Source organism: Neisseria brasiliensis (genome assembly GCF_009671065.1).
Classification (GTDB): Bacteria; Pseudomonadota; Gammaproteobacteria; order Burkholderiales; family Neisseriaceae; genus Neisseria; species Neisseria brasiliensis.
In genome coordinates this window covers 114,947-226,135 of sequence record NZ_CP046027.1, presented here as the reverse complement: position 1 = coordinate 226,135, position 111,189 = coordinate 114,947, and the positions used below count along the sequence as shown (strand labels likewise).

Here is a 111,189-nt window from a genome sequence, read left to right as displayed (position 1 = left end):
ATCCGATTGTTACGCGCTGTAACAAGGAAGACACTATTATTATGGATTTGCTTCCGATCGTCAAGCTGTTTGTGCCATTTTTTTTAACTTTTTTGCGCCATTTCTTTCCAAGCCATTTTCAGGTAATAGAACATCGACCAAAGTGTAAGCACGGATGCGATAAACATCAACATGTTACCAATCATGATTAAGTCGAGGCCGTGAAAATTAGGCAAGCCGATGAGCAGCAATAAGATGGCGGCCATTTGCGCGGTGGTTTTTAATTTCCCGATGGTGGCAACGGCCACGCTGTTGCGCCGTCCCATTTGTGCCATCCATTCGCGCAGTGCGGAAATGGTGATTTCGCGACCAATGATGATCATGGCGAAGATGACGTAAGTGCGGTCAAGACTAACCAGCAGCAGCAGGGCAACGGCGACCATCAGTTTGTCGGCAACCGGGTCGAGAAACGCGCCGAAGTCGGAGGTTTGCTTCCATAGACGCGCTAAAAAGCCATCAAACCAGTCGGTAATAGCGGCCACGGCAAAAATGATGGCGGCTGTCCAGTTGACGGTTTGCGGGTCTATCCAGTTTTCCGGCAGATAAAAGAGTACGGTAAACACGGGAATGAGCAAAACGCGCATCCAAGTGAGAAGAATGGGAATATTCCAAGGCATTTGGCGACCTTTTCGGTAGGCTGGTGGTTCGCTTGATATCAAGTTGGCTATTATAGCGAATTTCATTGACTACCGATAATTTCTGAGGGTAAAAATTCCGCCACTAGGCGCTGGATTATTCAAATAGGTTTAGATAATCATGAAACGTCGATAACGCGGCAGTAACTGGCGCTGTGAAGGATTATCTAAAAAATCATGTAGGGCCGTCTGAAAAGCAGGCAGGTGGTGGCTATGCGGATTATGTGGTAAATAACGCGCGGCATAATAGTGGGCAAGAAGGTCGGCTTGCTGCTCCATATTTAAGTCGCTGAAGTGTTGGATGCTGTGTGGCGAGGGATACACATAGGCTTTGCGGCGAACATAGCCACCGACGGCCATCAGCAATATACCGGCATACCATGTTTTGAAACCCAGCTGATGCTGCCAAACATGAGTGAGCTCGTGAATCAGCCACATTTGATGGCTGTGGCCGGCCAGAGCAAAATCGGCAGGGCAGTTTTGTCGCGGAAAATAAATGTGGCCGTTGGGCGCAATGGCTACATTGATGTTGGGCAGATAGGGAATGCCGCGATAGATTTTGACGCGCGCATAATCGATGCCGTCTGAAAAAACGCGGCGCGCTATTTCGATTTCGTTTGCTGTCAAACGCCGCCAATGCTTACTCACGCGCTTCCTTTCGTTTGCGCCAATGGTATTGGGTGCGCAGTCGCCAGCCGATCAATACGGCGACATAACCAATCACAGCCAAAATCGAACCCAAAACAGGCACCCCGACCAGCAATGGTTTGCCCGCACCCAGCAGCCAAGTACCGAGTTCGCTGAAAAAATACGTATCCGACCAGCTTGGAAATTCTAGAGAATCGGCAGCTTCCACGCCCAAAATCAACGAACCGATTTTGTAGGCGGCATAATAAAGCGGCATATAGGTGATGGGGTTGGTGTAGAGCGTGCTGAATACAGCTACCGGTAGGTTTGTGCGTAAAAAATAGGCGACAATAAGCGCGCTCAGCATTTGCGTGGGGCCGGGCATTAAACCGCAAAACATACCCACGGCAACCGATACCGCAGCTTGGCGGCGATTGAGTGTCCAGAAATAGGGTTTGTCGAACAAAGGCGCAAAAGGCTTGCTCCAGCGTGATGCGAAAATCTGCTGGCGGTTGGGTAGTTTTTGGCGTAAACCTTTGGGCTTGGGTTGGCTCATGGATGGGCGGTAAAGTGAAACATAAAAGATAATATGGTGGATGGTGGGCGAGTTTTAAAGAGAAGGTCGTCTGAAAACTGTGCTTTCAGACGGCCTTGATTTTTATTGGGCGTTATCCGTGCCGAATAATTTATCCATCGGGGTCAGATTAATGGCATTGCCTTGGCTGGTAATCCATTTGTCTTCCACACGCCAGATACCGGCTTCATCGGCCACACGCACATACCAGTGATTGGTCGCAGGTAAAGGCTTGAACACGGCATCGTATTCCATGCGCTCGGCTGAACTGTTGCTGTCTACTGCTTTAAGCGTAATGGTTTGATCTTCCGCTTTTTTGGCAGGGTGCAACAATTGTAGTTGAACCGTCTGCTTGGTGTCGAAATCGCCGCTGACAAACACTTTGGCTTTATCCATATCTGGGCTGATTAATACCTGCGCCTGAATGTGGCGTTTGACTGCTTCTTCATCGCGCTGTAATTCGATTTCGATGTGTTTGCCGTCTTTGTAGTAATCGTCAGATACCAAGTCTGTCATGTTTTGCTTGGCCACAAAAAACATGGATACGCTGGCGATGACCACAAAAATCGGACCGACCATCAAAAACCACGGCCAGAAGTTTTTATACCAAGGTTGTACATTTTTTTTCTGCGACACATTATTCTCCGATAAAGGTTGCTTCTTCTTCAATCACCACTTTATCCGAATCGGCTTTACCTGATTCTTGGTAAACGAAGATAAATTCAATAGGGTGGCTGCCTTTGTCGGCATATTCCGGAATGGTGGATACTTGTACCGGAATGGTAATGGTTTCGCGGGCAGGCAGTTTCAAGCCTTCTTCCGGTAGGCCGGTTAATGCGATTTCTTCAAAGCCTTTTACGCTGGCGGTTAAGACTTGGTCGTATTCGCTGTTGTTGATGATGCGCAGATTATACGCATTTTCCAGCCAGCCTTGGTTGTTTTCACGAACCATTACGCCGCGGTCTTTTAAGATATCCACTTCGACCATTTTACGGGTGGAAAGACCAGTAATAAAGGCAATAATCACAACAGCCAATATGGCACCATAACCGGCCACGCGTGGGCGTTTCAAGCGTTTCTTGATGTCGGATTCAGGATATTCATGCTCTAGTGCGCCCTCGGTGGTGTAGCGGATCAGGCCGCGCGGATAGCTCATTTTATCCATGATTTCATCACAGGCATCAATACAGGCGGCGCAGCCGATACATTGGTATTGCAGGCCGTCGCGGATGTCGATGCCGACCGGACACACTTGCACGCACATATTACAGTTAATACAGTCACCCAATGGGGTTTCTTCGCGGGAAACGCTTTTCTTACGCGCGCCACGCGGTTCGCCACGTTCGTAATCATAAGAAATAATCAGCGTGTCTTTGTCAAACATGGCACTTTGGAAACGTGCGTAAGGACACATGTGTAAACACACTTTTTCGCGCATGATGTGCGCCATGAAGAAGGTCATGAAGCCGTAGAAGGCCGCGGCAAACATGGCACCGCCACCAGCTGAACCATTAAACAATGCCGGTACAAATTCGCGAATCGGGTTAAACCAACCGGCAAAGGTAATACCCGTCCATGCGCAGAATAGGAAAATCAGCAGGTATTTAGTGGCTTTGATGCGGATTTTGGTGAAATTCCACGGCAATTTCTCGAGCTTTAAACGTTTGTTGCGGTCACCCTCGACTAAATGGTCTATCCACAGCATGATTTCGGTGTAAACCGTTTGCGGGCAAGAATAACCGCACCACAAGCGGCCGGCGATGGTTGTCCACCAGAACAGACCGAAGGCGCAAATCATCAGCAATAATGCCAGGTAAATCAAGTCACCCATACCCAACGATAAACCAAAGATATAGAAATGGCGGTCGGGAATGTTGAACAATACCGCTTGGCGGTCTGACCAATTAAACCAAGGCACAATATAGAACACAAATTGCGTCGCCAATACCGCGGCAATACGCAACTTGGCAAAGCGGCCTTCGGCTTTTTTCGGGTGAATGCGTTCGCCCACCGGATGAATTTGAATCGCAGCCGATTTCAGTTTGGCAGGTTTTGGCGGTGTTAATTTTTCCGCTTTAGCTTGCGCTTGACCGTCTTTTTCCGGCTCGGCTTGCGGCTCGCTGGCATGATGTTCGGGTTCGGCGGCCGGTGTTGGTTTTTCTTCGGCAGACATAGCTTGTTCCTTAATATCAATATATTTTTAATCGTGGTAGTGGGTGTGGCAATTCCATTTCAGACGGCCTAGGCCATCTGAAAATGTTTTGCAGCGGGAACTTTATAATCATAACATTTTCTGCCGTTCCTGCCGACCAAACCACTTGCTAATTTGTAGAAATTCATCTAATATTTTTTGAACTAATGCAAAAAAAGCTTTGTATGACTCAATTAAAACCTAAAGGCAATACCGCTGTCAATATTGCCCAATCTATCGAGCAGCTTATCCGCCGTAAAGTGTGGCCTGAAGGCTACCGTTTGCCGACGGTGCGCAGTTTGGCTGATGAATTGGGTGTCAATCCCAATACGGTATCCGCCGCTTACAAACAATTGCGCGATGCCGGTATTATCGATACCGACGGCCGCCGTGGCAGCTTTGTGCCGCATAAAACCGAAATTCTGCACAGCGAAACTGCCATTCCGCAAGGCTTGGTCGATTTGGCTTCGGGCAATGTCGATCGCCGTTTGTTGCCACCTTTGGCATCGGATTTGTTGGAACATTACAGTTTGAATGCGGATGTGGGCAATTATGGCGACCACCCTGAATTGATGAAATTTCTCAAAAATTGGTTGGCCGAACATATTGGCATTGAGAGTGAAGTGATGCTGCTTTCGAGCAGCTTGGATATTATGGAGCGCATTCTGATGCAGCGCTGCATCAGCGGCAGTAAAGTCTTGATTGAAGATCCATGCTGGCCGCCGCTGCCGGCTTTGTTGGCAACTTTGCGCTTAGAGGCCGTGCCTTTGCAGATGGATGATGAGGGTGCGGTGATACCCGAGCAATTGAACGATGATTTTTCCGTGGTGACTCTCACGCCGCGCGCGCACAGCCCGACCGGTATTAATTACAGCCGCGCGCGTTGGCAGCAATGGCAGGCATTTTTAAATCAGCGTGATGCCTTGCTGATTGTCGATGACCACTGGGCGGCTTTGAGCCAGCAGCCTTTTTACGGTATGCAAGGTTTTGAAGGCGAGTGGATGTACACCACGTCTACCAGTAAATTTCTTGGTACTGATGCGCGCATAGCGATTGCAGCGGGTAACAGCAATATCCTGCATGCCATGAAAAAACGTTTTGCTTTGGGCCCGCGCTGGATCAGCAAAATTCTGCAGCATTTGACTTGGCAATTGTGGCAGCAGCTGGAAGGCGAGGCCATGCATGAGATTTCGGAAAACTACCGTATCCGCCGCCAAACCTTGTTTGCATGCTTAAATCAACACGGCATTTTCCCCTTAGGCAAAAATGGCGAAGGTTTCCATATTTGGCTGCCGGTCGCCAATGAAGCGCAGGTGATTCAGTTTTTAGCGGCGAAAGGTTGGGCGGTGCAAAGCTGCGCGGCATTTCACTTTGCCAAACGTGGCTCGGTGCGCATTACCTTTAGTAATCTGGATTTGGCTGATTGCGCACGTTTGGCTGACGATATTGCTGAAACACTGAATGCAGGCCGTAAAACCATTTACTAAGCTTAATAGGCCGTCTGAAAATTTTCTGCATAGTTTTCAGATGGCCTTTTGCTTTGTCGCAATACTGTGCTTGAAAGCCTTGCAAAATCAAGCGATAATTCAAACCGTTTCCCCATATTCACATCTTTAAAAGAAAGAAGGTACTGATGTCACAACTGGCAAACGCAATCCGCTTCCTTTCCGCAGACGCGGTACAAAAAGCCAACTCCGGCCACCCGGGTGCGCCGATGGGCATGGCTGAAATGGCCGAAGTTTTGTGGACGCAATATCTCAACCACAATCCTGCCAATCCAAAATTCTACAACCGTGACCGCTTTGTGTTGTCGAACGGCCACGCGTCGATGATTTTATACAGCCTGTTGCATCTGACCGGTTACGACGTTTCTATTGAAGATTTGAAAAATTTCCGCCAATTGCACAGCAAAACACCGGGTCACCCGGAATACGGCTACACCGACGGCGTGGAAACCACCACCGGCCCGTTGGGTCAAGGTATTGCCAACGCAGTCGGCATGGCTCTGGCGGAAAAAATCTTGGCCGCTGAGTTCAACAAAGACGGCTTGGACATCGTCGATCACTACACCTATGTGTTCTTGGGTGACGGCTGCTTGATGGAAGGCGTGTCACACGAAGCCTGCTCGCTGGCCGGTACTTTGGGCTTGGGCAAGTTGATTGTTTTGTATGATGACAACAACATTTCCATCGACGGTAAAGTTGACGGCTGGTTTACCGAAGACATTCCACAACGCTTTGAAAGCTACGGCTGGCATGTGGTGCCGAATGTTAACGGCCACGATACCGCTGCGATTCAGACGGCCATTGATGCCGCTCGCGCCGAAACCGGCAAACCTTCTATCATCTGCTGCAAAACCTTAATCGGTAAAGGCGCAGCCACTAAAGAAGGCAGCCACAAAACCCACGGCGCACCATTGGGCGCAGACGAAATCGAAGCCACGCGCAAACACTTGGGCTGGACGCACGCCGCGTTTGAAGTGCCGCAAGAAGTGTATGAAGGTTGGGATGCCAAAGAAAAAGGTGCGCAACTGGAAAACGAATGGAACAAATTGTTTGCCGAATACCAAAGCCGCTTCCCTGAAGAAGCCGCTGAATTCGTGCGCCGCATGGACAAAGAATTGCCGAAAGACTTCGACGCTTATGTTCAGACGGCCTTGAAAGAAGTGTGCGACAAAGCCGAAACCATCGCCACCCGCAAAGCCAGCCAAAACAGCATCGAAACCTTGGCCAAAGTATTGCCGGAATTTGTCGGCGGCTCAGCAGACTTAACGCCTTCTAACTTGACCGACTGGTCAAACAGCAAAGCCGTGACCGCTCAAAACGGCGGCAACTATGTGCATTACGGCGTGCGCGAATTCGGCATGGGCGCCATCATGAACGGCTTGGCGCTGCACGGCGGTGTGAAACCGTTTGGCGCGACTTTCCTGATGTTCAGCGAATACCAACGCAACGCCTTGCGCATGGCAGCCCTGATGAAAATCAACCCGATTTTCGTGTTTACCCACGATTCTATCGGCTTGGGTGAAGACGGCCCGACCCACCAACCGGTTGAGCAAACCGCTACCTTGCGTCTGATTCCGAACATGGACGTATGGCGCCCTTGCGACACCGCCGAATCGCTCGTGGCATGGGCAGAAGCAGTGAAAGCAGCCGACCACCCAAGTAGCCTGATTTTCAGCCGTCAAAACCTGAAATTTCTGCAACGCAGCGATGAGCAGTTGGAGAATATCCAACGCGGCGGCTATGTGATCAGCGAAGCCCAAGGCGAAGCCAAAGCCGTGATCATTGCCACCGGTTCGGAAGTCGAATTGGCTTTGAACGCGCAAGCGGCTTTGGCTGAAGAAGGCATCGCTGTGCGCGTGGTGTCTATGCCGTCAACCAACGCATTCGACCGCCAAGATGCCGCTTACCAAGCCAGCGTATTACCGGCTAATCTGCCGCGCGTTGCCGTAGAAGCAGGCGTGACCGATGGTTGGTACAAGTATGTCGGCTTAAATGGCAAAGTAGTCGGCCTCGACCGCTTCGGCGAATCGGCTCCGGCAGAATTGCTGTTTAAAGAATTCGGCTTTACTACTGAGAATGTGGTTGCAACCGTGAAATCTGTTTTGTAAGTCAATAGCTTGAATAAAGGCCGTCTGAACTTCAGACGGCCTTTTTATTGCATTAAACCAGCAATATTAAAACAGGCTCTTTTGTGCTTGATTGAGATAGTTTAATAAAGGTTTGGGGAGTCCGTAATCAGCCAAATCTTCTTGTGCGACCCAGAGGCCGTCTGAAACGTTTTCAGACGGCCTTTCGTCTGTGGTAAACGGGGTAATCATCAAGAGGCGATGAGTCAGGTGGTGGGTGAATGTGGCTTCTTCATTAAGGCCGTCTGAATCCAGATTAAGGACTTGGGCGTATTGTTGTAAATCGGCCAAATTTTCAAAACACGGCACGCAATATAGGCCGCCCCAGATGCCTTTGGCCGGGCGTTTGTGTAGCAGAATTTGCTTGGCTTGGTTGCGCACAATCAGCCAATACAGCGGCAGGGTATGCACTTCAACCGCTGTTTTTTTGCGCGGCAGTTCGGCAATACGGTTTTGCTTTTTGGCTTCGCAAATGTCGTTCATCGGGCATTCGTGGCACAGCGGTTTGGTGCGTTTGCACACAGTTGCGCCCAAATCCATCAAGCCTTGGATATAAGCAGGTATATCTCCGCTTTCAGACGGCAACAGGCTTTCGGCAAGCTGCCAGAGCTGCTTTTCGAATTTTTTGTCTTGTGGATTGCCGTCAAGCGCATACACGCGGCACAGCACACGTTTGACGTTGCCGTCTAAGATGGTTTCGCGTTGGTTGAAGGCGAAAGCGGAAATGGCGGCGGCAGTGCTGCGGCCGACCCCGCATAGGGTTTCCAATTCAAGGCGTGTTTGCGGAAATTCACCGCTGAATTGTGCCACTACCTGCTTGGCCGCTTTGCGTAAATTACGCGCGCGGCTGTAATAGCCCAAACCTGCCCAAAGCGATAAAACCTCATCTTCGGCAGCATTGGCTAAGCTTTCGACATCGGGAAAGCGGTTTAAAAAGCGCGGATAATAATCTAATACGGTAGCAACTTGCGTTTGCTGGAGCATGATTTCCGACAGCCAAACAGCATAAGGATCTTTGACTTGCCAAGGCAGATGATGGCGGCCATGTTGGCGTTGCCATTGAATAAGGCGATTGGAAAAAGTAGCGGATTGGGACATGGCTTCAGACTGAATCAGGAGAGTTTGCGTTGTATCAAAAATAGTTTAAAAACAATGTGTTATATTATAACATGTAACAAAACTGAAATTGACTTTCATTAGTAGTAGGGCTATAAATAGGGTATGCCGTCATTCGAAGTTTCATCTTTTTTTCGTTTCATCAAACAATAAAAGGAGTTGTACTATGAAAGCTATGGTGTATCACGGAGCGAACGATATCCGTTTTGAAGAAAAACCGCGCCCTGAGATTATCGACCCGACCGATGCAGTGGTAAAAATCGTGAAAACCACGATTTGCGGTACCGACTTGGGGATTTGGAAAGGTAAAAACCCAGAAGTAGCCGATGGTCGTATTCTCGGTCATGAAGGTGTAGGCATTGTAGAGGAAGTGGGCTCGGCTGTAAAAAATATCAAAGCGGGCGACAAGGTCATCATCTCTTGCGTGAGCAAATGCTGTACTTGCGACAACTGTAAAAAACAACTTTATTCACACTGCCGCAACGGTGGTTGGATTTTGGGCTACATGATTGACGGCACACAAGCCGAATATGTGCGTACGCCTTATGCAGACAACAGCTTGATTCCATTGCCTGATTCGGTAAATGATGAAGTGGCTTTGTTGTTGAGCGATGCGCTGCCGACCGCGCATGAAATCGGTGTGCAATATGGTGATGTAAAACCGGGCGATACCGTGTTTATCGCGGGTGCCGGCCCTGTGGGTATGTCTGCTTTGCTGACCGCACAGCTGTATAGCCCTGCTGCATTGATTGTGTGCGATATGGACGAAAACCGCCTGAAAATGGCGAAAGAGCTGGGCGCAACCCATGTGATCAACCCAAGCTCAGGCAATGTGGAAAAACAAGTATTCGATATTGTCGGCGAAGACGGTGTAGCTTGCGCGATTGAAGCAGTGGGTATTCCGGCTACTTGGGAAATGTGCCAAGAAATCGTGAAACCGGGTGGACACATTGCGGTAGTGGGTGTGCACGGTCAGTCAGTTGATTTCAAACTGGAAAAACTGTGGATCAAAAACCTTGCCATTACCACCGGCTTGGTGAACAGCAATACCACTGAAATGCTGTTGAAAGCGATCTCGACCAGCTCGGTAGATTATACCAAGATGATTACCCACCGCTTCAAATTCAGCGAATTGGAAGAGGCGTATGATGTATTCAAACATGCTTCTGAAAATCAAGCGATGAAAGTGGTGTTGACTGCAGATTAATCATTAAGATGTAACTTGCATTTTTATGATGTAAAAAAGCCGTCTGAAACATATGGTTTCAGACGGCTTTAAATTTTATGCGTTAAGCCATCATGACTGATTGATTAATCACAATCAAACTAAAAGGCCGTCTGAAAGCAAATACTTTCAGACGGCCTTTGATGGTTTAGCCTACGCTAATTATACATTCACTTTTTCGGCAACTTCGTTGTAGCTGGCGATTTCGTTGAAGTTCATGTAGCGGTAGATTTGATCACCGTTTTCATCGATGATACCGATGTTGGCTTGGTATTCTTCGATGGTTGGGATTTTGCCCAGTTTCGAACAAATTGCGGCCAATTCTGCCGAACCCAAGAACACGTTGGTGTTTTTACCCAAGCGGTTCGGGAAGTTACGGGTGGAAGTAGACATCACAGTCGCGCCTTCGCGTACTTGTGCTTGGTTACCCATACACAATGAGCAGCCCGGCATTTCCATACGCGCACCTGCGCGGCCTAATACGCCGTAGTGACCTTCGTCGGACAATTGTTTCGCGTCCATCTTAGTCGGCGGTGCAATCCACAAACGAACCGGAGTATCGGTTTTGCCTTCCAGCAATTTAGAAGCGGCACGGAAGTGACCGATGTTGGTCATACAAGAACCGATAAACACTTCGTCAATCACGGTGCCTGATTTTTCAGACATGAAGCATACATCGTCTGGGTCATTAGGGCAGGCAATGATTGGCTCTTTGATGTCGTCCATGTTGATTTCGATAACCGCTGCGTATTCGGCATCGGCATCGCCTTCCAACAATTGTGGATCAGCCAACCAAGCTTCCATGGCTTTAATGCGGCGTTCCAAAGTGCGGGCATCTTCATAACCATCGGCGATCATGTTTTTCATCAACACGATGTTAGACGTCATGTATTCGATGATTGGCTCTTTGTTCAGTTTCACGGTACAGCCGGCTGCTGAACGCTCAGCAGAAGCATCAGACAATTCAAACGCTTGCTCAACTTTCAGATCAGGTAAACCTTCAATTTCCAAGATGCGGCCAGAGAAGATGTTTTTCTTACCGGCTTTGGCAACAGTCAGCAAACCGTCTTTGATGGCATACAATGGAATCGCGTTCACCAAGTCACGCAAGGTTACGCCCGGTTGCAGTTTACCGCTGAAGCGTACCAATACAGACTCAGGCATATCCAAAGGCATCACGCCAGTTGCCGCAGCAAAGGCTACCAAGCCAGAACCGGCAGGGAATGAAATACCGATTGGGAAGCGGGTGTGTGAGTCGCCGCCGGTGCCGACTGTATCAGGCAACAGCAAACGGTTCAGCCATGAGTGGATCACGCCGTCACCCGGACGCAGAGAGACACCGCCGCGAGTAGAGATGAACTCAGGCAATTCTTTGTGGGTGCGTACGTCAACCGGTTTCGGATAAGCTGCGGTATGACAGAACGACTGCATCACCATATCGGCAGAGAAGCCCAAGCAAGCCAAGTCTTTCAGCTCGTCGCGGGTCATCGGGCCGGTAGTGTCTTGAGAGCCGACAGTGGTCATGCGTGGTTCGCAGTAAGTACCCGGGCGAACGCCTTGTCCTTCAGGCAAGCCACATGCGCGCCCCACCATTTTTTGTGCCAATGAGAAACCGGCTTTGCTGTCAGCAGGAGCTTGTGGCAAGCGGAATTTATCAGAAGCAGGCAAGCCCAAAGCTTCGCGTGCTTTGGCAGTCAAACCACGGCCGATAATCAGGTTAATACGGCCACCGGCTTGCACTTCGTCCAGCAATACTTGAGATTTCAGCGCAAATTCGGCAACGGTTTCGCCGTTTTTCACGATTTTGCCTTCGTATGGCAAGATGTCGACAACATCACCCATTTGCAGGGCAGAAACATCTACTTCGATTGGCAATGCACCAGAGTCTTCTTGAGTGTTAAAGAAGATCGGCGCAATTTTACCGCCCAAGCATACGCCGCCGAAGCGTTTGTTTGGTACGAAAGGAATGTCTTCACCAGTGTGCCAAATCACAGAGTTGGTTGCTGATTTACGTGAAGAACCGGTACCCACTACATCGCCAACGTAGGCAACAGGATTACCTTTGGCTTTCAATTCTTCCAATAATTTGATTGGACCCACTTCGCCCGGTTTGTCAGGATTGATACCGTCGCGTGGGTTTTTCAGCATAGCCAAGGCATGCAGAGGGATGTCAGGACGGCTCCATGCATCAGGTGCTGGAGACAAGTCGTCGGTGTTGGTTTCGCCGTCAACCTTGAATACGGTAACGGTGATTTTTTCTGGAACAGCTTCGCGAGAAGTAAACCATTCGGCCTCAGCCCATGATTGCAACACTTCTTTAGCGTGCGCATTGCCTTTTTCGGCTTTTTCTTGAACGTCGTGGAATGAATCGAACATCAACAAGGTGTGTTTCAAACCTTTGGCTGCGATAGGCGCCAATTGGTCATTGTCGAGCAATTCGATTAACGGATGAATATTGTAACCGCCGAGCATGGTACCGAGCAATTCGGTCGCGTATTCGGCAGAAATCAGCGAGCTGGAAGCACTTCCTTCGGCAACGGCAGCCAAGAAAGAGGCTTTCACTTTGGCGGCATCATCCACGCCCGGTGGAACGCGGTTAACCAACAGGTCAACCAAGAATTCACCTTCGCCTTCTGGCGGGTTTTTCAACAGCTCGATCAAATCGGCAGTTTGCTGCGCATCAAGCGGGAGGGCAGGAATACCAAGGGCAGCGCGCTCAGCAGCGGCTTTGCGATAGGCTTCTAACATCTCTTTGTTCCTTTATGGTGTTTTTCTTCTGAGGGATTGCAAAAATTTGCGTTAAAGATTGTGAACAATCCTTCTTCATTATCATAGACTAATTTTAAGGAATTGAAAATACTCTTGTTGTAAGATGTAATAAAGATTTTTTATCATATTAAAGAATTAGGCCGTCTGAAAAATATCTGTGTGTAAAGTAAGACTTTAAACAACAGATTTTTTCAGACGGCCTGATTGATGCAATAATCTGATATTACTGATTATTTGCTGCTTTTACGCGTTTTCTTTGCTGCTTTAGGCTCTTGGTATTCGCTGCCGTCAGCCAGCAGTAATTTTGGTGCTTCGCCTTTGTCGATGACGCTTTGATTAATAACGACTTTTTTCACGTCTTTCAAATCCGGCAGCTGATACATGGTGTCGAGCAGGCAGCGTTCAACAATCGAACGTAAGCCGCGCGCGCCGGTTTTGCGTTCCATGGCTTGCTTGGCAATGCTGCGCAGGGCATCTTCTTCTATTTCCAATTCAACATCTTCCATGCCGAACAAGATTTGGTATTGTTTAACCAAAGCATTTTTCGGTTCGGTCAGAATATTGATCAGGGCATCTTCATCTAATTCGGCCAAAGTGGCGATCACTGGCAAGCGGCCGATTAACTCAGGAATCAGGCCAAATTTGATTAAGTCTTCCGGCTCGACGGTTTCGAATAATTCGGAAATATTGACGTTTTCATCTTTGCTGTGTACTGCTGCACCAAAGCCGATGCCGCCTTTTTCCGTGCGTTGGCGGATGACTTTTTCCAAGCCGGCAAACGCGCCACCGCAGATAAACAGGATATTGGTGGTATCAACATTGATGAATTCTTGATTCGGATGCTTACGGCCACCTTGCGGCGGAACACTGGCAACGGTGCCTTCAATCAGTTTTAGCAAAGCTTGTTGCACGCCTTCACCTGATACGTCGCGGGTGATAGACGGGTTGTCGCTCTTGCGGGAAATTTTGTCGATTTCGTCAATATACACAATACCGCGCTGGGCTTTTTCGACGTCAAAATCGCATTTCCCCAGCAGCTTGGTGATGATTTGTTCCACGTCTTCACCGACATAACCGGCTTCGGTTAAGGTAGTGGCATCGGCCATTACGAAAGGCACGTCCAATTTACGTGCCAAGGATTGGGCTAGTAAGGTCTTGCCCGAACCGGTCGGACCGATCAGCAGGATATTGGATTTGGATAATTCAACATTGCCGTTGGCTTTAGGGTGGCGCAAGCGTTTGTAATGGTTGTAAACGGCAACAGCCAAGGCTTTTTTTGCGTGTTCTTGCCCGATAACGTGATCGTTGAGATTGGCTACGATTTCGGCGGGTGTCGGCAGAGGGGCGTTCTCAGCAGCTTTGGGGCCATCCGGTTCGGCAGGGCTATCGCTCTCGGAATCTTGCAGCATGACACCGCAGGTTTCCACGCATTCGTTACAGATAAAAGCGTGCTCGCCTTCAATCAAATTTTTGACTTCATGTTCTGACTTGCCGCAGAACGAGCATGAGCGTTTTTCTTCAGACATAGTTTTTATTCTTTAAAATATTAATATGACAGCAGGGAAATCTTCCTAGAATGATTTCTTGATAAAGTTGCTTAGTATAATAAGTATCGTCGGGTTTATCAAATTTGCTGTCGGATTGTTGCGAAAATTTCGACATTGGGTGAAAGGTTGGCGGGATAACTTGCAAACAAACGCAAAGATTCAATGACTTGCTTTACATTTTTTTAAAAATTGTCGAAAATGACGGAATATTTTAATTGAAATGTTGTAACAAATCCGTGAAAGATACCGCTATGTCAGTAAAAAAATGGTGTAACAAATTAAGTGCGGCCTGCTTGGGTGTGACACTTGCAGCAACGGCTTTTCCTGCTGCTGCCAATGATATGGATGTATTGGGTCAGTTTCTAGAACAGAATTTCCCAACCCAGCAAGACCCGTTGGGCGCATTTGCCGAAACACAAGCCGAGAAGGTAGAAGCCCAAGCCATGATGGCAGGGCCGTTGTTGTCGTCGCAATCTGCGCTGATTCTGAATAACCGCACGGGTGAAGTGTTGTATCAGAAAAACGCCAACCGCGTGATGCCGATTGCGTCGATTTCAAAATTGATGAGTGCGATTGTGATTTTGGATGCCAAATTGGACATGAATCAAATGGTTGAGATTACACCGGCTGAGATTGACCGCTTGAAAGGTACCGGCAGCCGGCTCAGTATCGGTACTACATTACCGCGTAGTGAATTACTGCATTTAAGTCTGATGAGCAGTGAAAACCGCGCCACGCATGCGTTGGGTCGCACTTATCCGGGCGGCATGAGTGCATTTGTGGCGGCGATGAATGCCAAGGCGCAAAGCTTGGGTATGTACAACAGCCGTTTTTATGAGCCAACCGGTTTGGATTTTCGTAATGTGTCAACGGCACATGACTTGAGCCGTCTGGTTGCGGCAGCCAGCAAATATCCGCTGATCCGTACAAATTCAACTTCTAACTATGGTTCTGTCCAGACTGTGCGCGGTCGCCAGAATTACAAAAATTCCAATGCCTTAGTGCGTGAAGGCGCATGGAATATTGAGTTGCAAAAAACGGGTTATATCCGTGAATCAGGCCGCTCGATGGTAGTGAAGGCGAATGTACAAAACCAGCCAGTGACCATCGTTTTGTTGAATTCACCAAGCTCGGTACTACGTGTTAAAGATGCACGCAGTATCCAATCGTGGATGTTGCAAACCCGTTCTTAATGATGTGATTAAGAAAGGCCGTCTGAAGATTATCGGTGAGATAGAAGGTTTCAGACGGCCTTTTTGTGTATGAAAAGCATCTGAATAAACCACATTCACACGTTATATTGTGTGCATTAACTGGGAGCGATTGATGACGATTCAGGATAAACACTATGCTTGGTTAACCGCTGCGGTGTTGGCGGTGAGCGGTTGTACTTCAGTAGCGGACATGGTCGGCTATGATTCAGCTACCTTGAACGAGGCTGCAGCAAAAAATTACACACAGGTCATGCAAAAGGCACAAAGCCAACGCATTTTGGATACGACTTCACAAACTGCGCGCCGCGTGTATGCCGTATTCAACCGTATGAAACCATACGCCAATCAGGCCAACCGCACGGGTGTGCCGTTTAACTGGCAGATGAGCGTGATTCGCAGCAACGAAATGAACGCATGGGCGATGCCGGGCGGAAAAATGGCAATGTATACCGGCATGGTCGAGTGCTTGAAGCTTACTGATGATGAAATTGCAGCTGTGGTCGGCCATGAAATGACCCATGCCTTATTGGAACACAGCAAAAAAGCCATCGGCGGCCAAGTGTTGACCGGCTTGGGCGGTTCGATTTTGGCAAGCGCCACTGGTGTTGATGGCAGTTTGATTGGTTTGGGTACGGATTTAGCGGCGACCAAACCGTTTTCACGCCGTCAGGAAAATGAAGCCGATGCAGGCGGTGTGCGCTTGATGGCGCAGGCCGGTTACAATCCGCAAGCGGCCATCAGCGTTTGGCAGAAAATGAATCAAGCGCAAAGCGGTACGTCGATTTCAGTATTGTCGACCCATCCGGCCAACGATGCGCGTATTAGCGCCATCCGTAAAATGTTGCCGGAAGTGATGCCGATTTACGAGCGCAGCAAACGTTGATTTGAGGATTAAATAGCAATAATGATGCCGTCTGAAACGAATAATCTGTTTCAGACGGCCTTTTATCATGAATCCGGCTGATGCCGTCTGAAGCCTTACATCTGAATCGAACCATCAACCGTAATGCTGATTTCTTCCGAACCTGGTGATGTGGTTTCTACTGTATCCGCCATCATGGCAGACGCTGGTGCGGCGGTACGGTACATTCTGCCTGCTGCCATGTTTTCTGATTGTACGCTGTTGCTGCCAATGTGGCCTAAGTTGATTTTGACGATTTTGTAATCGCGGTGGCCTAAGGTTTCAGCCAAGGTTTGGGCGCGTTGTTTGAAGCGGGTGATGGCGGACTTGCTCACTTCGTCAATCACCGATTCGCGTTTTTCTTTGGATACGCTGAAATGGGTGTATTGGACATGGGCATCGTTTTGGGTTTCGGCAATTAGGCGGTTGAGTGCGGCGAAATCTTTGCTTTCCACTTTGAAATCAGCGCGTTCTTCCCAACCGGTTTGGGTGCGTTTGCCGTTAGTGTATTGGTAACGCGGCGAAACATTGCGGCTGAGCAATTCGGTTTTGAAGGCGCTGTTTTTGGCTTGGCGGTTGAAACTGTTGAATTTTTTGATAAAAGCAGCATTCACTGCTTGTCGCTCTTTGCCTTCGGCGCGTACTTGAAAGCGGGCGGTCATGGTGTCGCGTGGTACTTCCATTACGGCGCTTTCGGAAAACTCAACGATGTTGTAGTGTAAAGGCTCGGCGGCTACAGGTAGGGCGGCGGCGAGTAATAAGGCAGTTAAGGCTGGGCGGAACATGGCTTTTCCTTTGGGTGATGTTATAAGGTAATAATATAGCATATTGTTATGCAAAATGGTGTAAGGCCGTCTGAAAGAATGTGTTTCAGACGGCCTTTATCATATTTTACGCGCTGGTTGGTTAGCCAAAGAAGCCCATTTTTACTTGAATCAGCTTTTCCAATTCGCGCAACACACGGCGGCGGGAAACGAAGAAAATCACATGGTCGCCTTCTTGCAGGATTTCATCGGTGTGGTGTCCCATAATCACTTCTTCACCGCGCACCAAGGCCGCAAAATGGCAGCCGGTCGGCCAGTCAACATCGCTGATTTTGCGGCCGACAATGGCGGAAGTATTTTCATCACCGTGCACAATCACTTCAATCGCTTCAGCCGTACCGCGGCGCAGCGGATGCACGGCCACTACGTCGCCGCGGCGGATGTGTGCCAGAATCGATCCGATGGTGGTTAAGTGTGGTGAAACCACAATATCGATTTTGTTGCCTTCCAATAAATCTACGTAGCTGGAGCGGTTGACAATGGCAATCACACGTTTGGCGCCGAGATTTTTGGCCAACAGGCTCGACATGATGTTGTTTTCATCATCATTGGTCAGCGCGCAATAAATATCGATTTCATCGATGTATTCTTCGTTAAGCAGCGATTCATCATTGGCCGAGCCGTGCAGCACCAAGGTATTGTCGAGATTTTCTGCCAACCATTCGGCACGGGTGGCGTTGTATTCGATGATTTTGATGTCGTATTTGTTTTCCAGCTTTTTGGCCAAGCGGTAACCGATGTTGCCGCCGCCGGCAATCATGATGCGGCGGCTGCGTTGCTCTTTCGGTCGCAATTCGCGGATGATGGCATCAATATTGTCGATGTTGGCGACAAAAAACACTTCATCGCCTTCGATAATCACGGTTTTTGATGACGGCACAATCAGGCGGTTGTTGCGGTAGATGGCGCAGATTTGGCAGTCGATGCCTTCGGGTAGGTGGGCGTTGATGTCAGCGATTTCCTTGCCGACCAGCAAACCGCCTTGTCGCGCCTGCACAATGACCATCTGCACTTTATTGTCGGCAAAGTTCAAGACCTGTAATGCGCTATTGTAGCTGAGCAGGCCGACCAATTGCTCGGTGACCAATTGCTCGGGGCTGATGGTTTCGGTGATGTCGAAGATGTTCAGGCTGTTGCTGTCCTCGCCTTCTTTATTGGGAAAACTGTATTCCAAATATTCACTCGAACGCACGCGCGCGATGCGGTTGGGCACATTGAAAATATCGGCAGCGATTTTACAGGCAACAATATTGGTTTCGTCGCTACGGGTCAGCGCGAGCAGCAAATCGGAATCGGCAGCGGCGGCGCGTTCCAATACGGAAGGCGATGCCCCGTTGCCGATGATGGTTTGCACATCAAGCTTGCTGCTGAGCAGATGCAGGGCTTTTTCATCGACATCGACAATGGTCACATCGTTGCTGGGCAGGGAAGCAAGGTTTTGGGCAACGGTCGAGCCGACTTGGCCGCTGCCGAGAATCAGGATTTTCACGGTGATTGAATTTGAGAGAAACAGAATGTGTTTATTGTATAACAAAGGCCGTCTGAAAACGAAGTTTTCAGACGGCCTGAGACCTTTACAAAACCCTAGATTTGAGTACAGTTCAAAGTTGTAGCAGCGCAGAAAGCGCAGACATATCATCAAGATAGGCAAGCTTTCGAGCAGCGCACAACGAAGAAATGTGCCAAAGATAGGGATTTTGCAAAGGTCTCGGGCCTTTGTTGATTTTAGGTCAGTTTACCGGAGTGATTACCAGGTGCCGAAAATCAGCAATTCCAACACGCTCATGATAAAGCCTGCTTTCCACCATTCTTGCATGGTAACGAAATTGGAGCCGTAAATCACCGGTGATGAGCCTGAAGCGTAGTGGGTAAGCGACATCATGATGCCGGTCGATGCGGCCATCACCAAGGCAAACAGCATAGGTGGCGCGCCCAAGGCCAAACCTGCGCCGTAGAATGCGCCGAACATGGCGGTAACGTGAGCGGTGCCGCTGGCGAACATATAATGTGAATACACATAAGCCGCCACAAATAAGGCACAACCGCCGACCCAATCCAAGCCCATGCTAGAAATACCGGCTTGCAGGTAGTCAGACAACCAGCCGATTAAGCCCAGTTTGTTTAAGAAGTTGGCCATCATCACCAAGGCGGCAAACCAAACGATGGTATCCCATGCGCCTTTTTCTTTCAGCGCGTCTTCCCAAGTCAATACGCCGGTGAGCAGACATAATGAAAAGCCTAAGAAAGTGGTGGCCGTAGCGTCGATTTTTACGCCAAACAGCATTTCCGGCACACCTGCCCACAACACCAGCAGCAACAGGAAAATACCCAGCATGATTTTTTCGTTGCGCTGCATAGGGTCCATTTTGTGTAATTCTTCTTTGGCCAATGCGGTGGCGTTCGGCGTTTGCTTGATTTCAGGCGGATACAGGAAATACAGCACAATCGGCATAATCAGCAAGGCAACCAAGCCCGGCACGACCATGGCCATAAACCAAGTGCCTCAAGTCAGGTGGATGTCGGAATTGGTGGCTTTGGCAACCAGTTCGACCACCAAAGGGTTAGGCGCGGTGGCAGTGATGAAGATACAGCAGGTGATGATGTTGGCGTGGTAGTTGACCAAGGCCAGATACTTACCGATTTTGCCTTCTGTACCGTTTTCCGGATTGGAATCAAAGCTCAAGGCAATGGATTTCATAATCGGGTGCACAATCGCGCCACCGTGGGCGGTGTTACTCGGGGTAACCGGTGCGATAAACAAATCGGCAATCGCCAAGCTGTAGCCCACGCCCAAGGTGCGTTTGCCGAATCATGAAATCAACAGATAACCGATGCGTGCGCCTAAGCCGGTCTTCAACAGGCCGCGTGAAATCATGATGGCGACACCAATCATCCAAATCAGCGAGTTGTTCAAGCTGCTCAAGGCATCTTTCATGGCTTGGCCGGCCGGATTTTTCACCGGCTCGCCGTCCACCAATTCAGGTACGGTTACGCCGGTGAGCGCCACCAAAGTAATCGCCAACATCGCCATCGCACCAATCGGCATGGCTTTGCCGATGATGCCCGCGATGATGCCGACAAACAATGCCAACAAATGCCACGCTTGCGGTGACACACCTTCCGGCACCGGAATGCCGAACCAAATCAGCAGCGTCAGCGCCAGCGCGACCGCCGCAGGGATAGGTTTAAAACCCATGTTTCATCTCCAATCAGAAGTATCGTCAAAACTGTTTTCAGACGGCCTTTTTCATCAGGCCGTCTGAAAGATTAAAAGAATGTGCAGTTTGATGTTTTTCTTATGTTTTTCAGACGGCCTTGAAAGAAACTAGGCAGCCTGTTTTGGTGTGGTTTTTATGTTTGGTAGCGATTCAGGCGGCATCATAGAGCAAAACTTTGAGGCCGTCTGAAATCTTAGCCAACACTAAAAGGATTGATGACATACATCAATTTTCAGACGGTCTTTTAAGCAATAAAGGTTTCAAGGCCGTCTGAAAGCTAGGTTTATTCGTGTTCGCTCGGCGCCAAACCGTATTCTTCCGGAAAGGTACGCAATGAGCTTTGCAACACGGTGACTGCGCCGTCAATCAAGCCGCAGCGGCCGCTTCTTGGCAGCAGTTGACACAGGCTTTGCAAAGCGCGCAAGTCGTCGGCGGTGCCGATGCCGGTGTCCACACGGTTGAGCAGGCGAGACAATTGGAAGGTGCCGCCTTTGCACGGCGGGCATTGGCCGCAAGAGTTGGCCGCGAAAAATTCCACGTATTCCGACACCTTACGCACCACGCTGGTGCCTTCCGAAATCACAATCATCGCACCGGTGCCGAGGCTGGATTTGCGTTCGCGCACGGACACGAAATCCAGCGGCACATCCAAATCTTTGGCCGTCAGCAAGGTGTTTGACGGGCCGCCGGTAAACACGGCTTTGAAAGTGCGGCCTTCGAGCATACCGCCGCCGTATTCAAAAATCAGCGTGTAAAGCGTGGTGCCCATCGGTAATTCGTATAAGCCCGGGTTCAACACGTCGCCCGATAAGGAATACAACTTGGTGCCGACAGCATCGCCCAAGCCCAAGCTGCGGTACCATTCTGCACCTTTTGCCAAAATCTGCGGGATATTGGCGAAAGTTTCGGTGTTGTTAATCAGCGTTGGTTCGCCGTTGACACCGCTTTCGGCAGGAAATGGCGGCTTGCGGCGCGGGAATGGGAAACCGCCTTCCAGCCATGAAATCACCGCGGTTTCTTCACCGCCGATGTAACGGCCGGATGTTTCCACCAGCTGCAAATCCAAAGGTTTGCCCAGATAGTTTTCAATGCGGATAAACAGATCGCTTTGTTTCCATTGCTCAATCGCCGGAATCAAGGAAGCAATCGATTCGGTTTGGTGTGGGTTCACATACAGCACCGCTTTGTTGGCGCGACAGGCGACCGCCGCAATCAACACGCCTTCGATTACTTGGTGTGGGGTTTGCGCCAGTAAGACGCGGTCTTTAAATGTGCCCGGTTCGTCTTCATTGGCATTGCATACGATGTATTTGTCGCCGTTTTTGCTTTGTGCAGTCACCGCTGCTTCCCATTTGCGCCAAGTCGGAAAACCCGCGCCGCTCATGCCGCACAAGTTGGCTTCTTGCAGTTTGGACACAATGTTTTGCGGGTCGGCCAATGCCGCCAGCAAGCCTTCGCCACCGCCGACATTGCGCCAAGCGGCTAAATCCGCGCCCACTCGGTGGGCAGGGTGTAATAAGTTTTGGTTGGCCTGATTCATGATTGCACCTCCTGCAAGCCTGCGTGTTCGCGTAAATCGAATGTGCCGTAATCCGGATACAATACCGGCGCTTTGACATCGCTGGTCAAACCGGCGCGGGTCATTTCACGTTGCAAATCATGCACATGATCGACACCGCCGCGCACTTTTTTCAATGGTAAGCCGCAGTTGGCTGCTGCCACACCGGCACGTCGGCCGAAGCTGATGATGTCAAGCAGGGCATTGCCCATCAGGCGGTTGCGGCCGTGAATGCCGCCGGTCACTTCTCCTGCCGCGTATAAACCCGGTATGGTGGTTGAGCCGTCGCTGTTGATTTCCATGCCGCCGTTTTGGTAGTGCAGCGTCGGGTGAATCATCATCGGTTCGACTTTCGGATTCACGCCGCATTTGTGGGCAACGTGGCCTAAAGTCACCAAGCGGTTCAACACTTCGGGATCGTTTTCAATCAGGCGCGGGGTATCCAAGAACACGCCGACTTGACCGTCGCGCACCACGCCGCGACCTTCGGCCACTTCGCGCAAAATCGCGGCAGCCACTACGTCACGCGGTTGCAGTTCATCCACAAAACGCTCGCCCAAACCATTCACCAATTTGGTGCCGGCCGAACGCACGGCTTCCGAAATCAACGCGCCGGCCAAATGCGGCGGATGCGCCACGCCGGTCGGGTGGTATTGGAAAGAATCGATATCGCGCAATTTCACGCCGATGCGGTAGGCCATCACCAAACCATCGGCGGTGGCGCCGTAGTGATTCGATGTGGCAAAACCCTGCAAATGCAGACGGCCTGAACCGCTGGTAGCCAACACCACAGATTTGGCGTGTACCAGCAGCAGGCTGCGTTTTTCCAAATCGTATAAAATCGCACCGACACAGCGGCCGTGTTCGTCAGACAATAATTCAATCGCCGGATGGCGGTTGAGCTGGGTGATGTTTTCGTCGAGCTCCACCGCTTCACGCAACACGCGCATCATTTCCAAGCCGGTAAAGTCGCGGTAGTGCAGAATGCGTGGCACGGTGGTGCCGCCGGCACGTTTGCGGCTCAAATGGCCGTTGCTGTCGGCACCTTGCGCCAAATCGAAGGTCATGCCCAAGCCAATCAGCCAACGGATGGCCGATGGCGCATCGGTAACCATTTGCGCGACCAAGGCTTGTTTAGCTGCGTTGTGGCCGCCTTTGATGGTGTCGTCGAAGTGTTGCTGCAGGCTGTCTTCCGCGCCGACGGCTGCTTGAATGCCGCCTTCGGCCATCACGGTGTTGCTGTCGCCGATACGCAGGTTGTTCGCCATTATCACACGGGAGCCTGTTTCGCTGGCTGACAACGCCGCCCCCGCACCGCCGCCACCAATCACCAATACATCAGTGTGAACGTGTTCGGCACGCGATAAATCGTAATCGTCAATCAAGGGCTGGCTGATTAAGAGTTTGGCCAAATCAGGGTGACAATAGTCGCCGGCATTCGGGCCAATCGGCAGCTTCACGCGCGCGCTCGGTTGGTAATCGGGGTGGTAGCGGCTTAATAATTCGTCTTTCGGCGGCAAATCGGTGCGCATTTCCAATGATGATGCACGCAGATTGGCCAGTGCGGTTTCGTAATCAATACCGGTTACTTGCTTTTCCATTTCAGACGGCCTCCTCTTCAAATTCCACGCGCATTTTGCCGCTGTCGATTTCGCGCAGACGGCGCATTAAATCTACCGGACGTAATGTACGCGCGGCTTTCATAAGGCGAGCAAACAAGCCCAAGTGGTTGGGGCGGATATGCTCAGGGCAGGCCAGCGTGCATAAATTACACATCACGCATTGGTCGAAGGTATCAGCTGCCGCACCAAAATCGCCCAAGACTACTTGCGCCACACCGTTTTCAACTTGCAAGCCTTTCGGGCAGGCGCGGTTGCAGCCGCCACAGTGACGGCAGTTTTGCGCTTCGGGGAAAGATTTGGCGGTGTCGTCGAGTCAGTTCCAGCCGTCGCCGATTTCTTTGATGTCGTAATACTGAATATGCTCGGGGATAAAGTAATCAATAAAGCTCACCTGCATACCGGCTTCGACTTTGGTTTCGCAGGCAAGGGCGGTGGTGATATCGCGTTCGCCTTCTTTGCGCACCATGCAGCGGCATGAGCCGCACACGCCTTGACCCATACAACCGACGTTGGCGGTAATCGCGCTGCCGGCACGGGCATAGGCCTGAATAATGGACGAGTCGGGCGAAGCGTGTACTTCGTGGCCGTCGATGGTGAGGGTAATCAAATCACTCATGGGTTGTGTCCTGTTGAAAAGAAAAAAGTAATGGTGGTGTGTTGCTTTGTATTTTTATTACTTGGCTTTGATTTTTAAAACCTGAGTAAACTTGTCAGGAAATTTTCGTTATAAATCAAAGCTAATTCAATGAGATAAGTGTAGCAGAAATCGAAGTTGATGGGATGGCAGGGGGAGGTAATGAGGCCGTCTGAAGGACTGTGAACAAAAAAAGCGTGATTTTAGGCCGTCTGAATACTAAAAAACTGATTATCAAAGAAAAATAATTTCATAATAAATGGAAATTGAAGTAAATTAGGATTATGTTTAAGAATAAATATCATTATTTATAAATCAGATATTTTTATAATTTATTGAATATAATATAAAAAATGGAATTTAAAATTGATGAATGGTTATGTTATTTAATTTCATTGATTGAATGTAACTTGATGTTGGTCAAACGCTGCCGTTAAAAAGATGACAAAAATTTTCTGATTGTGTAGTTTACATTATCGCAAAAGGCCGTCTGAAAACAGTGTGATAGCGAATTGTACTTGCAAAACAGTGTGCTATCATATTTATTGGATGGTATAGGCAAAGTTTAACGCTTGCCTTGATGAAATGTAAGATTATTCCAAATTGGAGTCCAGATAAAAGATTGATGTTCTCAAATTCTGAGTAAATTTATCAATTATTAAATTGAAGTAAAATCAAAAAATTAGCAAATGCAGGCTGTTTTTCTGACTTAAAAACAAGCACTATACAGCCTACCAATAGGCCGTCTGAAAACAGACTCTGCCCACAACAACACAAACCAAACTTTTTTATCTAAAAAGGAACTGCCATGACCATCATCAAACAAGAGGATTTCATCCGCAGCATTTGCGATGCCTTCCAATTTATCAGCTATTACCATCCGAAAGATTACATCGACGCACTGTATCAGGCGTGGCAGAAAGAGGAAAATCCGGCGGCCAAAGATGCGATGACGCAAATCTTGGTCAACAGCCGCATGTGTGCCGAAGGCCACCGCCCGATTTGCCAAGATACCGGCATTGCCACCGTGTTTTTGAAAGTCGGCATGAATGTGCAATGGGATGCCGAAATGAGCGTGGAAGACATGGTGAACGAAGGCGTGCGCCGTGCCTACACTTGGGAAGGCAACACCTTGCGTGCTTCAGTATTGGCCGACCCTGCGGGTAAACGCCAAAACACCAAAGACAACACCCCGGCCGTGATTCACATGAGCATTGTGCCGGGCGACAAAGTAGAAGTGACCTGCGCGGCCAAAGGCGGCGGCTCGGAAAACAAATCCAAATTGGCGATGCTGAACCCGTCTGACAACATCGTCGATTGGGTGCTGAAAACCATCCCAACCATGGGCGCGGGCTGGTGTCCGCCGGGCATTTTGGGCATCGGTATCGGCGGCACCCCTGAAAAAGCCGTGTTGATGGCCAAAGAATCGCTGATGGATCACATCGACATTCAAGATTTGCAAGCCAAAGCTGCATCAGGTGCCGAATTGTCGACCACCGAAGCACTGCGTTTGGAATTGTTTGAAAAAGTCAACGCATTGGGCATTGGTGCACAAGGCTTGGGCGGCTTGACCACCGTGTTGGACGTAAAAATCTTGGATTACCCAACCCATGCCGCCTCTAAACCGATTGCCATGATTCCAAACTGCGCGGCCACCCGCCACGTTGAATTTGAATTGGACGGTTCAGGCCCAGTAGAACTCACTCCGCCAAGCGTAGAAGACTGGCCGGACATCACCTACAATCCCGACAACGGCAAACGCGTTGACGTGAACAACCTGACCAAAGAAGAAGTAGCCACTTGGAAAACCGGCGATGTATTGCTGCTCAACGGTAAAATCCTGACCGGCCGCGATGCCGCGCACAAACGCATGGTCGATATGCTCAACAAAGGCGAGCAATTGCCGGTTGATTTCACCAACCGCCTGATTTACTACGTAGGCCCGGTTGATCCGGTGGGCGATGAAGTGGTGGGCCCGGCCGGTCCGACTACCGCGACCCGTATGGATAAATTCACCCGCCAAATGCTGGAACAAACCGGTCTGCTCGGTATGATCGGTAAATCCGAGCGCGGTGCCGCCACTTGCGAAGCCATTGCCGACAACAAAGCCGTGTATCTGATGGCGGTGGGCGGCGCGGCCTATCTGGTGGCCAAAGCGATTAAAGGCGCGCAAGTGCTGGCGTTCCCAGAATTGGGTATGGAAGCCATTTACGAATTTGATGTTAAAGATATGCCGGTAACGGTAGCAGTCGATAGCGACGGCCAATCCATCCACGCCATCGCGCCGAAACAATGGCAAGCCAAAATCGGTATTATTCCGGTGGAAAGCTAATCAGGTTTAAATCATCAAAGGCCGTCTGAAAACAGAGTTTTCAGACGGCCTTTTTTCATATTTGTCACAATCAATTCATCTATAAACCTATTAAAATCAAGGCATCTATATTGCTTTCATGCCGCTGTAACACAGCTTTGCCAAACTGAAGCCGATTTCACCACAACCATAAAAGGAACACACAATGTCTCCAAAGCTCACCGGTGGCGGCCGCAAGCTGTTTATTCTCGATACCAATGTGATGTTGCACGACCCGTCTTGCCTGTTCCGTTTTCAGGAACACGACATTTTCATTCCAATGGTGACCTTGGAAGAAATGGACAACCACAAAAAAGGCTCGTCCGACGTGGCGCGTAATGCCCGTCAGACCAGCCGTTATCTGGATGAATTGCTTAATGCCGAGCCACATGGGCTGCATCAGGGCATTGCGCTGAATGTATTGGGGCATGCCGATGCCAAAGGTAAATTGTTGCTGCAAACCGAAATGCTGCAAGCCGATTTGCCCGAAGTATTGAGCGGGCAAACCGGCGATAATCAGATTTTGGCGGTGGTGATGAGTTTGTCGCACCGCATTTGCGGCGATTACGATTATGTCGCGCTGGTGTCGAAAGACATCAATATCCGCATTAAAGCGCGCACGCTGGGGTTGAATGCCGAAGACTACATCAACGATAACGTATTGGAAGACAGCGATATTTTATACAGCGGTTTGCGCAGGCTCACGCCGGAATTTTGGGCAAACAACGGCACGCATTTGAATTCATGGCAGGAAAATGGCCGCGCCTATTACCACATCGAAGGCAATGATACGCCGCATTTACTGCTCAACGAATTATTGGTGGATGAACACGGCGAACCGCCTTTGAGCGCACGTGTTATCGAGCAGAACCACGGCAAAGTGTTGCTCGAAACCTTAAAAGATTACAGCGGCCGCAACAATGTATTCGGCATTTCCGCCCGCAACCGTGAACAAAATTTCGCCTTGAATTTATTGATGGATCCCGAAATCGATTTGGTGACGATTTTAGGGCAGGCCGGTACCGGCAAAACGCTGCTGACGCTTGCTGCCGCGTTGACACAAACCTTTGACGACAAGCGCTACAACGAAATTATCATGACCCGCATCACCGTGCCGGTGGGCGAAGACATCGGCTTTTTACCGGGCACGGAAGAAGAGAAAATGAATCCGTGGATGGGCGCGCTGGAAGACAATTTGGAAGTATTGACCCAACAAAACGACGGCGACGAATTCAGCGCGTGGGCGAAAAAAGCCACGTCCGACTTAATCCGCGCCCGCATTAAAGTGCGCTCGCTCAATTTTATGCGCGGACGCACGTTCCAAAACAAATTCGTTATCATCGATGAAGCGCAAAACCTGACCGCCAAGCAAATGAAAACCCTGATTACCCGCGCAGGTAAAGGTACGAAAGTGGTGTGTTTGGGCAATTTGGCGCAAATCGACACGCCGTATCTTACCGAAGGCAGTAGCGGCTTGAGTTATGTGGTGGAGCGGTTTAAAGGTTGGCAGCATTACGGTCATATTACACTGCAACAAGGCGAGCGCTCACGTTTGTCGGATTTTGCGGTGGAAGTGTTGTAGGCTAAAGAATAATCATGCCGAGACCTTTGCAAACTCCCCATCTTTGGCACATTTCTTCGTTATGCGCTGCTCGAAAGCTTGCCTATCTTCGTGATATGTCTGCGCTTTCTGCGCTGCTATAACTTCGAACTGCACTCAAATCTGGGGTTTTGCAAAGGTCTCATGCCGTCTGAAACGTTTCAGACGGCATTTTATTTTCCTAAAAAAGAGAGGCACATTTCATCACTTTTGCGTCAGCGCAAAACTTTGCGCCAGCAATTCCCACACCAAATCCGCATCTACTTCCGCTAAAACCAAGCTCACCCAATGCGTTTTGTTCATGTGGTAAGCCGGCAAAACACCTGGCATCTGCCGCAAGCTGCCGACCATTTCCGGCGGGCATTTCACGTTTAGCAAAGCCACATAGCCATCGCCTTTACGGCCGATTTTTTCGACAGCCACCGGCAGATAAGCGCCGAACGATTTCTGTTTGCCAGCAGCATGGCGGAACACGGCGTATTCGGGAAATTTCGCCCACAAATACTGCGGCTCGGCGCCGAAGCGCTTTGCAATGCCGCTGAATAAAGTTGCCTGATTCATATTCAGACGGCCTGTTTCGGCGATAGAAATGCATCCAAGCGCGGATTATTGTCGCGTGGAATAGGGCGCGGGCGGCCTTCGTGGTCGATGGCAACGAAGGTGAACACCGCTTCTGTGACCAGCTCAAGCGGAATATTCGGCTCATCGGCGACAAACGGCTTCACCCACACTTCCACTTCGATTTTCAGCGAGGTATTGCCCACGCCCAAACAACGTGCATACACGCCGACCACATGGCCGACTTTGACCGGCCGCAGAAAGCTCATTTCTTGCACCGAAACCGTGACAATCCGCCCCTGCGCGATTTCCGCCGCCAAAATGCCACCGCCCAAATCCATTTGCGACATAATCCAGCCGCCGAACACATCTAAATTAGTGTTGGTGTCTTTCGGCCGCGCGACCGTGCGCAGCATCAATTCGCCTTCGGGCTTGGCGTGTGTGGTTTGATTTTCGCTCATGTTTCTTCCTTTGTTGTCATACCAATCAAACTTTATTTTACGATGAAAACAGGCTGTCTGAAACCTTTATCCCGACTTTCAGACGGCCTGTTTTCAATGCTAAAATTTTGTTCCACTTTAAATCAGGATTTTCCCATGCACCCGATTCGCGAACCGCACCGCAGCGGCTTACTGCCCGTATCCGCACGCCATCAAATTTATTGGGAAGAATCCGGCAATCCCGATGGCTTGCCGGTGATTTTTCTGCACGGCGGCCCTGGCGCAGGCGCTTCGCCGGCGTGTCGCGGATTTTTCCATCCCGATGTGTACCGGATTGTGATCATTGACCAACGCGGTTGCGGCCGCTCGCTGCCTTATGCCTGCATCGAAGACAACACCACTTGGGATTTGGTGGCCGACATCGAAGCCGTGCGCCGCATGCTCGGCATTGAGAAATGGCTGGTGTTCGGTGGCTCATGGGGCAGTACGTTAGCCTTGGCCTATGCCGAAACCCATCCCGATCGCGTGGCCGGATTGGTGTTGCGCGGCATTTTCCTATGTAGGCCGTCTGAAACCGCTTGGCTGAACGAGCAGGGTGGTGTCAGCCAAATTTATCCGCAGCAATGGCAGCAGTTTCTTGCCCCAATTCCCGAACATAAACGCAGCAATCTGATTGCTGCGTATCACGAATTATTACACGGCGAAGACGAACAAGGCCGTCTGAAAGCAGCCAAAGCATGGGCAGATTGGGAAAGCTATTTGGTGCAATTTGAACCGAAAGACGTGGATAAAGACGCGCAAGAATCGCTCGCCATCGCCCGCATAGAAACGCATTATTTTGTGCATCAAGGCTGGTTGCAAGGCGATAAAGCGATTTTGAACAACATTAATCCAATCCGCCATATCCCGACCATCATCTGCCAAGGCCGCTACGATTTATGTACCCCAATGCAAAGCGCATGGGAACTGGCGCAAGCCTTTCCCGAAGCCGAATTGCGCATAGTGCAGGGCGGACATTCTTCGTTTGATGAGGTCTTAAGTACGGCATTAACGCAAGCAGTCGAGGATATATCGGCCAAACTGGGAGGGTAAAGCGAAAGGCCGTCTGAAATTTTCAGATGGCCTTTGTTTATGGTTTTAATGAGACATCATCCTCTAATCTGTTATAAGGAATTATTTTTTCCCAATCAAATACTTTAATTTCATTTGTAGGCTCTTCAGAAAAAAAGCGATAAGGGAGCTTGAGTTTGGGCTCATCAATTCCCAGCCACTCGGCAAAACCATGAATAAAGTAGAAACCACTGCGTGCAGCTTGTTGTCGAGACTGATGTGTGTCATCACTGGAAATCCTGATAAATGGCACATGATAAGCCTGTTTTTGTTTAGGAGAGTTGGTTAAAGTTACATTGGCAGAGTTTTTATTAATATGTGCTAAACCATGGTCTGATAAATAAATCAGAGAATAACTGCCAGTCGCTTGCAATGCTTTAGTAATTTCTTCTATCAATTTATCTGTTTGCTTGAGCGTTTCTAGATAGCAGGACATTTCTTTGCTTTTAAATGTTTCTGAAACCGGCTGTATCAGTCGTTTGCAGAAGTCAGGATGTGAGCCGTTGATGTGAAAAACATATAAAGATGGTTGCTTTGATTTCTGATAGTTGGCTAAGGTTGTTTTGAAATCGTCTAACACAATCATGTCACTGAATTTTCCAATTTCTGCCCGTGGTGCATTAGGTTCATAAAATTTGGTATATTTCGCTTGAATACCTACTCGTGAAGCTGCAGTATCGGCATCTTGTCCTGTTGGTTGGGTTGAAAACCAGTATGTTTGGAACCCTGCAGCATTTGCCAGTGAGATAATATTATTTGAAAAGATTGCCTGATTTTCGTGGGTAAGGTGTAGCATACGTGTTAATGATAGCTGTGTATTGGGTGATGGTGCGATAAAGTTATCTAAGATTAAGCCGTTTACATGTTTGAGATAAGGACTGGTATCAATTGGAAAACCATAGGGCGATAAATAATCAGCACGAACGCTTTCTCCAATAATCAGAACATAATTTTGATAATGAGGATGGACATTTTTAATTTTCCAAACAGTTTCATCGGAAAGAAAATGTTTGGCTTGTGCCATCTCATCCTGATATTGTTTGATGGCTTGGAACGTTTTAATATAGAAATGGATGTTGGATACAAGAGTGTTATTTAAATTAAAAGGTTGGTGTCGTTTAAGTGTGGTAGTAGTAGGTTTATGTAAAACCAATAATATGAAAATACTAAACAAAATCAGCTTGCTGTGATAGTTAAACCAGTATAATTTGCTTGCTTGCTTGCTTGCTTGCTTGCTTGCTTGCTTGCTTGCTTGCTTGCTTGCTGCAAATAATACGGTTAAACCGCTTAAGAATACGGTAAGTCCCATTAACCAGCTTTTAAGTGGTAAGGTGCTGATGAATTCCAAACTTTCATTAGAGTTAGTTTCAAAAGCAGAAGCAATAAGCCCGATATTGATATTGCCGTACAGTTGTGCGATAGGAGCAAAACAGGTGCATACAATCAGATTTAATAGAAAAACAATTTGAAATAAAGATTTATTCAATTGAAATAAGGCGTACCAAAAACAGGCCATTGCTAAAAAAGTACCGTCTTCTACAGAATAACCTAAGCTAGGGACGGTACTTAACGAGAAAATAAAAATGGTGATAAATAAGCCATATTGTTTAAGTATAGACATAAGTAATCCTTTATATATAGACGCCGTCTGAAAAACATTTTCAGACGGCATCTTTTCATTCAAGCACATCAATTAAGCCTGTTCGTTCCAGCGCTCAATCGATTCTTTAATCACTTTTTTGGCTTCCTCCACATCTCCCCAAGATTCAACTTTGGTGGTGCCTGCTTTTTTCAGGTCTTTGTAGTGGTTGAAGTGGAATTCGATTTGTTTGATCAATTGTTGCGGCAGGTCGGCCAGTGATTGGTAGGCGTTGCCGTTGTTGCGGTCGTCGGCCGGTACGCAGACGATTTTGTCGTCCACTTCGCCGTCGTCGACGAATTTCATCACGCCGATCACGCGGGCTTCTAAGAAGATGCCGGTGGCCAATGGCTGCTCGGTCACCAGCAATACGTCGAGTTCGTCGCCGTCTTCATCCAAGGTTTGCGGGATAAAGCCGTAGTTGGTCGGTTTGGCGAAAATTGCAGGCTCTACGCGGTCGAGTTGGAAAGCGGCCAATTTGCGGTTCCATTCGATTTTGTGGTTGCTGCCGCAAGGGATTTCGTTGACTACGTTGATGATGCCGCCGTCTACATCGCCCGGGGTCAGGATTTGGTTAAAATCTGCCATGTGTGTTTCCTTTGAAAATAGGTTGGGTTAAACGGGCAAAGTATAGCAAACAAAAGGCCGTCTGAACATTGGGCGGGGTTGGTGTGGTGGCAAGGGGCTGATTTATGACAACAGATGGGCCTTGAAATATTTTTGTCAAAATATTGTCATAAAAACCTGATATTTTAAGGGCTTCTTAATCTAGGAGACGAGAATGTCCGAGCATATTTCATCGCATTTCCATCAGGAATTGGAACAGGTGCGCACCGATGTATTGGCCATGGGCGGTTTGATTGAGCAGCAGCTCGGACAAACTCTGGAAGCCTTCAATGATGCCAACAAGGAAATTTTGGCGCAGGTGGTGCAAAACGACGATAAAATCAATGAGTTGGAAGTATCGATTGATGATGCCTGCCAAACGATTTTGGTGCGCCGCCAGCCGACTGCCAGCGATTTGCGTTTGGTGTTGACCGTGAGCCGCGTGATTGTGGATTTGGAGCGTATGGGCGATGAAATCAAGAAAATCGCCTTGCACGCCAATGGTTTGATTGCGAAACATCATGTCAGCTACAAGCAGCTTTATGATACGCGCCGTTTGTTGGAAATGACGGTGCCGATGTTGCGCCAGTCTTTGGATGCGTTTGCGCGTTTGGATGATGAAACTATTCTGAAAATCAATGAATTGGATAAATCTTTAGACATGGCCTACCACAATCAGTCGCGCGCCTTGTTGACGTATATGATGGAAGACCCGCACAGCATCGGTATTGGTATGGAAACAATGTTGATGAACAAAGCGGCCGAGCGGATTGGCGATCATGCGAAAAATATTTGCGAACATGTGGTTTATTTGGTGCGCGGTATTGATGTGCGCCATGTGCCGGTGGATGAGATTCACAAGAATTTTTAAGGCCGAGACCTTTGCAAAACCCCAGATTTGAGTGCAGTTCGAGGTTATAGCAGCGCAGAAAGCGCAGACATATCACCTAGATAGGCAAGCTTTTGAGCAGCGCATAACGAAGAAATGTGCTAAAGATGGGGATTGTGCAAAGATCTCAGGCCGTCTGAAGGTTTGGGGAATGAATCTGCTGCGTTTCCCGAAAAAAATGCCGTCTGAAATGTGTTCAGACGGCATTGATTATTTGTTCCCCAGCCTTTTTTGCAAAGCCAAAATCGCCCGTTTATTCGATGGCGAAAACACTTTTTCCGCCGCTTCTTCGGCGCTAAACCAGCCATACGCCACATGTTCCGCCGCTTGCAGTGTGATGGCCGTATCGCGCGGAATTTCAGCGGAGAAGATGTGTTCGCGGTTTTCAAACACGCCTTTGGGGTAGCGGTGGCGCCAGTGGTGGTAGATTTCATAGACCGTGCTTTCATGCCAATCAATCAATTGGCCGTCTGAAAGCGAAATGCCGGTTTCTTCCCATACTTCGCGCTTGGCAGTTGCGGCGATGTTGTCGTCTTCCGGTTCGATGCTGCCGGTGACGGATTGCCAAAAGCCTTGCGGGGCGGTGCGCTCGATTAAAAGAATGTTGCCGTCTTTATCGTGCAGCACCACCAAGGCGGAGACGGGGTATTTCAGCGGTTTGCTCATCGGTCGTCGTGTTCCGCGTCGAAATTTTTGTCGGAACGCGTATCTTTTTTCACTTCCATACCGGCGCGCATCATGGCGACATTATCGGGTGCGCGCTCTTCATTGAGAATGCGGATTTCGCGTTGCGGGAACGGGAACTCAATGTCGCTTTCGTTAAAGCGTTTCCAAATATCCAGCAAAATTGCTGAAAACAGGCCGACAAAGCCGTTCTCCGGGTCTTTTACCCAAAAGCCGACACGCAGATTAACGCCGTTATCGCCGAAGCTGATTAAAAAAGCTTTGGGGGCGGGGTCGGTTTGTATGCGTTCTTGTGCCTTAGCGGCTTCTTCCATAATTTTCATCGCCAAAGTCAAATCGGTGTGGTAAGCGACTTGTACGTCAATGCTCTGCCACAAAGATTTGGCGGTGTAGGATTCGTTGATTACGGTGGAGGTGATGAACGTCTCGTTCGGAATCAAGGCTTCGCCGCCTGCGACGCTTTTTAAGACCACAAAGCGCGAAGTGATTTTGGTGACATAGCCGGTGAAATTGTCCACCGTCAAACGGTCGCCCGGGCGGATGGAGCGGTCGCCCAAAATGATAAAGCCAGAGATGTAGTTGCTCGCCACTTTTTGCAGGCCAAAACCAATGCCGACACCCAGCGCACCACCAAATACTGATAACACAGTCAAATCAATGCCCACCAGCGGCAATGCAATCAAAATCGCCAACACAGTTAAAAATGCTTTGACAACTTTCGACATCACGATGCGCAGGTTGAGATCCATGTGCTCGTTTTTCATCAGCCAGTCTTCAATCCGGCGGCCCAGCCACATGGCAAAGGTTAACACCACCGCCACCCACAACAGGCCGGTGAGAATGGTGTACACGCTTAGATTAATCGAACCGATGCTGAGCTTGGTATCTTGCAAAATGCCAATGAGCAAATCATCGATACCCGACAACCAAATGACAAAACATACCCACAATGTGCCGGATAAGAAGCGTTCCAGCCAGTCGGTCACCTTATGGCTTGGTAATGCGGCATGCACCAAAGACAACACCAAGCGAATCAGAATCATCCAGCGTGCGGCCATGATGAGTAAGCGTAGCCATACCGAGCGCAATTCGAACAAATTCCATGTATAAAGCGCGATAATCGAGCAAATCAGCAGCAAAAAAGGCCACAGCAAGCGGTTGCCAATATGGCGGACACTTGCCCATTTTTTGCCGGGCAACACCGGATATTTGCGAATCAGAAATTCCGACAAATAATAAGTCGCTATCATCAGCGCAACGGTAATGCCGATTTCCAGCCAGCCGATGGGTTCGCTGAAGCTGCGTTCCAGCAGGTGGGAAGTGAATTGGTTACGTGCAAACAGATTGAAGAAAAATTCTTTCAAACCGTTGCCGGTTGATTCCAAAAGATGATTGGCGGCTTCACTTACAGGTTTGGCCGCGTTGGCAGATGAAAAAAGCATAAGCATTCTCGTGAATGAGTCGGAATAGGGTGGCGCTGCAAAGGGTAGATCGCGGCCAGATAATGGATTTTAGCATTTCTTTTGAGAAAGAAAGCAGATATGCGTTAAGTAGGCGATTTATTTGAATGTATTGTGAAATTCAGACGGCCTATTGGTCTTCTTTAGGCGTGGTGCCAAACATGCGCTTGTATTCGTGGCTGAATTGGTTGGCGCTCTCGTACCCCACCTGATAGGCGATTTGAGTAATGGGCAAATCACGTTTCAAAATCAGGTTTTTGGCATGATTCAGACGAATTGATTTTTGATACTGCAAGGGCGTATAGCCGGTAATCATCTTGAAATGCTGATAAAAAGCCGATTGCCCCATGCCCGATAATTCGGTTAAGCGGGCAACGGCTAATTTTTCCGCCCAATGCACCTGCAGATAATGGCAGGCTTTTTTAATTTTCTGCAATTGGCTGTTTTGATTGCAAAAAGCGAGCAAATGATTTTTCAGACGGCTTTCAAGTAAATAAAACGCCAATTCTGGTTTGTAACATTCGGCTAAGGCATGGCGCGTGGGGGAAGATGCATCCAGCAGTGCAATCAGGCGGCGCAAGCAATCTTGGATGGCCGGCGATATGCTGTCAAATCCTACCCCGAAAACCGGCACATTGTCGAGGTGCGATTCGCCACGGCAATCCGGGAAAGTTGGTATCGAATTTGGTTAAAATTTTCACCATATCCCGATAGGCTTGGCACAGTTTTGTATGGGTATCCAATTTGGTATACCGGTTAAACAAAAGATAATCGGCGGATTTAATATTCACCCTCCCTGTTAAACCAGTTTCCCACAACGCTCCTTTGTCAGCATCCGAAAACCAAATAACATCATCATCTAGGCATGTTGAATTGATTTTGACCGGGATAACTGTCTCACCGTCTTTCGTGTAATAGCCATAACGAAGGGAAACGAACCCTATTTCTTGCGCAATAGACATTTCAATATCTCATTTTATATAGATACAAAAAAGGCTGCAATTTAATGCAGCCTTTCGGGTTAGCTTAATTGGTTGCGTTAGCTGCCGGTTGAGTATTGTACTTCCGAGCATACTCCAAACGTGCTTGCTCACGCGCTTTCGCGCGAATTGCCTCAATTCGTGCTTGACGACCTTCGTCATAAGCCTGATTCAACACTTTTTGACGACCTTCGTCATAAGCTTTTTGAATAGTCGCTTGGTTTTTTGCTGCCAATTTTGCACCATGCGCACATGCATCAGCAAAAACGCCGCAATCATTGCCTGCAAAAGAGGTCGCTGAAACAAACAATGCGACCAGAGGCAACAGAATGTGTTTGGTTTTCATACGACCTCCTTTATTTAAGGGTAAATATTAAAACATAAATTTCTCTGTACTTTACTTTACCATAAAATCAAGACATGTCAAGACTCACTTGGCTTTGATTGCTCTGATTTTTTTCCAAACTTTGCATTTCAGCGGCAAGTTCCGCTTGCAAAATGCGCTCCTCTTCTTCTTTGTCGATTGAATTTGCACCTACCTATTGCTGCGCAGCGAAGTTTGCGCAGCAATGTCGGCCAGCCATTGCTCATCTAACACCAAACTCACGCCCGTAAATTGCGCGTGGGCATGGGGCAGAAAGCGGGTTGAAATGGGCAGTTGGAACGGAATAAACAGCATATCGCCGCCACGTGCAATGAAAGAGCGGTCACCCAGCCGCATATTTTGTTCGCCCGATAAAATAAATGTTACGGTGGTGTATTCGGAAATTACATCGATTTCGACCGGCGGCTCAGTCGCATGCACCATGATGCCTTCAAAAGGCGTAAGGCTTGTTTGATTAAGGGTTTGAATATGTCGGCTGATGCTTTCAATGGCTGCAGAATCCATAATAAAATCTTTTGATACGACAAAACGATTCTAAACAATTCGTAGGATTAGGCAAGTTTTTTAAAGAATCGGGCAAGTATTGTCCATTAAGATATTTATAATAAAAACAAATTAAGCCCATAAAAAAATCTCATAAATAAAAAGATAGTGCGCTTTACACTTTTCACTCATCAATATGCCGTCTGAACTTTTCAGACGGCATATTGAAATACGCTTTGCAAACAATGAAAGGATCTTGCCATGGAAATCCGCAGCCATATTTACTGCCCGAATTGTCAATTCGCTTACTGCCACCATACTCCCGATGGTTTGCTGCAATGCACGCAATGCGGCCATACTTGGCAAGAAGCGCAGCAAGAATTGGCAAAACACGTTGCCTATCAAAATGGTGAGGTTAAAGAAGTCAACCCTGAAGGCGATTCATAATAAATGCAGCTTTATGCGCTGATGCTAAATTTTTGATCAATCGGAATGGATGGATTTTCGAAACGGCTGTATGTGTGCGATAATGGTTACAAAATGAGTTGATGGCTTCAATAGCGCCATTTTGTCCGTTTTCAGAAAAGAACATCATGCAAAATATCCGTTTCCCCTTAAATTTCCAATTCAAAATTTTCACACCGTCGAACGATTTTTCTGTGTTCGATGCCGATGGCAAGGAAATTGCCTACACGCGGCAGAAGATTTTTAAAATCAAAGAGTCGGTGCAGATTTTTCGCAGCAGCAGCGACAAAACTGAATTGTTCAACATTCAGGCCGACCGTATTATTGATTTTAATGCGGTTTATACCGTGCGCGATTCAAGCGGCAAGCTTATCGGTAAAATCCAGCGCCACGGCATGAAATCGTTGTGGAAAACCAGCTATGTGCTGTTTGACGAGCAGGGGCGCGAAGTATATCAATTGCGTGAAACCAATCCGATGGTGGCGTTGGTCAACGGTTTGATAGGTGAGATTCCGCTGCTTGGTTCGCTGACCGGCTATTTTCTCAACCCGACTTACGCACTCACTGCGCCAGATGGGCAGGAAGTGTATCGCCTGAAAAAAGAGCCATCATTTTTTGAGCGTAAATTCAGCTTGGAGAAACTCGGCCAAACCGATGAGCGCGATGATGTGTTGGTGTTGAATGCGGTGATGATGGTGATGTTGTTGGAGCGTGGTGACGGGTAAATGGTTTAAATGAAAAGGCCCTTACATTCGCCTAACAAGTGCAATTTCCAATAACAGAAAAGGCCAGTATGCGGTAGTATACTGCCTTTCCTGACAAGAAAGATTGCAATATGGCCTACACACAACTGACCTCACACCAAAGATACTACATTTCCAGACATTACCGCAACCTACCCCTAAACCAAATCGCACAGAACATCGGTTGTCATCCCGCCACCGTCAGTCGGGAAATCAGACGGCATTCCGTCAACGGAACCTACTGTTACCGAAAAGCACAACAGCAAAGCGAAGTTAAAAAGAAAAACAAAAAGCCAACCAAACTGACTACTGCCGTCAAACAGACTGTTAACAAACTGATTACCCAAAAATACAGCCCCGAACAAGTCTGCGGCTACCTGCTGAAACATCAACACATCAAACTGCACCACAGCACCCTTTACCGCTATCTCGCCAAAGACCGTCAAAACGGCGGCGACCTGTACACCCATCTGCGTATCGTTTCCAAACCCTACCGCAGAAAATACGGCAGCGGTGCATGGACAAAAGGCAGCGTACCGGACAGAACCGACATTGAACACAGACCTGCCATTGTCGATCAAAAAGAGCGGGTCGGCGATTTCGAGATGGACACCATTGTCGGTAAAGATCAAAAAAGCGGACTGGTGGTTGCTGTTGAAAGAAAAACCAAATTTGTCGTTATCCGCAAAATCAGCAATTTCAAAGCAGAAGATGTAGCCCGGGTAGTGATTCGGGCATTGAAGCCGTTTAAAGATATCATTCAAACGATTACTTTGGATAACGGTAAAGAGTTTTACCGACATAAAACCTTTGCCAAAGCCCTGGGTGCGGAAACCTACTTCTGCCGTCCATACCATTCTTGGGAAAAAGGCTTGGTGGAGAATACCAACGAGCTGATCAGACAATACTTCCCAAAGGGGACGGATTTTAGGAAACTGGGGGCTAAAAAGATTAAAGCGGTTGAGGAGGCCCTTAACCGCCGACCGAGAAAGACATTGGACTATGAGACACCGGGTGATCTGTTTTCAGCAGCCCTTGCCAATGGCATTTGAGCGTTGCACTTGAAATGCGAATGTAAGATGAAGACTATGCAGACCAAACGCAAGAATCCCTTTATCGTCGACAAACCCGACCATGAAAAAACTCAGGCAGAGCTGATTGAAGAATTACGCTACATGAGGGCGGAGAACGACTACCTAAAGCACATGAAAGCCCTCAACGAAAAGAACGCCGCCAACGCTGCGAAACCGTTCAAACGCTGAGGGCGAAGCACCCGCTGAAATACCTGTTGCACAGTGCCGGTATACCCAAAAGCAGTTTCTACTACCACATCGGCAGACCTGATCCCGATATAGAAGCCAAAGCAGCGGTGAGTGAAGTCTATCACCAACACAAAGGCCGCTACGGCCAACGGCGGATTGGTGCCGTATTGTCGTGGAATAAAAAGAAAGTGCAACGTATTATGAGACTATTGGGGCTAAAAGCCAAAGTGCGCAGTAAAAAAGCCTATCGTCCGCAAGTCATAGAAGAAACGTCGAAAAACATCCTTAAGCGTGCATTCACTGCCGATAAAGCGGGAGCTAAATGGTTGACCGATGTGACCGAGTTTAAACGCACCGACGGCAAACTGTACTTATCGCCGATATTGGATGTATTTAACCGTGAGATTGTGGCTTATGAGCTCAGTAGAAAGCCGGACAGCAAGATGGTCATGCAGATGCTGGATAAGGCATTCGGCCGTCTGAAAGGGCAGACCCCGCTGCTGCATTCCGACCAAGGTGTGCTTTACTGAACTCAGGCTTATCGGGAAAAGCTGGCCGAGAAGGGCATTGTGCAAAGCATGTCGCGCAAAGGGAATTGCTGGGATAACGCACCGATGGAGAGTTTCTTCGGGACATTAAAAGTGGAAAGCTTCTATCAGGAAGGTGTGTTATCGGTGACAGAATTGACCAAAGTGATAGATGATTACATACGTTACTACAATTATGAACGTATTAGTTTGAATTTAAAAAAGCTGAGTCCTGTGGCTTACAGAACCCAGCTTGAACAGGCTGTTTGAGAAAGATTATTAACTTGTCCAAGAATTGGGGGACAGTTCACATGGGTTTCAGACGGCCTTTTAAATCATAGATTTAAGCTTTACCGGTACTGCCGAATCCGCCTTCGCCGCGTTCGCTGGCGGCAAATTCGTCCACCACTTTAAACGCCGCCTGAGTCACCGGCACAATCACCATTTGCGCGATGCGTTCCATCGGTTCGATGGTGAATGCGGTTTGGCTGCGGTTCCACACCGACACTTTCAATTCGCCCTGATAATCCGAGTCGATTAAGCCAACCAGATTGCCCAGCACAATGCCGTGTTTGTGGCCAAGGCCGGAGCGCGGCAGCAAGACGGCGGCGTAGGCAGGGTTGGCCAAATGCACGGCCAAGCCGGTTGGCACCAGATAGGTTTCGCCCGGTTGCAGCGTTACGGCTTCGTCTAAACACGCTCGTAAATCCAAGCCGGCAGAGCCGGGGGTGGCGTAGGCGGGCAGCTGCTCGGCCATTTTCGGGTTTAAGATTTTCAGTTCGACTTCTGTTTGCATGGTTTTTCTCGCATGGATATTTTTCAGACGGCATTATAACAAATAACAAGCTTGAGGCCGTCTGAAAAAAAAGCGTATCATTAGAGTAAACCACAGGAGAACCATCATGGATCTGCACAATATCCGCGAAGACTACAGCAAACGCGAGCTGTCGGAATCAGAGTGCGACAGCAACCCCATTACCCAATTTGAACAATGGCTGCAAGAAGCCATGCATTCACAAGTCAACGAGCCAACAGCGGTGAACGTGGCTGCGGTCGGTGAAGACGGCCGCCCCAATAGCCGCATGGTTTTGCTGAAAGAAGTGAACGCGCAAGGCTTTGTCTTTTTTACCAATTATCACAGCCGCAAGGGCAAATCGTTTGCCGCAAACCCGTTTGCTGCGATGACGTTTTTTTGGCCGGAATTGGAGCGCCAAGTGCGCATTGAAGGGCGCATTGAAAAACTGGATGCCGCTGCTTCTGATGAGTATTTCGACAGTCGCCCTTACACCAGCCGCATCGGGGCATGGGCGAGCAATCAGAGCGAAGTGATTTCCGGTAAAGCCATGCTGGTGGCGAAAGCCGCGGCAGTTGGCGCGAAACACCCGCTGCATGTACCCCGTCCGCCACATTGGGGCGGCTATATCGTGATTCCCGATCGCATTGAATTTTGGCAAGGTCGCCCGAGCCGTTTGCACGACCGCATTCAGTATCGACTGGAAAACGGCGTGTGGGTGAAAGAGCGTTTGGCACCTTGATGGGCTTGAGTTTCACAATGGGGATGAATGGCTGAAATAAGTTGTGTTCAGACGGCCTTTTCTCAATTAAAACCAACACAAATTCAATAAAATAGGGTAAAATCGCCGTTGATATAAAAGGCCGTCTGAAAGCGCTTATTTTTCAGACGGCCTCAGTATTCCCCCAGTATTTATTGTTCAACCATCCTGCCGCATGTGCCGCAGAAGAACCGTTGTTTTCAACATATCCAACGTGTTAGGAGATTCATCATGGCCAAAAAGCCGACCAGCAAGCGCGAATGGCGTGACGGCGTGTCCACCGCCGCCAAAAAGCCCGCCAAGAAAAGCGTATCGTTCAAAAGCAAACCGAAAGCCGAATCCGGCTTTAAATCCAAATCACAAGAAACCGAATTCAAAGGCGGCCGCCGTGCGCGCGGTGAAGCCGTTTCAGACGGCCTGAAAACAGGCAAAAACGCAAAATCAAGTTTCCGTGACCAAGCGACCGAGCAAAATCCGCGTGCGCCGAAGCAGCGTGCATCCAAGGCGAAAAAGCTGATGGTGCGCAATCCGAACCAAAAAATTATGGAACACGCACGCGATTTGAAAGAGCGCCGCAGCGATTTGTCGCGCTTCGAGCCGGAGCGTTTGCAAAAAGTGCTGGCCGCTTCGGGCGTGGGTTCACGCCGTGAGATGGAAGAATGGATTACCAACGGCTGGGTGACGGTCAATGGCCGCGTGGCCGAATTGGGCGAAAAAGTCACGCCCGATGACCATGTGACGGTGAAGGGCAACGTCATCAAGCTGAAGTGGGCCGACCGTTTGCCACGCGTTATTTTGTATTACAAACAAGAAGGCGAAATCGTGTCGCGCGACGACCCGCAAGGCCGCGTGAGTATTTTCGACCGTTTGCCGCAAGCAGCGAGCAGCCGTTGGGTGGCGATTGGCCGTTTGGACATCAACACCAGCGGTTTGCTGATTTTGACCACTTCAGGCGAATTGGTGCAGCGTTTTGCCCACCCGAGCTTTGAAGTCGAGCGCGAATACGCCGTACGCGTGTTGGGCGAATTGAGTACCGAGCAAATGCGTATGCTGACGCAAGAAGGCGTGATGCTGGAAGACGGTTTGGCCAAAGTCGAGCGTATTTACGAGCAGGGCGGCGAGGGCATGAACAAATGGTATAACGTGGTGATTAAAGAAGGCCGCAACCGCGAGGTACGCCGCATTTTTGAAAGCCAAGGTTTGACCGTGAGTCGTTTGGTACGCGTGGGTTTTGGCCCGATTGGTCTGCCGAACCGTTTGAAACGCGGCCAGTTTTACGAATTGAACCCAGCAGAAGTCGCCAACATCATGAAATGGGCGGATATGCTGCTGCCGGGTGAGTACCGCCGACGCCGTTCGTAAGTAGTTGAGTGAAATCGATGCCGTCTGAATGTCTGTGAAATGATTTTCAGACGGCATTTTGTGTATGGAGAAATGAGCGAAGATGTTCAGCCTTGATTTATCGGAAGAAACCATTGTATTAACCTACAGCGGCCAACGTCGCGCCGAAATTTACACCTTTGGCGCCTTGCTCAACCGCTATGAAATCCTGCAGCCTGACGGCACTTGGTTCAACACCATCAAAGGGCATCAATCGCCAGAGCAATGCCGCCAAATGCTGACCGATGGTTTTCACAGCGCCAAACTCAGCCCGTTTGCCTGTCGCGTGCGGCATGGTAAATATGTGTTTGACGGGCAGCATTATCAGCTTGAGGGCAAATTTCAGGCAGCCGGCCACGCGTTGCACGGTTTGATATATGACTGTGATTTTGTCATTGTCGATAGTGGCGCGGATGCGCAATCGGCTTGGGTAGAGCTGGCGGCAGATTACCGCCAAGATGACAGCGGCTATCCTTTTGCCTATCGCCTGAATATTGTGTACCGATTGGCTTCAGACGGCCTGAGTGTCACCACGCGCGCAACCAACACCGGCAACCGCGCCATGCCGCTGGCCGACGGCTGGCATCCTTATTTCACTTTGGGCGGCAAGGTGGATGATTGGACGATGCAGCTCAACAGCAGCGAGCGGTTGGAATTCGACCAAGATTTGGTCGCCAACGGCAATATCCTGCCCGATACCCGCTTTCAGATGGCCTTGAGTATGCAGGGCATCACGCTGGACAACAGTTTCGTGTTGACTGATTTTAACCAACCGGCTTGCGTGTTGAGCGGTGAAAAGCTGCAACTGCGCATTTATCCGGATTCACGCTATCCGTATCTGCAAATCTATGTTCCGCAGACACGCGATTCGATTGCTTTGGAAAACTTGAGCGGTGCGCCGGACAGTTTCAATAATGGCTTGGGCTTGCAGGTATTGCAGGCAGGGGAAACGCAGGCGTTTGCTACGCGCTATGTGTTGTCTTTATTGTAGGAATGCGTTTTGAAATTCCAATAAAAAATGCCGTCTGAAAACATTTTCAGACGGCATTTTGATGTGTAGGTTTACTGTTCTGCTTTCAACACCCGCTGACGGCGTGTTTCGCTCAACACCATACCGGCGGATACCGACACATTCATGCTCTCGACCGTGCCGAACATTGGAATCGACACCAGCATATCGCAATGTTCGCGCGTCAGTCGGCGCATGCCTTCGCCTTCGTTGCCCATCACCCATGCCACGCTTTCGGGCAGGTCGGTGTGGTACAAATCGGATTGGCCGCCCATATCGGTGCCGACAATCCAAATGCCGTATTCTTTCAATTCGCGCAAGGTGCGTGCCAAATTGGTGACGGTAATGTAAGGCACGGTTTCGGCCGCGCCGCAGGCCACTTTGCTGACAGTGGCATTCAAGCCCGCGCTTTTGTCTTTGGGTGCAATTACCGCATGCACACCCATGGCATCAGCGGTACGCAGACACGCGCCGAGATTGTGTGGGTCGGTAATGCCGTCGAGCACCAATAAAAAGGCCGGTTCGCGCAGGTTTTCCAATACGTCTTCCAAGTGGACGTGGTTTTTAGACGCGTCGATAAAGCCGACCACGCCTTGATGGCGCGCGCCTTTGGCGATGGTATCGAGACGGCTGGCATCGGCAAAATGCAGGCGCACGTTTTCGGCGGCGGCTTTTTCCAACACTTCGCGTGTGCGGGCATCGTTTTTGCCTTCTTGAATGTAGAGTTCGGTAATGGATTTCGGGTTTTGCCACAAGCGGGCGTTAACGGCGTGAAAGCCGTAAATCAATCTTTGGTTGGCCATTGTTTTACTTAAGAAAATGTTTCAGACGGCATTATACGGGATTTGCGTGTCGGCGCGTGAAAATTGTGGTGTAGAAGCATAACAATTTGAATCGATAGATAAGCAGAAGGCCGTCTGAAAATTGATTGTTCAGACGGCCTTGTTGTCGAAAAATCAAACCCAATCAAGCAATAAAGGCTTTGATTTCTTTATACATTTCTTTGAACTTGCCTTCAGCTTCGTTCATGCTGCTGCCGACGGCTGAAATGTAGAATTTGATTTTCGGCTCGGTGCCGGAAGGGCGCACGGCTACCCAAGAACCATCGGCCAAGTAGTATTTCAAAACATTGCTTGGCGATGTGTTCAAAGCAGTAACCTTGCCGTCTGAATCGGTGGCGGTTTGCGCTTGGAAATCTTCTACTTTGATGATGTTTGTGCCGTTAAACTGCTTCGGCGCGTTGGCACGGAATTTGTCCATAATCGCTTGGATTTCTGCCGCACCGTCGATGCCGGTCATGGTGATGGAAATCGGTTTGTCGAAATAATAGCCGTATTCGCGATAGATTTCGTCAAGACCATCGGCCAACGTCATGCCGCGCGAGCGGTAGTAGGCGGCGATTTCTGCAAACATCACTGCGGCTTGCACCGAGTCTTTGTCGCGGGCGAACGGTTTGATTAAATAGCCGTTGCTCTCTTCAAAACCGAACAAATAATCATAAGCTTGCGTGCGCTCGAATTCGGCGATTTTTTCGGCCACGAATTTGAAACCGGTCAAAACATTGAATACGGTCACGCCATAGCTTTCGGCGATTTTGCCGACTAATTCGGTGGAAACGATGGATTTGCAAATCGCGCCGTTTGTTGGCAGTGTACCGGCTTGGCGGTGGGCTTTCAAAATGTATTTCGCCATGACCGCACCGATTTGGTTGCCGGTTAAGGTCAAGTAGCTGCCGTCGGCTTGGCGGATTTCCACGCCCAAGCGGTCGGCATCGGGGTCGGTGCCGAGCAGCAAATCAGCGCCGACTGCTGCGCCCAGTTTTTCGGCCAAAGCAAACGCGGCTTGGCTTTCGGGATTTGGCGAAGGTGCGGTGGTGAAGTTTGGATCGGCGATGGCTTGTTCTTCAACCAGTTCAAACGACTCAAAACCGGCTTGCTTCAAGGCGCGGCGCACCATCATTTCGCCGGTGCCGTGCAGCGGGGTATAGACGATTTTCAGGTCTTTGCCGTGTTGGGCAATCAATTCGGGATTAATGGTGACGGTTTTGACGGCGGCCAAGTATTTTTGGTCCATCTCTTCGCCCAGTAGCTTGATTTTACCGTCGGCTTTGGCGGCATCGAAATCGGCCACTTGGATGGTGAACGGGTCGTCCACAGCGCGGATGAGTTTGGTCAAAGCTGCGGCATCATCAGGCGACAATTGGCCGCCGTCTTCACCATAGACTTTATAGCCGTTAAATTCAGCCGGATTGTGGCTGGCGGTAATCATGATGCCGCCGGCGGCTTTGAGTTCGCGCACGGCAAAGGATAATTCAGGGGTCGGGCGCAAGGATTCAAACACATACGCCTGAATGCCGTGTTGCGCCAACAAAGCAGCGGAATCAAAGGCAAATTCTTGCGAAAAATGGCGCGAATCATAGGCAATCACCACGCCGGCGTTTTTTGCGGCTTCGCCTTTGGCGGCAATCAGTTGGGCAAAGCCTTCGGTGGCTTGGCGCACCACATAGCGGTTGATGCGGTTGATACCGGCGCCGATGACGCCGCGCATACCGGCAGTACCGAATTCCAGCGGGGCATAGAATGCGTCTTCTTTGGTTTTTTCATCCATGTCCGACAATTCTTGTTTTAAGAAGTCGGGCATGTCGGCAAAATCCAACCATTTTTGATACGTTTCTTGATAGGCCATCTGAATCATCCTTTGAGGGTAATAAACGGATTATGAACAAGATTATACGTGATTGCGACGCGATGCGTGCGATAAACCGATATACGGCAGCATCAACGCATCAAGTAGCCGAGTATGCCCGATGAAGCCACGCCGATGATGACGGTAACCAACATCGAAAAACGGCTGGCGGCCAAGACAGTCAAGGCGATGGCAATCAGCTCATGCGGTTTGTCGGACACAAAATAAGGCGCAATCACCGAAATCAACACACAGCCAGGCGCGGCTTCCATTACTGTTTGCGCGCGTTTGCTCAAGGTGCGGTTGCGTAGGGCGAAAAAGCCGATAAGGCGGGTGGAATAAGTCACGCACAACATGGCGCAAAAAAGCAGGAAGGAATCAAGCGTAATCATTCTTGTTCCCCTAAGAGATAGGCGGTGAGTAAGCCCGATAATGCGCCGGCCGGTACATACCAAGGGCCGTCAATACTCAAGCAGGTAATGCCCGCCACAATCAGGCTGACAAACCAAGGTCGCGCTGCCGAAAAGCTCTTCCACAAGCCGCGCATAATCACCAAAAATACCGCCGGAAACGCCATGCCGAAGCCCCACGCAGCCACATCGCCGAACATCGGGCCGACCGCCGCGCCGATGGTGGCAAACAAAATCCAAGTGGTGTACATAATGAAACACGTGCCGCCGTAATAGGCAAAATTAAAGCCGCTCAAACCGGCCGCTTTGCGTTTTTGTGCATCGGCCAAACCCAGTTCCCACGATTCGTCACACATAAAAAACAGCGACGGCAACACTTTTTTCATCGGCGCATTTTTCATATAGGGCGCATAAGCCGCCCCCATCAAAATATGGCGCGAATTGATCATAAAGGTTACGCTGGCAATCAGCAGAATTGGCAGTGGATGCGTCCACAAATCAACCGCAGCAAATTCCGAGCCGCCGGCAAAATTCATCCCCGTCATCAGCATCATTTCCAGCCAACTCATGCCTTTTTGCCCGCCTTGTACGCCCAAAATAATCGCCCACGGCAATAAGCCAATGAGCATGGGCGAGCAGTCTTTAATGCCGCGTAAAAATTCTTGTTTGGGGGAAGCCATCATGGTGTGGGGGAACATTTCAATATTAAAAAGGCGCATTATACACTCATTGATTTTCAGACGGCCTGAGACCTTTGCAAAATCCCTATCTTTGGCACATTTCTTCGTTGTGCGCTGCTCGAAAGCTTACCTATCTAAGTGATATGTCTTCGCTTTCTGCGCTGCTACAACTTTGAATTGTACTCAAATCTAGGGTTTTGCAAAGGTCTCGGTCTATTGAGATATTAACTGAATGAATTAGTTCTTTATGAGTATAAAAGGGTATTGGGAGAAGTGGTACAACAACGTTTTTTATCCATCGGGTAGGCCGTATGAAAATCCCTTATGCCTTTTTGTTGACTTGTTTTGTTGCAAGCCAAGTATCCGCGGCGGAAATCACTGTATCCGCTGCCGCGAGCCTGAAAGATGCGTTCAACGACATCATCACGCGCTATCACAAACAATATCCGCAAAGCAAAATCAAGCTGAATACCGCCGGTTCAGGCGCATTGTTGCAGCAGGCAGTACAGGGCGCGCCGGTGGATGTATTGGCGTTTGCCGATGAAGTCACCATGAATCAGGCGCAGCAGAAAAACGTGATTGATGCGGCCAGCCGCAAAACGTTCGCGCTCAATGACTTGGTGATTGCTGCGCCGAAAAACAGCCGATATGCGGTCACGAAACTCAGCGATTTACAAAGCCGACAGTTCGGCCGCATCGCCGTAAGCAATCCGGCCAGCGTACCGGTCGGTCGTTACAGCAAAGCCAGCTTGGAAAAAGCCGGTTTGTGGGCAGGTTTGCAGCCGAAAATCATCACCACGCAAAACGTGCGCCAATCTTTAGATTACATTGCACGCGGTGAAGTCGATGCCGGTTTTGTCTACCGAACCGATGCGGTGTTGATGAAGGACAAGGTCAAAATCTTGGCAACCGTGCCGACACAAAACCCCGTGTCTTACCCGATTGCGGTGAGCAAAAACGCCAAACAAGCGGCGGAAGCGAAGCGGTTTGTGCAGTATGTGTTGTCGGCGCAAGGGCAGGCGGTGTTGAACCGTTATGGTTTTAGAAAGCCTTAATATTTTGAATGAAAAATAAAACAGGCCGTCTGAAAGCATATTTTTCAGACGGCCTTGAATCCATCTATGAACGAAACCTTACTCACTACCTTATTCCTTTCGCTCAAAATCGCCGCAACCGCCACGCTGTTGAATACTGTGTTGGCGGTGGCGGTCGGCTTTACTTTGGCGCGTTGGCGTTTTATCGGGCGCAATGTGCTGGATACGCTGCTGACTCTGCCGATGGTGCTGCCGCCGACGGTGCTGGGCTATTATCTTTTGGTCGCATTCGGCCGCAACAGCGCATTCGGCGTGTGGCTCAAAGACACGTTCGACATCAACCTGATTTTTACATGGCAGGGCGCGGTGATTGCGGCGATGGTGGTGACGTTTCCGCTGATTTTCAAACCGGCACGGGCGGCTTTTGAAGAAGTGAATCCGCAATTGGAGCAGGCGGCGCGGGTATTGGGCTTGAGTGAAGCGGCGGTGTTTTTCCGCGTCAGCCTGCCTTTGGCGTGGCGCGGCATTTTGGCCGGTATTTTGTTGGCGTTTGCCCGTGCCTTGGGTGAATTTGGTGCGACTTTGATGATTGCCGGCAGCATTCCGGGGCAGACGCAGACTTTGTCGATTGCGATTTACGAAGCGGTACAAGCCGGAGATGATGCGCTGGCCAATGGTTTGGTGGTGCTGGTGTCGGCGGTGTGTATCATGATTTTGCTGGCTGCCGGACATTTAATGCGCGTGAAAGACGGGAGAAAATAATGCTGTTTGATATTGAATTACACAAAAAGCTGCCGTCGTTTGCCTTGAATGTCGCCCTGAAATCCGATGCGCAGCGCATTGTGATTTTAGGTGCATCCGGTTCGGGCAAAAGCCTGACCTTGCAATTATTGGCCGGTTTGCTCCAACCTGACAGTGGCCATATCCGCATCAACGGCGAAACATGGTGGGACGAGCGCACAAAACTGAATACGCAAGCGCGCAAGGCCGGTTTGCTGTTTCAAGATTATGCCTTGTTTCCGCATTTGACCGTGGCGCAAAATATCGACTTTGGTTTGAAAACAGGTTGGTGCAACCCAAGTAAAAGGCCGTCTGAAAAAGCGCAGTATTGGTTGGATTTACTTGAATTGGCGCACATTGCCGACCATTATCCCAACCAAATTTCCGGCGGCCAAAAGCAGCGCACTGCCTTGGCAAGAATGTTGATTACCGAGCCAAAATTGCTGCTTTTGGATGAACCGTTTTCCGCATTGGATGCCCAATTGCGCGAACACACCCGCCGCGAAGTATTGGCCTTGCGGCAAGCGGCTGGCGTGCCGATGATTTTGATTACCCACGACCGCGCCGATGCCGAAGCCTTGGGGCAGGAAATTTGGCACATGGAAAACGGGGTGTTGGAGTTGGAGAAAGAGTATTCATATTAAATGATGAATGGAATAAAAGAGCTCAGGCCGTCTGAACGGATTTCAGACGGCCTTTGAGGTATCAATGTTAAAGAATCGGCATAACCTCGCAGGCGCATAGTGGTTTATCCATTATTTAGGAGCGGTACTTTGCGTTATAATCCACGCAAATCATTTAGAAAGGCAGAATCATGAGCATGAACACAGTGGCCGTTATCGGTGCGATGGCGCAGGAAATTGAATTATTGAAAACGCGTATGGACGACATTAAAGCACATCAATTCGGTAAATTTAATGCCTATGAAGGTACGCTCAACGGCAAGCGCATGGTGTTGGTGTTGAGCGGAATTGGTAAAGTCAACGCCGCAATCGCCACCGCATGGGTGATTCATCAGTTTCAACCCGATTGTGTGATCAATACCGGCAGCGCGGGCGGCTTAGGTAAGGGTTTAAAAGTTGGAGATGTGGTGATTGGCGAGCGCGTGGCGCATCATGATGTGGATGTGACCGCATTCGGCTATGTGTGGGGACAAGTGCCGCAGCAACCTGCTGTGTTTGAAAGTGATGAACAATTAATGGCCGTAGCCAAAGATGCCGCGCAAGCATTTGAACACGCCCAAGTCAGCCGTGGTTTGATTGTCAGCGGCGACCAATTCGTCCACAGCAGCGAGCGTGTGGCGGAAATCCGCGGTCATTTTAATGATGTGCAAGCGGTAGAAATGGAGGCAGCCGCCATTGCCCAAGCGTGCCATCAATTGAATACGCCATTAGTCGTGATTCGAGCGGTATCCGATTCTGCCGATGAAAAAGCAGATATTAGTTTTGAAGAATTTTTGAAAACTGCGGCAGTGAGTTCGGCGAAGATGGTGATGGAGATTGTCGCCAAGCTTTAAAAACCCATGCAAAAACAGTAAATTTCCGCTAAAATACACAGCTATTTTAATTCTATTTGGAAGGCCGTCTGAAAGCTTACCGTGTTTTTTCAGACGGCCTTTTGAACCATCGAACTTCTCATCAAAATAACTACATGAAAAATATCCGAAATTTCTCCATTATTGCCCACATCGACCATGGTAAATCAACGCTGGCCGACCGTTTCATTCAGTATTGCGGTGGTTTGGAATTGCGTGAAATGAGCACGCAGGTGCTGGATTCTATGGATATTGAAAAAGAGCGCGGCATCACCATTAAGGCGCAAACTGCGGCTTTGAGCTACAAAGCGCGTGATGGCCAAACTTACCAGCTCAACCTGATTGACACCCCGGGACACGTTGACTTTTCTTACGAAGTGTCGCGTTCGCTGTCTGCTTGCGAAGGCGCGCTGTTGGTGGTGGACGCGTCGCAAGGCGTGGAAGCGCAAACCGTGGCCAACTGCTATACCGCCATTGATTTGGGCGTGGAAGTGGTGCCGGTGTTGAACAAAATCGACTTGCCTGCTGCCGACCCTGAACGTGTGGAACAAGAAATTGAAGACATCATCGGCATCGATGCCATTGGCGCGGTGCAGTGTTCGGCCAAGAGCGGCTTGGGCGTGGAAGATGTGTTGGAAGAAATCGTGGCCAAAGTGCCGGCGCCGGAAGGTGATGAAGATGCGCCTTTGCAAGCGATGATTATCGACTCGTGGTTTGACAATTATGTCGGCGTGGTGATGTTAATTCGTATCAAACAAGGCCGTCTGAAACTCAAAGACAAAGTGCGTTTCATGAGCACCAAAGCCGAAACGCAGGTTGAGCAATTGGGCGTGTTCACACCGAAATCGGTGCAAAAGCCGGAATTGAAAGCCGGTGAAGTGGGCTTTTTGATTACCGGTATTAAAGAATTGGGTTCCGCCAAAGTGGGCGATACCATCACGCTGATGGCCAACCCTGCCGCCGAGCCGCTGCCGGGCTTCCAAGAAGTGCAAAGTCAGGTATTTGCCGGCCTGTATCCGGTGGAAAGCCACGACTACGAAGCCTTGCGCGATGCTTTGGAAAAACTGCAACTCAACGATGCAGCTTTGAAGTTCGAGCCGGAAGTGTCGCAAGCCTTGGGTTTTGGTTTCCGTTGCGGCTTCTTGGGTTTGTTGCACTTGGAAATCGTGCAAGAGCGTTTGGAACGCGAATTCGATATGGATTTGATTACCACTGCGCCGACGGTGGTGTATGAAGTGGTGATGAAAAATGGCGAAAAAATCGAAGTGGAAAACCCATCTAAGCTGCCCGACATCAGCCAGATTGAAACCATTCTCGAGCCGATTATCACCGCCACTATTCTAGTGCCGCAGGAATATGTCGGCAACGTGATGACGCTGTGTAACCAAAAGCGTGGCGTGCAGGTGAATATGCAATACATGGGTCGCCAAGTGATGTTGACCTATGATTTGCCGATGAATGAAGTGGTGATGGATTTCTTTGATAAGCTCAAATCCACATCGCGCGGCTATGCTTCTTTGGATTATCAGTTTAAAGAATTCCAAGCTTCTGACTTGATTAAATTGGATATTATGGTCAACGGCGAAAAAGTCGATGCCTTGAGCCTGATTGTGCACCGTCAAACAGCAGTACATCGCGGCCGCGAATTGGCCGCCAAAATGCGCGAACTGATTCCGCGCCAAATGTTTGACATTGCCGTGCAGGCCGCCATCGGCAGCCAGATTATCGCCCGTGAAAACGTCAAAGCCCTGCGTAAAAACGTATTGGCGAAATGTTACGGCGGTGACATCACGCGTAAGAAAAAACTGTTGGAAAAACAAAAAGCCGGTAAACGCCGTATGAAACAGGTGGGCAATGTGGAAATTCCACAAAGCGCGTTCTTGGCGATTTTGCAAGTGAGTGACAAATAATGGGTACGAATTTATTGTTTGCAGCCATCGCTGCCTTTGTGTTCGGCGTGGTGCTGTATCTGAAAAGCAGCAAAGTGCGTGAAGACAACGGCGAATGGAGCGGTGGCCTGCAATGGGGCTATCTGCTGATGATGATCGGCGTGTTCGGCGTGTTGTCGTTTTTCATGAGTTTTACCGCCGTATTGCTGGTGTTTGTGGTATTTACCGGCATTGTGTGGTTTATCCATAAAGGCCGTCTGAAAAAAGATCCTGCGCATCAAGACGAAGGCCACTTCACCGATTACATGAGCGGCTTTTTCCCGATTATCTTAATCGTGTTTGTGTTGCGCACCTTTATCGCCGAGCCTTTCCAAATTCCGTCAAGCTCGATGCGCCCGGGTTTGGTGGTGGGCGACTTCATCTTGGTGAACAAGTTTTCATACGGCATCCGCACGCCGATTATCAATAATGTGCTGATTCCAACCGGAAAAGTCGAGCATGGCGATGTGGTGGTGTTTACTTATCCGGAAAATCCGAGCATCAACTACATCAAACGCGCCATCGGTTTGCCGGGTGATATTGTTGAATATAAAGACAAAGTCTTGAGCATCAACGGCCAAACCATTACCGAGCAGTCCGAAGGCATGCAGACCTACGCTGAAAACACCCGCCAATACGGCATGGTGGATATCGAAGCCGAAGCCTTCCGTGAAAACATCGGCAGCCACAGCTTCCAAGTGCTGAAAATGGCTGAACAACCAAGCTTCCTACCGCAAGCCGTGCGCGCCAATTTTGCCCACCGCGAAAACTGCGAATACGCGCAAGACGGTTCCGCCTTTAAATGCACCGTGCCGGAAGGCCATTATTTTATGATGGGTGATAACCGCGACAACAGCGAAGATTCCCGCTATTGGGGTTTTGTCAGCGACAAACTGATTGTCGGCAAAGCATTTTTTGTGTGGATGAACTTCGGTGACATGAGCCGAATCGGTACATCGATTAAATAAAAGCTGATATGAAAAGGCCGTCTGAAATTTATTTTTCAGACGGCCTTTTGTTATGTAAATTAATCTGCCGATTTACTTTTTAGCGAGCCCAAATAAATCGCCAGCAAAGTCATTGCTGCGCCCAGCCACTGCAGGCCGTTGATGGGTTTGTCGAGCCAGAAATAGTCGATGACCAAGGCGGCGACGGGTTCGGAAAGCAGCAGCAAACCGGTGAGTGAGAGCGACAGCAGCGGAATGGCGTAAGCAATCAGGCCCCAAGCGAAACACTGCATCACCACGCCGTAAATCAATACTAAGCCCACATCGCGCAAAGTGGTCGGATACAGCGCGCCCGCATCGAAAATCAAGGCTGGTAAAATCAGCGAGAATGCGCCGCCGAAGCTCAAAATCATCATTAAAGGAAACAGCGCGGTTTGTTCGATTTGATGGGTTTTGCGGATAAACACCATCGATAGAGCCAACATCGCACCTGAGGCAATGCCGCTAACAAAACCCCATACGGCATCGCTGTTGTAGCCGAATTCCGGACTGCCGATGAAGGCCACGCCGGTAATGGCAATCAGCAAACTGAGCATTTGCAGCTTGCTTAGGCGTTCGCCGAAAAAGAAAAAGCCGATGGCGGACAGGAAAAAGATTTGCAGGCTGTTGAGCAGGGTGGAAATGCCGGGGCCGACAGCGTGGATGCTTTCGTGCCACAGCGCCAAATCAAACGCAAGAAATACACCGGAGAGCAGGGCGGTGTAAACGGCTTTTTTGTTTTGCGGCAATTTTTGGCCGAAAAAGCGTGCCAAAAAGAAAAACACCACGCCGGAAATTGCCAACCGCCAAAAGGCAATGGCATACGAGCCGACATCGACAAATTTTACAATCAGGCTGCCCAAGCCGAAAATAATGCAGCCGACCACCAGCAGCGGCGCGGCATGTGAGGCGTGTCGTTCAGACATGATGTTCCTATAAATATGGAGAAATCGGGCTTTGGATTGTGCCATATTTTTGACGCAAATTGAATCATTGTTAAAGGCCGTCTGAAACAAAAAGCCGTCTGAAAAGTAGTTTCTCATACTTTCAGACGGCCTCATCAATAAATAAGGTTTATACCAAATCTTTTACCGCTTCTTGTTCTTCCAATAATTCGTTTAAAGTCAATGCAATGCGCTGTTGGCTGAATTCGTCGGATAAATCCAAACCTTGCACAATCTGATAATCGCCGTTTTCACAAATCACCGGAAAGCCGAAAATCACATTTTCAGGAATGCCGTATGAACCATCCGACGGCACGCCCATGGTAACCCATTTGCCGCTGGTACCCAAAATCCAATCGCGCAAATGGTAGATGATGGCATTGCCTGCGGAAGCTGCGGAAGACGCGCCGCGCGCTTCGATGATGGCCGCGCCGCGTTTAGCGATTTTCGGCATGTAAACGTCGGTGTACCACGCTTCATCGTGAATCATATCGACCACCGAATCGCCATCGCTGGTGGCGTAGCGGTAATCGGCATACATGGTCGGGCTGTGGTTGCCCCATACGCACATTTTTTCGACCGAAGTGACTGGGCGATTGATTTTTTCAGCAATTTGGCTGACTGCACGGTGATGATCAAGACGCATCAGTGCGCTGAAGTTTTTCTTCGGAATATCCGGTGCCGATTTCATGGCGATGTAAGTATTGGTGTTGGCCGGATTGCCTGCGACCAAAACTTTCACATCGCGGCTGGCCACTTTATTCAAGGCTTCACCCTGTGTTTTGAAAATTGCCGCATTGGCATTGAGCAAATCCGACCGCTCCATACCTTGCGTGCGCGGACGCGCACCAATCAAAATCGCAATATCTGCATCTTTAAATGCCACTTCCGGATCATCGGTGGCAAACACATCCAACAGCAGCGGAAACGCGCAATCGTGCATTTCCATGATGACACCCTGTAAAGCCTTTTGCGCATGTGGCAAATCCAGCAGCTGCAAAATCATCGGTTGGTCGCGCCCCAACATAATCCCGCCGGCAATGCGGAACAAAGTCGCATACGCAATTTGTCCGGCCGCACCGGTGACCGCAATACGGATAGGGGGTTTCAAAGTCATCATCAATCTCCGCAAGGAAAACAAAAATTTAAAGAAGTAGGATTATAACAAAGAGTGATGGCAGTAATGTGGCAAAAAGAGAAAATTTATTACAAAAATAGAAAAGGCCGTCTGAAAAGCAACAATAGATTGTTGCTTTTCAGACGGCCTTCATAGCATGATTATTCACAATTCAAATTTTTGACCTTTTCCGGAAAATCATGCAGCGCGATTTCACACATTTTCACGCGCTGTTTTTCATCGGCAGCAGGCAGCGATTGGCGCAAGAATGTCGTATTGCCGCTCTGAAACAATGCCTTTTTCTCACCTACCTTGCGATAACACGCTTCCGCACGCTTGAAATATTCTTGGCAAACCGGCGGCATTTCTTCCAAAGCCAAAGGCTTGTGTTTGTGCATACTGCGCGCCGAAGCAGCAGAAGCCGAAGCTGCTATGGCTGCCAACAGCAGCCATCTGAAAGCATGATTCATCATGAATTCCTTTAAACAATTAACTTCATCATTATAAAACTGTATATCTAAAAAATCAGAAGAGTGTGCATAAAGTTTGATAAAAGATAAACAAAAGGCCGTCTGAAAAATTTCGGGCGGCCAACAAACCAAAAAGCAGCCCTAAAATTAATCAGGCTGCTTTTTTAAATGGTCGGAATGAGAGGATTCGAACCTCCGACCCCCTGCACCCCATGCAGGTGCGCTACCAGGCTGCGCTACATTCCGGTTGGGAAGTAGGAATTATAAAGATTGTTGGGCGATTTGGCAAACAGGGTGGGAGGTAGATTTCAATATATGCGCTTGATGATGGAAAGCAAACTTACTTGCCGTACAGGCAAAGCTTTACTGATGGCAAGACCTTGTGAAACAAGGGGGTATGGCGCAGACACGCAAGCGGTGGGCGGGTGATGCGGGCTGCGCTTGCTACATCTGAAATCGCAAGCGTTGAACCGTCGGTAGAGTGTGTGGTGTAGCCACGCACGCGGTGTGGGGTGATGCGGGGATTCGGGTTGTTTTTTATCTCAACGAGTTTTATAAAAATGAATAGAAAAAGGCCGTCTGAAATCAATAATTCAGACGGCTTTGAGTGTATGGATTGACCGATCCCAACCAACACGCGTGCCTTAGGGCTCACATCCTACATCTGACGATGCTTTCAGACGGCCTATAGGATAGACGTGTAGCGGCTTTTATTTCTGACAATCCGATTTGCCCGTTTTATGGTTGATTGCACCTTGCGCAACCAAGTATTCCACCACCGCCGTATGGCCTTTTTCACAAGCAAACGACAGCGCGCTTTGGTCTTTTTTGCTGACCAAGTTCAAATCCGCACCTTGCGAATGCAGATATTTCACCGTTTCCAAGCGCCCGTTGCTGGCCGACACAATCATCAGCGTTTCCGCATCGTCTTCCACCGTTTGATCGTTCAAATCCGTTTCCGCGCGCAGCAGGTTATGCACTTTCTTCACGATATTGGTGTTTTTACCCAAAGTCGCCGATTTCAAAACGTTATACACATCGCCGCGGTCGGTCGCACGCAAGTCGGCACCTTTTTCAATCAAATAGTCGGCAATGTCTTCATAGCCGATAAACGCCGCCCAGCCCAAAGCCGTTTGCCCCAAAGCCGCTTCGTCTTTTGCTTCCAAATCCTGACCGGCTTCCACCATCTGCTTCACCTTGGCAAAATCGCCGCGTTTTACCGCATCAAACCAAGCCGCATCTTTGCCTTCCGACGGCTTCTCGTAAAAAATACGCCAGCGCAGCTTATCCGGATTGGCAATATCTTTCATTTCCGCACGGCTCAAACGCCAGCCCTTATCCGCCGCAGGGCTTGAAGCTTGAAGGTTTTGCGCAGAATGGCCGTTGCAGGCCGCCAAAGCAGTCAGGCTGCATAAAGCAAGCAACAAGGTTTTATTCATCATCGTTTCCTTATCTGAAAATCAAACGAGGTTTGCTATATTTCGGCTGCTATTAGTAACACAGATTAGCGGCTGCACGCAAATTTGCGGGGGGAGGAAAAGGCCGTCTGAAACATCGGTTTCAGACGACCTTGCGTATGGGGATTGCTTAACCCAAACAACGCGTGCGTGCCTTGGGGTACACACCCTAGCAAGCGTTAAATCAGAGGTAGTGTGTGGCGTGGCCACGCACACGGTCGCTTGTTTGCTTACATTTCCATCATTCCCCAAAATTCATTATCCGGGTATCAATCGTTCCACCCCAATCCGGCGGCAATAAACCATCGCGCACAAAGCGGTGAAACGAAGAAAACGGCCAATCTTTCACACAATCCGAAAAACCATGCTTCACCGGATTGAAATGCACATAATCCACCACGCGCCGCAAATCCGCATAATCGCGCACGGTATGTTCATAAAAACGGCGCTGCCAAATCCCCTTTTCACGCCGCCGCTGCTTGCTGGCGGATAAAACAGTCGAAGCAGCAAAATGATGTGAAAAACGCGTTTTGATTAAACGCCAGCGCAGCGGATAATCACTGTCGCCATCGGGCAAAGTCCAAACGGCATGAAGATGATTGGGCATGACACAAATGGCAACCGTTTCAAACGGATGGCGTTTTTGCACAAAAGCATAGGCTTCACGGAGCAGGTCGATATGCTCAACCAGCAAACGCGATTTCGGGTCGGCAAGTTTGACGGTAAAGAAAAAAGTACCGCCAGCGACGTAGCTACGGCGATAGCGCGACATTTGTTTCCCTTGTGATTATTTTGATTCGTGTCATCATAACAAAGGGAGTAAGAAAGCAAAAGGCCGTCTGAAACATCGGTTTCAGACGGCCTTAAAGTATGGTTGCTTATTCCAAACAACGCGTGCGTGCCTAGGGCACACACCCTACGTCTGAAGTCGGCAAGTGTTGAACCGGCGGTAGGGTGTGTGGCGTAAGCCACGCACGCGGTTTTGAACGGAACAACGCATATCGGCCGTCAAAGTTTGAAAATCACGCCACGTTATTTATGCACAAAGCAATGCCGTCTGAAAAGAAAGTTTCAGACGGCATTGGAGCAGAAGCCCGAACAACGCGTGCGTGCGTACCGCACACACCCTACGCATGGGTTTTAGATTTCATGCAGGCTACGGCTTGCTTTGGGGTTGTTGGTTTCGGTTTTGGTTTTAGACAAAGACGAAACGGCGATGACGAAGTTTCGTTTGGCGATGTCGATGCCTGCACAGTTGTATTGGGTACTCATCATAAACCTGCCTTGCATTCGGTTGTGTTGTCCGGCAACTGTCCGGTTGTGTCGATGGGTTGCCCGGCCGCTCCCTGAGCTACGCAACGGTTGTTTGCCTTGGTCGGATGCGGGTGGCGACCGGGCGGTTTGTTGCTATGATACGAGAGTTCCGATATACAAGGGTGTGTGGCTAAACCACGAACGCAGTCGGTCGGATATACAGGCTACGGCTTGCTGTGGTGGTCGCGGTTGGTACGGCATTGGCTTGGATGTTGAGCGGTAAAATCGCTGAAGCCACCGGCATTACCGCCATCGACAGCGTGATTGCCTTAACCGCCGCTGCATTGGTGGTGATTTTGGGCACGGTCGGTTGGCGTGAGGTAGCGCGTAACGTGGATTTGGGTGTGTTGTTGCTGTTTGGCGGCGGCATTACCTTGAGCAGCCTGATGCAGAAAACCGGTGCTTCGGCTGCGCTGGGTAATGAAGTGGCGCAAGTCTTGAGCGGCACGTCGCCATTATTGGTGACGATTGCGGTAACCGTGTTTATTATTCTTGTTTATTATTCTATTGACCAACTTCACAAGTAACACGGCTTCATCTGCTTTGCTGATTCCGATGTTTGCTTCGATTGCCAAGCAAATGGGCTTACCGGAAACCGCACTGGTGTTGATTATCAGCATTGGTGCATCGTGTGCGTTTATGTTGCCGGTGGGTACCCCACCGAATGCGCTGATTTTTGCTTCGGGCAAAATTCGCCAGCGGGAAATGCTCTCAGTAGGTTTGGTGTTGAGCGCATTTAGCGTGGTGATTATTACGATTTGGTCATATTTCTTTTTGATTTAAAATAGCTTTATTCAAAGGCCGTCTGAAACGTTCAGACGGCCTTTACTTCATGATGACGTGTCACTACAATGTTTTGATGTCAGCACATACTAGGGCGTGTCCTCAATTTAACTTAGCATGAATAATAGAGCAAGCCAAGTAAAGCATCGATTTAAAATTACGAGCTAATTTCTCATAGCGAGTAGCAATACTACGAAACTGCTTTAATCGTGCAAATGCATTCTCGACTAAGTGGCGTAATTTATAAAGGTAGCTATCAAAATCAGGGTTAGGTTTCTTGGCATTTTTACGCTTTGGTATAATAGCTTTCATACCGTGTTCTATCGCTTTATCTCTGATTTCTTGCGAGTCATACCCTTTGTCAGCGATAAAATACTGGGCTTCTTGTATGACTTCTATCAAGTCGTTTGCAACTTGACTGTCGTGCACGTTACCCCCAGTGACTTTAAAATCGAGCGGATTTCCATGCGAGTCCACACATAGGTGTATTTTTGTCGTGTTTCCGCCACGGCTTTGTCCAATTGCTCTATCGAAACCACGCCGAGCTCCACTTGCATGTTGATGACACCGTACATAACTTCCGTCGATGAATACCCATTCTTTGTCAATTTCTTTTCGTAGATCAAAAAAAAATTCTGCCACAAGCCTTTTTTAGACCATCGGTTAAAGCGGTTATAAGCGGTTTTCCATGACCCTAGCTCAATAGGTATGTCTCGCCATGGTGCACCTGTTCTTAGCTTCCATAGTATGGCTTCCATCACGGTACGGTCGTTCTTCCATTGATGACAGCCGTGCGCTTTCATGGTTGTTTGTAATTGTTCCCATATGTTGTCAGTTATTGCAGTTCTCGCCATTGTTTGTGTTTGCCTATATTTCGTTGGAATATAGGGTTAAAATAGGGCTCTTTTGGGCTTATTCAAATTAGGGACACGCCCTAATATTAGCGATACAAAGGAGACTATGATGACTGCTTCACAACTGATTCAACGTTTAACCGAGATTGTCGGCGATAAATTTATTCTGACCGACCCTGCCAAAACCGAACCTTACCGCCAAGGCTACCGCTTCGGTGAAGGGCGGGCATTGGCGGTGGTGCGGCCGGGTACGCTTTTGGAACAATGGCAGATTCTGCAAGCCTGTGTCGAGGCCGACGTGATTGTGATTACGCAGGCGGCCAATACCGGTTTGACTGGTGGTTCCACGCCTGATGGCAACGATTACGACCGCGATATTGTGATTGTGAACACCATGCGCATAAACATCATCCAGCCGATTAACAATAACGAGCAAGTGGTGTGCTTACCCGGTTCAACCCTGAATCAGCTTGAGCTTTTGCTGAAACCTTTAGGCCGTGAGCCACACTCGGTGATTGGTTCGTCGTGTATCGGCGCATCGGTGTTGGGCGGTGTATGCAACAATTCAGGCGGCGCATTGGTGCAGCGCGGCCCAGCTTATACCGAAATGGCTTTGTTTGCGCAAATTAATTCAGACGGCCAATTGGAACTCGTAAACCACTTGGGCATTGATTTGGGCGACACGCCGGAAGAGATTCTCACCAATCTGCAAGGCCATCACTATCAGCGTAAAGACATCACGCAAAACGCCGGAAAAGGCCACGACCATGCTTATTGCGACCATGTGCGCCAAGTGGACGAGCCGACCGCCGCGCGTTTCAATGCCGACCCAGCGCGTCATTACGAAGCTTCGGGCTGTGCGGGCAAATTGATGGTGTTTGCCGTGCGCTTGGATACTTTCCCGCAAGAGCCAAAAACTGCCGTGTTCTATATCGGCACTAACGATATTAACGAACTCACCGACATCCGCCGCGCAGCATTGGCCGATTTCAAATCGTTGCCGATTTCAGGCGAATATATTCACCGCGATGCCTTCAATATTGCGGAAATCTACGGCAAAGACACTTTTTATGTGATTAAGAAATTTGGTACGCATCAACTGCCGAAATTATTTGACTACAAAGCACGTGCCGACCGCTTCAGCAAAAAATTATCTTTCCTGCCGAAGCATTTTTCCGACAAAGTCCTGCAATGGGTGGGCAAGCTGTTGCCGCAACATTTGCCGCAATCTTTGCTCAACTACCGCGACCAATACGAGCATCATCTGATTGTTAAAATGGGCGGTGAGGGCGTGGACGAAGCACGTGCCTTTTTGAAAGATTATTTTACCAACCACAGCGGTGCGTATTTCGAATGTAATGCCGAAGAAGCGCAAGCAGCGATGTTGCACCGTTTTGCCGTGGCTTCCGCTGCCATTCGTTACCGTGCCGTGCATGATGATGAAGTGGAAGATTTGGTCGCGCTCGATATTGCCCTGCGCCGTGACGACCGTGATTGGTATGAACATTTACCGAAAGAAATCGACGACAAAATCATCCACAAGCTTTATTACGGCCACTTTATGTGTCACGTGTTCCATCAGGATTATGTGATTAAAAAAGGCAACGACTGCATGGCTTTGGAGCATGAAATGTTGATTTTGCTCGACCAGCGTGGCGCGCAATATCCGGCAGAGCATAATGTCGGCCATTTATACGAAGCGAAACCTGCACTAAAACAGTTTTACCGCAAGCTCGACCCGACCAACAGTTTTAACCCGGGAATCGGGCATACGTCTAAGAAGAAAAACTGGGCAGAATAAGGAAGTTTGATGATAAAAGGCCGTCTGAAAGAGAAACTTTCAGACGGCCTTTCCTTATTCAAACAAAAAAGCTGCTTAAAAATAAGCAGCTTTTTCTAAAAATGGCGGAAGCGGTGAGATTCGTTTAATTTTATATCTTATTGATACTAAAAGATTTTAAATATACAAAAAACAATAATACCAAATCTAATAACAAATAAGCTTTTCAAAAAAACCGCCCGAACTTTAATTCAGGCGGTCATTTGACGGTTATTTTTAATATTCCTGTTCATTTTTTGCATGATTTTTTGGTTTATTTTTCTTGCACGCTTGCCAAATCAGCAAGCGGCGGCGGTGTTGCTGGTTAATTCTTTTTGTCATTTTTTTTTGTTACTCACAATTATGACAATTAGGACTAGTTTTTTCAGCGGCACTTATAAAACCCGCCAAATTAGGTTTTATATAGTATTTTCCTTTCGCGATTTTTCCGCTCTCACTAAACACTGGCTTGCCGCTCTCAAATTTTAACCAGTTTGAGTGGTTAACCTCTCTTAATGCTCCTTCAACATCCATGCCAAACATGTATGCAATCCCGACAGCGGTGATGATTTGATCGCACAACGCATCTAGCAACTCAATGCGCTGCACCTCATTTAAATTTTCCAATTGTTTTTTATAAGGCTCAAAATTATTTTTAAATCGCTCTTCATGGATGCTGACTTCCTCTCTATAAACGCCCAAGACATCACTCATCTCTTTAATTTCTTCAAAGTGACAGCCAATTTGTACACATTGACTGTCACTTGTTGGGTTTGGTATAGCTGTTTCAAACCATGCGCTGATTGCTTTGATTAAATTTTGATTATGCACTTTCATTTTTTTGATTCACTCCATTTTTTTTAACATTTCGCGGTAATTTTTAATTTCACGGTTAGCGACCTCCCATGTTGGGTAGTCACCATCTTGATTTGTCATACCCTCACCCCGCCAAATATTCATCGCGCAACTTGATCACATCGTCGCGCTTGAACAAGTTATCCCGACCGACCAATTTCGGCGCGGGGATTAAACCGGCGCGGCGGCGGTGCCATATGGTTGTTGTTGAGGGCGGTTTCTTGCCCGGCAACGTCCATAATTCTTTTACTTGCTGCAAGGTGATGTATTCATTCATTTTTTTTAGTCCCCATTAGTCAAAACGGCGGTTAAATTGCTCGGTTTCTTTTTGTGCGGCGCGGGCTTTGGCCAGCGCGGTTTCAACGGTGTCATATTGCGGCGGGGTGTAGCGGCGCGGTTTGCGCACGACTTTATCCGCCGACAGGTCAAATTTTGGTGTTTTTGGCACGATACCGGCGCGCACCGGCAGGGCGGCGCGGTCGAGTGAGGCCAAATAATTGCGATAAATGCGCAGGTTTTCCGATTGACGGGCGGTTTTTTCCGCTTCGATGACTTGTTTTTCAATTATGCGCGCGATGGCTTCTTGGCTCATTGGCGGATTGGCGGTTTCGGCGCGGTCGATTTCGTCTTTATCGGCCTCAAATTCCGCTTTCAAATCGCCGTCAAACGGCCACACGTCTAATTGAGCGGCCGACACGCCTTTTTTCCACATCAGCCATTCTTTAAATTCAATTTCTTCGGTATCGATTGGCTGATTTTTGCCTTTGAAAACAGCCGTTTCAGGCTGATTTTCATTTTTCGTACAGTTATTGACACGAGTCCAAGCGGCGGCGGTGCCGCCGATTTTATAAACCTCCCAAGTATGCACACGGCTCACGGCGACCTCGCCCGTGCTTTTTTCATACACGCCTAAGGTGTAAGGGGCAGGCGTTTCGCCATAGGCATTGACTACACCGTCTTCGGCCTCCTCTTTATACAAGGCCAGCGGCACATCAGCACGCTTCACCGCCTCGCCACCAAGTAACATCACAAACGCGCTCCAGTCGCCACGGTCGGCGGCGCGTTGCGCCAACATCAAAACGCTGTCGTCATCGGTCGGCACGATGCGGCGCAGCTCACGCCACAAAGTCACCGGCACGCCGCCAATCTGCTGAAATTGGCGGGTGCCGTGAATCGATGCCCATGCGTCCACGCGTTGCGCGGTCGTGGCGGCATCTAATAATTCCTCGGATTCAAAATCCACGCCCATGCTGTCGCCGCTTTGGGTTTTGCCGTCAATATTCTTGGCAATGTATTTGGCGATGTAGCCCGCTGCGCTGCCGCGCGCCCAGTTAATACTTTCAAAATCCACGCGCGCGCTGGCTTTGGTCTGTTTCCAAAATTTAAAATACTTGTTTGCCCAGTAGTCGGCTTCGGTTTTCAAACCGGCCTGAATGGCTTTTAAGGTCGGCGCGCTGCCGTTTTCCGCCAACAGGCGGGCGCGGATTTGGCGCGCTTCGGCGGCCGCCTCTTTTTTACTGGCAAAATAACGCAAGCCCAATTCTTCGCGGTCTTCGCGGCAACCGTGTTTTGCCACCACGCGGCGGAAGGTGTCGCGGCTTTCTGGCGGCATAAACAACAGGCCATGCCAATGCGGCGTGCCGTCATGATGCGGCTCGGCCACGCGAAAACCATAAACCTTAATATCCAAGCGGCCTAATTCGGCGCGAATACGCTGCCAAACCTTGTTTAAATAGGCCACCACCTCGCGCGGGGTGTCGCCGTTGAATTTTTCGTTCGGCTTGCCAAAGTGATGCATTTTGTGAAATTTAGACGGACAAGTCAGCGTGAAAAACTCGCCGACATGGCCTTTCAAGCGGGCAATTTCTTCAAAGCCGCGGATACGCACCATCAACTCAGCACGGCGGATGGCTGGGTTTGACACCCCCACCGCGCTCAGTTCATCGAGCGTAAATTCTTGCCCCAATTCATTCACCGCCGCCATCGTGGCGAGCAAGGCCGCATTGCGCGCTTTTTGTGCTTGGCGGCGTCGCAAACCCTCATTGCTGACGTATAAGCCCGATTTGCTGGATACGCCGCCCACTTCGCGCAACGCTTTTTCGGCGGCGCGGGCGACAAAACGGCGCAACTGACGACGCCAAAACCGCTCATCTTTCAGACGGCCTAAAATCCCTTCTGCCTCTTTGCCGTCAAATACCGCTACATTCAGGCCGTATTCTTTGGCGGCCTTGTCTTGTAAGGCTTCAAGGCTGTAACCAATGCGCTCAAAGCGGAAAAAATCTTGCGCTGCGCGCTCGGCCACACCGCAAATCTCTTCATCGGTCGCATTCAGGCCGACGGCACGCAGGCCGACAGGCAAATCAACAAAGGGCTTGGTCAAATCGCGCAGCCAGCTATCCGCCGCCATCTTGGCAATGAGGCTGTCATCTGCCACATTGGCGCGCTTTACCCACTCACTCACCGCCTTATCACGCCACGCGGCGGGCATGGCTTCGACGCGCGAAAGCAGCGCAGCGGTCGGGGCTACCCAACCGCTCTCACCAATCTCACCAAATTTGCCAACCCATGCCATACTTGCCCCGTCTTATCATTAAGGCCGTCTGAAACAGACAGCCCGCCAAACCATTTAATTAAACGTCCCAACCCTCATCGCTGCCATAAGTGCCGGTTGCCAACATGCAACCGATGGCAAACGCCGTTACCATCATCGATATAATCCACAGCGCGAAAAAGCCTACAATCAACCACAGCCACATCATCGCGACACCTCCGCATCGCCTTGGGTGTAATCAATTAAGCCCAAATCGGCCATGCGCTCGGCTTCGGCTTCGGCCATGCGCGCCGCCACATCTTGCGGCGCAGATTCGGCCACCGGCTCACCGGCCACCGCCAAACCCATCGCCACCGCACCGCCTACCACCATCAGCGCCAACACCTCACGAATACGCAGCTTCATTTTCCAACCTCGCTTTAAAATCTCTTAAAATCTGCTCATTTCCTACCGGCCAATATTCATTATTCGCCGCCGGAACTACTGCATTAAACGCATACGACACCAGTGTCGTGTTGCGCGGTGTCCCCATCTGTCGGCGGCAGGGAGCACACAAGTCATAAACCTTGCTACCCATCTTTCCTTTGCGATCTACCCAATGCCGCTCAAAGCTTTTAAGCTTTTGATGTTTGCGACAACGCGGGCATTCTTTTCTTGGCTGGCTAAGCCGCTCGTTTAATTTTTTTGCCATTTTCCAACTCCGTCCCAGTTTTAAAATCATCGACCACCGCATTCACGCCCAGCTTTTTCGCGGCGTGAAAACTTTGGCCGACTTTACCGTCCAGCTCGGTCATGTAGCTGCTTAATTCAGACAGCCTCAACATCTCTTGCCCCAAGCTAAACACGGCATTTTGTTGATTGATAAAATCGGCCAAACGCTTGATTTCCAAGGCCAGCCGCTGAATATTGTCGATGGCCGCTGCTTGACTTGGTGTCAGCAGCCAGCCGCGCAAGGTTGCCTCATCGGGGGCGGCCAACATCTCTAGCGGCGGCTGATGGCGGCTTAGCAGCGCATCGCGCGCCATACCGTCCATCACTTTTGCTTGCGCCGCCTTGCCCTTGGCAATCACTCTACCCATCACCATCATGCGGCGGGCGTGGTCTTTGCTTTTCCACAAGCGCACCGTTTGCGGCGATTGGCGCCAACTGGCGCGGGCAGCTTCTTCCGGCGCCAACAGCTTTTTGCGGTCGATTACTTTCGGTTTGATAATGTTCATGCTTCACCCCTTTCAGACAGCCTTAGCAGTCGATTAAATTCGGCTGCATGTTGTCTTGTAGCTCCTCGATTTCCGCCAAATCCAACGGCGGCGGCGCATTGCCATATATCGGAGAGGGCGGGGAGATGGTGCGGATAATCTCAATCGCCGCCACTCCCGACCAGCCACATAAAGCATTGAGGCATTGCACTTGCGCATTGCGCAGGTTTTCCGTTACCTGTCGGCTCGAGGCCACCTTGCATTGCGTGCCGCAACACGGGCAAGTGATTTGCGCGCGCATGTTGCCGTATTTGCGCTCAGGATTACTGAGCGATCGATAGCTACTCATGGCGGCCCACCTTGATTTTTTCGGCCAAATCCTGACAGGCCGCGTCATACGCATTGAGGTACAGGTCGGCATATTCGGCGGCAGCAAAGGCGATAAACTCTTTTACCGGCATACCCTTGGCGCGCGCCGCCTCGGCAACTAAATCGTAGTCCTCTTCATACACCGCCTCCGGCTCTTGCGCGCCAAACACCTCATCGAGCACACTCAAATCACCGGCCGACCAAATCGCCTTTAATTGCTCATCCGTTAATTTGACGGCTTTCACACGCACCTTGCAGCTTTGACATTGCTCACACATCACACACCTCACTTTTACATTTCAGACGGCCTTGAATGCCGTCGCCGATTGCCCCTAAAATCGAATCTCTCACCAAACAACCTTAAGGATTGAAAATGACACTTAACTAACGGCCTATTTTCGCCAAATCCTCAAGCGTCAAGCCCTGAGCAATGCGCTTGATTTCCGCCAAACTTTGGCGCAACGCCTGATTGCGCTTGCCGCTGCCGCCCGATTTCGGGCGGTTTTCCTTTTGCTCACACATTTCCCACTCCTTAAAAAAATCTAAAAAATCCCAAACGCCGGCTGTCCGGCGGTCAAACGTCTTTCCGCTTTGTCACGCCTCCGCTAAAATCGAAGTTCCTACACAACAACCCAACGGAGGGAAAATGACCAACCCAAGCATCACCATCTCAGTTGACGCACCGCTCGACATCCATTTCAACGCCGCGACACAATCATTAAGCCTGACTTGCCACCAGTTTGCTTCAGACGGCACAGGGCTGGCGATGCGTCTTGAGCTGACACCGCAGGCCACACAGCAAATGCTTCAGGCGCTGGAATACCTGCAAACTCAGCACGGTGTAAGCAGCGCAATGCCCACCAAGCCACACGGCGTGCAATAACCAGTTTCCAAGCCGCCTGAGGGCGGTTTTCTTTTTGCTCACACATCACTTGCCCTCCTTAGCCTCAACCGCTTTTTGATAATCCGTTTTCTCACCGCAAAATGGGCAACGCGGAAAAACAATATTCATTTTTTGCTTTTTCGGTTTTTTCGTGCCATTTCGGGCAGTTACTTCTTCAGTCCATGTGATTGCCGTACCCATCGCGCTGTATATATTTAAATCCAACATCGGCAACACTTTTCCTTGCATTTCGGGCTCAGCTAAATATTTAACACCACGCTCGGACAATGCGGCTTTAACCTTTTCCTGCATTTTTTGAATACAGTCGCACATCACCTAACCCTCCTTAGCTACAACGCGCTTAGCGCTTGCCACCGCTGCTTTAGACGCAAAGGCCGACAGCGACAAACCTTTGATGGCGGCGGCTTTTTCAACAATTTCCAACTCATCAGGCGACACAACCGCCTGCAAGCGGCGTGGATAAACCCGCTTCAAACCGTTGACTTTTTCTTGATAATTCATACAATAGCCCTTATTGGCGATTAACTATGCGATTAACATTTATATCGTCTGCCTTAAGGCTGTTAATCACTTGCTTAAGGCGAATATTACGGCCTTTTGTGCCGCAAAACAATAGCATTTACGGCCTTATGGCTTAATATTTATTTATCCTATTGTTTTGAAAGAATATATTCTTATGAATAATTTTGAACGCGCCAAAATTGCGATTAACGCTAAAAACGATGCTGAATTAGCTCGATTTCTTGGCATTACGACTAGCTCCGTTGCAAAATCTAAAGCCCGAGAAAGCCTATCAATGGAACTTTTAATTAAGGTCTCCGAAGAAACAGGCGTATCATTAGACTGGCTGATTACCGGCCGCGAGCATATCGGTAGGGTCGCACCCGATGCGGAAACGCTGACGAAATACCTGCCGCTCGACGAACAAATGCTGTTGGCCTCTTACCGTGTATTGCCCGAGGCCGCGCGCAAAGAACTGATGGCCGCCGCGTTTGATTTGACCGGCCACAAAAAAGCCACTGTCACCATTGCAGGAGACAGCGGCCAAACCAACGCCGGAGACGGCAACATCGATACTCTCACCATCAACAAATAAGCGGCCGCCGCTCACGCGGCCTTTTTGACACATTATTGATTACCAACAAAACTATGAATATCAGTATTAACGGGGATTCCGGCGCAACTGCCGGACGTGACATCAATATCGATAAAGTCGTCATCAACCAAAACGACACCGCCGCCGTGCCGCTGCCTCAAGCCGCCGAGCAAGTGGTGAGTGGCTGCGGCCAGCAATACAGCGAGGCGGTGCAAGCCGCGATGAACGCCTGCCTGATTGACTTTGCCGCCTTTGCCAACGGCGGGGCAGACTACTACATGCTTACCGGTACACAAATGCAAACGATGAGCCAATTCCGCGCCCGCCTAGAAACCTTGATTGCGGCAGCGCAAGCGGATGACCAATAACAAACCGGCCGCCTGAATCTTGCAATATGGTTCAGACGGCCTTTTATCAGGCTGCGCCGTAAAACTTCGCCGTTCACGGCGGAGATATAAGGCGCGGACTGCGTAGCAGTCCTAAAACCGTTGATATTCAGTTAATCAGGCGTTTTCTGCTGTTCAATATACTGCCGAATAATCGTAATCGGCGCACCACCACAGCTACCTGCAAAATAAGACGGCGACCACAACGCACCGCCCCATAATTTTTGTTTGATGCTTGGATAATTTTTCTGTCTAATCATGCGGCTAGATACACCTTTCAAGCTGTTCACCAGTTTTGAAATAGACACTTTGGGCGGATAGTTCACAAGTAAATGAACATGGTCATCTTCGCCGTCAAATTCCACCAGTTGCGCTTCAAAATCGGTGCAGACGCTCTCAAAAATACCGCGCATATCGTCCAAAATTTCTTTTGTGAACACTTTTCGGCGATATTTTGCGACAAATACCAAATGTACATGAAGATTAAAAACAACGTGCCGACCACGTCTTAAATCAGTTTCTTTTTCCATAGACCAAGTGTAAAATTGCTAAAAATTCCATTATCCATGAAATCATGTTAATACTCAAAACATTCAAATTTGAACTGATGCCAAACGGCGAGCAAATCCGCAAAATGAAACAATTTTGCGGTTGTTCGCGTTTCGTATTCAATCGTGCTTTGGCGTATCAAAACGAACAATATCAACAAGATAATTCGTTCAAATTTAGCTACACCAAAATCGCAAATTTGCTGCCTGAATGGAAACGAGAATTAGACTGGCTAAAAGACTGCCACAGCCAAGTTTTGCAGCAAAGTTTGAAAGACTTGGAAAGCGCATTCAAAAACTTCTTTGCCAAACGCGCAGATTTCCCCAAATTCAAACGCAAAGGCGAAAAAGACAGTTTCCGCTTTCCGCAAGGCTGTAAATTGGAGCAGCAAAATAATCGTATCTATTTGCCCAAAATCGGTTGGGTGCGCTATCGCAACAGCCGACACGTTTCAGGCAGCCTGAAAAACGTAACCGTATCGCAAAAATGCGGTAAATGGTTTGTATCTATGCAAACCGAAACCGAGCAGGAAATCGCGCAGCCAAACGGTGGCGAAACTGGGATTGATATGGGTGTTGCCAAATTTGCAACATTGTCCAATGGTCAGTTTTTTGAGCCAATCAACGCATTCAAAACGTTGAAAGGCAAACTAGCAAAACTGCAAAAACAGTTCAAACACAAAACCAAATTCAGCAAAAACTGGCAGAAACTGAAAGCAAAAATCAGCCGTTTGCACCACAAAATCAGCAATATCCGTAAAAACTACCTGCACCAAATCAGCAGCGCAATCAGCCAAAACCACGCGATTGTGTATGTGGAAGATTTGCAGGTGGCGAATATGTCCAAATCCGCTAAAGGCAACGCCGTGCAGCATGGAAAAAACGTTGCTGCCAAATCAAGCTTAAACCGTGCGATTTTAGACCAGTCTTGGTTTGAGTTTCGCCGTCAGTTGGACTATAAGCTGTTGTGGCGCGGTGGGCATTTGGTGGCTGTTCCGCCACAAAATACCAGTCGTTGTTGCCCAGCTTGCGGACATACTGCCAAAGATAACCGTCAAACACAGGCAAACTTTGAATGTGTGCAATGTGGCTATCAAAACAATGCGGATATTGTGGGTGCAATCAATGTGTTAAAGCGCGGTCAAGAGATTTTGGCAGCGCAAAAGTAAAATGAAGTTTCAGGGCAGGACGTGCCCGTAGCGTCTGTGAAGTGAACCGTGCAGTAAGGCGGTCAGCAGCAGAAACCCACCGAAGCGATTTGTGAATGGCTCAATGCCGTTCACAAATCGCCGTAGGAATTCCCTCCCTTCAGGGAGGGAAGGACGTCAATTATAACAAAGGGGACAAAATGGATTCACAAGCCGCCATTGATTATGCCGCCAAACATTTCCCAAACCAGCCGATTCGCGATTTTGGGCGACTGATTGGGTTTAGATATCACAATAATCCGAGCGCGTGGCGCTGGGTTATTATTGAGCAGGTTTATGCGGATTATGCAGAGGGCTATTGCCTATTGAGACACGCCCAATGCAACAATCAAGCGCAAGCGCGGCGGAAGTTTTGGTTTGACCATATTGTGAGCGACATTATCCTAATTGACGGTCACGATTTAACTTGCCGCCAATACTATGAATCTTTTGTCACAAAATACTACCCCAAGCGTCATTTTGGCTATCAAATGATTGACGGTTTACGGATTAATAAGGGTAAGCCGCAGGTTTATTTTACCGGCTTTCCGGCCGCCGAGAAAAAGGTGCTTGAAGCGATTGCCAATAATAATGGCTTTTGGGTGACAGCCGGAATGACCGAGCAAATGGCCTATCTTGTATGCGGCCCACGCGCGGGCGCGAAAAAAATCCAAAAAGCGCAAGAGATGGACACCATCATCACCGATAAAGACGGCTTTATGACGCTGCTTGATAGCGGCGAAATTATCAGGATTTAAACCATGAACGACACCGATTTAAACAACCGCCTTGCCGTCTTTGCCCGACAGCATAAAGCCGCCTTATCAGTACTTTCCCGCCTTGCCGCCGCCGAAAAAGATACGCGGCAGCGCAATTATCGCTATGCTTTGCTTGGTAATTATCTTTTACGCGGCATCGGAGCCGAAAGCTTAAGCGACCAAATGCAAAATAGTGAGCGCCTACTTATCCAAAAGCGCATCGTCAACCAATACAACAGCCTTGCCAATCTTATTGAGCAAGCCAAAAATATTGATGATTTGAGCTCCTTTAACCAATGGATGAGCGACCACGCCAAAGCAATACCCGATGGCTTGCAGTTTGATGAACTGCCTGACTACATCGCAGGGCGGCGCGAAATACTGGCACAATTGCAATCTGATTTTCAGACGGCCTCAAACATTTTAGCCACCGATAAAATCATGCGCGACACCGCCGCCGACTTTGCTAAATCCATCATCCCGGCGACCAATCTTGTAGAGGCGCTGGAAACTGCTAAAATTGAAAGCGCCGAAATATTACCCGACCTTGCAGCCGCCAGCGGTGATATTGTTGTTTACGGCAGGGCAGAAACTAACGATCAACCCATCAGCGACACCGAGCGCGAAATTCACACGCAAATCAAAAGTGCATGGGCTGTTTAAAACAAAGGCCGTCTGAAAGTTTTCAGACGGCCTTTTGCTTAGCTTTTATTTTGCCCAATCGTGGCCTCGCCCTCATAAAGGGTAATCTCAAAATCAATCAGGCTCTCCAGTTTGATTTTGGTGGTTAGGCCGCCGCTGTCTAGGGTGTGGGCGACTTCCACGCCAACCCAGCTTTCTGCGTCCACCTCTTTTTTAAAGCCCTTGAGGGTAACAGGGCTTTCGGGGGCGACATCGGGGCGGCCAACGGCCATTTGCATATCAAATTCCATCGCCCCGCGTTTGAGTTTGCGATAGGCCGCGCGCGCGCCGGTGGCGGCGGTTTTGGCGGATTGGTAGGTATGGCGCAGGGTTTTGATTTTGTGGCCGGTGGTGTCGATTTTTTTGGTTTCTTCCACCTGCTTGGTGGTGGTTTTGCGGGTTTTGCCGGCTTTGCGCGTGGTGGTAACGTTTTTTTTAACGGGGTCGTAATTGCCCTCGGCGATGACAATCTCTTGCTTTTTGCCGGTCTTTTTATCGATGTAGTAGGCGCGCACGGCGTTGTAGCTCTCGGTGGCCGAGTAGCGAAAATTAAAGCTGTCGCCATCGTGGCGGGTCAGGGTGATGGCGGGCAGGGGCTCGCCGTTGGCGGTGGTGGCCTCACCGGCGGAAACAAACAGCAAGCGGCCGCCTTTTACCGTGGCGATGGCGTCATAGCGTTGCGCCAAGCGACTTAAAAACGCGGCATCGCTTTCGTTGCTTTGGTCGATGTGGTCGATGGTCTCTTGGGCAAATGCCTTGCCGATGATGGGCTGATAGCCGTGTTTTTGCGCAATCTGCTCGACAATGGCCTTGATGGTTTGCTTATGCCAGCTTTTCTCAACGCTTTCGGCAAATTTTTCGGCAACATCGGCGGAATGGGCGGTAATGCTGATGGTATCAGGCGCGCCGCTCCATGTGACCTCGGCAATTTTGTATTTGCCTTTATCGACCACGCCTGTCTCCATATAGCCTAGCTGCACGGTGATTTCTGCGGACTTGGGCGGCAGGGCTAAGAGGCCGTCTGAATCGTCAAGTGTGATGGTCAGCTCATCGGCCTCAAATCCGCGCTTATCGGCCAGATTGAGGCTGATGATGCGGCTGAGGGCATCGGTGCCAAACGGTTTGCCGTCAATGGTGAGGATGGCCACCGGCGTTAAGTGATTGCCGCCGGTATCGGTGAGGGCGGAAAAGACTTTGACGGCGGCATCTTTGGCCATTTGGCCGAGATTAGATAAATCCATTTAAATCCCCACCATTTGGCGCACGGTTGAGACGGCGGCGGTTAAGGCCGTGCCATACATGCCGAGCGGCGAATCTGACACTTTTTTTAACTCCATGGTAAAGCTGATGGATCGGGCTTTGCCATCCCACATCAGCTCCTTGCGACTCTCTTTTATCGAGGTGACGACAAACGCGCCTAAGACATCGCCATTGCCCATAATCAGATTGTAGGGCTTGCCCTCATCGGCCATTTGGCGCAGCAAGGCCAGCGAGGTGTCGCCGCCGGTGATTTCGGGGCGCAATTCGGCGGCTATGCTGATGGTCTCGTTTTCGCGGCCAGTGTATTGCACGGGCGAGAGGCCGCCGCCCACGGTGTTTTGCGTAGGGTGTCGCCATGAGTTGGTGCGGTCGTAGCTGCTAAATGGCACGGTGTCCGTCTGAAACACAAAATATCCCAAAATCGCTAAGGCCATAATTAATCCTTATCAAAAAATGCCGAGCGGGCGCGGCGGGCTTGTTGGCGCGCCAAATCCTCGATTTGACGGGCGACTTCGCGGGCAATATCGACCGGCGAGCCGCCGCCGCTGATGTTGATGGAAATATTCATCGGCATGGTGTGGCCGACCGACCGGCTGAAATTGGCAGGCACCGGCACCGCCCCCACCAAAGTGGGCGCAGCGCGACCGCTTTCAGACGGTGCATGCGATTGCTGGCCGCTGGCAAAGGATTGCACCGCGTCAAATTTGCCGCGCCCCCAGTTTAAGGCGGCCATGCCGCCACGGCGCAGGGCTTCAACGACACGCCAGCCGCCGAATTTGGCGACATCACGCTGACTAAAGACAACCTCGCCACGGTGGACAATACCAGCCGCCTCATTGACACCGCCCGCGCCGGTGTAGCCGCCCGATGAGAAGCCCGCCACGCTTTTGATTTTGCTGCCCACCCATGAGGCTGCGCCGGAAAAGCTCATATTGCTGAGGGCGTTTTTAACTTGTTTGGCCTTACTGATGAGGCGGTCAAAATTGGCAATCAAGCCCACGATGGCACCAATCGGACCGGTAAAGGCGGCGAGCAGCGGATTATCGCGGAATACTTTTTTAATCCACTCCCAGCCTTTAATCAGCGCGGCTTTGACGGTATCCCAATTGCGCCATAACAAGATCAGCGCGCCAATGGCGAGCATGGCAAACAGGGTGATGGGGTTTAAGGCCATCACGACCTTTAAGGCCACAAATGCCATCCTCAGCTTGCTGAAAATACCGATGACCGTTCCTACCGCACCAAAAACCAAAGAAAAAGCGGCCACAAAACCATGAATTACCAATGCACCGGCAGCGATAACAGCAAAAGCCAACCCCGCGCCGGCGGCGACTTTCATTAAAGTATTAGCCAACGCAGGATTTTGCGCCGCCCAGTTTTGCATTTTTTCGGCCACGCCGCCAATCCATTCTGTAAGGGCTTTTAACTCCGGTGCAATGGCCTCGCCCATGGACACTAAAAAATTGGTAAACGTACCGCTTGCAGCGTCCCACAGATTTTGTAAAGTCCCCAGCTGAGCATCGACGCGCTGCTTGAGTGACGCCTGCTTGGCGAGCTTGGCCTCAAATTCTTTGTACCCATCCAAGCCCTTATCAATCATGACATTCAGGGCTTGCATGGTTTCGGCATCATCCCCCCAAATGCCGCTGATAATCTGCCTTTTTTGCACATCACTCAAGCCTTTGAGTTTTTCTAATTCGGCATAGACTTTTTCCATTCCGCCGAAATTGCCTTTACCGTCGGTAAAGTCAAGACTAATTCCCGTGCCTTTTGTTGCTTTTTCAATTTTTTTCTGGTCAAGTGTACGGTCAAATACTTTGCGCAAAGCATTACCAGCTGATTCCCCAACCAATCCGGACTGGTCGAGCATACCGACTAACGGCGCCATCATTTTCATGGCCTCCTCACCCTTGACTTTCATCAAGTCAAGGGCAGGGGCGAGCTTGGAAAACGCGCCCAAAATATTGCTGTCGTCCACACCCGAATAAAATAGCCGCTGCACCTGATCCATGATGGCAGTCATCTCTTTTTCGCTGCCGCGCGTGGCATCTTGCAATTTAGCGGCCATTTCGGCGGCGGCTTCGGGCGTTTTTTTAAGTTGCACAGCCAACAGGGCGGCGGCCTCACCCGTGCCGCCCAAAATGGCTTTTGTACTCATGCCCTGCCGCACAAGCATGGTCATCAGGTTTTTAAAATCGGCAGTCGTTCCGGGCAATTTATTGCCCAATCGGGTTGCCAGCGCATCAATCTCTTGATAATCCGCGCCGACTTTCCCGCCGCTGTCCATCATGGCCACGCGCAAATCGGTGCCGGCAGTTTCGGTATCGGCATAGGCCTTGACAGGTGCCATCATGCCGCGACCAATCACCGCCGCATGAGCACCGGCGGCCAAACCCACGCCTGCCATACGCGAACTTGTATCACTCAGGCTTTGGCGCATATTGCGGATTTTCGCCAGCCGCTCCATCGCGGCGGTTTCTTTTTTAATTGCCGCCTCGGTATCTTTATGCCTTTGGGCAAGTTTGCGCTGAGCATCGGCAAAGCGACTGGTCGACACGCCTGCCTCTTTCAGACGGCCTGAATATTTATTCAGCTCCTGTCGCTGTTTTGACTGGGCAATATTAAGCTTTTCCGCCTGTTTCCCCAGCTTCGCCATCTCGTCGCTTTGCGCTTTGGTGGCCTTGCCGCCTTTGCGGATTTCGGCAAGCAGCTCTTTTTGGCGGCCGCGCACCTGATTCAAAGCCTGCGCGGTTTCATTCAGCTTGCCGCGAGCCGCCGCCAAGCGGTCGAGATTGCGACTAGCCTCGTTTGTTTCTTTCAGCTCTTTTTGCAGCTTGTCGAGATTACCCGACAAACCCGATGCCGCATTTTTCACACGGGCAAACTGCTGGCTTGCCTTATCGGCGGCATTTAGGATAATATCTATTTTAAGTGATTTGCTCATTTATCTTTTTTTCCAAAGGGCAAGCAATGAAACATTCAAAGCGATATAACCATTATTCTTTTTTAGACTTTATTTGCGACCTCCCCTATACAATCGGCTTGGCCGTCTTTATTTGGTTTTGCGCAAAGTTTATTTTTTAATTCACCCAAAAATAAAGCCCGTATTTCATGGGCTTTATTTTTTCGCCGCCGCCTCAGCCTCGGCTTCACTAATTTGTATCGCGCGGTCAACCCAACACAATAGCCCCCACAAGTCCAACTCATACCAAGCCGCCGCCCCACCGCCGAACTTAACCGCACAATGGGCGATACAGTCATCAATCCGGCAGTAGTATTTTTTATCGGCATCATTTGCAACCTGCCAGATATCCGGATCTTGACTGATTATTCGCTCAAAGTCGGCTGCTCTGATTCGGATTCCGAAAGGTAGCCCAACTCGACCATCGCCGCCTTCATTTCCTCCTGCGCCGACGGGGGCGCGGAAAAAAAATCAATGGCCGCATTTAACACCTGAGAATCGGACAGACTCAATTTAATGTATTGCAGCTTGGTGATCTGCGGCTGGGTAATACGGCCAATCAGTTTTTGGATGGTATCCGTATGTTTGATGCGGATTAAGTCTTGCGCCAAACCCTCCATATCTTTGACCATCGGCGCGCGGATTTTAAAAGTTTGCCCGTTTGACAATGTTGCCTGCAAGGTTTCATCATCCAAAACGGTTAATGTTTGATTATTCATGTTTTCTTTTCCTATTGAGGCCGTCTGAATGGTTCAGACTGCCTTTACTTTAGTTATCATCGTAGCCGTCGGCTTTTTGCCAGCCGTACCATGCCTCGCCCATGGCTACAATCCCAAGTTTTTACGCATACCAGCAAAGTAGTCGCGTCCACCGATGATGACTTTATTATTCATTACATCGATTTCCAACACGGTATCGCCGTTTACCGACTCTTTCCAATAGGTGAGGGCGTATTTAAATGTATGCTCACCGCCTTCACCGGCTTTGTCTTCGCCCGGGTCAACTTCGACAATGCGGCCGCGAAATTCGCCGACCAGCATCTCATGCTCGTCTTCATCTTCTTTATGCAGGCTGCCTTGGTAGCGGATTAAATTGCCGCCGATTTTGTGTGAGATTGATTTAAATAATTCGGCGTCATAGCCTTTGCTGACTAATTCGAGCTCCAACTTTTCAATGCCGTGGACTGCCGACAATTCGGCAATCATGCCGCCCGGGGTGTAGTCTTCGGTTTTAAATTTCAGCGGCGGGCGCTTCACGGTCATGGTGACGCCGTGTTTGTTGAGGCCGTCGGCAAAGACGTTAAAGCCTTTGAGTAATCGAGGTAATTGCATGGTTTATTTGCCTTTATACGGTAGTCGGTTTCAGGTTGCTTGCGAACTCAATCACTTTTTCGGTCAGGTTGACAATAAACTTGTCGCTGACGTGTTGATTTAATTCGATGTTTTCCAGCGGCGGTGGCACGGTAAACTCATAATCAAAGGCAAAAATGCCGTTTGACACGCGCGCGCTGTCAACTTTGGCGCGGTCGATGCGCACCTCTGCGCCGAGCAACCAGCCTTTGGCCACGTATTCGGACAGCTTGGCGTTGATGCTCATGATGATGTCAATCATCAAGCTTGGGTGCATTGGTTTATCCATCGCCCACAAGAAACTTGAGGCAATGACCTCTTTAACCAGCATGCTCATGCGCACGGTCGGCTCAAATGCCCAAATCGGGTCAGCGGAGCAGGTGCGGTTGCCCCACACGCGATAGCCGTTTTCGCGGATCAGTGTGGTAATGTCGGCATTGTTGATGGTGTTGGCTTCGCTGTTTTTATCCAGCAGGCCAAAGGTGCGCGGGGTCTGAATGCCGCTCACGCCGAGAATCTCGGTGTTGGAGATTGATTTGTGCGGACCAATTAAATCATCCAATTTGGCGCGCGCGCCAAGAATACGGCCGATGGTGGCGGCGGTGTCGTTTTGCTGCGTGGCGTCATTAAAGGCCATAAAATGGCCGTCAATCAACATCAACTGGCGATTGCCGAAACCTTGGCGATAGCGTTTTAATTCGGCGATTTCGGTTTGGTCGCCGCATGAGGCATAGACAAACGCGCCCAAGGCTTCGGCCACGGCCACCAATTCGGCGGTGACATCGGCATCGTCGATTTCCGGCGCGCCGATGATGTTGGGCTTAAAGCCGGTGTAGGTCGCAGCCTTGCGCAAGGCTTTGACGGCGGTAATAACGTTGGCTTTTTGGGTTTCGGTGGTCTCATCGGCCTCAGCGCGGACAACAATCACGCGCGCATCGGCTTGATCCAAGATGCCATCGAGCGTTTTGTACAACGTACCCTTGCTGCCCGCCTTGTCGATGATGGCGGAAACGGTGGCTGAAAATACCGGCGTAGCCAGCGGAAAGACGGTGTCATCGGCATCTTCGGCCACGGCCACGATGCCGATAATATTGCTGGTGAGGTCGGAAATCGGGCGCAAGCCCTTGGTGTACTCATTGGCGGTAACGCCGTGCATGCGGTCTGCTTGAGACATGGGATAACCTTTTAAAAATTCAGAAAATTTAGGCTTTAAAGCCTTTTTTTACCGCGATTTCACGCGCGGTGCATTAGGCTGGGGGCTTGGGTGTGATTTTTAGGGATTGGTTTTGACTGCCAAATCATTAGGCGACAGCCGCCACGGCTCAGCTAAACCCAAGACATGGGCGCACCACTCCGAGCAAAACCACTTATCCGGCCGGTTGCCGACGCGCAAGACCACACCAAGCGAGCCGAGCACATCGTACGACTTGCCTTGTGTCATCAGCCAAATCATCTGCAATTGGGCAGTTAACACGTCCGCTGCCGGAAGCTCAACCAAATCCCACTTACTCTCAGGCAAGCGCATAACCTTGCAGCGCACGCCGCCATCACGCAGGCTGGCGGAATAGCACTCAAACACGCCGCCACCCAAGGCCACGGCAATCTCGCAATGCGAGTAAATGCCGCGCGTGGCCTTGCGAATCACCCAATCCGCAAAGCGCATGGCCAATGCCTTAGGGCTGCGGCCTGATTTGCGGCCTTTATACAATGCTAAATAGACTTTTGCCATCAGACGGCCTCCGGCGCGGTGAACTCAATCTTGATTTTATCGAGCGCGGTAACCGTTTTAGCCGCCCCAATCTTGCTTTGCAAGGCTTGACGTTGCCCTGCCACATGGGCAGACAAGGCGGAATAGGCCAAGGCTTTGCGCAAGGCGGCGGCCTTGAGTTTGTCTGGCTCCATGCCACGCGCGGCGGCAATGCGGTCTAACACGGGCGTGGCGGCGGTGTTGTCGGCTGCCCACGCTTGCGCCTCGGCTGATTGCAGCGGCCATGTTTGCAGCTCAAAATCGGGGATGCTATCCAAATCGGCCGCCTGATTTACAAAGGCTTGCGCGGCTGCGTTAAGCTCAACCAGCTTGGCGGCTTTGGCTTGGGCAAGATTGATGGCGGGGCTGTTTTTGGCTTGCAAAATCAGCTCGCCGTTTTTATAAACGGCGGTTTGGTTGCCGCGGCCGCACCATTGCTGATATTGACTGATGCTTAATTCGGGCAGCTCGTCGATGTTGATATCGGGATACAGCTGCGCCAATGTGCGGTCGATTAAGTCAAATTCGCCGGCCTCGTTGTTGATGCTGACGCAATATCCGCTCAGTTGTGTATTAATATCAATCATTTAATAACCCTCTACTTTAATGACCATATCGATTAATTCATCACCGGTGCCAGCCCAGCGGCGCGAGTTAAACGAGACTTTATTTTTATTTGTGCCGCGAGGATTCCAGCTGTATTTATGCTCAGAGGCCTCATGTTGCCATCTTTGCGATATATTCGTATCGGTGGCGCGTACAAATTGGATTGAGGCATAACAGACTTTATTGGGCATAGCTGTCCATAAGTCGATATCTATTAATCTCCCCGCATCAGTACTCCCATCTTCAAAACCAAACCAAAGGGGCTTAGCATTCTTGATGTTAAAATACTGCACAACGCTGCCATCGGGACTGATGACCGTCTCGCCTGTGACGCGCATGGTTTGTTCGGTACGACCGGATGCTGTGCCGTTAATGGTGCGGCTGTAGCTGCGGCGGGTTGCGGTGGCCGCCTTAACAGCTTTGTCGTAGGCGGTTTTGACGCCAGCAACACTTGCCGGTGTCGTTGAGCTTCTGCTGTTGACTGCATTGCTCAATGATGATTGCAACAAAATCGGGTCATTACTGTATGCGAGCGAGCCGTCGTTTTTGAGCTGCAAAAACTTTCTTGTCTGCGTATTTTCAATATACGTATCACTAGTATTTGAGCCCAATCGGCCGGTATTATCGCCATTCGAGTTGCTGAATGTGACGCCGCCGTTGTGATATGTGCGATGATTAAATGTTTTCTCGCCGTCGATTGTTTGACTGCCGCTTGTCATGACAGCATCGCGGCCGTCAACGCGCAGCCAGCTGCCCCACGACGAAGAGAATACGCGCACATACTCGTGACCATCGATTGTTGTGTAGCGCTGCATACTGCCGCCGCTGTATGACACGACTAGTACGCCGGCACGTGCCTCCGGATAGTTGTTACTTAGAGACGCGTTTGCCGTTGCCGCTTGATAATAAAAACCTTTTGCAGTGAGGCTGTTTAGATTGTCGCTACTTGATAATGAGATGCCGCTTACAACCCAGTCTTCAATGCCGTATCCCGCCAATGTTGTTGATTTTGTGGCTTTTATTTCATTTAGTTTCTTCGCAACCGCTGCCGTTGCCGCTAAGTCCGTCGCTGTGCTTCCCAAGCCGTTATACAGTTGCACGACGCCGGCTGTTGTAGTGCTGGCTTTGTCAATCTCGTGCGTGTGCGACGTGCCGGAGACACTGTTGTTTGTCGACGCGGTGATTTTGCTCGGCGTGCCCAGCGCGATTGTGCGGTTTGCAGTCAAATTTCCGCCACCGCTTAAGCCGTTGCCTGCGGTGATGGTGGTGTTGGCGTTGGCTTTGGTATTTAACGCAGCCTCGACCGCAGACTCATTGCGACCAATGCTTTCGACCGCCTTGGCCAATTCGGTTTTGAGCCAAACTGTGCGGTTATTAATGCCCATCAGGCAAATATTGATGGGGGCGTTTAAGCCACCAATCACACTATCTCCTGGCTCAATTTGTCGGACGGAGTTTGTCCATAAATTTTGATCGATTAAATTACCCATTATTATTTATTGCTCCGAATGTAAAATCACCATTAAATTCAATTTCGCCATTCCAATACAAGGGATTGGCGCGATAATCAATATAAATAAGCTCGCATCTTATTGGTGTGATTTCGTTTAGTATGGCCTGTATTAATTTGGCTTGGCTGCCGCTAATCACTCTTTTTAAAATGATGGCGTATTTCGCCCAATCTTCCGGCTGCCCGCCAAAAATGTATTGCCCATTAAATACCGCTTTTCCATTCCATCTTAAACGTGCGACTTTTTCAATTATTTCTATCTCACCCAAACCCAAATCTCTAAACAGGTTGCGGATAACGGCGGCGGTGCCTTTTTTTTGATGTTTTTCAATATAGTTGGCAATTAAGCGGCGTTTTTCTTCTTCGGTTTGGGCAAACCTCCAGCCTTCGGCATCTGATATGCTGTTTTCCCACGCGAGCCATGGCAGCCATTCAGCTTGACACACAGCGGGATCATGCGCGTTTAAAATCACCCGCCAATCTAAGGCGGCTATCCTGTCTTCTGTGAGTCGGGCCAGGGTGTGCTGGAGGGGCGTGTTATTTGATGGGATCACGCTATTCATTTACTACCTCTCGGTCGCGGATGAATTCAACTTGAATAAATTCGTCGGCGGCGCACACGATATCGGCCGCCGGTTGCCGGAGGTTGATGCGTTTTGTGCCGATGGTATCGAGGCCGCCTATAATTTTTGAGCGAGCCAGCGATGCGGATAATCCGGCATTGTCTGCCAGTACCTCCTCTAAATCGCGCCGCTGCTGCTCTTTTACCAGCGCTTTATCCGGCCCGTCTTCAAATTCGGTTTCGTATTCGATGGTTATTTTTTTTGCGCGTGCCGCCTTAACCTCAACGGTATCGCATAGCGGGCGGCGGTCTTCGGCGGACAGATAATTTTTGACTTTGCTAAGCAGCGCGGCAGAGGGGATGCCGTCATTGCTGTAGCTTTTGATATAGACACACACGATACCGGCGGCGGCGCGCACCGGATTAGCGTCTGCGACATCATCGACATCAAGAGCGTGGGCGATATATGCGGCGCGGGGCCCTGCGGCGGCCAACTTTTCGGGATGCATTTGTATGCGTTTGCGGTATTCGGCATCGCTCTCTTTAATTTCGGGGCGCGGCGGTGTTTGGGTCTCATCGGCGGACTGGATAATTTTTCGGGCTATGCCACGACCGGCACCGATGTGATCCAGATCTGTACCTGTAGCCAATGCTAAAAACCCTGCTTTAGTTGCCTCGTTAATGCGGTGGCGGATCAGCATCTCGCTGTATGCCTGCTGCTGCAAATCAATAGTGAGCGGCTCTGATTCGAGCTCCAGTGTTTTTTCGATTGCTGGTTTGATACTGTCGGGACACAGCTCAATTAATTGTTTTTTTTTGCGCGCAAAAATTGTCTCAAAATCTAATTGCTCAATAGCATCAGGGGCAGGGAGGCGAGTCAAATCAATTTCAGCCATGGTTAAACATCCGTAATTTCAAAAGTTTCTTTCACGCCGCTGGATAAAATGACGGTTTCCAGCCAAATTTTCAGACGGCCTTGCGCGGCGGCTTCGGCATCAAAGCGCACGGATTCGATTTTGACGCGCGGCTCCCACGCGGCGATGGCGGATACGATGGCTTGCTGCAAGGCCAAAACCACCGGCGGAATCAAGGGCATATCGATTAAATCGGGCAGGATTGAGCCGTAATCCTCACGCATGATGCGGCTGCCGATGCGGGTAAATAAGATATTGTTGATGCTTTGGGCGATATGGGCTTTTAGCGAGATTTCGCGGCCTGTTTCGGCGTTGGTCATGGGTTTGGCTCTCCGGTGTTGCCGCCTGAGGTCAAATCAGGGTGGGTGTGGCTATGCAGCACCACGCCGTTGCTTGACATCGTGCCGGTATTCGTAAAGCTGCCCGTATGGTTCAGGCTGCCGGTGATGGTGGTGCCGCTGCCACCGCCACCGCTCATGCCGCCTTGATAGGTCAGCAATCCGGCCACGGTCAGCGCGCCGGTCATGTTGGTTTGCGGGGTGTCGATGGTGACGGAGGTTGCGGCGGACAGATTGGCGGTTTTCACGCCGGTAGCGGTGAGCGCGCCGGATTGGTGGTTGTAAGCCAAGCGCGCGCCATCCGGAAACTGCATGACGGTTTCATCTGGGCTGTTTGACGGGGCGGGGTATTGGCTTGAGGCCATGCCGAGCAGGACAATGCCGTTTTCGGTTTCGCCGCTCGGGCTTAACACGACACACATCTTACCGACCGATGGCAAACGCCACACGGACACACCTCCGGCGGCAGGGACGAGATAGGGCAGCCAATCGGTTTGCAAGCCGCCATGCGATACGCGCAGGCGGTTGGTTTGCGGGTCGACTTCGGCCACGGTGCCGACTTTAATGAGGTTTTCCAATTGTCGATTCATGCGACCACCCAATCACCGGCGCGACAAGCTTCGGCTTGGGCGCGGGGTTGAAAATTGGATATTGCGCAAGGCCAGCACGCCGCCGTCAAAGCGGCACAGGGCACGGCGGTAATACACGCCGCAGAAAAACAGCGGCGGGGTGATGACTTGGATAATTTCGGCATCGTGCATGGGTGTGGCCTTTATACTGATTGAGCCGCCGACTGGGGACGGCAGGCGGCGGCTCGGGGTGCCGTCTTTCCGGCTGTCATCTACAAAAAGGAACATTCAAATGGCTTTGAGTTCAGGGCTATTATTTATCGGGCGCGTGCGGGTGTAAATTTGTTGGCGGCTTGGGTGTGATTTTTAGGTTTTTGGAGGATAAAAAAGGCCGTCTGAAAGGCTTCAGACGGCTTGGTTTATTTAAGTTTGTTTAATCAGTACAAAAACATTCGGCCAGCCCATCGACATCAGCTATTTTCTGCTCTGCGACAGCCATTTTTTGCAAATCTGCATAGGAGGGGGCATTGCGGCGGAATGGCTGGCCGATTTTTTGCTCTTGCTCAATCCACCATACGGCTGCTTGCGGATTTTCGGCAATCAGCTCAATGCGCTTGGCGGTTGATTTTAAAAAGCACAAATCGCAATTGCCATGATTGGTGACGCCGTTGAGATTGGGCAGATTTAAATCAAATTCTTGCGCCTGCCAAAATTCGGCCACCTGCTCTTTGGTAATGCCCATTTTGGCGAGTGGGGCTATCCGCTCAAATGGGTCGCGATGATTATTGAGCTTTGCAACGCGGCGAGGCTCATCGGCGCGAAAACCAACGGCAACCTGCCAATTCTTCCAGCCTAAGACTTGCTGCGCATAGTATTTAATCGGGCGTATTTTTAATTCTTGGGTGCAGTAGCGCATAACGGGATTGGGCGGATAGCCCCTTAAATCCATCAATCCGGCAAACGGCTCACCCTTTCTTGAGGCCGTCTGAAAGTCGGTAATTTTCCAGCGGTGCTTTGCTTTTTCGGCAGGGCACCACTCCAGCCAAATGATGCTTACCGACCATCGTCGCGCGCATTCGTCAACAAATTTTAGTGTTTCTTCGGCCTCTTTGCCCGTATTGGCAAAGACGACTTTAATATTTTCGGGCAAGCGGCCGCCGTGTTGGTCGATGATGGTTTTTAACATCATTGCGCTGGTTCGACCGCCGCTAAAGCTGATGATTGTATTTTCGGTCATTTTTTAAATCCCCTTTGAAACCGCAGCCAAAACCTCATTATGTATATAGCTTAAATCGTCGGTATTAAAACCAACCAACTCACGCGCCGGCAGATTTTTCCTACTATTGCCGTAATGGTGCTCATAGGCGATATTTGCGGCCAATCCGCTGAAAAATCCGATAGATGCGCTCTGACTATCTGACTTAAAGCGAAGATATTTCCCGCCTTTAAGTTTTTTAAACATCCTTAGCTTTTTATTTCCGTTGCGCTTTTTTAAATAAATCCATTCATTCACATACCCCGTTGCCTCTCTGGGTTCATCCGGATGCCGCCCCTGAATCACAGGGTTACCGTTTCGGCTGACGGCCTGACGGGTAAAGGCTAACTCCAAATCTTGATCTTTGAAAAAATTAAATTTCTGCCTGATCCACAACTTTTCTCCATCCCTCAACCTCCTTAAATCCCAAGCATGGGCGCGCGGCGCATAGGCTATATGTTGAGGGTCAACGTTATCGGCGATTCTCTGCCGATTCCGCTTCTGCATTTCCCGCGCGATTTTGGCGGTCAGTTTTTTTCGTTCAGGTGCCGATAAGTTTTTTATTAGCGATTCCAAATCATCAAGATATTTATTTAATGGGTCGGCACTGTACTTTTCGCTATCTGCATCACGATACGCCATTTTAACCACCTATCTGATTGTCGTTTGGCACGCCCAATGCGGCGGCGTATTGGCCTAACGCGTCCTCGAGGTCGTATTGCGGCTCGGCTTTGGTTTTGATGTTCAGACGGCCTTTGTCATCCATGCGGACTAGGATGTTTTCGGTTAATTTGAGCTGGATTAAAACATCCCACACGTCGGAGGTGAGCGGCTCTGCCTCAAAGGTGTAGGCTTTGTTGCCGTTGGTGCCGGGATTGAGGATATCGGGCTGATTGCGTTGCAGCCAATGGATGATGGCAATATTCAGGCGGGTGAGTTTGTCTTTGGCGATTTCTTGGGCAAACAGGTTGAGGGTGTAGGCGGTTTTGTGGCTGAGGGTGCCGCGCGCGGGCTCGATTTCGCCGCCGTCGACATAAATGCGCAGGCGGTCGGGATCGGTTTTAAATTCGGGCAGGGCGGCTTGGATGGCTTCACGGAGCGCGGCGGGTTTTTCCATATTGTTCAATCTCTTCTTGGCATTCTATACAACAGCGACAGCCGATTACGGCTTGGCGGCGGGCTTCGGGGATGGGCTCGCCGCATTCTTCGCATTCGTAGGCGGAGGCGCTGTATTCGGTTTTTTCGCGCTGCTTTTTCAGCCAGTATTCGCGCTGGCGGGCTTCGAGTTCGGCGGCTTGGTCGAAAATATCAGTCATAGCTTGGGCTTTCAGACGGCCTATTGTTGACCGACACAGGCGGCGAGCGCGTTGCGGTAGGCTTGGCAGGTGTTAAAGGCGGCTTTGTACGCGACAAAGCCTTGCAGCAAGTCGGCGTGGGTGTGGATTTCGCCGACTTCGGCACGGCATTGTGGCACGGGCGGGCATGAGTGGGCAGGCGCAGGGGCGGCAGGTTTGGCGCAGCCGACCAGCAGCCACACGGTCATGAGCAGAATAAAAAATGCTTCTTTCATTTCAGACGGCCTTATGGTTGATTGAGGGCGGCGGCGACATCGGCGGGCAGGGCTTGGCTTGCCCAGCTTGGATTGCGGGCGATGGCGGCAGACACGGCAGCGGCTTGGGCGGCAGCGGCTTGATTGAGCCGCTCGACTTCGGCTTGCAGGGCTTGGGCGCGGGCGCGGCTTTGGGCTTCGGCGGCTTGGGCGGCGGCCAATTGGCTTTGCAGGGTGTCGATTTTGTCGGCACGGGCAGCGCTGATTCGGCCTTGCGCGATGGTTGAGACGGCAAGGGCAAACAACAGGGCGACGGCTAGGGCGTATAGGGTGAGTTTGGTTTTCATGGTGTTTCAGTTTGTCATTGAGGCCGTCTGAAACTTTTCAGACGGCCTTTCATTTATGGAAGGGTTTAGCCGTGGCGGAAAAACTCTTTTTGCTCGGCGGTGCGGCGGTTGCTCAAGCCTTTAATGACGCGGCCACCGGCTTTATTCCACAGGGCAAAGGCGGCGCATGCGGCTTGGTATTTGCGCTCGTTGAGGCGGCGGACAACGGTGGAGCGGGCAAAGGCGGCCACGCCGATGTTGTAACAAAGACTGACGCAGGCGTTAAATTGGGATTGGGTTAACGGCACGGTTACGACAGCTTTGACGCCGTCTTCGTAGGTTTTGATTTGGTTGGTAAATTCGGCTTGGATTTCGGAATCCAGCAAGACATCGCCCAGCTTGACGCGGCGACCGGCGCGCGCGCCAATGGTGTAGCGGATAAAGCCAATGCCGATGGTCGGGATGCGGACTGAATCGAGGTAGGCCGCATTGCGCTTGCCCTCCCACTTAGCGATAAATTGATAACCGGCATCGTCGATGTGTTTGTGTTGATTTGGGTTGGTTTGCATGGTTTTATCCTATTTTTTAACGTAATAAATGCCTTGCGGGTTAAATTTTTTCTTGCGCTTTTTCGGCGCGGGTTGCGCGGGCTGGGCCGCGGGTTGCGGCGGTGTGGGTTTATGCTCAAAGGGGTGCAGGCGGCTTAAATTGCCGCGCGCTTTGATTAAGGCTCCGGTATGCAGGGCAAGGCCGAAAATGAGCAGCCAAACGGCCACATCGGCCAATTTAAAGACGGCGGCCACAACCAAGCCCAACAGCCATAAGACGGTAAAGTAAGCGAGCCACACTGAGACGGGCTTGCGGGTTTTGCCGCGTGCGTCAAACAGCATGACGCGCAAGGCTCCGGTGGCGGCCAGCGTGATGATGGCGATGTATTGGATGTTACTCATTGGCTTCCTCCTTACTTGGGGCGGCTTCGGGTTTGCAACCAAAGCGGCCAAAGCTGATGCGGCCTGTTTCGGCGAGGTTGATCAGGCGGGTGCAGACGACAACAATCAAAGCCGAAAACAGGGCGGCGCCGGTGAACTCGTTCAGGTGCAGGGGGATGGCGCTGGGGATTGCCCAATTGACAATCTCGGCGGCACCGTTGCCGCCAAAAATACCGCTTAAAAATGAGACGGCAAACAGCCACGCTTTGCTGATGATGCTGTGTTGTTCGCGGGTCAGGATAAACAGGCTGGCGCCAACAATTGCGCCCATAGCCACGCTGGCGGGCAGATGATAGCTGCCGACGATGATGAGGGCGGTGTTGATGGCGGTGGAAATTTGTGAATCAGTCATTTTTTTAATCCCACAGATTTATTGTTTTGAGGGTCGGGACGGCTTGGGTGTCGATGGCGGGCATGACGACTTTTAAACCGGCAGGGAGCAAGACGGGATACAGGCTCAAATCGGGATTGGCTTGTAATACTTGGACGACATGGCGGGAGCTGCCGTAAAAGGCGGCGGTGAGCGAGGCCACGGTGTCGCCCTCTTTGGTGGTAATGGTGTTGATTTTTGCCATTTCAGACGGCCTTAAATCAGCTCGGCATCACAACGGCGCTGCCCCATGATGGCGGCCACGGCAAAATGCCCCTCTCGACGGTAGTCTTCGGCTTGCTGTTGTTTGGCTTCGGCGCGCTCGCCTGTTTTGCCGGTGGCATCTGCGTCAGCCCATTTTTCAAGCATAAGGGCTTTGGTGTAGCAATAGACGGCGCGGCGGTAGTGGGCAACTTGAGGGGCTTCGCCGTTGATTTTGTCGTCTTCTTCGGCGACATCGGCAAGGGCGGTAAATCCGCGCTGCTGAGCGGCCATGCGCCAGCCTTTTAATTGCCCGTTGACGTGGGCGACTGATTCAAGGGCGGTGTGGTAGAGGCGGTTTGAATTGATGTTGTTGTCAATCCGCATGACATCGCGCAGTTCTGACAGGTCGATGCGCGGCCAAAAGACGGCGCTGACGATTTCATTTTGACCGATGGATTGGCGGCCTTGGGTGTCGGTATCGGCAAAAACGAGTGACATAGCTTGCTTTCAGACGGCATGAAATAGAAAACGGCCTTTTCCGTTTGTCGCGGGCTGGCAATCGGCACAATGGCGGCATGGCAGACAGGACAGCGGCGGCCGTTCCGTGGGGGGAGACGTTACGCGGCCAATTGTTTTTTCAGGGCTTCGATGCGCTTTTTCACGCCGACATTGGCGTTGTAGCTGACGGCCTTTTCGTACAATTCGAGGGCGCGGGCGGGGGCGGCATCCTCAACACGCTCGCCGCAGGCTTTTAAAAACTTGGCGCGGATTTGGTCCATGATGTTCAACTCATGCAAGCCGGTATCGGGATTGATGGCGGTGATTTGCTCAATCAGGCGGCTGGCGGCTTGCTCGGACAATTCTGCGGCATCGTTATTGGCCAATTGCTCGGCCATCTCTTCAAACAGGCGGTCTTTCAGGTCGCGCTTAAATTCATCGGCGGCGACCATGTTTTGCGCAATGGCAAATTCAATCAGGGGCGCGGCGGTTTCCAATTCGCCAATATCGACCAGCCACAACAGGCCGGTGGTGAAAATCACGTCATCTTGATTGGCTTGGCCGCTCTCATACACTTGATTCAGCCAATCGCGATATTTTTCAATAGCTTGGCGTTTGGCGGTGATTTTATCGGGGATGCCTTTAATTTGTTTGAGCATTTGGCGGTCTTGCGCCAGTAGGTATTGCAAGCGTTGGTAAGGCTCGGCGGCGGTCAAGTCGATTTCGGCGGACTTGGCGGCCAAAATGGCTTGCTTATGGGCGCGGGCGGGTGAGGTCATGGGCTTGGCTCCGATTGAGGCCGTCTGAATGGTTCAGACGGCCTTGGCTGTTTTACTCTTCAGCGATTTTGATGTTTTCAATCAAGGCCGCCGCGCCGAACTCTTCGACCACGTAGTCGATGTTTTCGGACTGGTAGTCGGATACGCGGTCAAAGCGCGGCTCGTTAATCAGCTCGCGGCGGTGGCCGGTCTTGTGGAAATAAATCGACAAGTTCGACAGCGGGGTGATGAGCATTGTATTTTTTGGAAAATACGGCACGGCAATGGCTGTCAGGCCGCCCAAGCGTTTGCTGGCGGTGATGGCATGTGCGGCCACTTGCTCGGTGGCGGTTTGCTCGGCGGCGTTGGTGACGGCAAAGTATTTATCGCCCAGCAAGGTGCGATGGCACAGTACGACCATATCCGGCATTTCGGCAAATTCGTCATCGATCAGCTCGTTGCACGCGTCAACCACGATGGCATCAAGGTTTTTGTATTTGCCGGTCGCGCCAACGGTGACGGCTTCGGCGCTTGAACCCAAGACGTTTTCGGCTTTGCCTTCGCGCAATTGTTGCAGCCAGCCTTTTTTAATATCTTGCAGCAGCGGATTTTCTTCGGCGTTGGAATTGTCGGCGGATTTGATGCCGTTAAAACCAATGGCGATGAGGCTCAAGGCTTTTGATTTGACGATTTGACGGTTGACCAGCTCAATATAGTTATCATGCGCTGACCAGTTATCCATATCCTCATAAGTGATCATGGTGTCAAAATTGACTTTTTCGCAGCGGTATTCGCGGCCTGTCTTGGTGTGGACGGCTTTTGGTTTACGCGCCACGGTTTCGCCTTTCGGGTCGGTTTTGGTGCGGCTGGCATTCAAACCGGCACCAATACCAATGATTTCACCGGCAATATCTTTTTTCTGCACGATGTTGATTTGTTTCAAAAATGCGGAGCTTTCGCGCACTTTTTCGCGCATTTTTTGAGACACGGAAGGGCTGACGCTGAAGTTTTCGGCTGGGTTTGCCACGCCGTTGGCTTTGGCGACGGCGGCGATGTATTTTTGAATATGAGCGTGCATCTTGTTTTCCTTAAAATTCAGAGGTTTCGACAACCGTGCCGCCTAAGTGTGGGGCTTGGGCATTGACCGGTGTTTGCTCGATTTCGGCTTTAAACGCGGCAAATTCTTGCTGCAATTTGGCAAAGGCTTCAGCGGATTTTTTATTGTCGTCAACCAATTGGCTGACCACTTCGGCGGCTTGCTCAAGCTGCTTGTTCAACGCGGTAAAGTCTTGCTGCTCGGGCTGAGGGGTTTCGGGCTTGGTTTCGGTTGCCGGTGTGGCCGGTTGCTCGGGCTGAGGGGTTTCGTTTTTGGCAAACAGGGCGGCGTGCAAGGCTGCCCACAAGGTTAATTTTTTTTCAGACATTTTTTCGGCCATTTCGGTGTAGCTGGATAAGATTTGATCGCGGTCGGCAGCAAGGGAAAATTTAAGCATTGAGGTGCCGAGCGCTGCGGGGCTGTCGGTCAGGGCAAGGCCGACCAGATAGGTTTTGCCGGTGTCGGCAAAGTTTTTTTGTAATTCCATTGAGGTAAAGACTTTTTCGCGGTCTTTCATCATTTGGATGGTTTTTTCGGTTGGGTCGATGCGGGCGTAAAGTTTGGTCACGCCGTCGGCGGTTTCGGCTTTGAGTTCCAACACGCTGCCTAAGCCGCTCATTTCGCTTTTTGGGAAAAATGGGCGGTAATGCTCAACATTTAAAACGGCGGTGTAGGTGTCGGGATTGTAGGATTCTGCGGCTTGCGTCAGCATTTGCGGTTCGATTTGGCGGCCGTCGACGGTCGCGCCGGATTGGCCGATGCAAAACCATTTTTCTTGGATTTTCATTTTTTTTGCGCAAAAAATTGATTAGAACAAGCTTATTTTGCTGTTTTCTTTGGCTGATTCAATCAGGGGCGGGATTGGGTGTGATTTTTAGGTTTGTGCGGCAATGCGCGGGCTTTCAGACGGCCTGAAAATGCTGAAATGTTAAAAAAATCAGCAGCAAAATGGAAAAACGAAACCAAGTAGAGATTGCGGCGAATATTGACCCGCGCACGGTGGCGCGCAGCCTGTATTGGCAGGGCTGGCGCATTTCGGCGATTGGCCGTCATTTGGGGATTAAGCCCGCCACGGTGCACAGCTGGAAACAGCGCGAAAACTGGGACGGCGGCTCACCAATTCAGCGGGTGGCGGCTTCGGTAGAGGCGCGCTTGATTCAGTTGATTCATCTGCCGAAAAAATCAGATGGCGACTACAAGGAAATTCGCCAGCTTTCGGGCTTGATTCAGGGGGCGGCGGAAAAAATGCCGTCTGAAAAATCGGCGGCAAAACCGAGCGCGGAAAAGTTTATTGCGGATTTGACCGACAATATCCCGACCATCGACAATCCGCCGCGCGAGCGGGCGGAGCGCGGTCGAGATGCGAAAGAGCGACCGGCAGGAAAGCCGCATAAGAATTTTCTCCATCCCGACCAAATCAAGCGGATGGAGGAAATTTTTATTGAGCAAAGTTTTGGTTATCAGCGTTTTTGGAATCAGCAATATGGAAAACGCCGTTTCCGCAATTTGCTGAAGAGCCGCCAAATCGGTGCGACTTTTTATTTTGCGCGCGAGGCGTTTTTAAATTCGCTTAAAACGGGGATTAATTCCATCTTTTTGTCGGCTTCTCGGGCGCAAGCCTATTATTTTCGCCGCTATATTTTGGATTTGGCGGCGATGGTTGATGCGGAGCTTAAGGGCGGGGATGTAATTCAGCTCCACAACGGTGCGGAGCTTTATTTTTTGGGTACCAACAGCCGCACGGCGCAAGGTCGAAACGGTAATTTGTATGTGGATGAGTATTTCTGGATTGAGGACTTTGAGAATCTGCGCAAATTGGCCTCGCCGATGGCTTCGCAAGCCCATCTGAAAACGACTTATTTTTCAACGCCGTCTTATGAGGCTCATCCGGCTTATACGTTTTGGTCGGGCGAATTTTACAACAAAAACCGACCGAAAAATGAGCATATTTCGCTTGATGTTTCCCCTGCTGCTTTAAAGCATGGCCGTTTGGATCCTGATGGTCAGTTTCGCCATGTGGTGACGATTCATGACGCGCTGACGGATGGCTGCCATCTTTTCAACATTGATGATTTGCGGCGCGAATACCCGCCGCACGAATTTCGCCAGTTGTTTGAGTGCGAATTTGTGGCGGCTAAAGACGGCGTGTTTGATTTTGCGGAATTGCAAAAGTGTGGTGTGGACTCTTGGGACGCGTGGGCGGATTGGTATAAATCGTTTGCGCCTAAGCCTTGCGGTGATGCGCCGGTGTGGATTGGCTATGACCCGTCACACACGGGCGATGCGGCGGGCTTGGTAGTGGCCACTGCGCCGGTGCGTGGTCGTGATAAGTTTTGCGTGGTTCAAAAAACTTTGCTGCAAGGCGCGGATTTCGAGAGCCAAGCGGCGTTTATTCGCAATCTTTTGAGCGTTTACAACGTGCAAAAGATTGTGATTGATTCTAACGGGATTGGTGTGGCCGTTGCCGATTTGGTTAAAAAGTTTTTTCCGGGCGTGATTTGCATGACTTACACGCCGGAGATTAAGGGCTTGATGGTGCTAAAAATGCTTAACCTGCTTAAAAATCGGCGCGTTGAATGGGACGGCGGCGACATCGATATGCAGATGGCGTTTTTATCGGTGCGGCGCACGATGACGGCGAGCGGTCGACATATGACTTATGAGACGGCGCGCACAAAAGAGGCGAGCCACGGTGATTTGGCATGGGCGGCGATGATGTTGTTTTATCAGGAGCCTTTAGACGGCGTGGCGCATGGCCGCGTTGAGATTGATAGTTAAGGATTTAAATCATGAGTATTGAGACTAAAAAAACTGATGTTGAGGTGTTTTCTTGGGGCACGGATGAGCGGGTTAATTGGTTGTCTGATTTGTGGGAGTGTGTGGACAACGGGAAATATTATGAGCCGCCGATTAATTTAAATGATTTGGTGGCGCTGCTTCGCGCTGGTATCCATCACGCGAGCGCGTTGCAATGTAAGCTTAACGTGTTGACGGCGACGTTTGAGCCTACCAAATGGCTGAGCCGAGCGGAGTTTAAAAAATTGGCTTTCGGTTTTTTAGTGTTGGGCAACGGCTATTTGCAGGTTGAGCGCAACCGCCTTGGCCAGCCGCTTAAACTTAAAAACCGCTTGGGGCTTTATATGCGCCGAGCCTCTCATAAAGAGGGCTACTACTACATGCGCCGCCATGTGGTTTGTGATGATGATTTTATTCCGGCGGGTGATGTAGTGCATTTGATTCAGCCTGATTTGTCGCAAGAGGTTTACGGGGTGCCGGATTATTTGTCGGGCATGAGTTCGGCGGAGCTTAACCGCTCGGCGACCACATTCCGCCGCCGCTACTATGACAACGGCAGCCACGCGGGTTTTATTGTTTATGCCACCGACAACAACCTTAATGAGGAGGACTGGGCAAACCTCAAACAGCAATTCAAACAGGCGCAGCGAGAGGGCAATTTTAAAAATGTTTTCTTACGCTCACCAAACGGCGGGCAGGACGGTATTAAACTGATTCCGATTTCTGAAGTTGCCGCCAAAGATGAGTTTATCAATATCAAAAATACAACCGCGCAAGACATGCTGACAATTCACCGCGTGCCGCCTGCGCTGATGGGCGTGGTTCCACAAGCGGCCGGTGGTTTGGGTGACGCGCGCACGGCAGCGGAGGTATTCGCGGCCAATGAGATTGAGCCGATTCAGACGGCCTTTCTTGAGGCCAATGAGCAACTGGGCGCAGAGGTGTTTAAGTTTAAGCCGTATTCGCTGGCCGTTTCGGCTAACAAATAGCGTTTCCAACGCCCAATCGCCCTCCCAAATCCGCCTGATTTTTTCAGGCGGATTTTTTTTGCGCCCATCGCCGCCAAGTGCCACGGCGCGCGCTCCCCCTCCACGCCCGCGGGCTTAGTGTGGGTGGCATTTTTTATGCGTTTTTTGACAACCGCCGAGGCCTTATATTTTATAGGGTTTTGCGGCGGTTTTGATGTTGGTTTTTTTATGCGTTTTTATTCAAAAATTGGCATTTTCATGCTTAATTATGCAAGCCATAAAAAGGCCGTCTGAAATATGCTTTTCAGACGGCCTTGAATTGTTATTTTTATCGGTATTTTTGGCGTAGTGCCATCACGTCTTGCCCCCACAATTCCAACGCTTCGCGCCGCTCATCCAATAATTCTGACCGGTCATACGCCCGCTCTGTCTTGTCGCCAACACCATGAGACAAAAGCAATTCGCCAACATCACGCTGGATCTTATGCACCTCGCGCAAATATGTGCGCGCCAAGCTGCGTAAGCCGTGGGCGGTTGTTTCGATTTTCATTTTGCTGCGCAATTTCAGCCGCACGGTTTCACGGTCGATTGCCTTAACGTAGCCGCGCCCCTCAAACAAATAAATACCGGCCACATTTAGCTTTATGGCCTCTTGATAAATTTGCAGTAAGGCACTCGATAGCGGCACCACATGCGGGCGCGTTTTCATGCGCGCAAGAGGGATTTCCCAAACTTTTCGGCTCAAATCAATTTCAGCCAACATCGTGCCCGCCGCTTCAGACGGCCTTGTCATACTCAATAATTGCCAATAAATCAACAATCTTGCGCGCTCGCCAATCCCTTCTGTTGTTTCAATTTTTTCAATCAACATCGGTAAATCTTCGGGTTTCAGCGCGGCAAAATGCCGAGATGGCGCACGGTCAAAAACTTGGCGGCCGATAATTGATACAGGATTTGTTTCAATCGTGCCGCTTGCGACAAAATAGTCAAACATCAAATTCAGGCTACTTTTCACGCGGCGCAAATACTCCAGCACACCGCGCTCTTCCATTTTTCGCAGCACATCGACCACGTCGGCGGTTTTGATTTTCCGAATATCTCGGCCTTTAAAAACAGGCAAAACATTTATTTCCAAAGCCGCCAATATTTGCCGCGCGTATTTTTCCGACTTCCCTTTACCCATCTTTCCGCCACCACGCGCCCATCGCTCAAACCAATCGACCATGCAATTTTCAAATCGATACCGTGCGGCCACATCCTCCGATGTTAGTTTAGGGTTTTCACCGGCGGCAATTTTCCGCAAAACCTCCTCGCGCCACGTCCGCGCATCGGCCAGCCCAAACTTCGGGAACATCCCCAACGTCAACGTATCCGCGCGGCCATCATCAGGCCGTTTGAATTGTATTCGCCACGATTTTTTGCCCGATGGCAAAACCCAAAGCGCAAGCCCGCCGCCATCCGGCAGCTTATAAACTTTGTCTTTCGCGCGAGCCGCTTTGACCTGCGCAAGGGTTAGCGGTGTTACAATTTTCGGCATTTTTTTTCGCCCCTTGTTATCAAAAATCGATTCGATAACAAATAAAATAACACATAAAAATAAAAAAGATTTAAACGCGTTTAAAAGCGTTTAAATCTAAAATAAATAAAAATCCCCGCAAATATTTGATATTTACGGGGATTTTATCCGTTTTAAAAGCATTGTAAATCTTTTAAAAATAATCTTGGCGGAAGCGGTGAGATTCGAACTCACGGAGGGCTATCAACCCTCGACGGTTTTCAAGACCGTTGCATTAAACCGCTCTGCCACGCTTCCTTAATAAAAAAATAAATTCAAGAAAATGGCGGAAGCGGTGAGATTCGAACTCACGGAGGGCTATCAACCCTCGACGGTTTTCAAGACCGTTGCATTAAACCGCTCTGCCACGCTTCCGTTTTCTTGAAGACGATATAGTAATGAAAACTTGCCTGTTTGCCAAGTAAAATTTACGCATTCAGGCTTAGTTTTTTGTTTTTACTTGGTTTGTTCTTTTCGTAAAAATACCCACTCTTTATCATTTGAAGCAGCGGCGTTGAATTCATAGCCTTCGTAATCAAAATTTTGCAAATCTTGCGACTCGGTAATGCCGTGTTTGGCGGCGTAGCGCACCATCAAACCGCGCGCGCGTTTGGCATAGAAGCTGATGATTTTGTATTGGCCGTTTTTCTCGTCTTTAAACACCGGTGTAATCAACTTAGCCTTGAGTTTTTTGGTGTTTACCGATTTGAAATATTCTTGCGAAGCTAAGTTGATCAACACTTCGCTGCCGTTGGCGGCAAGGGTTTCATTCAGGAGGTCGGTGATGCGGTCGCCCCAGAATTCATACAGATTTTTACCGCGCGAATTGGCAAATGCTGTGCCCATTTCCAAGCGGTAGGGCTGCATTAAATCCAGCGGGCGCAGCAAGCCGTAAAGGCCCGACAATAAGCGCACATGTTGTTGCAGGTATTGGATTTGTGCTGGATTGAGCGATTCGGCATCAATGCCTTCGTACACATCACCGTTAAACATATAAACCGCCTGCTTGGCATTTTCAGGGGTAAACGGCGTGTGCCATGCGGCATTGCGCTCGGCGTTGAGGAGGGCGATTTTGTCGGAAACGTGCATCAGCTCGGCAATTTGCTGTGGCGCAAGTTGGCGCAATTCGCGCATCAGGATTTCAGATTCTTGCAGCAAATCAGGCTGGGTAAATTCTTGAATGGGGGCGGAATCTTTTTCGTTGAGATTTTTCGCCGGAGATAAGACAAAAAACATAGTCGCCTCGTATCGTGATTAAGATGAATGGATTGATTTTAGTTTTAAATGATAAACACGGCAAGAATCGGGGCGGTTGAAATGCTTAATCGTATTAGCAAATAGGCCGTCTGAAAGCTTCAGGCGGCCTATGCGTGACGCAAACATTAACGATACAGCGATACGATGGTTTCTGCTGCTTTGACACACGTTTCTACATCAGCAACCAAAGCAATGCGCACATAGCCTTCGCCCGGATTGCCTTGCTCGGTGTCGCGTGCCAAGAAGCGGCCGGGTAAAACTTGAATCGCGGCTTCCGTCCACAGGTGTTTGGCAAAAGCCAAATCGTCGCCGTCCGGCACTTTCAGCCAAATGTAAAACGACGCATCAGGGAAATCGACCTCAAACACTTCGCGTAAAATCGGAATCACTTTGTCGAATTTTTCCTGATATAGGCGGCGGTTGTCGATGACGTGGGCTTCGTCGTTCCACGCGGCAATGCTGGCGCGCTGTACCGGAATGCTCATCGCGCTGCCGTGGTAGGTGCGGTAGAGCAAAAATGCTTTCAGCAAAGCGGCATCGCCTGCCACAAAGCCCGAGCGCAAGCCCGGTACGTTGGAGCGCTTAGACAAGCTGGTAAACATTACCAATTTATCGAAGCCGCGGCCTAATTGCGCCGCTGCCTGCAAGCCGCCGATGGGCTTTTTGCCGTCGAAGTAAATTTCAGAATAGCATTCGTCGGAAGCAATCACGAAGCCGTATTTGTCTTGCAGAGCGAACAATTCTTGCCAGTCTTCGAGTTGTAAAACGCTGCCGCTCGGGTTATTCGGTGAGCAGACCAACACCATTTTGGTGCGTTGCCACAGGTCATCTGAAACGCTCGACCAATCAGGGTTGAACGACGGCGCAGGACAGTTGGCAAAATGGATTTCGCCGCCGCCGAGAATGGTGCCGCCTTCGTAGATTTGGTAAAACGGATTCGGGCTGATGACCACAGGTTTGCTGTCGGCAACCGGATCTAAAACGGTTTGAATAAAGGAAAACAAGGCTTCGCGGCTGCCCAATACCGGCAGGATTTCGGTAGCCGGGTCAACTGCTAAACCGTCATAGCGGCGCGCCAACCAATCGGCGCAAGCTTGGTGTAATTCCGGCAAACCGGCGGTCAGCGGGTATTTTTCCAATTCGCTTAACGAAGCCGTGAGCGCATCGGTGATGACTTTGGGCGTGGCGTGTTTCGGCTCGCCGATGTGCAGCGGCACGATTGACACGCCTTCAGGCGCTTCCAAGCCTTGCATGGCTTCGCGTAAACGGGCAAACGGGTAGGGTTTGAGTTGGGATAATAATGAATTCATGATGGTTCCGAGCCTAAAATTTAACCGCTATGTTAACATTTTTCTGATTTATTTTGTTAACAATCTGCGTGGATTGTGATGGATGGGAGGCCGATCTGAAAAGTTTGATAGGGTGAATTTGAGCAGACAATAGAGGGCCGAGACCTTTGCAAAATCCCTATCTTTGGCACATTTCTTCGTTGTGTGCTGCTCGAATCTTGCCTATCTTGATGATATGTCTGCGCTGCTATAACTTTGAGTTGTACTCAATCTAGGGTTTTATAAAGGTTTCAGGCCGTCTGAAATCATATGGTTTCAGACGGCCTGTCAGCTTATTTTGCCGCAACGGGCAGAGCGCCGTTTAGCAGATAGTGAATGGTTTCTTGCACCGTGCGCATGGCGTTACCAAATGGCAGCGGATCTTTGCCTCGGAAAAACAAGCCTTTATCGACTTCGCCACGGAAAGCGGCGGAAAGCTGGATGTCAATACAGAATTGGCCGGCTTTATCCAAACCGTCGCGCAAACCGCAACTGGTCAGGCAGTTTAAGCCTTGGGTGCAACGGCGTGGGTCGGCTTTGGCTACCGATTGCAATTTGGCCTCGCGCTTGATGTAATTATCAAGGAATTTGGTGCGTACACCGCGAGCGGGCAAACCGGCGACAGACATAAATTCAACCACTTGCTCGGTGTCGGCACCAGCTAAGGTTTTCTTGAAATTGATGTGGGCGTCGCCTTCTTGGGTGACGGCAAACGCGGTGCCGATTTGCACGGCATTGGCGCCCCATGTTTTCAGCGCAGTGGTGACTTTTTCAAAATTCGCCATGCCGCCGGCCAATACCAACGGGATTTTTTCGCTTTCCAAGCCCAGATTTTTAAACACTTCCAAGGTTTCTTCAATCACGCGTTTAAACTCGAATTTTTCATCGTTGACACCGGCTACGGTGGCCGCGCCCAAGTGTCCGGCAGCGTGGGCAGGGTGCTCAATCACAATGGCATCGGGCAAAATGCCTTTTTTCATCCAGCGTTTCAACACGATATTGATGCCGCGCGATTCCGATAAAATCGGGAACAAAGCCACATCTTTATGGTAGCCCTCGGTCATTTCCGGTAAATCCAACGGCAAGCCCGCTCCCATCACAATCGCATCCGCGCCCGATTCGCAGGCTTGGCGCACATAAGCGGCATGGTCTTTCACGGCTTTCATCACGTTCACGGCGATCATGCCGTTGCCTTCGGCGCCGCTTTTGGCTTTTTGGATTTCACGGTCAAGCGCGATGCGGTTGAGCTTGGTGTATTTTTCTTCGGTCGAGTTGACGGTAGATTCTGCCAGCAAGTCTTCGTGCAGATGGCGCAAATCCACGCTGGCGATGGTGCCGATGCCGTTTTCACGGGCAACCGCGCTGGATAATTTAGACGCTGAAATACCCACGCCCATGCCGCCTTGAACGATGGGAATCAATGACTTGCCGCGGATAACCAATGGATCGAAAGAATGTGACATGTAATGGCCTCAGGTAGGGTGTTGGAGTGAGTGTTGCGATGTGTGTGTCGGTGTGTTTTTAAATTTTTAGGCATTATACTCTAAAAAATCTAAAAATTAGAGTAATTCTATAGTTTTTTCAAAAGGTAACATAAAAATGTGAATTTACTATGACGCAATAGGAAGATAAATTTATATAATTCAATTATTTATATAAATTTATTGCTGTCGTGAAGATGTCAATGAAAATAAAAGCAGCGGCAAGACTGATGGGGAAAGCAGAAAATGTTTAATTTTGTATGGGTAAAATAAAGGCCGTCTGAAGCGAGATTTTTCAGACGGCCTGGGCACTTTGCAAAACTCTTTCCAAAGCCAGCGTAAAACAAAACCGACGTTATTCCCGCGTAGTCGGGAATCCATTTTTAAGCATGGTAAGCCATTAAATAAAATAGGTTTCTTAAATATTTCGATGGATTCCCGCCTACGCGGGAATGACGTCAGCTTTGTGTGTGTCAGTTTTTTGAAGGCGTTTTGCAAAGGTCTCAGGCCTTTTATCGCCGTCCAAAATAAAAATCATACAGCGTTATCAGAACCCTTATGTCGTGAGTGTTACGACGGTTGCCGTTGTCTTAACTTCTATTCGAAACGACCAAATTTTTAATCTTTTTTCAAGGCGGTACGCCAATCCAAGCCGTTGATGGCGGGAATTTGGGTCACGACTTCCGTGTCGAGGTTGATGGCGGTGAGTTCGCCGCCCCACAATGCGCCGGTGTCGAGCGAGATGATGCCGTCGGTGTTCATGTAGCCGAGTGACGACCAATGGCCGAACACGATTTTATGGCTCAGGTTTTGGCGGTTGGGGACGCGGAACCATGGGCGCAGGTAAATCGGCATTTTGTCGAGCGTGGCTTTGAAATCGAAATCGAGTTCATTTTGATAAGTGAGCGCGCGCATTCGGCTGAACACGTTGACGATAAAGCGCAAACGGCTGTAACCGCTTAAATTTTCGTCCCATGCGATTGGGGTGTTGCCATACATTTTGGCAAAGAACTTTTCGTATTTGCTGCCTTGCAATTCGGCTTCGGCTTCACGTGCCAATTCTTCGGCTTGGGCAACCGACCATTGCGGCAGGATGCCGGCATGCACCATCACATGGCTGTCGTTGCGGATCATCAAGGGCTGATGACGCAGCCAGTCGAGCATTTTGCGGCTGTCGGGGTGATTCAGAATAGGGGTGATGGTGTCGCTGCGTTTGGTGGTGCCGTAACCATAGCCGACGGCAAGCAGGTGGAAATCGTGGTTGCCGAGAATGATTTGAACGCTGTCGGGATGTTGCATAGCAAATTGCAGCGATTCCAAGGATTTGGGGCCGCGGTTGACGATGTCGCCGGTGAGCCACAGGGTATCCGTGCCGTGGTTGAAGTCGATTTTTTGCAGCAAAACCGAAAGCTCGTCGTAGCAGCCTTGGATGTCGCCGATTGCATAATGCGCCATGTTGATTTTGATTCCTGATGTGGGATTTCAGACGGCCTACAGAAAAATAGGCCGTCTGAAAACAATATTGCTTGAGGCCGTTTCAGACGGCCTTTATTTTTGAAATAAATAGTTTACGCGTTTAACACCAATACCGCTTCGGCTTCAACCTGCACACCTTTAGGCAGGCTGGCGATGCCGACGGCGGCGCGGGCTGGGAACGGCTCGGGGATGAATTCGGCCATCACTTCGTTGAAAATGGCGAAGTTGCCCAAGTCGGTCAGATAGGCGTTGACTTTAACGATGTCGCTCAAAGAGCCGCCAGCCGCTTCTGCTACGGCTTGCAGGTTTTTAAACACTTGCACCGCTTCGGCACGGAAATCGCCGTCGCCGACTACTTGCATGGTGGCCGGGTCAAGCGGGATTTGGCCGCTCATGTAAACAGTATCGCCCGCGCGCACGGCTTGGCTGTAAGCGCCGATGGCGGCAGGGGCGTTGTCGGTGTGAATGATGGTTTTCGCCATGATGTTTCTCCTGAAAAAAAGCAGTTGGAATAGGCTGTTATGATACAAAATTTTGCGTGGCTTAGGAAGCTGGGCGGTGAGGTTGACTGCGTTTCAGACGGCCTGTTTTGAATCAAGGCCGTCTGAAAAAATTTAAGGATAAATTTCAGACGGCCTTTATCTTGTTTTATCAATTATCTACAAAAAACATTGCAATAAATCATTTAAAAACAGGCGGCCTTGTGCGGTGGGTTTTAATACGGTCGGGTCAGGCTCGAGCAAGCCTTTTTGGCGCGCGGTTTCGATTTGCGGCATGATGTGGGCGGTTGAGATGCCGGTGCGCTGCTGCAGCATGGCCGCGGGCACGCCGTCGGTCAGGCGTAGGATGTTCATCATGAATTCAAAGGCCAAATCATCGCGCTGAATGGTTTTTCGCTCGATGCCATCAGTCGGATTGCTTTGCATGGCGGTAAGGTAATCGTTGGGATGGCGGCGGCGTGTGGTGCGCTCGATCCGGTCGGCATAGGAAATTTTGCCGTGCGCACCCGCGCCGATGCCGATGTAGTCGCCGAATTGCCAATAATTGAGATTATGGCGACACTGCATACCGGCGCGGGCAAAGGCAGAGGTTTCGTAATGGATAAAACCGGCGTGCTCCAACGCGGCATGCACGGCATCTTCGATGTCTAAAGCGTTTTCATCGCTCGGCAGCCCCTGCGGTGGTGTGTGGCCGAAAGCGGTGTTCGGTTCCATGGTAAGGTGGTAGGCGCTGATGTGGCTCGCGCCGGTGGCGATGGCGGTGCGGACATCGTTTAAGGCCGTCTGAACGGTTTGGTTTGGCAGCGCATACATTAAATCGATATTGACTTTATCAAATAAATTCAAGGCAGTATCGATGGCGGTTAAAGCTTCGCGGCTGTTGTGCACGCGGCCTAAGCGGGTCAGCATTTCGTCGTTGAAACTTTGCACGCCAATAGAAAGGCGGGTAATGCCGGCTTCTTTAAAGCCTTGAAATTTTTCAATTTCAAATGTGCCAGGATTGGCTTCGAGCGTGATTTCTGCATTGGGCTGCAATCGCACCAGTGAACGTACGCCGCTCAGTAGTCTGTCGATGGCTTGCGCGCTGAACAGGCTCGGTGTGCCGCCGCCAAAGAAAATGGTTTCGACCGGCCGCCCCCAAATATTGGGCAATTCGGTTTGCAAATCGGCCAGTAAGGCATCGACATAAGCATCTTCGGGCAAACCACTTGGGGCAGTTTGCTTGGGCGTGATGGTGGCAAGTGGTTGATAACGCGAAATATTGTGTGAATTAAAATCGCAATACGGACATTTTTTGATGCACCACGGGATATGGATGTAGAGCGATAAAGGCGGCAGAGCGGTGAGTTGGCCTGCTTGGTTGAAGGTGATTGGGGTCATGGTGTGGAGTGTGTGCGGCCGTCTGAAAGCTTTCAGACGGCTTGTTTGAATGGATTAGATGGCGGCTTGGATTTTTTTGAGCAATTCTTGCAACGCTAAGCCGCGGTGGCTGACAGCATTTTTGACTTCAGGCGCGAGTTCGGCGGCGGTGCAGCCGTGTTCGGGTAGGTAAAAATGCGGGTCGTAGCCGAAACCGTTGCTGCCGGAGGGTTGTTGCTGCCATTGGCCGCGCCAAATGCCTTCGGCGATAATCGGTTGCGGGTCGTGTTCGTGGCGTACGAAGACCAACACGCACACGTAATAGCAGCTTTGGTCGGCTTTATCGGCCAAGTCGGCAGAGAGCTTGGCGTTGTTGGCGGCATCGGATTTTGGGTCGGCTCCGGCATAACGGGCAGACAATACGCCCGGTGCGCCACCTAAAGCATTGGCACAAATGCCGCTGTCGTCGGCCAAAGCGGGCAAGCCGCTGTGTTTGGCGGCGTGGCGCGCTTTGGTCAGTGCGTTTTCAATAAAGGTGAAATATGGCTCGGGGCATTCGGGTGTGTCAAATTGCGATTGCGGCAGGATGTCGATATTGTGTTCGGCAAACAAGCGGGAAAATTCTTTGAGTTTGCCGGCATTGCCGCTGGCCAAAACGATTTTGTCAAACATGGTTTTTTCCTTGATTGTCTTGCACCTGCATCTGCATATATTGCATCTTGGCTTTTAAACGCAGATAAAGTGCCAAGCTGGCAATTTGGCCGAAGATGGCAGCAAATGCGAATAAAAATGCGGCCACGGCAAATTGTTTGCTGCCGATGGAAAGCAGATAGCTGCCCAGCAGCACCAAGGCCATAAACAGCAGGGTAAAAAAGACGATGCAGAGTAGGTAGGTTTTGCGTTGGTTCATGAGCCGGCTTGCCGCAGAATGAAATGCCGTATTATAGCGGATACAGAAGGCCGTCTGAAACTATTTGCATTTCCGATGTCCTTGCTATAGACAAACAAAACCGCTTTTGAATATTGAATTCAAAAGCGGTTTAATCCATTTGAACGAATGGTTTAACGTAATTCTGAATGCAGGCGACCAATCAGGGTGGAGGCATCGCTGCCTTTGTAGCTGCTGCCGTCTTTGTTCAACAGGCTGATGCGTGCGCCATTATTCGCCGGCTCAACGTAAACAATCAGCTCAGGGTATTGCACTTGTTTGGTTTCGGCTTTTTTGCCTTTTCCAAACCAGCGGCTGAACATGCCCGGTTTTTGATTTTTCACAGCTTCGCTTTCGGTTGGCGCTTGTTGTACCAAGAAGGCGTGGCGTTCGGCGTTTTGACCCAATACGGTCAGACCGATGCGATCCAGTGCCAGCGCGGTGCGGCGCCAGTTGCGGTCGTAGTCGCCATTGAGCAGCAGGGTTTGGCCTTCCACTTTGGCCAAATCACCGGCATTGGCGCGTGGTGCCACGCTTTGACCCAAAGCGTTTTCAGCTTGCTTTTCGTCCATGCCCAAATATTGCATGAAACGTGCCAAGAAAGCGGCTTCTAAATTCGGGTCGTTCGGGCGCGGCTGCCACATGGTGGTGTCTTTGTTTTTGTCGCCATACACTTCTTCCATGCCTTTGTGGGCGAAGAAGACATCGGTGGTGCCGTTTTTGCCTTTTTCAACGCGGATAATGAATTTATCGCGTTCGCTGGTTGAATAAATGCCGCCTAAGCCGACTTTGTCAAACAAGCGGCGTAAAGTGTCTTGCGGAATTTTGGCGCGGTTTTCCGCCCATTCGGTTTCCATTTGGCCGATGGCAGGCTCTTCCGATTTGATGTCGAAGCCGTTTTCTTGCCAGAAGGCTTTCAGCAATGGCCACAATTCGGCCGGCTGTTTGCCGTCAACCACTACCCAGCGTTGGCTGCCGTCGCGCTCTAAGCTCACGCCTTTTACCGATTGCAATACGGCTTGGTTGGCCGGTTGCTGCGTGGCTTGGGTGCGGCTGCGGCGGTTGTCGAGTTCGGTTGCACGCACGGCACCATTACCCGCAGGCAGGTTGTACAGATTGCCTTGATCCGGATTGGTCAAGTCAGGCGGTACTTCCAAATTCACGATTTTGCGTGTTTGGCTTTGGTAATCCAGCTTAGGTTGCTCTTTTTTGCCGCTAGAGCAGGCGGTCAGGCTAATCAGGGCGATAGCCACGGCTATCGGTTTGAGGTAAGTCATCTCGGTTTCCTGTGAGGTTAAATCAGTTTGGCTGCTTCCAATGCGCGGCGTACTTTGGCTTGACCGTCTTCAGTCAGGGCAACCAAAGGCAGGCGAACATGCGCTTCACATTTACCCAATGCTGCGGCAGCCCATTTCGGTGCGGCAGGGCTTGGTTCGCAGAACATGGTGTTGTAGATTGGAATCAGTTGGTTATTGAGTTGACGTGCCGCCGCAATGTCGCCGGCCAATGAGGCACGGCAAATATCGGCAAATAATTTTGGTGCAACGTTGGCTGCAACGGTAATTACACCGTGGCCGCCCGAGAGCATAAAGGCCATGCCGGTCGGATCGTCGCCCGACAATACGGTAAAGCCTTCCGGTGCGTTGTTAATCAGCTCGATGTCGCGGCCGATGTCGCCGCTGGCTTCTTTGACACCGACAATGTTTGGGAGTTCGGCTAGGCGCAGAATGGTTTCATTCGTCATGTTTACCACGGTGCGTCCCGGAACATTATAAATAATCATCGGAATCGAAGTGGCTTCAGCAATGGCTTTGAAATGTTGGTAGATGCCTTCTTGTGAAGGTTTGTTGTAATAAGGAACCACCGACAAGCTGTAATCGGCGCCGACTTTTTCGGCGGCTTTCGATAAAGCGATGGCTTCGGCGGTGTTGTTGGCGCCGGTGCCGGCAATCACAGGCACACGCTTGTTGACGTGTTTCACCGTGGCTTCAATCACGGCCAAGTGTTCGTCAACATCTAATGTTGCGCTCTCGCCGGTGGTGCCGACTGCCACGATGCCGTCGGTGCCGTTGTCGATGTGCCAGTCAATCAGGCTTTTCAGGTGTTCGAAATTAATGCTGCCGTCTTGATTCATCGGGGTAATCAGGGCAACCAAGCTACCTTTTAACATAATGAAACCTTTATTCGATAATGATGAGGTCGGTTATGTCGGCGATTGTAGCTTACTTTGTTGTTGCTGTGAAACACTGCTTAAACAGACGGTCGTGCAATGGATGGGTGTGTTAGGGCGGTTTTAACGAATAAATTTATTAAAAACATATAATTGCTTGTGAATTTGGGGCTTTTTTGTGTCAAGGCTAAAAAGTGTTAAATCTTCAAAAACGTACTTATGCCGTCTGAAAGTAATAGGCTTTCAGACGGCCTTTATATTGGCATCCTTCCTATGCATCTAAACTTATCTTGTGACGGCGGAATCATTTGAGAATCTCAAACAATCAATTGCCAATATTGATGCATCAGAAAACAAATTGAGTCAATTATTTAGCCAGTGTTGCGATTACATGCCATTACACCTTGCGGGTCGTCTGAAAAATTGCCCAAATGTCAAAGCTTGTATACAATTTCGCCCTTACAAAAATTATCTGTTTATTACTAACTTTAAAGGATGGATATGGCGCACGTGACGGACAAACAGGCTCAATCGCCTGATTTGGTGTATGGTTTGGAAGACAAACCGCCTTTTATGAATGCTTTGTTGAGTGCCATTACGCACTTGCTGGCGATTTTTGTGCCGATGATTACGCCTGCACTGATTGTCGGCGGTGCGTTGAATCTGCCGGTGGAAATGACCGCTTATTTGGTGTCGATGGCGATGGTGGCTTCCGGCATCGGCACTTATTTGCAGGTAAACCGCTTCGGGCCGATTGGCTCGGGTATGCTGTCGATTCAGTCGGTCAACTTTTCGTTTGTGACCGTGATGATTGCCTTGGGTACAGGCATGAAAGAGGGCGGCCTGACTGAGAGCGCGATGATTTCGACTCTGTTGGGCGTGTCGTTTGTTGGTGCGTTTTTGGTGTGTTTTTCTGCGTGGCTGCTGCCTTATTTGAAAAAAGTGATTACGCCGACTGTGAGCGGCGTGGTGGTGATGTTGATCGGTTTGAGCCTGATTCACGTCGGCATTACCGATTTCGGCGGCGGCTTCGGTGCCAAGGCGGACGGTACATTCGGCTCGATGGAAAATCTGGGCTTGGCATCGCTGGTGTTGTTTATCGTGTTGCTGTTTAACTGTATGAAAAACCCGCTGTTGCGCATGAGCGGCATTGCCGTGGGCTTGATTGTAGGCTATATCGTGGCGCTGTTTTTGGGCAAAGTGGATTTTTCCGCGCTGCAAAACCTGCCACTGATTACCATTCCGGTGCCGTTTAAATATGGCTTTGCGTTTGATTGGCACGCGTTTATCGTGGCCGGTGCGATTTATTTGTTGAGCGTGTTTGAAGCGGTGGGCGACTTAACCGCTACGGCAATGGTGTCGGACAAACCGATTGAAGGCCCTGAATACACCGAACGCCTGCGCGGCGGTGTGTTAGCCGATGGTTTGGTGTCGGTGATTGCGACCGCGTTGGGTTCGTTGCCGCTGACCACGTTTGCACAAAACAACGGCGTGATTCAAATGACCGGTGTGGCTTCGCGCCATGTGGGCAAATACATTGCCGCAATTTTGATTTTGCTGGGCTTGTTCCCCGTGATTGGCCGCGCGTTTACTACGATTCCGAGTCCGGTATTGGGTGGTGCGATGGTGTTGATGTTCGGTTTGATTGCGATTGCCGGTGTGCGCATTTTGGTGAGTAACGGCATCCGCCGTCGCGAAGCGGTGATTGCAGCCACTTCGGTCGGCATCGGTTTGGGCGTGGCGTTTGAGCCGGAAGTGTTTAAAAATCTGCCGGTGTTATTCCAAAACTCGATTTCTGCCGGCGGTATCATGGCGGTGATTTTGAACTTGGTGTTGCCGGAAGACAAAACCGAAGCCACAATTCATGTGAATACCGACAGTTTGGAACACTAATTTAAAAGCACATTAAAGGCCGTCTGAAACAATTGTTTCAGACGGCCTTTTTCTATATTAATTAGTTAAGTTAAATCATGCTTATAAAAATTTCCTATGTTAAGCAAAAATCAGATTTAAACTTAAAAATACCATATTTGGTATTAATGTGATTAAATGCGCACTAAATATAGTATTTAACCATCCAATATGCAAACGCTCACCTTTACTACCGAACACATCGTCTGGCAGGAAGTGCCGAATGAAACTTCATTGGCATTCCTGATTGCGGGCTGTCCACTGCGCTGCCCGGGCTGCCATAGCGCCGACAGTTGGAAAGCCGGTTTGGGCAAGGCGTTAACTGCCGAATATTTGGCAGGCCGTCTGAAACGCTATCAAGGCTTGATTAGTTGCGTGTTGTTTATGGGTGGTGAATGGCAGCCTGAATCATTGCTGCCGCTTTTAATGCTTGTTCAATCCGCCGGATTGAAAACCTGTCTCTATACCGGTTTGGAACGTGCCGAGCTGAATGCGGTTTCAGACGGCCTGATTGAACATTTGGATTATTTGAAAACCGGCCGCTGGGTGAGGGAATTGGGCGGACTCGACAGCCCGACCACCAATCAACGGTTCACGGATTTACACACAGGCGAAGTGCTGAATCACTGGTTTATCAAAGACCATCCGCAAAAAACGTTCGCCATCACACCGGCACACCCCAACTTTTTTCAGACGGCCTGACCGCCGCTGCTTATTCACCAACTTTATTAGGAGAACGACATGATTCGGCTGCATCCCGATCAGTTAAACGGCAAGCTCAATTTTATGCACGACTACATTCACGCGGCCAATGCGGCCGATGG

Annotated in this window: 123 protein-coding genes, 3 tRNA genes and 3 pseudogenes (1 of these 129 running past the window's edge); 38 read left to right on the top strand and 91 right to left on the bottom strand. The window is 50.0% G+C overall.

Annotated features, from left to right (window positions below; all coding sequences use genetic code 11):
• Positions 1-83 precede the first annotated feature (83 nt).
• The 5 genes from pgsA to ccoG all read right to left on the bottom strand — a co-directional run bounded on the left by pgsA (position 84) and on the right by ccoG (position 4,048).
• Positions 84-656 (bottom strand): CDP-diacylglycerol--glycerol-3-phosphate 3-phosphatidyltransferase, encoded by a 573-nt coding sequence (gene pgsA, locus GJV52_RS01250; RefSeq protein ID WP_095503755.1) that lies wholly within the window; start codon positions 654-656, stop codon positions 84-86.
• A gap of 129 nt (positions 657-785) precedes the next feature.
• Positions 786-1,322, bottom strand: coding sequence for a type IV secretion protein Rhs (locus GJV52_RS01245; RefSeq protein WP_095503754.1), 537 nt, complete (start codon positions 1,320-1,322; stop codon positions 786-788).
• Positions 1,315-1,857 carry a DUF2062 domain-containing protein gene (locus GJV52_RS01240; protein ID WP_095503753.1) on the bottom strand — a complete coding sequence of 181 codons (543 nt, stop codon included), beginning with the start codon at positions 1,855-1,857 and terminating at the stop codon, positions 1,315-1,317. Before GJV52_RS01240 ends, GJV52_RS01245 begins: the two co-directional genes overlap by 8 nt.
• Before the next feature lie 102 nt (positions 1,858-1,959).
• Positions 1,960-2,454 (bottom strand): FixH family protein, encoded by a 495-nt coding sequence (locus GJV52_RS01235; protein WP_154143353.1) that lies wholly within the window; start codon positions 2,452-2,454, stop codon positions 1,960-1,962.
• A 58-nt stretch (positions 2,455-2,512) separates the two neighbouring features.
• Entirely contained in the window at positions 2,513-4,048 is a 1,536-nt protein-coding gene (gene ccoG / locus GJV52_RS01230) for a cytochrome c oxidase accessory protein CcoG (protein WP_095503751.1), read from the bottom strand.
• Positions 4,049-4,251: 203 nt separating this feature from the next.
• Between ccoG and GJV52_RS01225 the strand changes: the two genes are divergently transcribed.
• Together GJV52_RS01225 and tkt are read left to right on the top strand one after the other, a co-directional pair.
• Entirely contained in the window at positions 4,252-5,553 is a 1,302-nt protein-coding gene (locus tag GJV52_RS01225; protein WP_100563426.1) for an aminotransferase class I/II-fold pyridoxal phosphate-dependent enzyme, read from the top strand.
• Between the two features lie 146 nt (positions 5,554-5,699).
• Positions 5,700-7,679, top strand: a complete 1,980-nt coding sequence (tkt, locus tag GJV52_RS01220) for a transketolase (protein WP_095503749.1) — start codon at positions 5,700-5,702, stop codon at positions 7,677-7,679.
• Positions 7,680-7,745: 66 nt separating this feature from the next.
• On the opposite strand, the gene mutY is transcribed toward tkt, so the two are convergent.
• A complete protein-coding gene (gene mutY / locus GJV52_RS01215) occupies positions 7,746-8,795 on the bottom strand; it encodes an A/G-specific adenine glycosylase (protein WP_095503748.1) in 1,050 nt (349 codons plus the stop codon).
• A 184-nt stretch (positions 8,796-8,979) separates the two neighbouring features.
• Here mutY and GJV52_RS01210 point away from each other — a divergent pair, with 184 nt between their 5' ends.
• Entirely contained in the window at positions 8,980-10,020 is a 1,041-nt protein-coding gene (locus GJV52_RS01210) for a zinc-dependent alcohol dehydrogenase family protein (protein ID WP_100563428.1), read from the top strand.
• A gap of 180 nt (positions 10,021-10,200) precedes the next feature.
• Here GJV52_RS01210 and acnB read toward each other — a convergent pair whose 3' ends face one another.
• Positions 10,201-12,786 (bottom strand): bifunctional aconitate hydratase 2/2-methylisocitrate dehydratase, encoded by a 2,586-nt coding sequence (gene acnB / locus GJV52_RS01205; protein WP_100563430.1) that lies wholly within the window; start codon positions 12,784-12,786, stop codon positions 10,201-10,203.
• A 251-nt stretch (positions 12,787-13,037) separates the two neighbouring features.
• Positions 13,038-14,333, bottom strand: a complete 1,296-nt coding sequence (gene clpX / locus GJV52_RS01200) for an ATP-dependent Clp protease ATP-binding subunit ClpX (RefSeq protein ID WP_095503745.1) — start codon at positions 14,331-14,333, stop codon at positions 13,038-13,040.
• A gap of 272 nt (positions 14,334-14,605) precedes the next feature.
• Here clpX and GJV52_RS01195 point away from each other — a divergent pair, with 272 nt between their 5' ends.
• A complete protein-coding gene (locus tag GJV52_RS01195; RefSeq protein ID WP_095503744.1) occupies positions 14,606-15,547 on the top strand; it encodes a serine hydrolase in 942 nt (313 codons plus the stop codon).
• Between the two features lie 133 nt (positions 15,548-15,680).
• Positions 15,681-16,451 (top strand): M48 family metallopeptidase, encoded by a 771-nt coding sequence (locus GJV52_RS01190; RefSeq protein WP_100563432.1) that lies wholly within the window; start codon positions 15,681-15,683, stop codon positions 16,449-16,451.
• A 95-nt stretch (positions 16,452-16,546) separates the two neighbouring features.
• Here the strand turns inward: GJV52_RS01190 and GJV52_RS01185 are convergent, their stop codons facing one another.
• From GJV52_RS01185 to GJV52_RS01160, 6 genes and pseudogenes are all read right to left on the bottom strand, one after another.
• The gene (locus tag GJV52_RS01185; protein ID WP_095502160.1) at positions 16,547-17,254 is read right to left on the bottom strand and encodes an SIMPL domain-containing protein; all 708 of its coding nucleotides are present in this window, start codon (positions 17,252-17,254) and stop codon (positions 16,547-16,549) included.
• Between the two features lie 121 nt (positions 17,255-17,375).
• The gene (gene trkA, locus GJV52_RS01180; RefSeq protein ID WP_100563446.1) at positions 17,376-18,782 is read right to left on the bottom strand and encodes a Trk system potassium transporter TrkA; all 1,407 of its coding nucleotides are present in this window, start codon (positions 18,780-18,782) and stop codon (positions 17,376-17,378) included.
• Between the two features lie 258 nt (positions 18,783-19,040).
• A pseudogene (locus GJV52_RS01175) lies at positions 19,041-20,489 on the bottom strand (DASS family sodium-coupled anion symporter).
• Positions 20,490-20,794: 305 nt separating this feature from the next.
• Positions 20,795-22,051 (bottom strand): complex I 51 kDa subunit family protein, encoded by a 1,257-nt coding sequence (locus GJV52_RS01170; protein WP_095502161.1) that lies wholly within the window; start codon positions 22,049-22,051, stop codon positions 20,795-20,797.
• Positions 22,048-23,670 (bottom strand): FAD-binding protein, encoded by a 1,623-nt coding sequence (locus tag GJV52_RS01165; protein WP_100563434.1) that lies wholly within the window; start codon positions 23,668-23,670, stop codon positions 22,048-22,050. The genes GJV52_RS01170 and GJV52_RS01165 overlap by 4 nt, the downstream gene beginning before the upstream one ends.
• A gap of 1 nt (position 23,671) precedes the next feature.
• A pseudogene (locus GJV52_RS01160) lies at positions 23,672-24,307 on the bottom strand (2Fe-2S iron-sulfur cluster-binding protein).
• 826 nt (positions 24,308-25,133) lie between these two features.
• Here GJV52_RS01160 and GJV52_RS01155 point away from each other — a divergent pair.
• Both GJV52_RS01155 and GJV52_RS01150 read left to right on the top strand, forming a co-directional pair.
• Positions 25,134-26,657, top strand: coding sequence for a fumarate hydratase (locus GJV52_RS01155; protein ID WP_095503341.1), 1,524 nt, complete (start codon positions 25,134-25,136; stop codon positions 26,655-26,657).
• A 184-nt stretch (positions 26,658-26,841) separates the two neighbouring features.
• Positions 26,842-28,257 carry a PhoH family protein gene (locus GJV52_RS01150; protein WP_100563436.1) on the top strand — a complete coding sequence of 472 codons (1,416 nt, stop codon included), beginning with the start codon at positions 26,842-26,844 and terminating at the stop codon, positions 28,255-28,257.
• 222 nt (positions 28,258-28,479) lie between these two features.
• On the opposite strand, the gene GJV52_RS01145 is transcribed toward GJV52_RS01150, so the two are convergent.
• Both GJV52_RS01145 and yciA read right to left on the bottom strand, forming a co-directional pair.
• A complete protein-coding gene (locus GJV52_RS01145; RefSeq protein WP_100563438.1) occupies positions 28,480-28,836 on the bottom strand; it encodes an MmcQ/YjbR family DNA-binding protein in 357 nt (118 codons plus the stop codon).
• Positions 28,837-28,838: 2 nt separating this feature from the next.
• Positions 28,839-29,294, bottom strand: coding sequence for an acyl-CoA thioester hydrolase YciA (gene yciA / locus GJV52_RS01140; protein ID WP_095503339.1), 456 nt, complete (start codon positions 29,292-29,294; stop codon positions 28,839-28,841).
• A gap of 135 nt (positions 29,295-29,429) precedes the next feature.
• Here yciA and pip point away from each other — a divergent pair, with 135 nt between their 5' ends.
• Positions 29,430-30,365 carry a prolyl aminopeptidase gene (pip, locus tag GJV52_RS01135; protein WP_100563440.1) on the top strand — a complete coding sequence of 312 codons (936 nt, stop codon included), beginning with the start codon at positions 29,430-29,432 and terminating at the stop codon, positions 30,363-30,365.
• Between the two features lie 37 nt (positions 30,366-30,402).
• Here pip and GJV52_RS01130 read toward each other — a convergent pair whose 3' ends face one another.
• Entirely contained in the window at positions 30,403-32,004 is a 1,602-nt protein-coding gene (locus GJV52_RS01130; protein WP_195690054.1) for a phosphoethanolamine transferase, read from the bottom strand.
• A gap of 72 nt (positions 32,005-32,076) precedes the next feature.
• The gene (locus tag GJV52_RS01125) at positions 32,077-32,610 is read right to left on the bottom strand and encodes an inorganic diphosphatase (RefSeq protein ID WP_095503335.1); all 534 of its coding nucleotides are present in this window, start codon (positions 32,608-32,610) and stop codon (positions 32,077-32,079) included.
• A gap of 193 nt (positions 32,611-32,803) precedes the next feature.
• Between GJV52_RS01125 and phoU the strand changes: the two genes are divergently transcribed.
• Entirely contained in the window at positions 32,804-33,499 is a 696-nt protein-coding gene (gene phoU, locus GJV52_RS01120) for a phosphate signaling complex protein PhoU (protein ID WP_095503334.1), read from the top strand.
• A 228-nt stretch (positions 33,500-33,727) separates the two neighbouring features.
• Here phoU and nudB read toward each other — a convergent pair whose 3' ends face one another.
• The 6 genes from nudB to GJV52_RS01090 form a co-directional block, all read right to left on the bottom strand.
• Positions 33,728-34,183 (bottom strand): dihydroneopterin triphosphate diphosphatase, encoded by a 456-nt coding sequence (gene nudB / locus GJV52_RS01115; protein WP_095503333.1) that lies wholly within the window; start codon positions 34,181-34,183, stop codon positions 33,728-33,730.
• The gene (locus GJV52_RS01110) at positions 34,180-35,565 is read right to left on the bottom strand and encodes a mechanosensitive ion channel family protein (RefSeq protein ID WP_369832056.1); all 1,386 of its coding nucleotides are present in this window, start codon (positions 35,563-35,565) and stop codon (positions 34,180-34,182) included. The genes nudB and GJV52_RS01110 overlap by 4 nt, the downstream gene beginning before the upstream one ends.
• A gap of 226 nt (positions 35,566-35,791) precedes the next feature.
• Positions 35,792-36,295, bottom strand: a complete 504-nt coding sequence (locus tag GJV52_RS01105) for a helix-turn-helix domain-containing protein (protein WP_195690053.1) — start codon at positions 36,293-36,295, stop codon at positions 35,792-35,794.
• A complete protein-coding gene (locus GJV52_RS01100) occupies positions 36,270-36,623 on the bottom strand; it encodes a hypothetical protein (RefSeq protein WP_095503330.1) in 354 nt (117 codons plus the stop codon). Before GJV52_RS01100 ends, GJV52_RS01105 begins: the two co-directional genes overlap by 26 nt.
• A 64-nt stretch (positions 36,624-36,687) precedes the next feature.
• Positions 36,688-36,987, bottom strand: coding sequence for a hypothetical protein (locus tag GJV52_RS01095; protein ID WP_095503329.1), 300 nt, complete (start codon positions 36,985-36,987; stop codon positions 36,688-36,690).
• A gap of 189 nt (positions 36,988-37,176) precedes the next feature.
• A complete protein-coding gene (locus tag GJV52_RS01090; RefSeq protein ID WP_095503328.1) occupies positions 37,177-37,530 on the bottom strand; it encodes an AraC family transcriptional regulator N-terminal domain-containing protein in 354 nt (117 codons plus the stop codon).
• Positions 37,531-37,770: 240 nt separating this feature from the next.
• Between GJV52_RS01090 and GJV52_RS01085 the strand changes: the two genes are divergently transcribed.
• The 6 genes from GJV52_RS01085 (at position 37,771) to GJV52_RS01060 (ending at position 40,776) form a co-directional block, all read left to right on the top strand.
• A complete protein-coding gene (locus tag GJV52_RS01085) occupies positions 37,771-37,956 on the top strand; it encodes a hypothetical protein (protein WP_095503327.1) in 186 nt (61 codons plus the stop codon).
• Between the two features lie 146 nt (positions 37,957-38,102).
• Positions 38,103-38,699 (top strand): LURP-one-related/scramblase family protein, encoded by a 597-nt coding sequence (locus GJV52_RS01080; RefSeq protein WP_095503326.1) that lies wholly within the window; start codon positions 38,103-38,105, stop codon positions 38,697-38,699.
• A 110-nt stretch (positions 38,700-38,809) separates the two neighbouring features.
• On the top strand, positions 38,810-39,769 hold the full coding sequence (locus GJV52_RS01075) for an IS30 family transposase (RefSeq protein ID WP_154212828.1): 960 nt from the start codon (positions 38,810-38,812) through the stop codon (positions 39,767-39,769).
• 36 nt (positions 39,770-39,805) lie between these two features.
• Positions 39,806-39,979, top strand: coding sequence for a hypothetical protein (locus GJV52_RS01070; RefSeq protein WP_229439464.1), 174 nt, complete (start codon positions 39,806-39,808; stop codon positions 39,977-39,979).
• Entirely contained in the window at positions 39,976-40,509 is a 534-nt protein-coding gene (locus GJV52_RS01065; RefSeq protein ID WP_324253504.1) for an IS3 family transposase, read from the top strand. The genes GJV52_RS01070 and GJV52_RS01065 overlap by 4 nt, the downstream gene beginning before the upstream one ends.
• Before the next feature lie 48 nt (positions 40,510-40,557).
• A complete protein-coding gene (locus GJV52_RS01060; RefSeq protein WP_154212838.1) occupies positions 40,558-40,776 on the top strand; it encodes an IS3 family transposase in 219 nt (72 codons plus the stop codon).
• Positions 40,777-40,849: 73 nt separating this feature from the next.
• On the opposite strand, the gene dut is transcribed toward GJV52_RS01060, so the two are convergent.
• Entirely contained in the window at positions 40,850-41,302 is a 453-nt protein-coding gene (gene dut, locus GJV52_RS01055) for a dUTP diphosphatase (protein ID WP_095501699.1), read from the bottom strand.
• Between the two features lie 106 nt (positions 41,303-41,408).
• Between dut and pdxH the strand changes: the two genes are divergently transcribed.
• From pdxH to GJV52_RS01040, 3 genes are all read left to right on the top strand, one after another.
• The gene (gene pdxH / locus GJV52_RS01050) at positions 41,409-42,041 is read left to right on the top strand and encodes a pyridoxamine 5'-phosphate oxidase (RefSeq protein ID WP_100564277.1); all 633 of its coding nucleotides are present in this window, start codon (positions 41,409-41,411) and stop codon (positions 42,039-42,041) included.
• A gap of 249 nt (positions 42,042-42,290) precedes the next feature.
• The gene (locus GJV52_RS01045) at positions 42,291-43,421 is read left to right on the top strand and encodes a pseudouridine synthase (RefSeq protein ID WP_154143276.1); all 1,131 of its coding nucleotides are present in this window, start codon (positions 42,291-42,293) and stop codon (positions 43,419-43,421) included.
• Positions 43,422-43,503: 82 nt separating this feature from the next.
• Complete coding sequence (locus tag GJV52_RS01040; protein ID WP_095501697.1) at positions 43,504-44,430, top strand: aldose 1-epimerase; 927 nt, start codon at positions 43,504-43,506, stop codon at positions 44,428-44,430.
• Positions 44,431-44,501: 71 nt separating this feature from the next.
• Here GJV52_RS01040 and rlmB read toward each other — a convergent pair whose 3' ends face one another.
• The 4 genes from rlmB to GJV52_RS01020 all read right to left on the bottom strand — a co-directional run bounded on the left by rlmB (position 44,502) and on the right by GJV52_RS01020 (position 48,172).
• Positions 44,502-45,251 carry a 23S rRNA (guanosine(2251)-2'-O)-methyltransferase RlmB gene (gene rlmB, locus GJV52_RS01035; protein ID WP_095501696.1) on the bottom strand — a complete coding sequence of 250 codons (750 nt, stop codon included), beginning with the start codon at positions 45,249-45,251 and terminating at the stop codon, positions 44,502-44,504.
• A gap of 163 nt (positions 45,252-45,414) precedes the next feature.
• Positions 45,415-47,133, bottom strand: a complete 1,719-nt coding sequence (locus GJV52_RS01030; RefSeq protein WP_100564275.1) for a phospho-sugar mutase — start codon at positions 47,131-47,133, stop codon at positions 45,415-45,417.
• Positions 47,134-47,225: 92 nt separating this feature from the next.
• Entirely contained in the window at positions 47,226-47,525 is a 300-nt protein-coding gene (locus tag GJV52_RS01025; RefSeq protein WP_100564273.1) for an AzlD family protein, read from the bottom strand.
• Positions 47,522-48,172, bottom strand: a complete 651-nt coding sequence (locus GJV52_RS01020; RefSeq protein WP_100564279.1) for an AzlC family ABC transporter permease — start codon at positions 48,170-48,172, stop codon at positions 47,522-47,524. The genes GJV52_RS01025 and GJV52_RS01020 overlap by 4 nt, the downstream gene beginning before the upstream one ends.
• A 362-nt stretch (positions 48,173-48,534) precedes the next feature.
• Between GJV52_RS01020 and modA the strand changes: the two genes are divergently transcribed.
• From modA to lepB, 6 genes are all read left to right on the top strand, one after another.
• On the top strand, positions 48,535-49,278 hold the full coding sequence (gene modA / locus GJV52_RS01015; protein ID WP_100564271.1) for a molybdate ABC transporter substrate-binding protein: 744 nt from the start codon (positions 48,535-48,537) through the stop codon (positions 49,276-49,278).
• A gap of 66 nt (positions 49,279-49,344) precedes the next feature.
• Positions 49,345-50,019: a molybdate ABC transporter permease subunit gene (modB, locus tag GJV52_RS01010; RefSeq protein ID WP_100564269.1), complete on the top strand. Its 675-nt coding sequence runs from the start codon at positions 49,345-49,347 to the stop codon at positions 50,017-50,019.
• Positions 50,019-50,681, top strand: a complete 663-nt coding sequence (locus GJV52_RS01005) for a sulfate/molybdate ABC transporter ATP-binding protein (RefSeq protein ID WP_100564267.1) — start codon at positions 50,019-50,021, stop codon at positions 50,679-50,681. Before modB ends, GJV52_RS01005 begins: the two co-directional genes overlap by 1 nt.
• A gap of 170 nt (positions 50,682-50,851) precedes the next feature.
• Entirely contained in the window at positions 50,852-51,553 is a 702-nt protein-coding gene (locus GJV52_RS01000; RefSeq protein WP_095501690.1) for a 5'-methylthioadenosine/adenosylhomocysteine nucleosidase, read from the top strand.
• A gap of 134 nt (positions 51,554-51,687) precedes the next feature.
• Positions 51,688-53,481: a translation elongation factor 4 gene (gene lepA / locus GJV52_RS00995; RefSeq protein WP_095501702.1), complete on the top strand. Its 1,794-nt coding sequence runs from the start codon at positions 51,688-51,690 to the stop codon at positions 53,479-53,481.
• Positions 53,481-54,467 (top strand): signal peptidase I, encoded by a 987-nt coding sequence (lepB, locus tag GJV52_RS00990; RefSeq protein ID WP_095501689.1) that lies wholly within the window; start codon positions 53,481-53,483, stop codon positions 54,465-54,467. Before lepA ends, lepB begins: the two co-directional genes overlap by 1 nt.
• A 59-nt stretch (positions 54,468-54,526) precedes the next feature.
• Here lepB and GJV52_RS00985 read toward each other — a convergent pair whose 3' ends face one another.
• From GJV52_RS00985 to GJV52_RS00950, 7 genes and pseudogenes are all read right to left on the bottom strand, one after another.
• Positions 54,527-55,411: a DMT family transporter gene (locus tag GJV52_RS00985; RefSeq protein WP_095501688.1), complete on the bottom strand. Its 885-nt coding sequence runs from the start codon at positions 55,409-55,411 to the stop codon at positions 54,527-54,529.
• 148 nt (positions 55,412-55,559) lie between these two features.
• Positions 55,560-56,546 carry a malate dehydrogenase gene (locus GJV52_RS00980; protein ID WP_100564265.1) on the bottom strand — a complete coding sequence of 329 codons (987 nt, stop codon included), beginning with the start codon at positions 56,544-56,546 and terminating at the stop codon, positions 55,560-55,562.
• 161 nt (positions 56,547-56,707) lie between these two features.
• A complete protein-coding gene (locus tag GJV52_RS00975) occupies positions 56,708-57,016 on the bottom strand; it encodes a hypothetical protein (RefSeq protein ID WP_095501686.1) in 309 nt (102 codons plus the stop codon).
• A 169-nt stretch (positions 57,017-57,185) separates the two neighbouring features.
• Positions 57,186-57,262, bottom strand: a tRNA-Pro gene (locus GJV52_RS00970).
• Positions 57,263-57,726: 464 nt separating this feature from the next.
• The gene (locus GJV52_RS00960; RefSeq protein WP_100564262.1) at positions 57,727-58,455 is read right to left on the bottom strand and encodes an ankyrin repeat domain-containing protein; all 729 of its coding nucleotides are present in this window, start codon (positions 58,453-58,455) and stop codon (positions 57,727-57,729) included.
• A 259-nt stretch (positions 58,456-58,714) separates the two neighbouring features.
• Entirely contained in the window at positions 58,715-59,245 is a 531-nt protein-coding gene (locus GJV52_RS00955) for an REP-associated tyrosine transposase (RefSeq protein ID WP_095501684.1), read from the bottom strand.
• A 395-nt stretch (positions 59,246-59,640) separates the two neighbouring features.
• Positions 59,641-59,763: pseudogene (locus GJV52_RS00950) on the bottom strand (IS110 family transposase); the annotation flags it as partial.
• Positions 59,764-59,963: 200 nt separating this feature from the next.
• Between GJV52_RS00950 and GJV52_RS13565 the strand changes: the two are divergent.
• On the top strand, positions 59,964-60,314 hold the full coding sequence (locus tag GJV52_RS13565) for an SLC13 family permease (RefSeq protein ID WP_229439460.1): 351 nt from the start codon (positions 59,964-59,966) through the stop codon (positions 60,312-60,314).
• A complete protein-coding gene (locus GJV52_RS13560; RefSeq protein ID WP_229439458.1) occupies positions 60,280-60,570 on the top strand; it encodes an SLC13 family permease in 291 nt (96 codons plus the stop codon). The genes GJV52_RS13565 and GJV52_RS13560 overlap by 35 nt, the downstream gene beginning before the upstream one ends.
• 102 nt (positions 60,571-60,672) lie before the next feature.
• Here GJV52_RS13560 and GJV52_RS00940 read toward each other — a convergent pair.
• Positions 60,673-61,424, bottom strand: a protein-coding gene (locus GJV52_RS00940) for an IS5-like element IS1301 family transposase (protein WP_096121706.1) whose coding sequence is annotated in 2 segments (ribosomal slippage) — positions 60,673-61,205 and positions 61,205-61,424 — 753 coding nt in all. Because the reading frame shifts where the segments join, the coding sequence is not laid out codon by codon here.
• A gap of 109 nt (positions 61,425-61,533) precedes the next feature.
• Between GJV52_RS00940 and dld the strand changes: the two genes are divergently transcribed.
• Positions 61,534-63,225 (top strand): D-lactate dehydrogenase, encoded by a 1,692-nt coding sequence (gene dld / locus GJV52_RS00935; RefSeq protein ID WP_095502361.1) that lies wholly within the window; start codon positions 61,534-61,536, stop codon positions 63,223-63,225.
• Between the two features lie 369 nt (positions 63,226-63,594).
• Here dld and GJV52_RS00930 read toward each other — a convergent pair whose 3' ends face one another.
• The 10 genes from GJV52_RS00930 to GJV52_RS00890 form a co-directional block, all read right to left on the bottom strand.
• Positions 63,595-64,080 carry a nucleoside triphosphate pyrophosphohydrolase family protein gene (locus GJV52_RS00930; RefSeq protein WP_095502360.1) on the bottom strand — a complete coding sequence of 162 codons (486 nt, stop codon included), beginning with the start codon at positions 64,078-64,080 and terminating at the stop codon, positions 63,595-63,597.
• 103 nt (positions 64,081-64,183) lie between these two features.
• Positions 64,184-64,375: a hypothetical protein gene (locus GJV52_RS00925; protein WP_100564514.1), complete on the bottom strand. Its 192-nt coding sequence runs from the start codon at positions 64,373-64,375 to the stop codon at positions 64,184-64,186.
• Positions 64,376-64,390: 15 nt separating this feature from the next.
• On the bottom strand, positions 64,391-66,670 hold the full coding sequence (locus GJV52_RS00920) for a replication endonuclease (protein WP_100564512.1): 2,280 nt from the start codon (positions 66,668-66,670) through the stop codon (positions 64,391-64,393).
• 58 nt (positions 66,671-66,728) lie between these two features.
• Positions 66,729-66,857 (bottom strand): hypothetical protein, encoded by a 129-nt coding sequence (locus GJV52_RS13360; RefSeq protein ID WP_255408377.1) that lies wholly within the window; start codon positions 66,855-66,857, stop codon positions 66,729-66,731.
• Entirely contained in the window at positions 66,854-67,054 is a 201-nt protein-coding gene (locus tag GJV52_RS00915) for a hypothetical protein (protein ID WP_095502357.1), read from the bottom strand. Before GJV52_RS00915 ends, GJV52_RS13360 begins: the two co-directional genes overlap by 4 nt.
• Positions 67,035-67,340, bottom strand: a complete 306-nt coding sequence (locus GJV52_RS00910) for a hypothetical protein (RefSeq protein ID WP_154143192.1) — start codon at positions 67,338-67,340, stop codon at positions 67,035-67,037. Before GJV52_RS00910 ends, GJV52_RS00915 begins: the two co-directional genes overlap by 20 nt.
• Positions 67,312-67,866 (bottom strand): hypothetical protein, encoded by a 555-nt coding sequence (locus GJV52_RS00905; RefSeq protein WP_100564510.1) that lies wholly within the window; start codon positions 67,864-67,866, stop codon positions 67,312-67,314. Before GJV52_RS00905 ends, GJV52_RS00910 begins: the two co-directional genes overlap by 29 nt.
• A 22-nt stretch (positions 67,867-67,888) precedes the next feature.
• On the bottom strand, positions 67,889-68,194 hold the full coding sequence (locus tag GJV52_RS00900) for an ogr/Delta-like zinc finger family protein (RefSeq protein WP_157798133.1): 306 nt from the start codon (positions 68,192-68,194) through the stop codon (positions 67,889-67,891).
• Positions 68,187-68,492, bottom strand: a complete 306-nt coding sequence (locus tag GJV52_RS00895) for a hypothetical protein (protein WP_100564508.1) — start codon at positions 68,490-68,492, stop codon at positions 68,187-68,189. The genes GJV52_RS00900 and GJV52_RS00895 overlap by 8 nt, the downstream gene beginning before the upstream one ends.
• A 106-nt stretch (positions 68,493-68,598) precedes the next feature.
• Complete coding sequence (locus GJV52_RS00890; RefSeq protein WP_154212836.1) at positions 68,599-68,736, bottom strand: hypothetical protein; 138 nt, start codon at positions 68,734-68,736, stop codon at positions 68,599-68,601.
• A 124-nt stretch (positions 68,737-68,860) separates the two neighbouring features.
• On the opposite strand from GJV52_RS00890, the gene GJV52_RS00885 reads away from it, so the two are divergent.
• Positions 68,861-69,097, top strand: coding sequence for a hypothetical protein (locus GJV52_RS00885; protein ID WP_154143191.1), 237 nt, complete (start codon positions 68,861-68,863; stop codon positions 69,095-69,097).
• Between the two features lie 45 nt (positions 69,098-69,142).
• On the opposite strand, the gene GJV52_RS00880 is transcribed toward GJV52_RS00885, so the two are convergent.
• Together GJV52_RS00880 and GJV52_RS00875 are read right to left on the bottom strand one after the other, a co-directional pair.
• On the bottom strand, positions 69,143-69,430 hold the full coding sequence (locus GJV52_RS00880; RefSeq protein WP_095502351.1) for a hypothetical protein: 288 nt from the start codon (positions 69,428-69,430) through the stop codon (positions 69,143-69,145).
• 3 nt (positions 69,431-69,433) lie between these two features.
• Positions 69,434-69,619, bottom strand: a complete 186-nt coding sequence (locus tag GJV52_RS00875; protein ID WP_100564506.1) for a type II toxin -antitoxin system TacA 1-like antitoxin — start codon at positions 69,617-69,619, stop codon at positions 69,434-69,436.
• 175 nt (positions 69,620-69,794) lie between these two features.
• On the opposite strand from GJV52_RS00875, the gene GJV52_RS00870 reads away from it, so the two are divergent.
• Positions 69,795-70,214 (top strand): helix-turn-helix domain-containing protein, encoded by a 420-nt coding sequence (locus GJV52_RS00870; RefSeq protein ID WP_100564504.1) that lies wholly within the window; start codon positions 69,795-69,797, stop codon positions 70,212-70,214.
• Between the two features lie 53 nt (positions 70,215-70,267).
• Entirely contained in the window at positions 70,268-70,582 is a 315-nt protein-coding gene (locus tag GJV52_RS00865) for a hypothetical protein (protein ID WP_154212835.1), read from the top strand.
• A 131-nt stretch (positions 70,583-70,713) separates the two neighbouring features.
• Here GJV52_RS00865 and tnpA read toward each other — a convergent pair whose 3' ends face one another.
• Positions 70,714-71,130, bottom strand: a complete 417-nt coding sequence (gene tnpA, locus GJV52_RS00860; RefSeq protein ID WP_095503171.1) for an IS200/IS605 family transposase — start codon at positions 71,128-71,130, stop codon at positions 70,714-70,716.
• Between the two features lie 44 nt (positions 71,131-71,174).
• Here tnpA and GJV52_RS00855 point away from each other — a divergent pair, with 44 nt between their 5' ends.
• The 3 genes from GJV52_RS00855 (at position 71,175) to GJV52_RS00845 (ending at position 73,756) form a co-directional block, all read left to right on the top strand.
• Positions 71,175-72,317, top strand: coding sequence for an RNA-guided endonuclease InsQ/TnpB family protein (locus tag GJV52_RS00855; RefSeq protein ID WP_095503172.1), 1,143 nt, complete (start codon positions 71,175-71,177; stop codon positions 72,315-72,317).
• 179 nt (positions 72,318-72,496) lie between these two features.
• Positions 72,497-73,093, top strand: coding sequence for a BRCT domain-containing protein (locus GJV52_RS00850; RefSeq protein WP_095502347.1), 597 nt, complete (start codon positions 72,497-72,499; stop codon positions 73,091-73,093).
• Positions 73,094-73,096: 3 nt separating this feature from the next.
• Entirely contained in the window at positions 73,097-73,756 is a 660-nt protein-coding gene (locus tag GJV52_RS00845; protein WP_100564523.1) for a hypothetical protein, read from the top strand.
• Positions 73,757-73,794: 38 nt separating this feature from the next.
• On the opposite strand, the gene GJV52_RS00840 is transcribed toward GJV52_RS00845, so the two are convergent.
• The 28 genes from GJV52_RS00840 to GJV52_RS00705 form a co-directional block, all read right to left on the bottom strand.
• Positions 73,795-75,015 (bottom strand): contractile injection system protein, VgrG/Pvc8 family, encoded by a 1,221-nt coding sequence (locus GJV52_RS00840; protein ID WP_100564521.1) that lies wholly within the window; start codon positions 75,013-75,015, stop codon positions 73,795-73,797.
• Positions 75,016-75,468, bottom strand: a complete 453-nt coding sequence (locus GJV52_RS00835; RefSeq protein ID WP_095502344.1) for a phage tail protein — start codon at positions 75,466-75,468, stop codon at positions 75,016-75,018.
• A gap of 2 nt (positions 75,469-75,470) precedes the next feature.
• Entirely contained in the window at positions 75,471-77,978 is a 2,508-nt protein-coding gene (locus GJV52_RS00830; protein WP_095502343.1) for a phage tail tape measure protein, read from the bottom strand.
• A 383-nt stretch (positions 77,979-78,361) separates the two neighbouring features.
• Positions 78,362-78,715 (bottom strand): hypothetical protein, encoded by a 354-nt coding sequence (locus GJV52_RS00825; RefSeq protein WP_095502342.1) that lies wholly within the window; start codon positions 78,713-78,715, stop codon positions 78,362-78,364.
• A 105-nt stretch (positions 78,716-78,820) separates the two neighbouring features.
• Entirely contained in the window at positions 78,821-79,327 is a 507-nt protein-coding gene (locus tag GJV52_RS00820) for a phage major tail tube protein (protein ID WP_095502341.1), read from the bottom strand.
• Positions 79,328-79,340: 13 nt separating this feature from the next.
• Positions 79,341-80,519, bottom strand: a complete 1,179-nt coding sequence (locus tag GJV52_RS00815) for a phage tail sheath subtilisin-like domain-containing protein (RefSeq protein WP_100564518.1) — start codon at positions 80,517-80,519, stop codon at positions 79,341-79,343.
• A gap of 99 nt (positions 80,520-80,618) precedes the next feature.
• A complete protein-coding gene (locus GJV52_RS00810) occupies positions 80,619-81,074 on the bottom strand; it encodes a hypothetical protein (RefSeq protein ID WP_095502339.1) in 456 nt (151 codons plus the stop codon).
• Complete coding sequence (locus GJV52_RS00805; RefSeq protein WP_154212834.1) at positions 81,074-81,679, bottom strand: hypothetical protein; 606 nt, start codon at positions 81,677-81,679, stop codon at positions 81,074-81,076. The genes GJV52_RS00810 and GJV52_RS00805 overlap by 1 nt, the downstream gene beginning before the upstream one ends.
• Positions 81,680-83,188, bottom strand: a complete 1,509-nt coding sequence (locus GJV52_RS00800; protein WP_154212833.1) for a pyocin knob domain-containing protein — start codon at positions 83,186-83,188, stop codon at positions 81,680-81,682. It lies immediately after the preceding gene.
• Positions 83,181-83,771, bottom strand: coding sequence for a phage tail protein I (locus GJV52_RS00795; protein ID WP_100562977.1), 591 nt, complete (start codon positions 83,769-83,771; stop codon positions 83,181-83,183). Before GJV52_RS00795 ends, GJV52_RS00800 begins: the two co-directional genes overlap by 8 nt.
• Positions 83,764-84,666 (bottom strand): baseplate assembly protein, encoded by a 903-nt coding sequence (locus GJV52_RS00790; protein ID WP_154212832.1) that lies wholly within the window; start codon positions 84,664-84,666, stop codon positions 83,764-83,766. Before GJV52_RS00790 ends, GJV52_RS00795 begins: the two co-directional genes overlap by 8 nt.
• 2 nt (positions 84,667-84,668) lie before the next feature.
• Positions 84,669-85,004, bottom strand: coding sequence for a GPW/gp25 family protein (locus tag GJV52_RS00785; protein WP_095501833.1), 336 nt, complete (start codon positions 85,002-85,004; stop codon positions 84,669-84,671).
• Complete coding sequence (locus GJV52_RS00780; RefSeq protein WP_100562978.1) at positions 85,001-85,612, bottom strand: phage baseplate assembly protein V; 612 nt, start codon at positions 85,610-85,612, stop codon at positions 85,001-85,003. Before GJV52_RS00780 ends, GJV52_RS00785 begins: the two co-directional genes overlap by 4 nt.
• A 12-nt stretch (positions 85,613-85,624) precedes the next feature.
• Positions 85,625-85,879, bottom strand: a complete 255-nt coding sequence (locus GJV52_RS00775; protein WP_154143187.1) for a hypothetical protein — start codon at positions 85,877-85,879, stop codon at positions 85,625-85,627.
• A gap of 145 nt (positions 85,880-86,024) precedes the next feature.
• On the bottom strand, positions 86,025-86,828 hold the full coding sequence (locus GJV52_RS00770) for a phosphoadenosine phosphosulfate reductase domain-containing protein (RefSeq protein ID WP_095501831.1): 804 nt from the start codon (positions 86,826-86,828) through the stop codon (positions 86,025-86,027).
• A 3-nt stretch (positions 86,829-86,831) separates the two neighbouring features.
• Entirely contained in the window at positions 86,832-87,488 is a 657-nt protein-coding gene (locus GJV52_RS00765) for a phage virion morphogenesis protein (protein ID WP_095501830.1), read from the bottom strand.
• Between the two features lies 1 nt (position 87,489).
• Complete coding sequence (locus GJV52_RS00760; protein WP_154212831.1) at positions 87,490-87,963, bottom strand: phage tail protein; 474 nt, start codon at positions 87,961-87,963, stop codon at positions 87,490-87,492.
• Positions 87,938-88,162, bottom strand: a complete 225-nt coding sequence (locus GJV52_RS00755; RefSeq protein WP_095501828.1) for a TraR/DksA family transcriptional regulator — start codon at positions 88,160-88,162, stop codon at positions 87,938-87,940. The genes GJV52_RS00760 and GJV52_RS00755 overlap by 26 nt, the downstream gene beginning before the upstream one ends.
• 20 nt (positions 88,163-88,182) lie before the next feature.
• A complete protein-coding gene (gene lysC / locus GJV52_RS00750; RefSeq protein WP_095501827.1) occupies positions 88,183-88,416 on the bottom strand; it encodes an Rz1-like lysis system protein LysC in 234 nt (77 codons plus the stop codon).
• 11 nt (positions 88,417-88,427) lie between these two features.
• On the bottom strand, positions 88,428-88,742 hold the full coding sequence (locus GJV52_RS00745) for a hypothetical protein (RefSeq protein ID WP_154143186.1): 315 nt from the start codon (positions 88,740-88,742) through the stop codon (positions 88,428-88,430).
• Between the two features lie 65 nt (positions 88,743-88,807).
• Positions 88,808-89,290: a lysozyme gene (locus tag GJV52_RS00740; protein ID WP_100562983.1), complete on the bottom strand. Its 483-nt coding sequence runs from the start codon at positions 89,288-89,290 to the stop codon at positions 88,808-88,810.
• Between the two features lie 9 nt (positions 89,291-89,299).
• Positions 89,300-89,671, bottom strand: coding sequence for a phage holin family protein (locus tag GJV52_RS00735; RefSeq protein ID WP_195690051.1), 372 nt, complete (start codon positions 89,669-89,671; stop codon positions 89,300-89,302).
• Positions 89,664-90,062, bottom strand: a complete 399-nt coding sequence (locus GJV52_RS00730) for a putative holin (protein ID WP_100562985.1) — start codon at positions 90,060-90,062, stop codon at positions 89,664-89,666. Before GJV52_RS00730 ends, GJV52_RS00735 begins: the two co-directional genes overlap by 8 nt.
• A 4-nt stretch (positions 90,063-90,066) precedes the next feature.
• Positions 90,067-90,285: a tail protein X gene (locus GJV52_RS00725; protein WP_095501823.1), complete on the bottom strand. Its 219-nt coding sequence runs from the start codon at positions 90,283-90,285 to the stop codon at positions 90,067-90,069.
• Between the two features lie 11 nt (positions 90,286-90,296).
• Positions 90,297-90,782 carry a head completion/stabilization protein gene (locus GJV52_RS00720; protein ID WP_095501822.1) on the bottom strand — a complete coding sequence of 162 codons (486 nt, stop codon included), beginning with the start codon at positions 90,780-90,782 and terminating at the stop codon, positions 90,297-90,299.
• Positions 90,783-90,901: 119 nt separating this feature from the next.
• Complete coding sequence (gene gpM, locus GJV52_RS00715; RefSeq protein ID WP_095501821.1) at positions 90,902-91,561, bottom strand: phage terminase small subunit; 660 nt, start codon at positions 91,559-91,561, stop codon at positions 90,902-90,904.
• Positions 91,562-91,613: 52 nt separating this feature from the next.
• A complete protein-coding gene (locus tag GJV52_RS00710) occupies positions 91,614-92,618 on the bottom strand; it encodes a phage major capsid protein, P2 family (RefSeq protein WP_095501820.1) in 1,005 nt (334 codons plus the stop codon).
• Between the two features lie 10 nt (positions 92,619-92,628).
• Positions 92,629-93,423, bottom strand: a complete 795-nt coding sequence (locus GJV52_RS00705) for a GPO family capsid scaffolding protein (RefSeq protein ID WP_100563021.1) — start codon at positions 93,421-93,423, stop codon at positions 92,629-92,631.
• A 161-nt stretch (positions 93,424-93,584) separates the two neighbouring features.
• Between GJV52_RS00705 and GJV52_RS00700 the strand changes: the two genes are divergently transcribed.
• Positions 93,585-95,414 carry a terminase large subunit domain-containing protein gene (locus GJV52_RS00700; RefSeq protein ID WP_095501819.1) on the top strand — a complete coding sequence of 610 codons (1,830 nt, stop codon included), beginning with the start codon at positions 93,585-93,587 and terminating at the stop codon, positions 95,412-95,414.
• A gap of 11 nt (positions 95,415-95,425) precedes the next feature.
• Complete coding sequence (locus GJV52_RS00695; RefSeq protein WP_095501818.1) at positions 95,426-96,421, top strand: phage portal protein; 996 nt, start codon at positions 95,426-95,428, stop codon at positions 96,419-96,421.
• A 307-nt stretch (positions 96,422-96,728) separates the two neighbouring features.
• Here GJV52_RS00695 and GJV52_RS00690 read toward each other — a convergent pair whose 3' ends face one another.
• The 13 genes from GJV52_RS00690 to dapA form a co-directional block, all read right to left on the bottom strand.
• Positions 96,729-97,937, bottom strand: coding sequence for a tyrosine-type recombinase/integrase (locus tag GJV52_RS00690; protein WP_100562987.1), 1,209 nt, complete (start codon positions 97,935-97,937; stop codon positions 96,729-96,731).
• A 185-nt stretch (positions 97,938-98,122) separates the two neighbouring features.
• Positions 98,123-98,213: transfer RNA gene (locus GJV52_RS00685), tRNA-Ser, on the bottom strand.
• Between the two features lie 26 nt (positions 98,214-98,239).
• Positions 98,240-98,330 (bottom strand) — tRNA-Ser (locus tag GJV52_RS00680).
• Between the two features lie 81 nt (positions 98,331-98,411).
• A complete protein-coding gene (yaaA, locus tag GJV52_RS00675; RefSeq protein WP_095501817.1) occupies positions 98,412-99,191 on the bottom strand; it encodes a peroxide stress protein YaaA in 780 nt (259 codons plus the stop codon).
• A 146-nt stretch (positions 99,192-99,337) separates the two neighbouring features.
• The gene (dapC, locus tag GJV52_RS00670; RefSeq protein ID WP_100562989.1) at positions 99,338-100,522 is read right to left on the bottom strand and encodes a succinyldiaminopimelate transaminase; all 1,185 of its coding nucleotides are present in this window, start codon (positions 100,520-100,522) and stop codon (positions 99,338-99,340) included.
• 311 nt (positions 100,523-100,833) lie between these two features.
• Positions 100,834-102,003, bottom strand: coding sequence for an NAD(P)H-dependent flavin oxidoreductase (locus GJV52_RS00665; RefSeq protein ID WP_095501815.1), 1,170 nt, complete (start codon positions 102,001-102,003; stop codon positions 100,834-100,836).
• A gap of 636 nt (positions 102,004-102,639) precedes the next feature.
• Entirely contained in the window at positions 102,640-103,476 is an 837-nt protein-coding gene (locus tag GJV52_RS00660) for a symmetrical bis(5'-nucleosyl)-tetraphosphatase (protein ID WP_095501814.1), read from the bottom strand.
• Positions 103,477-103,589: 113 nt separating this feature from the next.
• The gene (locus GJV52_RS00655) at positions 103,590-103,979 is read right to left on the bottom strand and encodes a RidA family protein (protein WP_095501813.1); all 390 of its coding nucleotides are present in this window, start codon (positions 103,977-103,979) and stop codon (positions 103,590-103,592) included.
• Positions 103,980-104,156: 177 nt separating this feature from the next.
• On the bottom strand, positions 104,157-105,377 hold the full coding sequence (gene hemW / locus GJV52_RS00650; protein ID WP_100562991.1) for a radical SAM family heme chaperone HemW: 1,221 nt from the start codon (positions 105,375-105,377) through the stop codon (positions 104,157-104,159).
• Positions 105,378-105,431: 54 nt separating this feature from the next.
• Positions 105,432-106,028, bottom strand: coding sequence for an RdgB/HAM1 family non-canonical purine NTP pyrophosphatase (rdgB, locus tag GJV52_RS00645; RefSeq protein ID WP_095501811.1), 597 nt, complete (start codon positions 106,026-106,028; stop codon positions 105,432-105,434).
• On the bottom strand, positions 106,021-106,266 hold the full coding sequence (locus tag GJV52_RS00640; RefSeq protein ID WP_095501810.1) for an NGO_0222 family membrane protein: 246 nt from the start codon (positions 106,264-106,266) through the stop codon (positions 106,021-106,023). The genes rdgB and GJV52_RS00640 overlap by 8 nt, the downstream gene beginning before the upstream one ends.
• Before the next feature lie 152 nt (positions 106,267-106,418).
• Positions 106,419-107,561, bottom strand: coding sequence for an outer membrane protein assembly factor BamC (gene bamC / locus GJV52_RS00635; protein ID WP_095501809.1), 1,143 nt, complete (start codon positions 107,559-107,561; stop codon positions 106,419-106,421).
• 17 nt (positions 107,562-107,578) lie between these two features.
• Positions 107,579-108,454: a 4-hydroxy-tetrahydrodipicolinate synthase gene (gene dapA / locus GJV52_RS00630; RefSeq protein ID WP_095501808.1), complete on the bottom strand. Its 876-nt coding sequence runs from the start codon at positions 108,452-108,454 to the stop codon at positions 107,579-107,581.
• Between the two features lie 501 nt (positions 108,455-108,955).
• Between dapA and GJV52_RS00625 the strand changes: the two genes are divergently transcribed.
• From GJV52_RS00625 to nrdD, 3 genes are all read left to right on the top strand, one after another.
• Positions 108,956-110,347, top strand: a complete 1,392-nt coding sequence (locus GJV52_RS00625; protein ID WP_100562993.1) for a nucleobase:cation symporter-2 family protein — start codon at positions 108,956-108,958, stop codon at positions 110,345-110,347.
• Between the two features lie 189 nt (positions 110,348-110,536).
• A complete protein-coding gene (gene nrdG, locus GJV52_RS00620; protein WP_100562995.1) occupies positions 110,537-111,067 on the top strand; it encodes an anaerobic ribonucleoside-triphosphate reductase activating protein in 531 nt (176 codons plus the stop codon).
• A 39-nt stretch (positions 111,068-111,106) separates the two neighbouring features.
• Positions 111,107-111,189, top strand: partial view of an anaerobic ribonucleoside-triphosphate reductase gene (nrdD, locus tag GJV52_RS00615; protein WP_100562997.1) — the beginning only. Its footprint extends 1,699 nt past the window's final position; the window shows 83 of its 1,782 coding nt (coding positions 1-83); its start codon is at positions 111,107-111,109; its stop codon lies beyond the right edge, outside the window.

Bases quoted from the DNA above. Each gene is read 5' to 3' on its own strand.
- pgsA (WP_095503755.1), bottom strand. From the start codon at position 656: ATGCCTTGGAATATTCCCATTCTTCTCACTTGGATGCGCGTTTTGCTC.
- GJV52_RS01240 (WP_095503753.1), bottom strand. From the start codon at position 1,857: ATGAGCCAACCCAAGCCCAAAGGTTTACGCCAAAAACTACCCAACCGC.
- GJV52_RS01235 (WP_154143353.1), bottom strand. From the start codon at position 2,454: ATGGTCGGTCCGATTTTTGTGGTCATCGCCAGCGTATCCATGTTTTTT.
- ccoG (WP_095503751.1), bottom strand. From the start codon at position 4,048: ATGTCTGCCGAAGAAAAACCAACACCGGCCGCCGAACCCGAACATCAT.
- GJV52_RS01225 (WP_100563426.1), top strand. From the start codon at position 4,252: ATGACTCAATTAAAACCTAAAGGCAATACCGCTGTCAATATTGCCCAA.
- tkt (WP_095503749.1), top strand. From the start codon at position 5,700: ATGTCACAACTGGCAAACGCAATCCGCTTCCTTTCCGCAGACGCGGTA.
- mutY (WP_095503748.1), bottom strand. From the start codon at position 8,795: ATGTCCCAATCCGCTACTTTTTCCAATCGCCTTATTCAATGGCAACGC.
- GJV52_RS01210 (WP_100563428.1), top strand. From the start codon at position 8,980: ATGAAAGCTATGGTGTATCACGGAGCGAACGATATCCGTTTTGAAGAA.
- acnB (WP_100563430.1), bottom strand. From the start codon at position 12,786: ATGTTAGAAGCCTATCGCAAAGCCGCTGCTGAGCGCGCTGCCCTTGGT.
- clpX (WP_095503745.1), bottom strand. From the start codon at position 14,333: ATGTCTGAAGAAAAACGCTCATGCTCGTTCTGCGGCAAGTCAGAACAT.
- GJV52_RS01195 (WP_095503744.1), top strand. From the start codon at position 14,606: ATGTCAGTAAAAAAATGGTGTAACAAATTAAGTGCGGCCTGCTTGGGT.
- GJV52_RS01190 (WP_100563432.1), top strand. From the start codon at position 15,681: ATGACGATTCAGGATAAACACTATGCTTGGTTAACCGCTGCGGTGTTG.
- GJV52_RS01185 (WP_095502160.1), bottom strand. From the start codon at position 17,254: ATGTTCCGCCCAGCCTTAACTGCCTTATTACTCGCCGCCGCCCTACCT.
- GJV52_RS01170 (WP_095502161.1), bottom strand. From the start codon at position 22,051: ATGAATCAGGCCAACCAAAACTTATTACACCCTGCCCACCGAGTGGGC.
- GJV52_RS01165 (WP_100563434.1), bottom strand. From the start codon at position 23,670: ATGGAAAAGCAAGTAACCGGTATTGATTACGAAACCGCACTGGCCAAT.
- GJV52_RS01155 (WP_095503341.1), top strand. From the start codon at position 25,134: ATGACCATCATCAAACAAGAGGATTTCATCCGCAGCATTTGCGATGCC.
- GJV52_RS01150 (WP_100563436.1), top strand. From the start codon at position 26,842: ATGTCTCCAAAGCTCACCGGTGGCGGCCGCAAGCTGTTTATTCTCGAT.
- GJV52_RS01145 (WP_100563438.1), bottom strand. From the start codon at position 28,836: ATGAATCAGGCAACTTTATTCAGCGGCATTGCAAAGCGCTTCGGCGCC.
- yciA (WP_095503339.1), bottom strand. From the start codon at position 29,294: ATGAGCGAAAATCAAACCACACACGCCAAGCCCGAAGGCGAATTGATG.
- pip (WP_100563440.1), top strand. From the start codon at position 29,430: ATGCACCCGATTCGCGAACCGCACCGCAGCGGCTTACTGCCCGTATCC.
- GJV52_RS01130 (WP_195690054.1), bottom strand. From the start codon at position 32,004: ATGTCTATACTTAAACAATATGGCTTATTTATCACCATTTTTATTTTC.
- GJV52_RS01125 (WP_095503335.1), bottom strand. From the start codon at position 32,610: ATGGCAGATTTTAACCAAATCCTGACCCCGGGCGATGTAGACGGCGGC.
- phoU (WP_095503334.1), top strand. From the start codon at position 32,804: ATGTCCGAGCATATTTCATCGCATTTCCATCAGGAATTGGAACAGGTG.
- nudB (WP_095503333.1), bottom strand. From the start codon at position 34,183: ATGAGCAAACCGCTGAAATACCCCGTCTCCGCCTTGGTGGTGCTGCAC.
- GJV52_RS01100 (WP_095503330.1), bottom strand. From the start codon at position 36,623: ATGTCTATTGCGCAAGAAATAGGGTTCGTTTCCCTTCGTTATGGCTAT.
- GJV52_RS01095 (WP_095503329.1), bottom strand. From the start codon at position 36,987: ATGAAAACCAAACACATTCTGTTGCCTCTGGTCGCATTGTTTGTTTCA.
- GJV52_RS01090 (WP_095503328.1), bottom strand. From the start codon at position 37,530: ATGGATTCTGCAGCCATTGAAAGCATCAGCCGACATATTCAAACCCTT.
- GJV52_RS01085 (WP_095503327.1), top strand. From the start codon at position 37,771: ATGGAAATCCGCAGCCATATTTACTGCCCGAATTGTCAATTCGCTTAC.
- GJV52_RS01080 (WP_095503326.1), top strand. From the start codon at position 38,103: ATGCAAAATATCCGTTTCCCCTTAAATTTCCAATTCAAAATTTTCACA.
- GJV52_RS01075 (WP_154212828.1), top strand. From the start codon at position 38,810: ATGGCCTACACACAACTGACCTCACACCAAAGATACTACATTTCCAGA.
- GJV52_RS01070 (WP_229439464.1), top strand. From the start codon at position 39,806: ATGCAGACCAAACGCAAGAATCCCTTTATCGTCGACAAACCCGACCAT.
- GJV52_RS01060 (WP_154212838.1), top strand. From the start codon at position 40,558: ATGTCGCGCAAAGGGAATTGCTGGGATAACGCACCGATGGAGAGTTTC.
- dut (WP_095501699.1), bottom strand. From the start codon at position 41,302: ATGCAAACAGAAGTCGAACTGAAAATCTTAAACCCGAAAATGGCCGAG.
- pdxH (WP_100564277.1), top strand. From the start codon at position 41,409: ATGGATCTGCACAATATCCGCGAAGACTACAGCAAACGCGAGCTGTCG.
- GJV52_RS01045 (WP_154143276.1), top strand. From the start codon at position 42,291: ATGGCCAAAAAGCCGACCAGCAAGCGCGAATGGCGTGACGGCGTGTCC.
- GJV52_RS01040 (WP_095501697.1), top strand. From the start codon at position 43,504: ATGTTCAGCCTTGATTTATCGGAAGAAACCATTGTATTAACCTACAGC.
- rlmB (WP_095501696.1), bottom strand. From the start codon at position 45,251: ATGGCCAACCAAAGATTGATTTACGGCTTTCACGCCGTTAACGCCCGC.
- GJV52_RS01030 (WP_100564275.1), bottom strand. From the start codon at position 47,133: ATGGCCTATCAAGAAACGTATCAAAAATGGTTGGATTTTGCCGACATG.
- GJV52_RS01025 (WP_100564273.1), bottom strand. From the start codon at position 47,525: ATGATTACGCTTGATTCCTTCCTGCTTTTTTGCGCCATGTTGTGCGTG.
- GJV52_RS01020 (WP_100564279.1), bottom strand. From the start codon at position 48,172: ATGCTCATTGGCTTATTGCCGTGGGCGATTATTTTGGGCGTACAAGGC.
- modA (WP_100564271.1), top strand. From the start codon at position 48,535: ATGAAAATCCCTTATGCCTTTTTGTTGACTTGTTTTGTTGCAAGCCAA.
- modB (WP_100564269.1), top strand. From the start codon at position 49,345: ATGAACGAAACCTTACTCACTACCTTATTCCTTTCGCTCAAAATCGCC.
- GJV52_RS01005 (WP_100564267.1), top strand. From the start codon at position 50,019: ATGCTGTTTGATATTGAATTACACAAAAAGCTGCCGTCGTTTGCCTTG.
- GJV52_RS01000 (WP_095501690.1), top strand. From the start codon at position 50,852: ATGAGCATGAACACAGTGGCCGTTATCGGTGCGATGGCGCAGGAAATT.
- lepA (WP_095501702.1), top strand. From the start codon at position 51,688: ATGAAAAATATCCGAAATTTCTCCATTATTGCCCACATCGACCATGGT.
- lepB (WP_095501689.1), top strand. From the start codon at position 53,481: ATGGGTACGAATTTATTGTTTGCAGCCATCGCTGCCTTTGTGTTCGGC.
- GJV52_RS00985 (WP_095501688.1), bottom strand. From the start codon at position 55,411: ATGTCTGAACGACACGCCTCACATGCCGCGCCGCTGCTGGTGGTCGGC.
- GJV52_RS00980 (WP_100564265.1), bottom strand. From the start codon at position 56,546: ATGACTTTGAAACCCCCTATCCGTATTGCGGTCACCGGTGCGGCCGGA.
- GJV52_RS00975 (WP_095501686.1), bottom strand. From the start codon at position 57,016: ATGAATCATGCTTTCAGATGGCTGCTGTTGGCAGCCATAGCAGCTTCG.
- GJV52_RS00960 (WP_100564262.1), bottom strand. From the start codon at position 58,455: ATGAATAAAACCTTGTTGCTTGCTTTATGCAGCCTGACTGCTTTGGCG.
- GJV52_RS00955 (WP_095501684.1), bottom strand. From the start codon at position 59,245: ATGTCGCGCTATCGCCGTAGCTACGTCGCTGGCGGTACTTTTTTCTTT.
- dld (WP_095502361.1), top strand. From the start codon at position 61,534: ATGACTGCTTCACAACTGATTCAACGTTTAACCGAGATTGTCGGCGAT.
- GJV52_RS00930 (WP_095502360.1), bottom strand. From the start codon at position 64,080: ATGAAAGTGCATAATCAAAATTTAATCAAAGCAATCAGCGCATGGTTT.
- GJV52_RS00925 (WP_100564514.1), bottom strand. From the start codon at position 64,375: ATGAATGAATACATCACCTTGCAGCAAGTAAAAGAATTATGGACGTTG.
- GJV52_RS00920 (WP_100564512.1), bottom strand. From the start codon at position 66,670: ATGGCATGGGTTGGCAAATTTGGTGAGATTGGTGAGAGCGGTTGGGTA.
- GJV52_RS13360 (WP_255408377.1), bottom strand. From the start codon at position 66,857: ATGATGTGGCTGTGGTTGATTGTAGGCTTTTTCGCGCTGTGGATTATA.
- GJV52_RS00915 (WP_095502357.1), bottom strand. From the start codon at position 67,054: ATGAAGCTGCGTATTCGTGAGGTGTTGGCGCTGATGGTGGTAGGCGGT.
- GJV52_RS00910 (WP_154143192.1), bottom strand. From the start codon at position 67,340: ATGGCAAAAAAATTAAACGAGCGGCTTAGCCAGCCAAGAAAAGAATGC.
- GJV52_RS00905 (WP_100564510.1), bottom strand. From the start codon at position 67,866: ATGAACATTATCAAACCGAAAGTAATCGACCGCAAAAAGCTGTTGGCG.
- GJV52_RS00900 (WP_157798133.1), bottom strand. From the start codon at position 68,194: ATGAGTAGCTATCGATCGCTCAGTAATCCTGAGCGCAAATACGGCAAC.
- GJV52_RS00895 (WP_100564508.1), bottom strand. From the start codon at position 68,492: ATGTGTGAGCAATGTCAAAGCTGCAAGGTGCGTGTGAAAGCCGTCAAA.
- GJV52_RS00890 (WP_154212836.1), bottom strand. From the start codon at position 68,736: ATGTGTGAGCAAAAGGAAAACCGCCCGAAATCGGGCGGCAGCGGCAAG.
- GJV52_RS00885 (WP_154143191.1), top strand. From the start codon at position 68,861: ATGACCAACCCAAGCATCACCATCTCAGTTGACGCACCGCTCGACATC.
- GJV52_RS00880 (WP_095502351.1), bottom strand. From the start codon at position 69,430: ATGTGCGACTGTATTCAAAAAATGCAGGAAAAGGTTAAAGCCGCATTG.
- GJV52_RS00875 (WP_100564506.1), bottom strand. From the start codon at position 69,619: ATGAATTATCAAGAAAAAGTCAACGGTTTGAAGCGGGTTTATCCACGC.
- GJV52_RS00870 (WP_100564504.1), top strand. From the start codon at position 69,795: ATGAATAATTTTGAACGCGCCAAAATTGCGATTAACGCTAAAAACGAT.
- GJV52_RS00865 (WP_154212835.1), top strand. From the start codon at position 70,268: ATGAATATCAGTATTAACGGGGATTCCGGCGCAACTGCCGGACGTGAC.
- tnpA (WP_095503171.1), bottom strand. From the start codon at position 71,130: ATGGAAAAAGAAACTGATTTAAGACGTGGTCGGCACGTTGTTTTTAAT.
- GJV52_RS00855 (WP_095503172.1), top strand. From the start codon at position 71,175: ATGTTAATACTCAAAACATTCAAATTTGAACTGATGCCAAACGGCGAG.
- GJV52_RS00850 (WP_095502347.1), top strand. From the start codon at position 72,497: ATGGATTCACAAGCCGCCATTGATTATGCCGCCAAACATTTCCCAAAC.
- GJV52_RS00845 (WP_100564523.1), top strand. From the start codon at position 73,097: ATGAACGACACCGATTTAAACAACCGCCTTGCCGTCTTTGCCCGACAG.
- GJV52_RS00840 (WP_100564521.1), bottom strand. From the start codon at position 75,015: ATGGATTTATCTAATCTCGGCCAAATGGCCAAAGATGCCGCCGTCAAA.
- GJV52_RS00835 (WP_095502344.1), bottom strand. From the start codon at position 75,468: ATGGCCTTAGCGATTTTGGGATATTTTGTGTTTCAGACGGACACCGTG.
- GJV52_RS00830 (WP_095502343.1), bottom strand. From the start codon at position 77,978: ATGAGCAAATCACTTAAAATAGATATTATCCTAAATGCCGCCGATAAG.
- GJV52_RS00825 (WP_095502342.1), bottom strand. From the start codon at position 78,715: ATGAATAATCAAACATTAACCGTTTTGGATGATGAAACCTTGCAGGCA.
- GJV52_RS00820 (WP_095502341.1), bottom strand. From the start codon at position 79,327: ATGCAATTACCTCGATTACTCAAAGGCTTTAACGTCTTTGCCGACGGC.
- GJV52_RS00815 (WP_100564518.1), bottom strand. From the start codon at position 80,519: ATGTCTCAAGCAGACCGCATGCACGGCGTTACCGCCAATGAGTACACC.
- GJV52_RS00810 (WP_095502339.1), bottom strand. From the start codon at position 81,074: ATGGCAAAAGTCTATTTAGCATTGTATAAAGGCCGCAAATCAGGCCGC.
- GJV52_RS00805 (WP_154212834.1), bottom strand. From the start codon at position 81,679: ATGATTGATATTAATACACAACTGAGCGGATATTGCGTCAGCATCAAC.
- GJV52_RS00800 (WP_154212833.1), bottom strand. From the start codon at position 83,188: ATGGGTAATTTAATCGATCAAAATTTATGGACAAACTCCGTCCGACAA.
- GJV52_RS00795 (WP_100562977.1), bottom strand. From the start codon at position 83,771: ATGAATAGCGTGATCCCATCAAATAACACGCCCCTCCAGCACACCCTG.
- GJV52_RS00790 (WP_154212832.1), bottom strand. From the start codon at position 84,666: ATGGCTGAAATTGATTTGACTCGCCTCCCTGCCCCTGATGCTATTGAG.
- GJV52_RS00785 (WP_095501833.1), bottom strand. From the start codon at position 85,004: ATGACCAACGCCGAAACAGGCCGCGAAATCTCGCTAAAAGCCCATATC.
- GJV52_RS00780 (WP_100562978.1), bottom strand. From the start codon at position 85,612: ATGAATCGACAATTGGAAAACCTCATTAAAGTCGGCACCGTGGCCGAA.
- GJV52_RS00775 (WP_154143187.1), bottom strand. From the start codon at position 85,879: ATGTTCCTTTTTGTAGATGACAGCCGGAAAGACGGCACCCCGAGCCGC.
- GJV52_RS00770 (WP_095501831.1), bottom strand. From the start codon at position 86,828: ATGACCGAAAATACAATCATCAGCTTTAGCGGCGGTCGAACCAGCGCA.
- GJV52_RS00765 (WP_095501830.1), bottom strand. From the start codon at position 87,488: ATGGCGTATCGTGATGCAGATAGCGAAAAGTACAGTGCCGACCCATTA.
- GJV52_RS00760 (WP_154212831.1), bottom strand. From the start codon at position 87,963: ATGGAAAAACCCGCCGCGCTCCGTGAAGCCATCCAAGCCGCCCTGCCC.
- GJV52_RS00755 (WP_095501828.1), bottom strand. From the start codon at position 88,162: ATGACTGATATTTTCGACCAAGCCGCCGAACTCGAAGCCCGCCAGCGC.
- lysC (WP_095501827.1), bottom strand. From the start codon at position 88,416: ATGAAAGAAGCATTTTTTATTCTGCTCATGACCGTGTGGCTGCTGGTC.
- GJV52_RS00745 (WP_154143186.1), bottom strand. From the start codon at position 88,742: ATGAAAACCAAACTCACCCTATACGCCCTAGCCGTCGCCCTGTTGTTT.
- GJV52_RS00740 (WP_100562983.1), bottom strand. From the start codon at position 89,290: ATGCAAACCAACCCAAATCAACACAAACACATCGACGATGCCGGTTAT.
- GJV52_RS00735 (WP_195690051.1), bottom strand. From the start codon at position 89,671: ATGAGTAACATCCAATACATCGCCATCATCACGCTGGCCGCCACCGGA.
- GJV52_RS00730 (WP_100562985.1), bottom strand. From the start codon at position 90,062: ATGACTGATTCACAAATTTCCACCGCCATCAACACCGCCCTCATCATC.
- GJV52_RS00725 (WP_095501823.1), bottom strand. From the start codon at position 90,285: ATGGCAAAAATCAACACCATTACCACCAAAGAGGGCGACACCGTGGCC.
- GJV52_RS00720 (WP_095501822.1), bottom strand. From the start codon at position 90,782: ATGTCACTCGTTTTTGCCGATACCGACACCCAAGGCCGCCAATCCATC.
- gpM (WP_095501821.1), bottom strand. From the start codon at position 91,561: ATGACCTCACCCGCCCGCGCCCATAAGCAAGCCATTTTGGCCGCCAAG.
- GJV52_RS00710 (WP_095501820.1), bottom strand. From the start codon at position 92,618: ATGCACGCTCATATTCAAAAATACATCGCCGCCGTCGCCAAAGCCAAC.
- GJV52_RS00705 (WP_100563021.1), bottom strand. From the start codon at position 93,423: ATGAAAATCCAAGAAAAATGGTTTTGCATCGGCCAATCCGGCGCGACC.
- GJV52_RS00700 (WP_095501819.1), top strand. From the start codon at position 93,585: ATGGAAAAACGAAACCAAGTAGAGATTGCGGCGAATATTGACCCGCGC.
- GJV52_RS00695 (WP_095501818.1), top strand. From the start codon at position 95,426: ATGAGTATTGAGACTAAAAAAACTGATGTTGAGGTGTTTTCTTGGGGC.
- GJV52_RS00690 (WP_100562987.1), bottom strand. From the start codon at position 97,937: ATGCCGAAAATTGTAACACCGCTAACCCTTGCGCAGGTCAAAGCGGCT.
- yaaA (WP_095501817.1), bottom strand. From the start codon at position 99,191: ATGTTTTTTGTCTTATCTCCGGCGAAAAATCTCAACGAAAAAGATTCC.
- dapC (WP_100562989.1), bottom strand. From the start codon at position 100,522: ATGAATTCATTATTATCCCAACTCAAACCCTACCCGTTTGCCCGTTTA.
- GJV52_RS00665 (WP_095501815.1), bottom strand. From the start codon at position 102,003: ATGTCACATTCTTTCGATCCATTGGTTATCCGCGGCAAGTCATTGATT.
- GJV52_RS00660 (WP_095501814.1), bottom strand. From the start codon at position 103,476: ATGGCGCATTATGCAATCGGCGACATCCAAGGCTGCTACGACGAGCTT.
- GJV52_RS00655 (WP_095501813.1), bottom strand. From the start codon at position 103,979: ATGGCGAAAACCATCATTCACACCGACAACGCCCCTGCCGCCATCGGC.
- hemW (WP_100562991.1), bottom strand. From the start codon at position 105,377: ATGACCCCAATCACCTTCAACCAAGCAGGCCAACTCACCGCTCTGCCG.
- rdgB (WP_095501811.1), bottom strand. From the start codon at position 106,028: ATGTTTGACAAAATCGTTTTGGCCAGCGGCAATGCCGGCAAACTCAAA.
- GJV52_RS00640 (WP_095501810.1), bottom strand. From the start codon at position 106,266: ATGAACCAACGCAAAACCTACCTACTCTGCATCGTCTTTTTTACCCTG.
- bamC (WP_095501809.1), bottom strand. From the start codon at position 107,561: ATGACTTACCTCAAACCGATAGCCGTGGCTATCGCCCTGATTAGCCTG.
- dapA (WP_095501808.1), bottom strand. From the start codon at position 108,454: ATGTTAAAAGGTAGCTTGGTTGCCCTGATTACCCCGATGAATCAAGAC.
- GJV52_RS00625 (WP_100562993.1), top strand. From the start codon at position 108,956: ATGGCGCACGTGACGGACAAACAGGCTCAATCGCCTGATTTGGTGTAT.
- nrdG (WP_100562995.1), top strand. From the start codon at position 110,537: ATGCAAACGCTCACCTTTACTACCGAACACATCGTCTGGCAGGAAGTG.